Consider the following 115,343-nt stretch of genomic DNA (forward strand, 5'->3'; position numbering starts at 1 on the left):
GCCGTCAATACAGCATTCACGCCGAATTGGCCGGATGAAGTCAGTCTGGACAGCAGGCTGGACGTAAACGTGATCGCATTTCCGTTAAGCGTATAATCCTGCCCGGCAACTAGCAGTTGTCCGTTTGTGCGGACTTCGGTTAACGAGTGGCCGTTTAAGTTCAAAGGTATGCTCTTATTCTGGATGGCCGTTCCTTTTTTTACGAAGACCAGATCGGTGTCAGCCGTGGAAGAGCGCCCGCTCCACCCCGCCTTCATGATGTTGTACAACTCCGGATCGGACCAGGTAAAAGCGGTTCGCTTAAAGTGCTGGCCATTGTCCCATAGCATATGGGTAATGTTCTTCTCTTTGAGATAATAGGTTAGATACTCGAAGAACTTCAGTTTCTCCCCCTGCTCAATGACTCCCGTGCTCTGATCGAACCCAAGCAGTCCATATTCACCCAGGATGACGGGAATCCCTCTGGCGATAAAGGTGTTATACACATTGTTGAATGTTTGATCGATATCGTTCCGGGTATCCGTCTCAAAACGGGTATAACCCGCGATGTTCACACTGAACGGCCAAAATCCATAATAATGGACCGTCGCAATCAGATTGGAGTCATTCAGCTTCGTCATGGTGTTATATAGTTCGCTCATTCTCTCCTGGGTTGGAGAGGCCTCCAGGGTAGATAGTACAAGCGGCCGGGTTGCGTTGCGTGCTCCAGAGCCGCGGACAATCCGATGGAATGACGTTTGAAGTTCGTCCAGCATCTGAAATGCTTTCGTTTCATCGGTGGTCCCTCCATCAGAGAAACGAGGTTCATTGACGCTTTCAAACATCAGTTTGTTGGAATGGTTCCGGAAGCGATGGGCAACTTGAGTCCACACGGCGTTGTACTTGGCAACGACCTCATTGCGATTGTTCTCCATATGGCTGATCCATAGCCAAGAATCGTGATGGACATTGATCATGACATACAGATCGGCTTTAAGCGCCCAATCGACAACCTCCTGTACCCGGTCCATGTAAGCAGTGTCGATGGTATAGTTCGGCCCGCTGCCGATATGGGTGTTCCAGGTTACCGGAATGCGGATACTCTTATATCCCTGTGCCGCGATTTGGTTGATCAAGGCTTTGGTGATGCGCGGATTTCCCCATGCTGTTTCGTCAGCCCCCACGGCATCCAGCGAATTGCCAAGGTTCCAGCCGGGCTGCATATCGTTGACGTAGGCTTGGGGATTTTTCTTTGGAGATCTTGAATGTTCGTTTTTCGCAGCGGATGCGAAAGATGGGAATAGTGAAAGGACTAGAACAGCGATAAGAGCTAAGGAACATAGGGATTTCTTATTCAGGTTTATCATTAGCATCTCCTTTTGTAATGAAGTTGTAAATCGGTGTTTTTAAATAGAGTGACTTCGTGTGAGGTATCTGGTCGGGTGTTGAGGTTCTAGTTGTCACGAAAGGATTTAGAGCAGACATTCACCTCCAAGTGTATATATTGAAAGCGCTTTCTAATTTATAAATTATCATATTTTCCCATTTGGAAGTACCCGGATAATTCCTCATAAAATCATGTGAAAATTAGTTATAAGATGCAGGTAGTTTTGGAGAGGGCTTGATGGGTGGAAAGGGATAAAAAAAGAGCTGACCCTCATGGTCAAGTTTGACATGAGGGTCAGCTCTTTTGGGACTGAAGCGTTTGGAAGTTTGATGGGAAACTTCTATACCGCTAACCGAATTTTTACGGAGTTGCTGTAGCTGTCGGCAATTTCAAGGTATTAGATGGTTTAGAGAGCAGAGTAGCTGTCTGCACATTTATTTGATCTTTTAGCTTTGAAAAAACATAGACGGCGTACTCCGTATCAGTCTTAATAGTCTGGTTTAATGCATCTACCGTTGGGATATCGATTAGTTTTGAAATATTAACGCCACTTGGTTTAATTGCAACATTTGTTTCCTCTTTGGCAACGGCTGCTGTTGCTTTTTGAAGATTGAAATCTTTGATATCTGTTTTTGCCACAAACAACAGCCGATAACTATCCATGCTTGCCTCATTGATCGCTTTCGTGAATTCAACTTGAAGCTTCCCGTCCTTATTCAAACTGGCTTTAACGGCCGAAGCTTGGAATGGGGCGGGTATGGTGAAGTTCTCAGATGCTGGAGATAAGGCGTTCGATTTTTGCGTTTTTCCATCCGCAACGACTAGAATGTAAGCTTTATACTCCTTACCCTCCGAAATGGCAACATCGTTCACGTCGTTCGAGTTGGTTAATTTTTGCTCTATTTCGCCTGCTTTAGGCTTAACTACAGTGTATTGATTGCTAGCCTTTATTGCTTCAGCCTTTTCTAAGTTCAAGTCTTTATCTGAAGAAACAACTAGGATTCGATATTCCGTAATCCCTTTAGTTGTTCCCGTGAACTTGACAGTGACATCACTGGCAGTACCATTACTACTTCCACTTGCAATTTCTGCTTTCACAGTGGAGGGAACCTCCAGAGCTGTTTGGTTTTCCAATGGTACTAAATTGGAAGCTTCTGAGAGCGTGTTTCTAATATTCTTACTGTTGCTGACTGATAGAACATACACACGGTATTTTTGTTGGTTAGCAATCTCGTTTCCGAATGCGTCTCGGGTGCCTTCTACGAGATTGCCATTATGGTTAGTGCCGGGAAAGACGGTAACATAGCTTTCTGCTGGGAGTCCATTAGCAACATCTAGATTGAATTTGTTCAAATCGGATCCATTTACAACGATGATTCGGTATTCACTAATATTTTGTTCGTTTGCAGCTTTAGTGAAGGATACTTTCAGGTCACTAGCGTTACCTTTATCACCATCATCAATCACTCGAACATTAATTGCTGCTCCTACCTGACTTACTCCCTGCAGTTTGATTTCGCCTGATGGAGCGGATAGAGCATCGCTGTATCTGGAGGAATTGTTGCTTACCGATAAGACATACACGCGATAGCCTTGATCATTCCGAATCAGCTCACCGTCTGTGTCTTGGGCATTAGCTCCTAAATTTTTACTGTAACTGTTCGCTTTTGACACTTTAGTGTGATAACTGTTTGATTGTGCTTGGGATAATGACAGATCCTTGGATGATTTGACTACAAAAATGCGATAATGATCGATATTGTTCTCTCCATTAGCAGGGGAGAAAGTTACTTTCAGATCGCTTCCGTTGCCTTCATTGCCCTCATCCGCTGCCGTAATATTCGCAGCCTTACCAACTTCCGTCAAGCCTTGTATCGTTACGTCACGAGAAACCGATGAAAGTGCTCTGCCGTAATTCGAGTAGCCTACCGACAAGACATACACACGGTAGCTTGAACCTCTTTGAATGAGATCCCCGTCGGAATCCTTCGTCGTGCTAGTCAAATCCCGAGTGATGGTTCCGCCGGTTTTGTAAACCGTGGTGTAATTCCCGTTGTTGTAAGCTTGCGACACGTTCAGGCTTTGGTTTGACTTCACAACGAGAATCCGGTAATGATCGATGTAACTTTCGCCATAAGCGGGACTGAAGGCGACTCTCAGATCGCTTCCGTTACCATTATTGCCGATAATGGACAAGGTTGGCGTGGAAACAGGGTTTACATTGCCCTGATTGTTGTTTCCAAGCGTAATCGATGAGTAATTGGATAGTGCATTGTTATTTGAATAACCTACGGACAGGACATATACGCGATAGCTGATACCATTGCGAATGAGCTCTCCATCGATATCACGGCTGTTGGAATTCAGGGTTTGAGTAATGTAGTTGCTGCTGTTGTTCTTATTGATTTGAGTGTAATAATAGCTGTTGTTTAAGTTATTGGCTCTATACAGATCGAAATAGCTATCGGATGATTTTACAACGAATACCTGGTAATAGTTGATATTCGAACGATCGGACGGCTGGGTGAATGACACCTGCAGGTCGCGTCCGTCATTGTAGTTGTTCACGTCGGTGACAGACAGGCTGGTAACCGCGCCCACATTGGAGCTGGAACTCAAGATGATGGAGTTAGATGGCGCAGACAGCACGTTATTATTGGAGTTATTATTGTTCACGGCCATGACGAATACGCGATAGTACACGCCGCTGCGAATCGTTGCTCCGTCTACGTCTCTAGCCCCCGATGCCAGCGTCAAGTTGTTGATGTTATTCCCGGTTTTGTTGACTTGGGTGTAGTTGTAGCTGGATACACCATTGGCTTTGCTTAAGTTGAAGCTGTTGTAATTGCTGTCCTTTACGACAAACACGCGATAAGAGTGAATGTTGGATTCGTTGGATACCTTGTTGAAGCTTACACGAAGATCGCGGCCATCACCATAATCGCTGATATCCGTCACCTGCGTAATGGATGGAACCGTTGCATTGCCTGTGCTGAGGGTGATGGAAGACGAACCTGAAGACAGGTTGCTTGCAAGCACGTTCTCATTGCTGCTCACAGACTGGACGAACACGGTGTAAGCGACTCCGCTGCGGATAAGCTCCCCTGACGTATCACGAGCGGAAGAACTCAGCGTCGTGGACAGCGTTGTATTCGTCGTGCTGGTTTTACTTACCGTCGTGTAATTTTGGCTTTGAACGGATTTGGCAGCCGCCAGATTAAACTTGGCAGCATCCTTCGTTTTTACCGCAAACACGCGATAGTTGGTTACACTGCTCTCATTCTGGGCCCGCGTGAAGCTGACCTGCAGATCACGGCCATCGCCATAGTCGCTCACATCGCTTGCTTTCACGTTGGTTGCCCCGTTTACTGAATTGGTGTTGGTCAGCGTCAACGACGGCGAAGCCGAGGAAAGGGCATATGTGCCGCCTGTTTTGCTGACTGCCAATACGTAGGCTTTATAAGCCTGGTTATCGCGGATCAGATCATTATCCACATCCCTTGAGCCCGACGTGAGGGTCAGCGTCGGATCCGAGCCGGACGGGTACACCGTTGTGTAAGCTGCCGAGGACACGCGCTGTGCCTCAGATTGGTTTAACGTCTTGGACTGCTTTACAATCATCACCCGATAATGCGAAATTAAAGACTCGGTGGATGATTTGGAGAAGCTCACCTGCAGATCGCGGCCGTCGCCGGTATTACCGATGTCCCGAAGAGTCACATAATTCACAGGCACGATACCGGTATTATTTCCGCCGCCTGAATTGTTCGTTGTTTTGACGGTGACCGTTTTCGTTTTGGAATTCCAGCCGATTTTTTGGCCGAGGGCTTCACTTACGAAGCGTACCGGCACCATGGTGTTGCCTTTTAAGTTTTTCGCCGGAACATCCAGCGCTACCGTCTTGTTATTGATGGTGGCCGTCTTGGAGTTGATTTTTAGAATGACGGTTGTGCCATCCTTGGTCGCTGTGACGGTTTTCGTTTTTTGATTCCATTTGACCGATGCATCCAAGGCTTCGAAGATGGATCTCATCGGAAGCATGACGCGTCCTTGGATCATGACAGGCGCTTGAGGCGTATACAGCTTGACGCCGTCAATCAAGACGCTGATGTTCACTGCCGCCTGTACCTGCGATTGGAATGTCATGGGGATTAACAGTATAGCTGCTAGCAAGGCAGTCCATATTCTTTTCACACACTCAACCTCCTGAAATTTAGCTTTGTTATTATTTTCCTCTACAATATGACGCATTGGCCTAGAATAAAGTTTCAACTATAACATCGGCAATCCGAAAATATTTTTTAGTACCTAGTCATAAAAAAGAAAGAAACAGCGTATTTCTGCCGTTTCTTCCCTGCTGCTAATGTTGATCAATAATGTTGAATTGTATCGGTGCCGCCCAGGATCGACCGGGTCACTGCATCATATATATTCGGCGGGTACTCGGCGATTCGGTGGCACAGGTACAGGAACCATTCTTCACCGTAAGTCAGATAAATCCGAATAGGGAAGCCGTCATCTTTCATTTGTCTGGACAGGTCCGGACGTATGCCATACAGCATTTCAAGCTCGACGGCTGAGTCGCGATACATTTTGTTGCTGGTCATATGCCGCAGGATCCTTTCATCATGGGTGGCGACCGATACGGGACTGCCTGCTTGAACGCATAAATCCACCATTCGTACATACCTCGAAGTCAGCATCTCGGAACGGGGAATATAGTGCCCCTCTTGTTCCTGATAAGCGCCTTTCACGATGCGGATCGTGCCGGAGCCGTCGGCAAGAATTCTTTCGAGGTCTTCCATCGTTCGCGGGAGCTGCGCTTGCAAAGTAATACCGACATTCGTGAATTGGGCCGAAGCTTTTCTGTACAGTTTAAGGATGGCATCCGTTTTGGCGGATTCCTCCATGCTGATGACCAGCTCCAATCCAGCTTCCTCGGCTTGGCCAGCCAGTCCGAGAAGATGCCGGTATGCCAAATCCTCGTCTACCGATAATCCGATATGGGACAGGTCGAGTGAAATGCGGGTTCCTGTCCTCTGTTCTGCACAAGCTTCAATTAACTTAGTAAACTCCAGGAAAGCCTGCGTGCATTCCGCTTCAGTCAGCGTATTCTCCCCGATATACTCCAGCGAAGTGCGATAACCTTTGGCGTCCAGAGCATCTCGACATAACAAACCTTGTTTCAACACATCGCCCGTGACAAAACGCTCTGCTGCACGCAGCAGGATCGGATACCATTCGGCGGATTGCTGGACGTACTGTTTGAGTTGCAGGTTACGGGCGACTGACTTCAAAGCGTCGGCAAAAGCCAGTTCCGTTAATGAATCGTTCAAGTTAAACACCTCATTTGATTAAGATCTCCTGTGATTCTATCAACGTATAGGCGAGAGGGTCTTGTATAAAATTGCGGTTTGTTTAAGATGTCGCTGCTTTTGCATACCGAAGTGGCGTTGTCCCTACGCACCCGGCAAAAGCTCTCGTGAAATGGCTCTGATCGTAAAACCCGGTCTCCGCAGCAACGTCGACGATGGCTTTTCCTAATAGCAGCTGCTCTTTCGCGTAATTGATGCGCAATAAATTCTGATAAGCGTGGGGAGCTAGATGATAGGATTCTGCAAACAAGCGGATCAGGTGGAATTTGCTGATCCCGGAGATGTCCTGCAGGGTATCGAGTGTAATGCGATCTTTGTAATGATGATCCAGATACTGCTTCACTCGCAGAATAGCCGGGGATTGATGAGCGCTGCCGCTAGACGCCATAGCGGCTTCCTCTTGAAGGAGACCCGTCTCCCGCATTAATGTCATAAGCACGGACTCCACTTCGAGGGGAGTGGCATTTTGCTGAAACAGGGTCCTGCAGGAACGGATCAGATAACGGGATCGTTCGTTTTGATATTTCGGATGCAGGATGGGCATATGGGGTTGATGGTATTTGGAATCATAGTCCGAAGAGGTTTGACCGAGCCACCGGGGATGGATAAAAATCATCGTGTACTTCCAGTTTGCAGGATTCTCGGGATGACAGGCATGAGGGAGCAGCGGCGGAAAATGCACAATATGTCCCTGGGCAGCTTCAAACCGTTTCCCGGCCGACCATACGCGGGTGGCTCCCTTTTCAATGAGGCCAATGGAAATTTCTTCGTGAAAATGCTTCTTATAAGAAAGATTGTCTAACGTATCGCATTCTTTAATTTCAAGAAACGGCAGGTCAGGATCACGCAAAAAAATGATATCGGGCATTACCGTCAGTCCTTTCCTTCAAACATCAATAGATTCATTATAAGGAAGGCGTTATGTTTGTTCAAAGATTGCGTCCGTATTTGTATATAACTTTACAGAAATATAACTATAAAGTAATATAATAAACATGTTGAACGATAACCTTTTTGAAGTATTGGCAGAACCGAACCGCAGGACGATATTGGACTATCTGCGCGTGAAAGAGTGCACGGTAGGCGAGATTGTAGATCTCATGCAGCTCAGCCAACCAGGCGTGTCCAAGCATTTGCGCATTTTGCGGGAAGCCGGTCTTGTCTCGCTGCGGAAAGAGGCACAAAGGCATGTGTACAGTCTGAATGCCAAGCCCCTGGAGGAAATCCACCACTGGCTGGAGCCTTACCGTCAGTTCTGGACGAATAAGCTGAATGATCTGGAGAGGCTGCTGGATGAGGATGAATCTCCTTAAACATCCTGATGTAGTTTGATTGGAAGATCCATTTTTGAATAAAAACATTCCTGAGGAGGATGAAAAATGCTGGCAGTAGTACAGCAAGACGAGTTCGGAACGACCGTCCGATTTGAACGCCGCCTGAAGCATTCGGTTGAGAAGGTGTGGTCCTATCTGACGGATAATGACAAGCTCACACAGTGGTTTTCGGAGCTAAAGGTGGAAGATTTGCGTCAAGGCGGAAGAATTACATTTGACATGCAGGATGGAACGTTCGAAGAATTTGAAATTACGGACTATCGGGAGTTTTCGGTACTGGAGTATACGTGGGGAGAGGACCGTGTGCGTTTTGAGCTGCATCCAGAGTCCGAAGGCTGTCGTCTGGTATTGATCGAGACGATAACGAAAATTACGGATCATACACCGAAGGATATTGCCGGTTGGGACGTATGTCTGGACGTCATTGAAGCACTGCTGGAGGGCAGGACGCTTGAATCGCGCAAAGACGCCTGGTCCGAAAAATACGAGCAATACGTTCAAGTATTTAAACAATTGCCGCGTGCATAACAATCTGCTCCGACCCAGCATGTAAACATGCCGGGTAGGAGCTTTTTTATTGGAAGATGGATGAATTGCATCTATAATCGGGTTAGGGATATATTCCCATATGGAAACCGCTTGGGTGGAGGGGTTAAAATGCCGGATTACACGGTACACATCTTGCAGCTTAGAGAAGATAACTATCATAACGGGCTTAAGCTGGGTCGCAGTCTGCGAAATCAACCGATATTAAAAGCGTTCGAAGCGGTCACCAAGCCGGAGATCGACACGGAACAACTGAAGAGCATTTATAACGAATTTGCCCCGCAGCTGTTGTCGGAGCTTGAAGGGCTGGCGGAAGGCTTGGAAATGCCGTTTTCCAAAGCCGCGGCGATTCTCGGCGGATATGACGTCCCGAAAATCGCGGCCATGGGATGCTCGGCGATGATCACGGCTTCGTATTACGTAAGAAATTACGATTTTACGCCTGCGTTTTACGATGGTTATTTTACAGTGGCTCAAGCCGATCAAGGCTTAGCGAGTGCAGGCTATAATTTGCAGGCAATAGGCAGGCATGACGGGGTGAATGAGCAAGGGCTTGCCGCTGGGCTGCATTTTGTCAGCTTTGACGGATACGGGACGGGACTGTCGTCATGGGTCGGCGTTCGGATGATATTGGAGTCATGCAGTACTGTAGAAGAAGCGTCTTATATGCTGCGCCATATTCCCCATGCGGCGTGTTATAACTTTTCAATAGGGGATGCACGAGGGAACATGGCCGTTGTGGAAGCAAGTCCGGATCAAGTGATTACCCGTGCGGGCGAGGCGGCGGTGATCGCCTGCGTTAACCATTATGAGGCTTTGACGGGCAAAAACAGGCCATCCATCGAGCATTCCCTTCGGCGTAAACGTTATATCGATAGCTTGGATGCTGAACAGTTAACCCAAACCGAGGTTTTCGGTTTGTTTAAGGACCGAAAGTCCCCGTTATTTTTTACGGATTACGACGATTTGTTCGGAACGCTGCATACCTTTTCGTACGCCTTCGAAGAAGGAAGGGTCATGACATCGCTTGCTCAGGGGCGCGTGCTTGATTTTTCGTTCAGGGATTGGGTCGAAGGCAAGGATCTTCAGGAAGCGACACTGACTGGGCATATCGATTGACAATAAATCTATCAGAGAAGCGCTTCTTCCTAGGCGAAGAAGCGTTTTTTTGTGCTGCTCGGGCTATTTCGAATTTGGAACATTCTGTGACATTGCCACCCGCGGGGGTGGCTGCGTTTTCTTTGGCCGATTTGTTTGTGCTACACTGATTTTAAAGGATCATTTCATTGAATGAACGTCAGAAAACAAGGAGTCTAACAACGGTAAAGACACAAACAAGAGGTTTAGCACAGTCACGACAGATGCCGAAGTTCGTATCCAATCACGGTGAACGGCGCTCTGGCTTAAGCACCGGATAAGCCCTCTTTTGGGTTACATTAGTTTACATAACGATTTTAGCCGATATTGCAACCATGAGTTGGGAGTGGGGTACACATGGCTTTTGTGAGCATGAAGGATGAATATAAGCGCTACCGAATGGGAGAGACCACGATTGTAGCCAATGATGGAATCAACCTGGAGATTGAAAAAGGCGAGTTTGCGATCATTGTCGGTCCCAGCGGTGCAGGCAAATCCACGGTGCTGAATATATTGGGCGGCATGGATACGGCGGATGAGGGACAAGTACTCGTGGATGGAACGGATATTGCAAGGTTTAACAGCAAGGAGTTGACCGGCTATCGGCGCAATGACGTCGGATTTGTGTTTCAATTTTATAACCTGGTTCCCAATCTGACGACAAAAGAAAATGTGGAGTTGGCTTCGCAGATTTCTCCTCGGGCCCTGGACGCAGAGCAAGTATTGCGGGATGTCGGCCTGGGTAATCGTCTGAACAATTTTCCGGCACAGCTGTCCGGCGGAGAACAGCAGCGGGTAGCGATTGCCAGGGCACTCGCCAAGCAGCCGAAGCTGCTTCTCTGCGATGAACCCACTGGTGCGCTTGATTATCATACGGGGAAGCAGGTGCTTAAGCTGCTCCAAGACACTTGCCGCCATACCGGAACGACGGTTATCGTCATTACGCATAATTCTGCCCTGACGCCGATGGCGGATCGGGTCATCGAGATCAACAATGCCAAGGTCCGAAACATGGTTTTGAATCCGAACCCCGTTTCTGTAGACAACATCGAGTGGTAGGGAGACATATATTATGAAGAAAAGAGCGTTGTGGACTGATATTTTCCGGGAAATATCGCGGACAAAAGCTCGGTTTCTGTCCATTTTTGCCATTATTATGCTCGGCGTCGGTTTTTTTGCGGGGATAAAAGCCACGGGTCCGGATATGCTGGACACAGCGGATCACTACTATAGCGATTTAAAGCTGATGGATCTTAAGGTTCAGTCCACCTTGGGTCTCGAACAAAGCGATATCGAGAAGCTGAAGTTGATTGCCGGAGTGGATGAGGTTCAACCTGGCTATAGTGCAGACGTATTTCTCGGTGACAGCGGGCGGATCGCGAAGGTCCTCTCCTATGACCCAGGAAATAATCTGAATCAATACGTGCTTACAGAAGGTCGAATGCCGGAGGCCGCAGGAGAGATCGTCATCGACGCGGGAGATCGGGGGAACGAATTTAAACTGGGGGATCAGATTACCTTTACCAATCCGGATGAGGAAGTCAATCTCAAGAAAACGTTTGACCACCTCACTTATACGGTCGTGGGAAGGGCGAAGAGTCCGCTGTTCATCAGCAGCATGAGCCGGGGAACGAGCGGCATCGGCAAGGGGACTGCGGATGTGTTCGCCGTTATACCGGAGCAGGACTTTAAACTACCTGTGTATACGGAAGCCTACCTGACCTTCCAGGACACCGCTGAATCAGCTCCCTATACGCCTGAGTATGACGAGAAGATCAAACGGCACAAAGAAGCGGTAGAACTGGCACTGAAGACCATGCCCCGGGAGCGGCTGGCAGAGATTCGTGCCGAGGGGCAGAAGAAGCTGAATGAGGCCCTGGACAAAATCAAGGATGCCAAGAAGCAGCTGACCGATGCGGAGCAGGAGTTAAAGGAAGCGAAAATCAAGCTGAATGAAGGAGAGCAATCCTACCGCGATGGCGTGAATAAACTTCAAACCGAGCTGGCACAGGGACAAGCCAAGCTGGATGCCGCGGCAAGAAAGCTTGCCCAGGGCAGAGCGGAGCTGAAGCGGAATCATCAGCAGTTGGAACAGGGACAGTCCCAGCTTAAGACAGGTCAAAGTCAACTGGATCAACAAAAGTTGGAGCTTGCGCCAAAGCTGGCACAAGGGCAGCAATTGGCGAAGGCGCTGCAGCAAATCTCCGGTTTAGATCCGAAAGACATACCGGAAGAACAGAGGCAAGAGCTGCTTTCAGCGGCTCAGGCAGCAGATCCGAAGCTGGGAGCAGCCACTGCGGGTTACATGGAGGGAGCATTGGATGGAGCTGCTTTGCAAAAGGCTGCTTCTGCGTTCCAGAGCGGTTTAAACGCAGCTTCGCAACAGATGGATCACGCTCAGCAGAAGCTGGATGCAAGCCGGGCACAACTAAAAGAAGGTGAGGCCAAGCTTCGGGAAGCCGAGCGTCAGCTCGTGCAGGGTGAAGCTTCGTTGAAGCAAGGAACGGAGGAGCTTGCTGCTGCTAAGCAGGCAGGGGAAGCCAAACTCGCGGATGCGAAAGCGGAGCTTAGCCAAGGACAGGAGAAATACCAGGAGGGTCTAAAGAAATTTAATGAAGAAAAAGCAAAGGCTGAGCGAGAAATCGCCGATGGCGAGAAGGAAGTGGCGGAGGGACAGAAGGAGCTGGAACAGCTTGAGCTGCCCAAAGTCTACGTCATGGACCGCAGCGTCAATCCGGGCTATACCGAGTACAGCGATAATGCGGACCGCTTATCTTCCATTGCAACGGCATTCCCGGTATTCTTTTTCCTGATCGCCGCCCTCGTCAGCCTGACAACGATGACTCGTATGGTTGAGGAGCAGCGGCTGCAGATCGGAACCTTGAAAGCACTTGGATACAGCAATCGGGATGTGATGAAAAAATTCCTGGTGTATTCGACGCTGGCAAGTGTTGCGGCCTCAGCAGCCGGACTGGGTATCGGCTTCACCTTGTTTCCCGCTATTATCTATGATGCTTACGGCGCTTTATACAACCTGCCGGATGTGAGAACGCGATTTTATCTCAGCTACAGCATCATCTCGATCATCGTGGCCGTGCTCTGTACGACCATGACCGCTTATGTGGCGACGCGGGTGGAACTTCGAAGCAACGCTTCGGTCCTGATGCGCCCCAGAGCCCCAAAGAACGGATCCCGCATATGGCTGGAGCGAGTTCCTTGGGTGTGGAACCGGCTCGGCTTTATTGGAAAAGTCACCGCCCGTAATTTGTTCCGCTACAAGCAGCGGATGTTTATGACCGTTTGCGGCGTTGCCGGCTGCACGGCCCTGATACTGACCGGTTTCGGTCTCAAGGATTCCATCGGGGATATCGCGCCGCTGCAATACGGAAAGATTATGCAGCATCAGGCGACCGTTGTATTCCAAGACGATAACGGCGATAACGGCATGCTGGAGGATTATAACAAGCGCATTGCGGAAACGCCGGAGATTACGGGGATTTTAAATGTGACGCAAGAGGCGATGACTGCGGCCGCCCCCGGGGTGAATACTCAGGATGTGAGTTTGTTCGTGCCGCAATCGCCAGATGAGATCGATTCGTTTATCATCCTGAAATCCCGTGGGCAGGAGCAGACGCTGTCCCTGACGGATGACGGTGCGATCATTACCGAGAAGCTCGCCAAACTGTTTGATCTCAAGATTGGCAGTACCTTCACCGTACAGAACAGCGACAACGATCCCTTTGAAATACGTGTAGCCGGGATAACGGAGAACTATGCCATGCACTACGTCTATATGACGCCGCTGTATTACGAAGAGATTTTTGATGCAGGGCCGGAAGTGAACAGTCAATTGCTGACGTATGACAACCACGATCACAATCCGGAGTGGGAAGACCAGCTTGGAGAATCGTTAACCGCAAGCCAGCGGGTGGCAATGGTCAGCTTCACGAGCGGGGTAAGCGACGCTTTCAGTGATACGATGGACAGCATGAACGTCGTGGTGGTTGTCCTGATTGTATCTGCTGCGGCACTTGCGTTTGTCGTGCTGTACAATCTGACGAATATTAACGTATCCGAGCGGATACGGGAGCTGTCAACGATCAAGGTGCTTGGCTTCTATGATAAGGAAGTAACCATGTACATCTATCGCGAAAATATGATTCTGACCGCGCTGGGGATTATAGCGGGCAGTCTGGGTGGCGTGTTCCTGCACCGGTTCGTGCTACTAACCGCAGAAGTGGATGCGATGATGTTCAGTCCCGCGATCCATGGAATCAGTTACGGCTATGCGGCACTGCTGACGCTGTTGTTCTCGGCCATTGTGATGGCCTCCATGCATTACAAGCTAAAGCGGATTGATATGATTGAAGCGCTGAAATCGGTGGAATAGCTATATGTTTCAACAAGAGAGCCCTATTCGAGAGGAGACAATCCTGAAGAATAGGCTCTTTTTTTCATCTCCTTTGCAATGCTTCCTACACAAGCCAGGAGTTGCGATTTGGAATGTGAATTACTGTGATTTTTTAATCAGTCGGTAAGTTCTAGGAGAAAATATATTATAATAGACATATCGAGCTCTTGTACGAACTAATATTGCTACTACATGAAGACCAGTGGGTAATTGATGTATGAACATGATAAAGGTCTTCAGCCTCGGAGGAATGCTTATGGGAATGGTTTTCTCGATCTTGAAAAAGTACCGCGTCGCAGCGATTGCGGCACTGGTCATGATGCTGATTGAGCTCACCGTTGAGCTGATTCAACCGCTGCTCATCTCTAAAATCATTGACGACGGCATACAGAAACAGGATTTGTCCGTTGTCTGGATGTGGGGAGCCGTTTTAACTGGAAGCGCTATTATTGCCTTTATAGCGGGAATATCCAGCTCTTTTTTTGCGGCGCATACGAGTCAGGGACTCGGCTATGATCTGCGTGATCAGCTGTATGAAAAGGTGCAGTCTTTCTCTTATTCGATATTTAACCGGTTTGCTACCTCATCTTTGATTACCAGACTTACAGGTGACGTCACCCAGATTCAGGATACGGTGTTCATGGGCTTGCGGTTTATGACGCGCGTTCCGCTCGTTGTGCTGGGAAGCATCATCATGGCATTGGTGGTGAATGTGAAGCTGGGCTTGCTGCTTGTCCTTACCGTGCCATTATTGTTTATTTTTATCGCTTGGATTATGAAGCGGGCAGCGGATGCGTTCCGCCATGTACAGCAGCGACTGGATGCGGTGAACGGCGTCATTCAGGAGAATCTGACCGGGATTCGGTTGATACGCGTATTCGTAAGGATGGGACACGAAATTGAACGCTTTGCCCGTACCTCTGGCAAGCTGATGAGCACCACGGTCTCGACCTTGCGATTAACGGAGACAACGATGCCGTTTATTCTTCTCATAATGAATGCAGGGATTATGGCGGTCCTGTGGTTCGGCCGCAAAGACATCGCGTCCGGCAGTGCCAGCGTCGGCGAAGTGGTTGCCGTAGTCAATTATTCCCTGCGTTGTATTGGTGCCATGTCCGCCCTGTCCTGGGTTGTCGTTGCCTTCTCCCGGGGACGCGCTTCCGCACAGCGGACGCAAGAGGTGTTAAATACGGAAGAGGATGCAGCAAGCGTGGCCAAGGATAAGAATAAAAAGGTTCAAATTCAAGGCGGCGTGAAGTTCGAGCAAGTGAGCTTTAGCTATCCGGGCAGCGACATCGACGTGCTGACGGATATTTCCTTTGAAGCGAGGCCCGGAGAGCGGATCGCGATTATGGGAGCAACTGGTTCCGGCAAGTCTTCATTAGTACAGCTGATTCCACGGCTTTACGAGGAAGAGAAGGGAACAGTACGCGTAGACGGAATGGACGCCGGATCGATCGATGAGGTAAATCTGCGCAGCAGCATCGGTTATGTGCCGCAGGAAGTGCTGCTCTTCTCCGGTACGGTGCGGGAGAATATTGCCTGGGGACGCGAGGATGCTTCCATGGAGGAAATTAAAGAAGCGGCGCGCAGAGCGCAAATCCACGATACCATTGAGCGTCTCCCTAACGGTTATGACACGATGCTGGGCCAGCGCGGGGTCAACTTGTCCGGGGGACAGAAGCAGCGCCTGTCCATTGCGCGGGCGCTTGTGCGAAAGCCCGCCATCCTTATTCTGGACGACAGCACCAGCGCCCTTGACGTCCGAACGGAAGGCGCTCTGCTGGATGCACTGAAGGATTTGTCCTGTACGACGTTTTTGATCACGCAGAAGATCAGCTCGACCACTTCGGCTGATTTAATTCTGCTGCTTGACGACGGGCGTTTGATTGGAAAAGGGAACCACGAAGATTTGATGGAAAGTTCCTCTCTATATCGACGCATCTATGAATCCCAATACGGAGAGGAGGCGCAGCAGCATGCTCAAGGCATTCACTGAACCGTTTCGTCATCCGAGACCGAAGATTGATCTTGGCAAGAATAAGGATGGCGGCCAGGGGAGCAAGCCTAAGGCCAAGGCCAAAAACTGGTCGGGCACCCTCTCCAGAATATGGACTTATCTCGCCCGCCGCAAAGGCAAGCTCGCACTCGTGCTGCTGATGGTGTTGATCAGCTCGGGCCTTGCATTGCTAGGTCCCTATCTGCTTGGCGTCGGCGTGGATAGATTTCTGGATGATGTGCGTAATCCGGACAGCTCCATCGACGCGGCCTGGTTGTATTTTCTCGTTGGCTTGGCCGCCGTCTATGTTCTTCAGGCTTTAACCACTTGGCTGCACAACGTCTGGATGATCGGCATCGCCCAAGAGACGGTGTACCGGATGCGGATGGATCTGTTCACGCATCTGCACCGGCTCCCGATCCCGTTCTACGGCAAGCGCCAGCAGGGCGAGATCATGAGCCGCCTGACGAATGATATCGAGAACGTGAGCTCAACGCTCAACAGCTCAGCTATTCAAATTTTCTCGAGCGTGTTGACCTTAATCGGCACATTAACCGTCATGTTATGGCTTAGTCCGCTCCTTACGCTGTTGACATTCCTGGTCGTGCCTCTGATGATGATGGGGATGCGCTGGATTACCCGGCGGACCGGCCCCTTGTTTAAGGAGCGTCAACGCAACCTGGGGGATCTGAACGGGTATATTGAAGAAACGCTGTCGGGGCAGCGGATTATTAAGGCTTTTTCCCAGGAAGAACGGGTTGTCCGCGAATTCGATGAGCGCAATCAACGGATTCGTCTGTCGGGCTTCTGGGCGCAGAGCATATCAGGCTTCATTCCGAAGCTGATGAACGGGCTCAACAACTTGAGCTTTGCGATCGTAGCAGGCATCGGCGGCATCATGGCGATTCAGGGGCATATTACGATCGGCGTCATCATTATATTTGAGAGTTATGCAAGGCAGTTTACGAGACCGCTGAACGATCTCGCAAACCAATGGAATACGCTGCTGTCTGCCATTGCGGGGGCGGAACGCGTATTCGAGGTGCTGGATGAAGAGGTTGAAGCGAAGGACGAAGGGGCTGCTGTCACGCTGAAGAGCGTGGAGGGCGCGGTGAAGTTCGACAACGTCTCGTTTTCTTATGAGAAAGACGGAGACACACTGGAAGGAATCAGCTTTGAAGCAAAGCCCGGCGAGATGATTGCGCTGGTCGGTCCGACCGGTGCGGGGAAAACGACATTAATTCAGCTGCTCTCCCGGTTTTACGATCCGGACAGTGGAAGGATTACCCTCGACGGGCGGGATATTGCTTCGATCCGAAGGGAGAGTCTGCGCGCGCAGATGGCTTTTGTGCTGCAGGATTCCTTCCTCTTTCAGGGCACGATCCGTGAGAACATCCGCTTCGGACGGCTGGATGCCACCGATGAGGAAGTGGAAGAAGCCGCGAAATTGGCCAACGCCCACTCGTTTATCGTGCGGATGAAGGATGGTTATGACAAGAAACTCAAGCCTGACGGCAGCGGCATCAGTCAAGGCCAGAAGCAGCTGCTTGCCATCGCGAGGGCGATTCTGGCCAACCCTTCCATGCTGGTGCTGGATGAAGCGACAAGCAGCATCGATACCGTAACGGAAATCAAAATCCAGGAAGGATTGCAGCGATTGATGAAAGGGCGGACGAGCTTTGTCATTGCCCACCGTCTAAACACGATCCGCTCGGCGGACCGCATCCTGGTGCTCAAGGATGGACGCTTATTAGAGCAGGGCTCCCATGATGAGCTGCTGAAGCAGGGAGGATTCTACAGCGACCTGTATTACGGCCAGCTGAAACGGGCGGCTATGTAACAACATGGCGCAGACACCATGATAAGGGAGTGTACCTCTGCCCTAGAACCACTATCATCATTTGTCCGAACTGCGGTTCCCCCAAATAAGGTTACCTGGTATAGGGCATAGTTGGAGCCGAGCGTCCCATACCATTTGGAATATCGCATTAGCCATAATCAAAACCACCGGAGAGGCTTTAAGCCAAGCAGGGCTCCGGTGGTTTTTTTGGGTATTCGGATTTTATGATTTTCACTCATTCGTTGACAGTGGTTCCGTTAGCTTCTACTTTTTGCGCGATTTGAGCTTGTTTACTGACAACCGTTCCGTATTTGGAGCATACCCCAATAAACTATGGACGAGTACTGAAGCTTCATCCCCTTGTGGAAGAGAGAAGTCAAGCTCTTTCCGCCCTCATCCGTGATTATCGGGAGGACTTGACAGCCAAGCAATAGTTAACGTTGTCGAATGCCGTTATTTTGTGATCAGGCTGACTCTCATTATAGGCCTGAAACAGCTCCCTTGTAATCTCGGAAGGAGTTAGATGTTGGTAAATCAACAAATTAGCCTCTTCCAGCAATTGCTCCAGCTCCGCGTAGGAATAGCCTGCCTGCATGGGTTCGCCCGCCCGCATGGCCATCATGACCTGCTTCTGCGCCCGTTCACCCGCCTCCGGGGTAAGCGTAAGCTCATCGGGATAATCAAAGACAAAGCTGCTGCCGCTGGGGACCCGCCGGGCAATGGACGACAACAGCTGCTTGAATGCCTGTTTTGGCAAATAATAACTGATTCCGAGCAAGCTGCTGAAGCTGATTCGTTCCGGGTCAAAAGCCGGGCAGGCTGCTAAACGGCTTGTCCAGTCTGCTTCTAAAAAGTCTGCGGCAATGCAATGTAGATTCGCCGGCTTGGCCAATGGGAGAGCGGATACGCGCCTTTCTTTATCCGCTGCCGTAACGGGATGATCGATCTCGAAAATACGCAGCTTTTCAGCCCACTCCGGCTGTCTGTAGGCGAAGGTGTCGTAGCCGGCTGCAAAGATTAGATACTGTTCGGCTCCCAAGCCGGCGGCAACGGCGAGTGATTGCTCGGCAAATGCTGCTCTCCCGAGCGGAGAAGGAGACAGCTGATAATCGACGACTTCGCGCAGCGCCTGCTCCTGCGAGCCGACAAACGACGGCCGGAAGAAAGATACGGCCTGGGACATGTTGAAGGCTATCTGCTCGTATTCCTGATCGGTTAACAGCTGGATGGCGATGGGATCGTCAAAAATTTTCACTTGATTATGCTCGGCGTGATACGCCCGCGAAAACGCGCTGACAAGAGCAGTCAGGCTTTTCTTTTCCATGATGGATCACCTCTTATCCGTTGTAGCATGGCAAAGCCGGTAGGATAAGACTTGACTTTCATGTAAATTTATGGTATAATGCAACTATTGAAATAATTAAAATTCACATTATCGCCATATTTGATAGGCGTTTTTTTATTTTATCCTAATTTTGGATGGGCTATCTGGTAAATAAGGCACCCGAGTGGAGCGATTGGATCGGCTACTTGGAGAATCCGGGAGCCACCAGCAGTGACGAAAACCAAGGGACTGTCCCAAAGGTCCATTGACCAGGGACAGTCCCTTGGTATGTTGTTGTAAGACGCTCCCGAGTACGAATCCATTTCTCCAATCGCTGCTGCCCCCAGCGAAAAATATTCGAGGACAAAGGCGACCGCTGCCGCTTTTCCGGGGTCGCCTTTGTCCCTCAGCTACTTCTTCGATTTTCAGACTAGATTTCCTCTAACTTTTTATCCAACTCGATTTTCTCAAGTGCATTTAATTAAGCCCAGTAAAAGTATACAGACGAGCTGACGATCCCTCGTGGACGTGCAGGATATGAATGTTCACCCCATCGATCGTTAAAGTAGTACTGCGGAAAGCCGGTTAACCGGGCTTCATGTTTGCGCCAATTGTACGAGGTGCGCCAATAGCCCGCCAGCTTCCTGAGATAGTCGAACGGAACGCCGTTATTCCAGCCCTTCATCCGCCAATTCGTCAGGCCGACGGGTTCGGGCTAGACGGTCTCGAAGGTCGTCGAGCTCACCTTGCGGAATCTCGATATAAAGCGGCCTGATTTCCGTATCGTATAATTCTGGGCAATCCTCATTTAGAGCCTGCTGCTTGAATCTTCAGCCTGCGCTGTGCGGCTCTCCCAAACTGCAGCATGAATAGCAGAAGAACTCCAGCTTGCAAGGCAACCAGGACGATATAGATGTTGCTGTAGGTGGAGGCGCCCTGGAACAGGTTCAGCGGATTCCAGGAGCTGCCGGCGCCAAGATCGACGGCTTTGCCGTACACCCCCGTGGCGATCGCGCCGGACAGGAAGTTAAGCAGCGAGAACAATCCCATCCCGACACCGGCTTGCTCTTTGGGCAGCGACAATGAGATGGTCTTGGAGAGCGAGATTTGCATAAATATTTGACCTACATTGCCAAAGACCAGAATCAGCGCAATGAGGTATGGCGATACGCCCGCGAAGGTGGACAACAGGGCGAAACAGAGCAGAAGCAGGGTGGACGCTGTATAGAACAGATAACGCGTTCCCTTGGTGTCCGCGAGCTTGCCGCCTCTTCCACCGAGTATGGCCGCAGCGACGGCTCCCGGCACCATAACAAATCCGATCCATCCCGGAGCCAAACCGTTAATATCCGCCAGCAGCTGCGGAGTAAGAAAAGGCAGGGCGTAACCGACACTCATGATGAATATGCCGAGGACCAGACCGACCGAATAGCTTTTGTTGCTGAATAAACGGGGCTGGACAAAAGGCTCTTTAGCCGATCGAATGCGCAGGAGGAACAACAGGAACAGCATGAAGCTGCCTACGCCGAATATCCATCCACTCTGCGTCACCGCAAGGAGCAGCAGCGCAACCGTTCCGGCGAGAAGACCGCCGCCGAGCCAATCGATTCGTCCACCCTGACCTTGTTCATTGCCCAAATATTTGCGGTACAGCGGCAAGGTAACAAGGATCAACAGCGGGATGCAGAAGAGCCATCTCCAGTGGAACACGCTGACGATCAGAGCCGAGACAACCGGCCCAATCGCACTTCCTATAGCGAGTCCGGTGGCGGTTATGCCGAGCGCGCGGCCCCGGCTTTCCGCAGGGGAATAGCGAACGGGAATGATCATGGCGGTTGCAGGAATGACGGCTGCCCCCGCAGCCTGGAGGATCCGCCCCAGCAGCACCATCCAGTAGGCTTGTGCCGACAAACCTACAATAGAACCGACTAGGAAGAGAAGCAAACCGAAAGTAAGCAGATTTTTGAGTTTATAGGTGTCGGCCAATTTTCCATATAGGACAGAGCCTATGGCATAAATCAGCATGTAAATCGACGATACCCAGCTGACCTGGGCAAAGGAAAGCTGGAATTGCTTGCTGATCTCCGGAAGCACGATATTAAACATCGTTGCGCTCATCGATGAGAGAATCATCGTAAAGGCCAGAATGCGTATTAATTTTTCAGCAGATGGTGGTTGTTGCTGATGTTCGTTCATGTGATTTCCCCCTTTCCTTTGGTTACGATTTATTCTACAATCGATAGTTAATAAATAAAAATATATATTATGACATGCATTCATATACTCAAGGGTATCAATAAAGGAGGAAGAACATCGTGGAACTGCTTCAGCTGCATTATTTTCAGACGGTGGCCAGAATGGAGCATATGACCAAGGCTGCGAAGGAACTCCGAATTGCCCAGCCTGCGCTCAGCAAGACGATTGCCAGGTTAGAGGAAGATTTGGGAGTACAGCTGTTCGATCGGCAGAATCGGCAAATCAAGCTCAATTCATTCGGGAAGGCTTTTCTGAAAAGCGTAGATACGGCATTGTCAGCGCTTGAGGAAGGGAAGAGAGAGGTGTCGGATTTGGCAGGTATGGAGCGGGGCAGCATCCGCATTGCAACGACGGCACTGCCTCGGCTGTCCAAAGCATTGGGAGCTTTCCGTGCGCGATATCCTGATGTGAATTTCCGCATTATCCAGATTCCGCCTGACTCGATGATGGAGATGGTGCAGATGCTGGAGAATGGTGAAGTCGATTTATGCTTTGCGGCTGCGGCATTGGATGATGACAAGTTTCGGGAAATCCCGGTTCTCCATGCCGAGGTGTTCTTGGCGGTACCCCACGGTCATCGATTGGCGGGCAGGAAGAGCATTTCCCTTCAGGACGTTGCGGGGGAAGCCTTCATCGAATACAAGGAAGGCCACCCGTTCCGAAAAATGAATGAGGAGTTCTGCCGATTGGCCGGGATCAGCCGGGATGTCGTCTGTGAAGTGGATGAACCTGCCGCTTTGGGAAGTCTGGTGGCCGCCGGGCTTGGAGCCGCATTTGTACCCGGGTGCAAAGGGGATGAAGAGCCGCCGTACGCGATGGTGCGTATCGAGAAACCTTCCTGCTACCGTACCTTCACTCTAGCGTGGCTGGAGCAGCGATATTTGTCCAAGGCCGCAAGAGAATTCCAGTCATTCCTGGTAGACTATTTCGGCGAGTTTCAGGAGCCGATGATGCATAGGGACGTGATCTGACAGATCACGTCTTTTTTCCTGTCCCGGCGATCCCCTTCTACATAGGCCGGGCCTTCTACGCATACAGATAGATCAAGAACTTTCAAGGGAGGAATACGATGCTGGATCCAGTACTGACATCTCCGAATTTGAAGCTGTTTGCGGACTCGAACGACACTTTGAACTATAAACGCGATGCGGGAAATTACATAACCCAGGTGTTTGAAAATCAGATGCCGGCCATTGCCACAGGATTCTTCAACGTTCATATGACCAAAGGAATTATCATCCAGCCCCATTGGCATACGAATGTCGATGAGCTGGTGTTTGTCATCAGCGGCGAAGTGCTGACTTCCGTATTTAATCCCTTCACCCAGAAGCTGATGACCTACAAGCTAAAACCGGGACAGGTATCGATGTTACCAAAAGGCTGGTTCCACTGGATTCTGACGCTTAGCGACAAAGCCCATATTCTGACCATATTTGATAAGCCGACGCCGGATATCGTATATGGATCGGACTTCCTTAGGCATATTCCCAAGGAGATCTTGCATATCGCATACTGCGTGAATGAGGAGGATTACGCCAAAGCGGTTGCTCCGCTGAAGGAAACGGTCATATTGGGGCCACCGCCGGGCTGCGGCAAGCGGGACGAACATGCCCCCTACGTTGAATCGATTCAGCGGCAGCCGTTTGACCAGCCATTTCCGTTGAACGCACAGCAACCTTCGCCGCCTAGCTATTATGGATATGCACCACCGCCACCGTATCCATCGTATCCATACAATTATCAACAAGCGAGGATGCAGCAGTACGGCGTTTCCCCATCGTATTCCCCTTATTCACAGCCGCCATCGTTTCCGCCGCAAGCTTCCTTCTCGCCACCCTATGCGCAACCGGCACCCTATGCACAACCGGTAACCTATTCGCAGCAGGCACATCAGCAATCGCCATTCTTCCAGCCGCAGCCCTTCCAGCAGCTTCAGTATCTGTACAAAACGAGTCCGGATCCAGAGTCTGTCTCTAGCCGTGGTCCTGAACCCGATACGGAAAATGGGCGAGAGGGCCAGTGACACCTTAAGCTTGCGGTCTGTTATTGCAAGCAGTATAAGATGATGACGCCTGATCATTTATATGACGACTCCGAAGTCTTCAAACTCCCTTGGTGGTTTCTTTTGAAACCACCCTCCGGAGAAGAAGGCTTCTTTTTGTATCCCGGATCGTCCGTATATTTTCCTTCTGAAAAAAGCCTTGCCTGATCTGGAACGTTCTGGTATGCTATTGTCCTTCTCTCATTTTCGCCTTGTCTGAAGTGGATGGGTCCGCCATCTAAAATGCTTATCGGAGGTGCTTCATGCTTTATTTCACATTGGCTTCCAAAGCCTATGCCCGCAATTTGCAGTACCGCGGCGCACACATGGTGCACAATATCGCCAGCGCGATGTTCGGCTTCATGTATGCCTGTATCTGGATCGGTCTCGGTGCAGACTACGCACTCGGAGATTACGGAACGCAGGGAATGGTCGGTTATATCGCCTTTACGCAAGCTGCGCTCTGGGTTTCCAGTTTCGTCACGAATGGCCTCGGCATTCCCCAAGCCGTGCGAACCGGCCATATCTCTCTGGATTTGATGCGACCCGTTCACTTGTTCAGTCATTTGATGGCCAAGGAATGGGGGCAAATCGCCTACCAATTCGTTTACAAATCAATCCCGATCTACCTGGTGTATTATTTTGCTTTCTCGCTGCATTTACCCGGAAAAGCATCTACCTTCCTCTATGTAGCCATTGCGCTTGCAGGAGCCGCCTATTTATCGATCTGCATCAACTATCTCATCGGCGCATCCGCATTATGGACAACGGAATCGTCTTGGTTGTATTGGGGCAACCATGCGATGATCAATCTTCTTGCAGGCTTCTTTATTCCGATTGAATGGCTGCCGGGCTGGCTTCAGACGTTGGCCTGGTGGTCGCCGTATCCGTATCTGCTCTATGTGCCGACCCGGATCTATCTGGGTTTTGATGACGTTTCCTATCTATGGGGGACGCTCTTGTGGTGCGTGCTGCTCACGATGGCCAGCCTGCTGGCAACAGGCTTCCTAAGACGGAAAGTGGAGGTGCAAGGAGGATGACCACGAGATCCTGGCTATCTCTGTACGCGCTGCTGATCCGCACCAGCATCAAAAGCCGCATGCAATACAAATTCAATTTTATCCTGGCTTCGTTTCTGGCGGCGCTGATCCAAATTTCTGAATTTCTTATGGTTGCTATCGTGCTCTACAAATTTGGGGCCATCCAGGGGTGGTCCATGCATGAAATCGGGTATTTGTTTGCCGTTATGACCTTATCGAAGACGCTCTACCGGACGTTTGCGGATGAAGTACATCATCTTGAACACTACCTGGTTAATGGGGAGCTTGACCAACTGCTGACCCGTCCCATGCCGGTGCTGCTGGCGCTCATGCCGCAGAAATTCCGGATTATGTTGGGCGAAGTGCTGCAGGGCGGTTTTCTGCTCTGGTGGTCGCTGCATGGCATGATGGCGGCAGGGCAAGTCGGATGGAGCGCGGTGCCGCAATCGCTCTATATTATCGTCACGGGAGCCGTCATCCTGTTCTCGATCGGACTTGCGACCGCCACGTTCGGTTTTTGGACGACCCGGATCACCGAGCTTCAAAATATTACGGAGGACGCGGCCCGGACAGCAGCCCAGTATCCGCTCACGCTGTATCCCAAATGGATGTCGTCGATCCTGCTGATCGTGGTCCCGGTCGGTTTAGTCAATTACATTCCGTCATTATACATACTGCGGGGCGAGCTCGGCGTTTGGGTGCTGCCCGCATTGGCTGGAGCGGCTCTGATATGTCTCTTCTTAAGTCTGAAATTCTGGCAGTTTGGTTTGACCAAATATCAAAGTACAGGGAGCTAAAGGAGGAACGCGTCAATGATTGAAGTCCACGACATACGCAAGGAGTTCAAAACGCCGGTTGTGAAGGAGGGGCGCTTCTCCGGGCTGCGAACCCTGTTCACGAGAGAATACCGGACGAAGGAAGCCGTGAAGGGAATCAGCTTTCAAGTGGAGCAGGGGGAATTCGTCGGATACATCGGACCGAACGGGGCCGGCAAATCCACCACCATCAAAATGCTGACCGGCATTCTCCACCCGACCTCGGGTCACGTATCGATCGGAGGCATGAATCCGCACAAGGAGCGGCGCAGCGTCGTGAACAACCTGGGCGTCGTATTTGGTCAGCGGAGCCAGCTGTGGTGGGACCTGCCGGTGAAGGATTCTTACGATATTTTGGCTAAAATGTACAGCGTGGATCAGGCGGACAAGGAGCGCAGACTCGGACAGTTTGCCGAATTGCTGGATTTACAGGCGTTCTGGGAAACGCCTGTGCGCAAGCTGTCGCTCGGCCAGCGCATGCGCGCCGACCTCGCCGCCGCGATGCTGCATGATCCGGACGTGCTGTTCCTGGATGAGCCGACGATCGGTCTGGACGTAAACGCCAAACGGAACATCCGCCGTTTTCTCAAGCTGATCAACGAGCAATTCGGCAAGACCATACTGCTCACGACGCATGACATGGATGATATCGAACAGCTGTGCAATCGCGTGATGGTCATTAACAACGGCGAGCTGTCTTATGATGGGACGGTAAAGTCATTACGAGACACCATCGGGCTGCCTACCGTGATCACCGTCACTTTCCGCGGTCCTTTTGTAATTCCCGAGGAATTTTTAGGTGAAGAGGCTTTTACCGTCCCGATTCGGGTGACAAGCACGCTGGATAACACCGTCACCATTGAGGTGAACCGCCGCGAGATGAATACGCTTGATATTTTTAAAGAGCTGGGCCGCTGGGGCGAGTTGGATGATATCGATATGGAAGATCCCGATTTCGAAGATGTGATTCATAAGGTGTACTGAGCAGAGTCAAGAGTGGGCTCCACCGCATATTTAAACTAAACTTAAACTTCAAGTCATCTGAATGCTCTTTTCGTTAAGTATGATGAGCTTGAGGTGATTGATATGAATCATTCAAGAATGAAAAAAGCCGGGTATACGGCTTGCATTGCCGCTGTTATGTATGCCCTCCCCCATTTCTGGTGGGGACTTGGCATCGGGTTTGCATTCCCAGGGGATTTCCAGGAAGCGCCTGATGAATTTTGGACGCACGTGATCGGTTACTGGGGAATGGGTACCCTGGCCTTATTGGCAGCCGTTTTCGCGCTTGCTTTTGCCAGGCCGTGGGGGCTGCGCTTACCGAAATGGTTGCTAACTATACCAGCTGCCATCGGTTCTGTTTTGTTGTCATTATGGGGATTTACTTACTTCGTAATGCAGTATTTGTTAGCGGTCGGCCGCGTTCAGTCGGCCCCCATGTATGCCGATCAAGATGCAAGCCCCATGGCGGTGTGGGGATACTTCTGGTACGCACTCTTCCTGATCTGGGGAATTTCACTGGGTACAGCAGCATACTATGGGGGAAAAGTTCGTAAGCAGAATAAATCAAAATCGTTTCACTAAATAACGCATGTATTTCTTTCGTTGGACATTTTTGGTAACCTTGTACAATATAATAGGATACACACCTAAAGAGGAGCCTGCACGGTTCCTTTTTAATTTGGGTGCAAATGGACATAGAGGAAGTATAATATAGAGATAGAGGAAGGAAACCTCTGCTCTGATCATACGAGCCCAAGAATAACATCTACATATAAAGGATGAGCCACCATGAAGTTGATGAAGCGGATCTGGTTCCGTATCGGTAACCATTACAGAAAGAAGCGGGATTTTGAACAAGCCCTTAAATATATGAGAAAAGGCGAAAGTGCCATTACCAGTTTCAATGATAAGCTGCACTATGCGGAGCTGCTGCACAACAGCGGCCATTCGGAAGAGGCCGTAGCTTATTTGGGGCGCGTGATCGATACGAGCGGAAGCCATCGCGCTTATGAGCGGCGCGCTCATATTTTGCGTGAGCTGAACCGGGAGCGCGAGGCCATTGAGGATCTAAATGAAGCGATTCGGTTGAATGCCGACAATTATATGAATTGGTATACCCGGGGGATTGCCCACAAGGATTTGAATCAATATGAAGAGGCGATCCGCGATCTGAAGGAAAGCATTAAAAGAGAGGACAGGAGCACGGTTATTTCAACTTATTATGAGCTGGGCATGACCTTTTACGAGAGCGGCAATCCGGCGGAAGCGGCGCACTATTTTCGACTAAGCATCCAGGAGCCGGAACGCGCCATCCCGATGTATTATTACATGCTGTCCGTATCCCTGGATCTGATGGATCATGTGCAGGAAGCCGTGGGAGTCCTACAGGAGGGAATCCAGCTGGCCGATCGGTATGAAGCGGAAGCGGATGGCGGATATGCGCTGTTTGCAGGCAGCACCAACTACAGCTACGGTGCATTTCAGACGTTTCAGCGGCAAGTGCTGGAGGCGTATTCCTTTCGGAAATCTATGGCGGACCTGTATGTGCAGCTTGGGGACATGGGACAGGCCGAGCACTATCTATCGGAGGCCATTGAACGGTATCCGGATTCATACGAGCTTTACTTAAAGAGAGCGGAGGTCTTCAATCGTTCCGGTAACAAAAATGCAGCCAAAGCGGATTTGGAATGGGCGATTGAAGCGGCGCCGGACGATTGCCGCGCGTATTTCGACATGGCCCGGATTTATCGCGAGGATGGTCTGGAGGATCAGGCCTACGAGCTGATTTCGAAGTTGTATGCAAGACAGCCGGACTCCCCGCTGGCCTGCTATTGGATGGCCGACTGCTATTACCGGCTGGGGCGTCAGGAGGAGGCGCTGGCGATCAATGACAAGCTGCTTAAGCTTGAGAATGATGATGCACCGAACTATGTGCAGCGCGCCGATATTTACATGGAGATGAATGATCTGCCATCAGCGGAGCAGGCTCTGAAGGAAGCAGCCGCGCTTCAGGACGGGACTGAAATCCGCAACAAGCTGAGTTATGTGCTCTATCTTCAGGGACGCAATGAGGAAGCGCTGCTTGAACTGCAGGAAGCGGTTAAGCAGGAAGAGTCCTTCTCCGAGCATCCGACGTATTTGGCGGCCAGCGGCCATATCTATAAGGAGATGGGCATGTGGGATCTGGCCATCGATGCTTATTCCCAGGCAATCCAGGCGCATCCGTCGAACCCGAGATTTTACGAGTTTCGTGCCGTTTGCTTTGTGGAGACCGGACAGCTGGAACGGGGTTTAGCGGACTGTGCTCAAGGGCTCAGTTTGAACCCGGGGCAAGGCAGCCTCTACAGCCTGCGAAGCGGAATCTATTATTCGATGGCGGATTATGCGCGGGCGAAGGAAGATACGCTGCAAGTGCTGGAGCTTTCGCCGGGTCATCCGGGCGCTTATTTCAGACTGGGACAGATTTATTACAAGGATCAGGACGAGGATGCGGCATTAGCTGCTTTTGACGAGGTACTGAGGCTGGTTCCCGAGCATGCCGACAGCTATTTGTACAAAGCACATATTTTTTACGGCCAGTTCGAGCATGAAGATGCCATACAGGCCATCGTGAACTGGAGCTTGCATCTTCAGAAGGAGATGCCGCCGGCGGATAAAATCCAAGCCATCGAAGGCTTGGAGGGCTTTGAAGAGAGCTTGCTGAACAAAGCGGTAGAACGGTTAACGGGCATGTATGGGCATCAGCTTTATTTGTCCTGAATGCCGCTCTTAACCAGCAGAATCATCGAATTCTGCATTCACCCTGTAAGTCCGGTGCTCATGTAGGGATGCGTTGATCACGAAGAAGTTAGAGTCCGCCAAGAAGTGGTGTCACATTTTGTCTGAAATTATGGTATGATTCAATAGTTGTTGCAGCATAACATGCTCGCAGGCTGCATAGCCAAGCGGGCTTTCTTCATGTGCAAGGAGGGGGATTATCATGATCTCACTGCAAGAGGTCAGTAAAAGCTTTGGCAGCGGCAGTGGCCGTTATCAGGCGATAGACGCTGTCTCTCTTCATATTGAGAAGGGAAGCATACACGGAATCATCGGCACGAGCGGAGCTGGGAAATCGACGCTGCTGCGCATCATGAATGTACTGGAGAGACCGGATTCCGGCCGAGTCGTGGTGAATGGTCAGGAGCTGACCTCCCTTGGGGGCAAGGAGCTTCGGGAGGCAAGAAGATCGATTGGCATGATCTTTCAGCTGTTCCAGCTGGTCAGCAACCGCACGGTATGGGGCAATGTTTCGATGCCGCTTGAGCTCGCAAAGGTACCGAAGATCGAACGGGCGAATCGTGTCCAGGAGGTTTTGCGTTTTGTCGGACTTGAGGATAAAGCGAAGTCGTATCCGGCTCAGCTAAGCGGCGGGCAGAAGCAGCGGGTAGCGATTGCCAGAGCGTTAGCCAATTCGCCGACCGTCTTGTTGTGCGATGAGCCGACCTCTTCCTTGGATCCCCAGACAACCGCGGATATTCTGGAGGTGCTCCGGCATATCAACCGAACGCTGGGGGTAACCATCGTAATCGTTTCCCACGAGATGGACGTGGTGAACGACATTTGCGACCAGGTGTCCGTTATGGAGAACGGACGTCTGAGCAGAACGTACCGCAATCAGCTAAGCGATGGAGAGACTTCTCGGGATTCCGGATCTTCCATGGACGGTGCAGGGAAAGTGGGGGATTGTTAGTTCCATGAATGACATCATTCCATATTTAAGTGATTATTTTGCCTATGTCCTGCAGTATCAGAATGAAATCTGGCGGGCGATTGGCGAGACGTTCATCATGGTGGGCATATCGATTGCTGCCGCTATAATACTGGGTCTTCCGGTAGGAACACTGCTATTTTTGTGTCGAAAAGGCCAGCAGTATGAGAACCGCCTTTTATTCTCCATTTTGAATGCCTTGGTTAACGTCATACGGTCATTCCCGTTTCTGCTTCTGGTTGTCATTATGATACCAGTCACGAGATGGATCGTCGGTACTTCCCTTGGGACGCTGGCCGCTGCGGTTCCTTTATCCGTCGTTGCGGTGGCTTACTATTCAAGGCTGGTAGAGCAATCCTTGCTGGAGGTGCCGAAGGAAGTGATGGAGGCGGCCGCTTCCATGGGGGCATCCACACTCCAGATGATATACAAATTCCTGTATGTAGAGGCCCGCTCGGGCCTTGTGCTTGGGCTGACAACATCCACAATCAGTTTTATCTCGTACTCTACGGTGATGGGGATCGTGGGCGGGGGTGGCGTCGGGGACTTCGCGATCCGTTACGGGTACCAGCGATTTGAGGGAGAGCTTATGTCATTTACAATCATCATTATGATCATTCTGGTACAGTCCATCCAGTTTGGAGGGAACCTGGCATCCAGACTGCTCGATAAGAGAAAAGTTTAATTCTATTTTTTGAACGCATGTACACCGATTATATTTTAACTGGAGGTAACCAAACGATGAATAAGAAATTAATGCTGCTGATGCTGACCCTCTTGCTGGTGCTGGCAGGCTGCGGACAGCAACCTGCCAAGGACAAGGTTCCGGAGAGCGCAGCACCCGATACCGCGGAAGAAGTTACATTAAAGGTCGCAACGCTCATTCCGCCAATGACCGAGGTGCTTGATCTGGTGAAGCCGATGCTGAAGGAAGAAGGCATCAACCTTGAAATCCAGATCTTGTCCGATAATGTGCAGCCGAACAATGCGCTGGCCCATAAAGAGGTAGATGCGAACTTCTTCCAGCATGTGCCGTACATGGAAGAGTACAATGCGAACAACGGCTCGGAATTGGTTCCGGTCACCCCGATCTATAATGCCGTTTTTGGAGCGTACTCCAAAAAATATAAGACCATCGAAGAGCTTCCGGACGGTGCAAGCATCGCGATTCCTAACGACCCTTCCAACATCGGCCGATCCCTGGTGATGTTCGAGAAGAACGGCCTGATTAAGCTGAAGGAAGGCGTCGGCATTCAAGCGACGCAGGCGGATATCGTGGAGAATCCGCATAAATACAAGTTCACCGAGGTGGATCTGCTCATGCTGGCCCGTACGCTCGACGACGTCGATATGGTTGCCATGACGCCGGCATACGCGAAACCGCTGGGACTTACCCCTAAGAAAGATGCTCTCGTAACCGAAGGCAACGACTCCGAATTCACCATTACGCTGGTGGCCCGTAAAGATAATGTGGATTCCGAGCCGATCCAGAAGCTTGCCAAGGCAATGACCAGCCCGGAAGTGAAAAAGTTCTTCGAGGATAACTACTCTGAGATTGCGCTGCCGGCTTTTGAATAAAGCGCGTATTTTATGGTTCATAATAACCGTTTTCCGAGGTTTTCGGGGGACGGTTATTTTTTTGAGTGCGGCCAAATATGGTATACTCTTCATGGATTTGAGAGGTGCACCTTACATACCCATACGTATTGGAGTTGAGAATTTATGAAAAAAGAAGTAATCGACAGACTCATTACCTATGCACAAGTGGATACGCAGTCAGACGAGAACAGTAATACCTGCCCTTCGACACCGGGACAGCTGACGCTGGGTCAGCTGCTGGTGGATGAGTTGAAGGAAATCGGCATGCAGGACGTAACGATGGATGAGAATGGCTATGTGATGGCCACACTACCGGCAAACTCGGATAAACAGATCCCGACCATCGGCTTTTTGGCACATATCGATACGGCTACCGATTTTACGGGCGCCGGTGTCAAGCCGCAGATCGTCGAACAATATGACGGACAAGACATCATTCTGAACAGAGCGCAGAATGTGGTGCTCTCCCCGCGGGATTTTCCGGAGCTGAATGGCTACAAGGGGCATACCCTCGTTACAACGGATGGCACCACCTTGCTTGGAGCTGATGATAAAGCGGGAATTGCCGAGATTATGACGGCGATGGCTTATTTGATCCAACACCCGGAACTGAAGCACGGTAAAATCCGGGTTGCTTTTACGCCGGACGAGGAAATCGGGAGAGGACCGCACAAGTTCGATGTGGAAGCCTTTGGGGCTAAATACGCATATACGATGGATGGCGGACCGCTCGGGGAGCTTCAATACGAAAGTTTTAATGCGGCAGCGGCGCTGGTCACTTGCAAAGGGAAGAATGTCCATCCCGGAACGGCCAAAAACAAAATGGTCAACGCGGCGAAAATCGCCATGGAGCTGAACAGCATGCTCCCCGCGGAAGAAGCGCCTGAACATACCGAAGGTTATGAAGGCTTCTATCATCTTACTTCCATTGAGGGTGATGTGGAGCTGACCGAGCTTCGTTATATTATCCGCGATCATGACCGGGAGCTTTTCGAAGGAAGAAAGGCCAAGCTGGCCTCCATCGTAGAGGAGCTTCAAAACAAGTATGGAGCCGAGCGGATCATCCTTCAGATGAAAGATCAGTATTACAATATGCGTGAAAAAATCGAGCCGGTCAAAGAAGTGGTCGACATCGCCCAGACAGCCATGGAGAAGCTGGGAATCAAGCCGATCATCGAACCGATCCGCGGTGGCACCGACGGTTCTCAACTGTCGTACATGGGCCTGCCAACACCCAATATTTTTACGGGCGGGGAGAACTACCACGGGCGGTATGAGTATGTATCCGCCGACAATATGGTATTGGCCGTTCAAACGATTATTGAAATCGTGCAGTTGTATGAGGAGCGGGCTTAAGTTAAATCTTTTCAAAAAAGGAGCTGCCGGCAAGAATGCCGGCAGCTTTTTCGTGTGCTCTTGTTATCGACCCGCATTAGATATCTTGCCTGTCTATAGATCATGCTTTATTAGAGCCTTTCTCCAGGCTGTATTTATACTCGCTTGGGGTCATGCCTGTCCATTTGCGAAACTGCTTGGAGAAATAGAGTGCATCATTGAAACCGACAGAGGAAGCAATCTCATGAATGGAGAAGGACGATTTCATGAGCGACTTGGCTTTCTCAATACGTACCTTCATGAGATATTGCATGGGGGACATGCCTGTATGCTGTTTGAACATTTTGGACAGATGTGCCCGGTGATAGCCAAGCGTTTTGGCCATTTGATCAATGGAGAGCTGTTGATGATACTGGGTCGAGATCCATCTCTCGGTCTGCCTTACGCCTCGCTCGATATCCGGCACGTCATTGGAGTTTGACGGAAGATGCTCACGGTTTAACATCGCCAGCTTATGGAGCAGCAATCGGAGCCACCCGGAAGCCTGAAGATCCTCAAGCCAGGGATGATCCGATTGGTTAAAGCCCAGACGGAGATGACGGTACATGTCGATCAGCGACCTAAGCTCAGCTTCATCCGTGCAGTGGATAATCGGCTTAGCCGGCGTAACACCCATGTCGGCCAGCAGCATCTTGGTGCCTTTTTCTTGTAATGCAACCCAGTTATAGTGCCAGGGGTTCCGATCATCGGCTTCATAACTGAACAGAACACCGGGAAGGATCACGAAGGTGTCGCCTGCCTGGCAATGATGTACGATGCCGGCACACTCGAAGATGCCTTGGCCTGTCAAGACGGTATGAATGAGGCAGTAATCATGAATGATCGGACCGATTTTGTGGCGTGGTATGGGAGTTCCCTCACCGCTGAACAGGATGTTCAGGTCGTGACCGCCCGGTGAAGGATTCATACCAATCGTGTAGAGCGTATGGTCTGGCAAAATAGACATGCGCTATCCCCCTTAAACGTGTGCGAGATCAATCGATATCGTGGATGTTGAGTTAGGGTTAGCTTACCTAATGAAACAACAAATGTCCATATCGCTCTTGTTTTGCTCCATATTCAAAAAAGACCGATTATCATATAGTTAGTCTTGTGAAAGCGTATTAATTCATGGAGTTTAGGGAGGGAATTAATTGATGTCTAAGATTACATTTATCGGAGCAGGAAGTACCGTATTTGCCAAGAATGTCCTGGGGGATTGCATGCAGACCCCGGCCTTGCAGGGATTTGAACTTGCTTTGTATGATATTGACCCGATCCGTTTGAAAGATTCGGAGAACATGCTGAATAATATAAAGAAGACCAGCGGCAGCACCTGTGTCGTCAAATCATACAGTGACCGCAAGGAAGCTCTTCGCGGAGCAAAATATGTCATCAATGCTATCCAGGTCGGAGGATACGATCCGTGTACGATTACGGACTTTGAAATTCCGAAGAAGTATGGACTCAGACAGACGATTGCGGATACTGTGGGAATCGGCGGGATTTTCCGTAATCTCCGCACCATCCCGGTCATGCTGGATTTTGCGGCCGATATGCGGGAAGTTTGTCCACAGGCGCTGTTCTTGAACTATACGAACCCGATGGCGGTGCTGACCAATGCGATGAACACGCTGGGCGGCGTGCAAACGGTAGGTCTGTGCCACAGCGTACAGGCTTGCATTCCGCATCTGTTCGATAATCTGGGGATGGACAAGGAAGGCGTGCAGGCCAAAATCGCCGGCATTAACCATATGGCATGGCTGCTTGAGGTAACGAAGGATGGCGTGGACCTGTATCCGGAAATTAAGAAGCGCGCGGCCGAGAAGCAGAAGGAGAAGCATCATGATATGGTTCGTCTCGAGATGATGCTGAACTTCGGTTACTACATTACGGAGTCGTCCGAGCATAACGCCGAGTACCATCCATATTTCATTAAGCGTAACTATCCGGAGCTAATTGAGCGCTTCAATATCCCGCTGGATGAATATCCACGTCGCTGTGTGAACCAAATCGAGGGATGGAAGGCGATGCGCGAGGATTTGGTCAACAACCAGGATCTGAAGCACAACCGCTCCCATGAATATGCTTCTTACATTTTGGAAGCAATCGAGACTAATGTTCCGTTCAAAATCGGCGGTAATGTGATGAACACGGGACTGATCACGAACCTTCCGAAGGAAGCTTGCGTTGAGGTTCCGTGTCTGGTCGATGCCAGCGGCGTAACCCCGACCTATGTCGGCGATCTGCCTCCGCAATGTGCCGCGCTGAACCGCACCAATATCAATACCCAGCTGCTGACGCTGGAAGCGGCGGCAACCGGCAAGAAGGAGCATATCTATCATGCGGCGATGCTCGACCCGCATACGGCTGCCGAGTTGTCCATCGATGACATCAAGAGCCTGTGCGACGACCTGATTGAGGCGCATGGAGACTGGCTCCCTAAATACCAATAAGGCTGATACCACTTTAAGCAAAAACAACAGAAATTTTGCAGCAAAAGAAATATTATTACTGGATCCATAAAAGAGAGACGCTCTGGTAACTACAGCGGCGTCTCTCTTTATCGTTAACGGGTTGTGTGCGGAAATTACCTATGCTACGGATTTATATTGGCGTGCGGGAGCGTGATAAGAAACACCGTTCCTGATCGTGGCGAGCTCCGAACCGAGACACTTCCATTCATGGCACGGATGGCTTGATAGGAGAAGGTGAGTCCAAGTCCGGTGCCGCTCATTTTAGTGGAATAGTAGATTGAACCGAGACGGCTCAATTGCTCGGGCGTCATGCCGATCCCGTTATCCTTGATTTCGATGGACACCTGCTCTGCTTCTTCATAGATGGTGATGTGGACCGTGCCTCTGTCAACGTCTTTGCTGGCCTCAATCGCATTCTTAATAAAGTTGACCAACAGCTGCTTGAGCTCCGCCGGACTGCCTAAAATGTAAATGGGGAGCTGAGGGTAATCAGCGCTGAGGGTCACGTTGCTCATATTAGCGTATGAAATCATGAGCTCGACGACAGACTTGATCTGGGCCGAGAGCTCGATTCTTTGCTGATACGGCAAGTGTGGTTTGCTGATCGAGAGATATTCGGACAAGATTTGCTCGGTCCGGCGAATTTCCTCCATGCTGATTTCCAGAAAACGTTCGGTTTTTTCCTGAGGGAACGTACCGCTCTTAATCAACTGCAGGAACCCAAGCACGGTGGTCAGCGGATTGCGGACCTCATGGGCAAGGGATGCGGCGACATGATTGACGGCTTCGGCTTTCTCATTCTGGATATACCGCAGATAAAGCTCTTTGTCGGATACGGATTTGTTAAACAGGGTTACGAGAAGCCATATTCCGAGCGAATTATGTACAGGCATGGCTAAAATATTAAAAAGAAAGTAATTCATGATGTAGTCGGGTTTGGTTATATAGAGTAGCAGCAGCGGGAGGACAGAGAAGCTGATGCCCGCTATAAAAACGATCCAAAATTTGTGTTTGGTTCGATGGTACATGAACGACAATAGAACGGACAGCGGGAACGTAAAGATCAAGATAATAATGGCATCGATCATGCCGGATCCGCCAATGTACAACCTGTAGATTAGAAATTCCACAAGCAGAATTGCCCCTGTCGCGAACCCTCCGAACAGCATGCCGAAAAACATAATGACATACCGCACGTCAAAGATCAGCCCGCTTTGAACGGACGAAGCAAAGGTCATGGACAGCAGCATGCACAGCGAACAAATGACAATGATGAAATTACGGGAATAGTTGACTGTCAGTTTTCTGTAATAGATGTTGTATGCGACAAAAGGCATCAACGCAAACAACAACTGCAGCAAAACATCTTTAATCACAGGCAGTAGGCCCACCCCTTTGAAGAGTATCGAATCGTCCGCTAGATTACCTTGTCCATTCAAGTTCGACGTCAATTGGAAAAATCCTTGAGGCTTGAATAAAAATAACAAAATTTATTCGTACTCAGATGGAGTGGAGGAACATATAAATTCATCGAGAAAGCGCTTGCAGACGACATATGTTTGTCCCGGATACTCAGCACTTAAGTGAGAACACATTTCCATGAATGGAGGGTTCACAAGTGAAGCTGAAGACCGTTCTAAGACCCATGTTCATTCTTTTGTTGGCCGCGTCTTTTTTTGCTGCCGGATGCCAGAGTGTAACGCCGCCGACCGCATCAGATCCGCCGCCGCCCAAAGAAGAGGTAAAGACACCCGGAGGCAGTGATGAGCCGGCACCGTCGGGCGATGCGAAAGCGACGCCGAGAAATGAAACGTTATACGTGAACGGTTTGCAATGGGGGGCACCTACGAATTTTAACTTGCTCAGCGGAAACCCGGCGTTTCCGATTAACTACGGAAACTCCAGAGAACTCGTCTATGAAACCTTGTTCATGGTCAATCAGCTGACAGGCGAGCTGGAGCCGCTGCTGGGTACCAAGTATGAATGGACCGACGATCTGACCCTGAAGATCGAATTGAACAAGGATGCCAAATGGAGCGACGGCAAGCCGTTCACCTCCGATGATGTCGTCTATACTTACCAGCTCGGCAAAAAATATGACATTAACTGGAGCAGCTTCTGGACCTACATCGAGGACGTAACGGCAGACGGGCCGCAAACGGTGAACATCAAGCTGAATAAAGACAATCCGAACAAATTGACGGTGCTCGACAGCATCGAGATCATGCCGATGCTGCCTAAACATGTATGGGAAGAGGTCGAGAAGAAAGCCAATAACGACCTTGCCACCATTCGTAAAGAAGTCAACGAGGACCCGATCGGAACGGGACCTTACAAAATGTATTTTTACAATGATCAGAAGATCACGATCGTACGGGACGATAACTATTGGGGGCAGGCACTCTTTGGCAAGCTGCCGGCTCCCAAATATATCACCCATGTCATCTATAAAGACAATGCAGCGGGTGACCTGGCATTCAAAAGCGGTCAAGTAGACGTATCGCAGCAGTTTATTCCGCAGGTATGGAAAATGTGGGAGGGCGGGGCTCCGGTTAAAACCTATATCAAAGACGCTCCCTATTATGTGCCTGGCTCCATGCCATCGATCTTCTTCAACATGACGAAGGAAGGACTCAACAATGCGGATGTCAGAAAAGCGATCGCTATGGCGATTGATTACGGCAAAATTTCGGAGCTGGCCATCAGCGGCTACTCGGCCCCAATGGAGCCGTCGTTGACGCTGAATACGGAGGCCGAAGCAAAATATGTAGACCAGGCGGCTATCAAACCGCTCCAATGGACAACGGATGTGGATGCGGCCAATGCGCTGCTCGATTCCATCGGCGCCGCGAAGGGGAAAGACGGCATCCGCGTCTTGAACGGAACCCGCCTCGGCCCGTTTGAAATCGAGTGTCCATACGGCTGGTCGGATTGGAATGCGGCGCTTGAGATTGTTGCCCAGAATGCGAAGGCAATCGGTATCGAGATTCGCACCAAATTCCCGGAAGCGCCGGTATGGACCAATGATCTACAGACCGGCAAGTTCGATATCATCATGAATACGCCTGCCGGCGGGGTCAGCCCAAGCCAGCCGTGGAACCGCGCGATGACCATCATGTACTCCAAGGGCGTTGCGCCTATGGGCGAGATGGCATTCTACAACTGGGGCCGGTATAAGAACGAGCAAGCCGATGCCATCATCGAGAAGATTCCAACCATTACGGACGAAGCTGAATTGAAAGCGCTCTATACTGAATTGACCCAAATCTGGTTAAAGGATATCCCATCGATTCCGCTCATGTATCGTCCTTGGGTATTCGATACGGTCAATGAATCCGTATGGAAGGGCTTCCCGACGGAAGGGGACGGCAGCAACATACCGCCTCAAATTTCGATGGATGGAGCCGGTATCAAGTCGCTGTATCAGATTCATAACTGATGGATAAAACTCATTGAACCAAGACCTATATTGGCGGATTTGCACCCCTAATATAGGTCTCTTTTCCACCAATTTCAGGGTGTGATCCATGGGGGTGAGCTGCTTGAGCGTTTACGGAAAATATATCGTCAAGAAGTTCTTCTGGTACTTTCTGACGCTGGTGATTGCGGTCACGCTGAATTTCCTGCTGCCCCGGATGATTGAAGGGAATCCGGTGAGCATGATTGTGTCTGAGATGACGCAGGGGATGACCGACAGCGATACGATCAAACGGGTCTATGAGACGTTTCTCGTCGAGTTTGGAATCGACAAGCCTTTATGGGAGCAGTTCTTCATCTATCTGAAAAATTTGGCGACAGGCAATCTGGGCACTTCATTCGGCCTATATCCGAAACCGGTAACGGAGATTCTGGCCTCGGCGGTTCCATGGACGATCGGGCTTCAGCTTCCGGCCATTCTGGTTGGCTGGCTGATCGGGAACGTGCTGGGCGCCGTTGCGGCTTACCGCAAAGGTGTATTCGATAAAGTGATATTCCCTGTGGCCTTGTTTGTGAATTCCATTCCTTTCTTTACCCTAGCCATTATTATGCTGTATGTATTCGCCCTGTCCCTGAACTGGTTTCCGCTGCACGGGGGCTACGATTACCAGATGGTGCCGTCACTCAGCTTTGAATTCTTCGCTTCCGTACTTCGGCATCATACGCTTCCATTTCTATCGATCGTGCTGGTTACGATTGGCGGCCAAGCCATTGGCATGCGGGAGATGTCCATCTATGAGCTGAATTCGGATTATGTACTATACAGCAAACTTCTCGGGATACGGGACTCCAAGATCGCGAGGTATGTATTCCGAAATGCGATGCTGCCCCAGATCACGGGATTGGCGTTATCCATCGGCACGATGGTGGGCGGTTCGCTGATCTGTGAAATCGTATTCAGTTATCCGGGAATCGGAACCTGGATGTTCACGGCGATCCGTCAGCTGGATTATCCGTTAATTTCGGGCTGCACCCTCTTGATCGCCCTGGCCGTGCTGCTGGCCAACTTTACGATTGACCTAATCTACGGCTGGATCGATCCAAGAATCAAGGCCGCTCAGATGGAGGATCAATAATATGAACAGTTCCTTTCGCATATTGATCAAATCGCCAAAGTTTATGTTCGGAGCCTGCATGCTGCTGGCTATGATCGGGATGGTGCTGATCTACCCGCTCTTTAACCGCAACGATCCGCTGGAGATGATCGCCATGGCGTACCAGCCGCCGGATTCGAAGCTGCTGCTGGGGTCGGATAACTTCGGCAGGGATTTATTCCTGGAATTGATCTATGGCATTCGGACCTCCCTGCAGGTTGGGCTGATTGCCGGCGTATTTGCTACTGTGATTGGCCTTGTGATCGGTTTAGCTTCAGGTTATATCGGAGGCATGATTGATAATCTGCTGACCGCCATCACCAACATTTTCATCGTGATACCTTCCTTTGTCATCCTCATTCTGATCTCGGTCAGCATCGATTCGCGCAGCTCGTTTGTTACGGCGGTTATCATTGGCATTACCAGCTGGCCCTGGACAGCCAGGGCCGTACGTGCGCAGACATCCTCGCTGCGAAACCGGGATCACGTAAATATCGCGAAAATATCCGGGTACAGCACGCCGCGCATTATCATCTCGGAGATATTGCCGTACATCGCTTCCTATGTCGTCATGGCGTTTGTGCTGCAGACGGCATCAGGTATTCTGTCCGAGGCTTCCATCTCGATGCTGGGGCTGGGACCGTACAACACGATTTCCCTTGGCATCATCATGAACTGGGCGCTCGTATTTGAAGCACCGGTTGCCGGCGCGTGGTGGGCCTTTATCCCGGCGGCGATCTCCATCGCCATCATCACCTTCTCCTTGTACATGATGAACACCGGCATGGATGAGATATTCAATCCGAAGATTAGGAGCTGATGGGTGTTGTGAGCACAAATATACTGGAAGTGAACGAATTGAAGACCTATTACCGTACCCGGTTGAAGGAGCACGTCTATGCCGTAGACGGGGTGAGCTTCTCGCTCGAAAAGGGGAAGACGCTTGGCATTGCCGGTGAATCCGGCTGCGGCAAATCGACCCTTGCGCTCAGCCTGATGGGTTTCTATTTTCCACCGCTGCATTATGGCAGCGGCTCGATTGTCGTAAGCGGCACGGATATCATGAAGCTTGGCAAGGAACAGCTCCGTTCCCAGGTGTCGGGAAGAGAGATATCGTATATCCCGCAAGCAGCTATGAATGCCCTGAATCCTACGCTCAAAATCATTCATTTCGTCGAGGATATTATGAAGGAGCATCGCCCTGAGCTGAACAAGAAGCAGGTGTGGGATATGGCGGCGGAACGGTTCGAAACCTTGAATTTGTCAACCAAGGTGCTGAACTCCTATCCGAACGAGCTGTCAGGCGGCATGAAGCAGCGGACGGTGATCGCTATTTCCACCATTCTGAACCCCAAAGTGCTGATTGCGGACGAACCGACCTCGGCGCTGGACGTAACCTCGCAGAAAGCGGTGATCAAGCTGCTGAAAAGTCTGCTGGATCGGGGCTATATTCAGTCTCTGGTATTTATCACCCACGAGCTGCCGCTGCTTTATCACGTAACGGATGACATCATCGTCATGTATGCAGGGGAGATCGTGGAGCGCGGAACCGCAGAGCAAATGATTTTTGACCCGATCCATCCTTATACGAAAAAGCTGATGGGTTCCATCATAGTGCCGGAGGAAGGCATGAAAGGCCATAAGCTGGCCGCTATCCCGGGCACCCCGCCTAATCTGAAAAACGTACCGGAGGGCTGCCGGTTTGCAGATCGCTGTTCCTATGTGCAAGACGCCTGCCGTAAGGGAAAGATAACGAGCCGGACCGTGGAGGATCGCATGTATCGCTGCATCGTGGAACCGGGTGTGCTTAAGGAGTGGTATGCAAATGAAGAGGAATGATGTCCTGATTCGGGGAGAGCATCTCACCAAGGTGTTCGGTTACGGGAAGCAGAAGACCACCGCCGTGGAGGATGTCAGCTTTACCTTTCATGAAGGCGAAATCATATCGATTGTCGGCGAGAGCGGAAGCGGCAAAACGACACTGGCGAAAATGATCATGGGCCTGCTGAAGGAGAGCAGCGGTACGATAGAGTATATGGGCAAGCCAAGGCAGCTGAAGCGGCACAGAGATCGCAAGCGCTATTGGAAAAATATCCAGGCGATCTTTCAGGACCCGTTCTCTTCGTTCAATCTCTTCTATAAAGTCGAGAAGCTGCTGCTCGATTGCATCAAGCTGCAGGGGGATAAACTGACGAAGGAGGAGCAATTCCGCAAAATGAAGGAAGCGTGCTCCTTCGTCAATCTAAAATTCGAGGAGCTGCACAATAAATACCCGTTCGAACTGTCCGGCGGACAAATGCAGCGCCTGATGATCGCCCGGATTTTCATGCTCCATCCGAAGCTGCTGATTGCGGATGAACCGACCTCCATGGTCGATGCATGCTCGCGGTCCACGATACTGGATATGCTCTTGAAGCTGCGAGATGAGAACAACATGACGATTATTTTCATTACCCATGACGTAGGGCTTGCTTATTATGTAAGCGATACGCTGTATATTATGGAACAAGGGAAAGTCGTGGAGCGGGGACCGGCGGAAGAGGTTATCTTGAATCCGCAGCATCCTTATACCCAGCAGTTGATTTCCGATGTGCCCAAGATTCACTCCGAGTGGGATTTGGCATGAGCGGCGTGGACAAATCTCATGAGAAAAGCTCGAAGCGCAACGCCGCTTCGGGCTTTATTTTACTTTCCGTTTATTGCGCGGATATGACACTTTGAATCGTTACGTAAAATTTCTCTATTCTTGATCTTCGCATTTGTGAAGGATTTGCCGATAAATGATATGGCTGCCATTTGATTCATTCCGCAGCTCGCATTCGGTATACCGCAAGGCATCTGACATGACTGCGTGTATGCTTCATAAGGAGATCATCAAACATCATGTGTACTTACTTCTTGGGGGCAACCATCCTGGTATTAGTCGCCCTCACCATTACATTCTGGATTTTAATGTTCAAAAGCGCATATCAGCGGAAGTTAAGCCATCAGGCTTTGGACATGGCCGAAGGCAGATTCCGCTTGCTTGATGATATGCTGCTTACGCTTGATGTGGGTATTTGGTCATACGATTTCGGCAGAAGGAGTATCCAAAATACTTCTTTGGCTTTTCATAAAATCACAGGTTATTCACATCATGATTTCGCAGGCGGCCTTTCCTGGGAAACGCTGATCCATCCGGAGGATATGGCGCTGTTCCGATCCTTGGTTGACAAACTTCGACAAGGCGACGCCGTTCATACCGAATACCGAATCATCCATGCGGATGGTGATGTTCGCTGGGTTCAGGTAAAGATGATTCCGACGTTGAATGACGCCGGTCAAATGATCCGCACGGATGGCATTGCCGTTGATATTACCACCCGCTTCCGCATGGAAGAGGCGCTGTATGATATTACAGAATGCAAGAAGATGGAACAGGCGCTCAAGGAAAGCATGAACCGGTATCGCAGGCTGGTGGAGTTATCACCGATTGCCATTGCAGTCTGCAAGGACCGCAAGCTCATGTACGTGAATCCCGCCGGACTTCGGATCCTTGGGGCGGCGGGTCCTGAGAACATCCTCGGTACCGATCCTTGGGACTGGGCGCTTGATCCCTATGAGGAGTGGGCCCGCAAACGGTTCGCGCAGCTGATTCGGACAGGGGAAGTTGTTGCCGAAGAACTATCCATAAGGCGGGTTGACGGAGAGCGGGTCGATGTCGTGGCGACGGCCCTTTATGATGCGCAATCGGACACGATTGAAGTTTTTTTCGAGGATATAACCGCCCGTAAATCAGCGGAAAGGGCCCTTATGGAGAGTGACCGGATCAACCGCCATATTCTGGATATCGCTCCTGTTGCGATGTTCCTGCATTCCGATTTTTCTTATATTTATGCGAATCCTGCGGGCTTATCCTTATTGGGAATTACGGACATCGCGCAATTGGACGGCACCTCCTTCCAGGACGTGATTCCTTCCGACCAGCTCGAGTTTGTGACGTCTGAGGTTGAACATGTGTACGCAAGCGGAAATACCTCGGAGCTCGCCGGCAACAAACTAATTCGGCTGGATGGGACGATCATTGATATAGAGGCCATAACGACGCCTATCCCTTATATAGGCCATCATACGGCGCTTACCATTATTCGGGATGTTACGCAGCAGAAGCAGGCCGAACGGGAGCGGATTGCGGCAGAAAGGCTTGTCAGGGAGAGCGAGGATCTGTATTTCAGGCTGCAGATGAGCCTGGATCAATTCTCCTCCGATCTTTTCGGGATGGTGAAGATCAGTGAATTGAATGCCCGGATCGTACGGGAAATCAAGAAGGTGCTGGGGACGGATCGGGTGAGCCTCATCCAGATAAACCACAACAGTCTGCATATCAAAATCCAAGGGGGCCATAAAGAGCCGCCACAAGGGGTGATTCGTGCGATCCATACATGCGGTCCAGAGCATATTCCGTTCTGTAAACTGTTTGAGATGTGTGACGGATATTTTGTCAAGATTGGAGAAATGAACGGGGATAGCAGCATTGTCTGTATTGGCGGCGAGGTTCCCTTGCTCCTGATTCAGGCCCAAAAAATATGGCTGGAGACCATTACGCGTTATGCAAGTGTTCTATACGATAACTTCCGCGTCATTGAGGATTTGACGAGGGAACTGGAGAAGCTGGGTTCATCCCAGCAGATCATGCCCCTATGGCTGCTGCGACTCATGCTTCATTTATCCGAAAATGAGCGGAAGCGATTGTCCCAGGACCTTCACGATGCCGCGCTTCAGGAACAGATTATATGGTACAGGAAATTGAATCAGATTACTTCGGATCATGAGCTGCCGGAGGATCTGCGCCCGCAGCTGGAGGAGATTGAGCAGGGGCTTCTGGATGTCATTTATCAGATTCGAATTACGTGCAACGAGCTTCGTCCCCCGCTGCTGAAGGAGGAGGGGTTGGAACGCTCGCTTGAGGCATTGTTTGAATTTACTCAGCTCCGCACCAATTATTCCATACAATTCGACTGCTCAAACTTCGATGATGATATCAGTGACGACCATTTGATCGGACTGTACAGGATTGTCCAGGAGCTGCTGGCCAATGCAACGAAGCATTCCAACGCAACGGAGGTAAGGCTCCGTTTGTCCACCCAGTCGGATGAAGTCAACCTGAGTTATGAAGACAACGGGATTGGGATCGACCCCAGTCAGCAATCGGACCAATTCAACAGCATGGGGATTGGCGGCATGAAAGAGCGAGTCAGGAGCATGAACGGCAAAATCCAGTTCGACTCGTCGGATAGCGGCGGGTTGGCTGTCTATATATCCATTACGGCAAGGTAATTCGCCGTCAGTGAAGCAAGCAAGATACCAGGCTGAAGGAGTCATGAGTGACGATGATCGAAATTTTATTGGTGGATGACCATCCCTCGGTGATGGAGGGAACCAAGGTTCTGCTTGAGCAGGAAAAGGATATGTTCGTGAAGCTTGCCAATACGCCGGAGCGGGCACTGGAGCTGGTGAGCGCGCTGCATTTTGACGTGATGCTGATTGATATGCATATGCCGGGCATGAACGGAATTGATTTGGCCAAGCAGATCCTCCGGATTGCTCCGGACGCGGTAATGCTGATTTATACGGGCTTTGAAGTCAGCAATCATTTTAATTTGATTATGGAGGCTGGACTGGCTGGATTTGTCTCGAAAACGTCGGGCAAAGAGCAGCTGGTAACGGCTGTTCGGTGTGCGCTGCGAGGAGAGGTCGTTCTGCCGTTGACACTCGTGAAGCAGCTCCGCCGCGTTACCGCAAATGGTCCGGAACGGACAGCAGGCGCGCCGGCAGCCCAGTCTATAACCGATAAAGAATATAGTATTCTCAAGGAAATCGCTCGCGGAAAGAGCAACAAAGAGATTGCGGGGACGGTGATCATGAGCCAGCGTTCACTGGAGTACTGCTTAACCAATCTCTTTCAAAAGTTGAATGTGAAGTCACGTATAGAAGCTGCACTGAAGGCAAAGCAAATGGGAATCCTCTCGGATTCGGATTTTGTCCAGATAAGCTGATAGAAGGTTTACTCTTTTTTTCGTTTCAGATCATGAAGCAATGCATCCTTCGATATGATTTTAGGTGAATTCGCAATCATTCGACAACAATCGCAGGGCGGCCCGCAAAATTCTTGCGTGCTCACGCAAGAGAATTTCGGTTACGAACGGTATGTAAGTGTATATGCTTATGTTACTGGATGGATATAGTCTGTTAGTAGGAAGGGTGGTTACTTGCGGCATGACAAAGGACCTATTTGAATATGGTGTCGATGACCTCTTGTCACCGGAAGAGATTGAAGAGGTTTTGGCGCAGCTTGAAGAAGAATGGAATGAATTTAACAGCCGGAAGAAGCGAGGGTGACTCATAATGAAACGATGGAAGTCTTTGAAATCTCTGTTTGCAATGAAACTCCAGAGTCGTATGCTGCTTGTCATTTTGGGGTCGATCACGATTTTTCTAGCTATCATGATGACTTATATCAGCATGACTACAACGGAGGAGGCTCTGGATTCGGCCAAGACGCTCGCGGTGACAACGAGTGAGAAGATTGGCGCTCTGGTACAAGCAGAGCTCGACGATGTGATGAACTCCGCACGTACATTGGCTGTAAGCTTTGTTGGAATGAAGGAGAGCGACACCACGAATCGCTCAGCCGTTAATGAAATATTGAGACGAAATCTGGAAGACAATCCTTCCTGGAAAGGGATCTGGACCTTATGGGAGCCGGATGCCTTTGATGGCCAGGATAACGAATACAGAAACAAACAGGGCAGTGACCATACGGGGCGAATGATGTCTTACTGGGCAAGAACGGAATCCGGCCTGGAACGTTCTGTCATCGAGGATTACGAGCACGAAGGGGAAGGTGACTTCTATCTCCTGGCGAAGAACAGCGGCAAGGAAATTATTATGGATCCGTACGTCTTCAAAGTAGGCAACGAAGATGTCATGATGACATCGCTCGTTGTTCCGATTATCGATAACGGCAAGACCGTCGGCGTGGTTGGCGTCGATATTTCCCTGGCGCATTTGCAAAGCATAATGGAGCAGTTCCGATTGTTCGATACGGGTTATGCTCATATCTATTCGAATACCGGCGTGATCGTAACGTCCCCGGAGGACGGATTGATGGGGCAGACGCTTGAGAAGGCATATCCTGGCAAGACGGTTCCTCTTATACTGGATGCGATTCGGGAAGGGGATGTCTATACCGAAGAAGATGCCGAGCTGTACAAGCTGTATACGCCCATTAAGACCGGATTGACGGAAACGCCATGGTCTGCCGCTATCATTATCCCGATGGATGAGATTACGGCGAAGTCGGATGCACTGATCATCTCCATTATCGTTGCTGGTGCAGCCACCTTGGTAGCTATGGCAGCTGTCGTAGTCCTGTTAACGAGATCCATCGTGAAGCCGTTGGGCGTTTCCGTTTCTATCGGCGAGTTCATGTCGAAGGGAGACTTCACGCAGGAGGTTCCTGCGGCTTATCTTCGCAGAGCCGACGAAATCGGCACATTGTCCCGAGTATTTGCGCAGCTGCTGGAGAGCATGCGGGAGATGATCGGCAGAGTGAACATGAACGCATCATCGGTAGCCGCCGCTTCACAGCAGCTGTCAGCTGGTGCCGAGGAACTGGCTGTTGGGAGCAGCAGTCAGGCTGAATCCGTGCAGACCGTCAGTGAGTTGTTCCATGAATGGTCGAATGCCATCAATTCGGTTGCAAGCGACGCCTCGGCAGCATCCGAGCTTGTAAATCAGACCTCCGGTATTGCAACGGAAGGCAGCGGCATCGTCCAGCAATCGGTGGAAGGCATGAATCGGGTACGGGATCAGGTTGCCAAACTCGAAGCGGACTCCCAGCGGATCGGTGAGATCATCGAGGTCATCGACGATATCGCCAAGCAGACCAACCTGCTTGCCCTTAATGCGACGATCGAGGCTGCTCGGGCCGGCGATCAAGGAAGAGGCTTCGCCGTGGTGGCGGATGAAGTGCGTAAGCTGGCCGAACGCAGTGGAGGGGCCACGAAGCAGATTGCCGATATCATCAAGGGCATGCAGAAGAATACGGCCGATAGCGTGGAGGCGGTGAATCAAGGCGTCATCCACACGGAAAAAGCCGGGGAAGCTTTTGCCTACATTACAAGCATGGTGAATGAATCGGCGGGCAAAGTGATGGATATTGCAGCAGCCAGCGAGGAGCAGGCAGCCCAGGCTGCCGAGGTGGCAACCGCCATTGAAACGATATCTTCGTCGACGGAGGAAACGGCGGCTACAAGCGAGGAATCGGCTGCAACGGCACAATCGCTTGCCGAGCTTGCCGAAGAGCTGAACCATACCGTATCAGCCTTCAAAATCTCGTAGCACCACTGGCATATTGATGATAAGCTTGGCCTAAGGGCCAGGCTTTTTTTCATGCAAGGCATTGGCGGCCTGCTATCGTAAGAAAACGACTTCCTAATCGCGGTCTGTTTTTTGTAAGGGACGTTGATAGACGTTTTTGTTATAAATGGAATGCTGCACTGCCCGGACGAAGGGAGGAATACGTGTTGTGAATGGCAGCTTGTTTCAGCAGACGCTAGAAGAGGGGGATTACGTCCCGCGCTTTTACGCCTATTACTATAAGCAGTGGATAAATTATGAAATGCCTTACCATCAGCATGATTCAACCGAAATCATGTATATGATCTCAGGGGTATGCCGGATTGACGTGAAGGTAGGCGATACGGAAAAGAGCCTCACGCTGAAAAAAGGGGAGTTTATGGTACTGGATGCCGATGTCCCGCATCGGTTAATCGTTGAGCAGGCGGCCTCCTGCCGAATGCTGAATGTGGAATTCGGGTTTATGGAAACTGAAGGAAGGTCACTTTCTCTTAGGCAGATTGCCCGGGAGGAGCAAGAGGTATCTTTTCTGTTGAATCGGCCGTTTCCCTACTTGGTGTTAGTGGATCAAGAGGAGGTATATCCGGTGTTAAGGAGCCTCGTCCTTGAACTTGATCAAAGAGGGACTGAGGGCAGAATGATGACGCATATGCTGTTTATTCAGCTGCTTGTATGCATCGCCCGGCTGTATGATGAAAGGGAACGTAGCGAAATGCAGCAGAGCGAGTTCTACATTAAACGAAGCGTCGATTTCTTGCATCAGAACTATGACCGCAATATTCAGGTGAAAGACGTTGCCGCTGAGGTGAATTTGCATCCCGGCTACTTGCATCGAGTATTCCGCAGAGGGACGGGCAGAACAATAACCGAGTATCTGACCATGATCCGAATGGAAAAGGCCAAAATGCTGCTGGAGCAGACGGATATCCCCATCCATGAAATATCGGATTATGTGGGTGTTGGCAGCAGGCAGTATTTTCATATGTTGTTCAAGAAGTATACGGACACCACGCCGGTGGAATATCGTCTGCGGAAGGACCGCAATGCCTGGAAATACGGTGATCAGGATGCCGGAGCAGATAAGAAGTGAGGATTTTTGACTCAGAAGAGTTCAAGAGGTCATAATTTTGATAACGCTTTCCACCACTTGATTGCTACAATAGCTACAATCTAATTTGCAGCTAGGGAGTGGATAGAATGTCATTTAAGGTTGCTTTTATCGGAGCGGGAAGCATCGGCTTTACCCGGGGAATTCTGCGTGACTTGTTGACTGTACCGGAGTTTAGGGATATCGAGGTCGCTTTCACCGACATCAGCCAGCATAACCTGGATATGGTCACGGAATTGTGTCAGCGGGACATTATCGAGAACGGGCTGTCGATTGCGATCCAGTCCACCACGGATCGACGACAAGCCTTGCAGAATGCCAAATATGTCATCTGCACCATTCGCGTAGGTGGATTGGAGGCGTTTCGCACGGATGTGGACATTCCGCTGAAATACGGCATCGATCAGTGCGTAGGCGACACGCTCTGTGCAGGCGGCATTATGTATGGCCAGCGGGGAATCCCCGAGATGCTGAACATTTGCCGGGATATTCGCGAGGTGAGCGCGCCTGATGCACTGCTGCTGAACTATTCGAACCCGATGGCTATGCTGACATGGGCATGCAATCAGTATGGCGGCGTGCGGACGATTGGTTTATGTCATGGCGTGCAGCATGGGCATCACCAAATCGCCGAGGTGTACGGTCTAAAGAAACAGGAGGTCGATATTGTCTGTGCCGGAATTAACCATCAGACTTGGTATATTCAAGCCTCGCATCAAGGCAAGGATTTGACGGCTGGACTGCTGGATGCGTTCGAACGGCATCCGGAGTACAGCAGGACTGAGAAGGTTCGCATCGATATGCTGCGACGTTTTGGATATTACAGCACCGAGTCCAACGGCCATCTAAGCGAATATGTTCCTTGGTACCGTAAACGGCCGGAGGAAATTACGGAGTGGATCGACCTCAGCAGCTGGATAAACGGAGAGACGGGCGGATATTTGCGAGTCTGTACCGAGGGACGCAACTGGTTCGAGACCGATTTCCCGAACTGGATGAAAGATCCGGCTATGGAGTACACGCCGGAGCAACGAGGAGAGGAACATGGCTCCTACATTATTGAAGGCTTGGAAACCGGCCGGGTATACCGGGGCCATTTTAATGTGGTGAATCAGGGCATTATCTCCAATCTGCCGAGTGATGCAATCATTGAGGCGCCGGGTTACGTGGACCGCAACGGCATTTCCATGCCGCATGTAGGGAATTTGCCGTTAGGGCCGGCTGCCGTGTGCAACGCAAGCATATCCGTGCAACGGCTAGCGGTTGAAGCGGCGGTTCACGGAGATGACAAGCTGCTTCGTCAGGCATTTATGATGGATCCGCTGGTCGGTGCGGTATGTAATCCGAAGGAAATTTGGCAGCTGGTCGATGAAATGCTGGTAGCCGGTGAAGCATGGCTTCCTCAGTACGCGGCTTCGATCGCCGAAGCGAAGGCACGGCTAACATCTGACAATCTGATACCCACCCGTCCGTATGAAGGAGCAGCGAGACTCAAGGTGAAGACGGTGGAGGAGATGCAGCTCGACCGGGAGAAGGCGAACAAAAACGCAGGTGAATCCGACAAAGGGAAGGATCGCGAAAAAACGTTAAGCTGATTGCGCATTAACGAAGGTTTCAAACAACAGAAATACTTATGGTTTCATGAATGCGTATTATACAAACACTTGGGCGAGGATGATATAACGGACAAAAATCCGTTATAATTCCTCTGCCAGAAGTGTTTTTTTTCTGCATGCAGTTCATCTTTCACCTGCATATACTACGGATACATAGATATAAATTCGGATGGACAATCCCATACCTTAGACAGGTACACAGTTTGGGTAAAAATGGTTACAATTCAATTAGATAGGCAAAGCTCACCATTAAGGAGGCATGGGGATGATCATTGGGGTTCCCAAAGAAATCAAAAATAACGAGAGCCGTGTAGGCATGACGCCGGGTACGGTCGTCAGTTTCAGGAATGCCGGGCACGAAGTGCTTGTTCAATCCGGGGCAGGCCTTGGGATCGGATTTACGGATGAAGCTTACAGAGCGGCTGGAGCCAAGGTGGTTGCTTCGGCTGCCGAAGCGTGGAAAGCCGAGATGGTTGTAAAGGTGAAGGAACCCCTGCAAGAGGAGTATGAATACTTTCAAGAGGATATGATCCTATATACGTATCTGCACTTGGCCCCCGAGCCGGAACTGACCAAAGCACTGGTCGACCGTAAGGTGAGTGCCGTTGCTTATGAAACGATACAATTAACGGATGGCAGCTTGCCGCTTCTGACACCGATGAGTGAGGTGGCAGGAAGAATGTCCATCCAAATCGGGGCGCATTTCCTGGAAAAAGCACATGGCGGCAAGGGTGTCCTTCTAAGCGGCGTACCTGGGGTCGCACCGGGTAAGGTTACCGTTATCGGTGGCGGCATCGTTGGCACCAATGCGGCAAGAATTGCGCTGGGACTCGGTGCGGACGTCAGCATCCTCGATATTAATCCCGGCCGACTTCGTCAACTGGATGATCTTTTCCAAGGGCGGGTCAAAACGATTATGTCCGATCCGTATCATATTGCGGAATCGGTGAAGGCCGCCGACCTTGTCGTGGGTGCGGTATTGATCCCCGGTGCAAGGGCTCCTCGCCTCGTAACGGAAGAGATGGTAAAAGAGATGAGCCCGGGATCGGTCATCGTGGATGTGGCAATTGACCAAGGAGGCTCGATCGAGACGATCGACCGGATCACCACGCATGATAATCCGACTTATGAAAAGCATGGCGTTATTCATTATGCGGTAGCCAACATGCCGGGCGCCGTAGCCAGAACCTCCACCATGGCACTGACCAATGTAACGGCACCGTATGGGTTGAGAATAGCAAGTAAAGGGCTCCGGTCTGCCGCTCGTCATGATAAAGCGCTTGCCAAGGGCATCAATGTCATCGACGGCAAGGTAACCTATGAAGCGGTTGCGGCGGCTCATGGTTATGTGTATACCAGCATTGACGATTATTTGCTGGCATAGCGATAACAAGTTTTACAGCATGCAGAGCCATTTTTCATATACTTGACACGATACCAAGGTTTGACGTAAACCTTAGCGGTGCTTTCGCTCGGCCGCCGTGGGCAAAGCTGAAAAATGGCTTGTTATGTTGGTTAGACGCCTTCGCCTAGTTCAACATGAACAGGAGCTGATGCAGTTCCGTTTCCTTCAAATGCCTCCACTCCCCCCGTTCGAGCTGATCCAGTGTAATATTCATAATCCGAACACGCTCCAGCTTCAGGACTCTGTACCCCAAGGCTTTACACATTCTGCGGATTTGCAGATTAAGGCCCTGCGTCAATATAATACGAAATACATCTTCGCTTTGCCTGTAAACCTTGCATGGTTTGGTTATGACGTCCAGGATTTCAACGCCTTGAGACATCGCTTGCATAAATTCGTCCGTAACGGGTTTGTCCACGGTCACCACATATTCTTTCTCATGATTATGCTCCGAACGCATCATTTTGTTCACAATATCTCCGTCGTTCGTGAGTAAAATCAACCCCTCAGAGGCTTTATCCAACCTCCCGATGGCAAAAATGCGCGATGGATAGTCAATAAATTGGATAATGTTTCCCGCCACATGCTCAGTTGCCGTACAGACAATACCGATGGGTTTATTGAGAGCCAGGTAAACCGCTTCGCTATCTTTATAAGGAATTTCCTTTCCATCTATCAACACGATATCGTGCAGCTCAACGTCCGCCCCTTTTTCACACACCTTGCCATTGATTGTAATGCGTCCGGCTGCAATCAATCGGTTGGTTTCTCTGCGCGAGCAATATCCCGTTTCGCTTATGTATTTGTTAATTCGCATGCTCCACCGCTTCTCATGTGTCATATTGCCACAGGTTCATTTTAGTTAGCTTTGATCTAGCCGGGGGGATCGCCAGCCGGAATTCCTCGAGCGATCCAGTTGGGAACATAACAGCTCCTCTGGCGGATCGAAGTGGTAACCGGGGAATATCGAGCCTAGTAAAAATCCTGCGACATGCTCTCTTCGTCTGCAACAGCCTGTATCTCCTCCGATCCGATGCTGATAAAGCGGTAGCCGTCGGCTGCCTGCTTCTTCAGGGCACGCTCTTTGATGAACTTGGGGCTGGCTTCGCCGTTATCTTCGTCATACACGAGCAGAATACCATCGGTCTTGCGGAGAAGCAGATCATCCCTGGCCGTAAACTGCCACGGCCCCTGATAAGGGCCCTTGCTGACGGGTGCATAGAAGTCTACCCCCTTCATCACTTCCTGAAAATAAGCTTTTTTATCGTCGTTCCATTGCTCCTCGGGATTCTGGTAGGCCGTCAGAATGGAGCATTTCAGGTTGGGGTATTGGGACTTTAGTTCGATAGCCGCTTCGATGGCCCATAGGTCCACGCCATATTGTCCTGGCGTGATGACCCACCGGAGGCCTTCCTCAAGCAGTGGAACCAGGCGATTGGCAATCGCCTTACGTATAAAAGGTATGCCTTGGTGTTTGTTATTGTAAATACCGAGCTCGTGGGCCCGATATCCGGTAATCAGAATGTTTTCCAATCGAGCACGCTCCCTGACAAAGAATAGGTCTAGTGTACCTTTTTCGGAAATTTTGATCAATCGATGTTACAAATCGTATAGAATGGGGAAGTAACTCGGAATACATATTTTAGGAGGACATTCGATTGAAGAAGTGGACAGCAGCATTACTAGGGGCAATTTTGGTTATGAGTATGACGGCATGCGGCAAGGACAACAAAGCAGCAGACGACGCCGCAACACCGCCAGCAACAGAACAAGGGACGACTCCTTCGACAGAGACGCCAGCTAAAGAAGAACCGAAGGAGGATGCTCTTCCGACTGCTGACGAGCTTCTCCAGAAATCGGCCGAAGCTTCCCAGAATTTGAAGAGCTTTGCGATGAAAGCCGATGTTAAACAGCATATCGTGGTTGAAGGCGAAGAGAAGCAGGAGCAGGATGTTAATATGTCGCTTGACTCGGAACTTACGCTCGAGCCGGTGGAGATGATGCAGAACGTCGTGATGGATTCTCCGGAAGGCAAGGTCGAGATGAAGCAGTATATAACGGAAGACGGTATTTACATGCTCATGGATGGTCAATGGATGCAGGTTCCGAAGGAATCGGAGCAGGAGATCCGCGATAGCCTGGATCCAAGCAGTGCGAGTCCGGAGCAGCAGGTAGAGCAGTTCAAGACCCTTGCTAAGGACTTCAAAGTAACGGAGGATGGAGACACATACGTCCTGACGGCGGATGTCTCCGGCGACAATCTGAAGGAGCTTGCCAAGTCCATGATGAGCCAAGCGGGCAACGATCCGCAGATGGAAGCCATGATGGATCAAATGGATATCAAGAGCATCCATATTATTTATGGCGTACAGAAGGAATCTTACCTGCCTGCAACAACCGATTTGGACATGGTGATGGCAATGGAAGCCGAAGGTCAGAAGGTATCCTTGGATATGAAAATGAAGAGCACCTACTCGAAGCATAACGAAATCAGTAAGATCGAAGTGCCGAAGGAAGCATTGAACGCGGAATAATGTTGTTCGGCTGATGAAATAAAAGGAATAAGAAATTTATGATATTCCTCATGAAAAGGCTGCCCCGATTCTGTAGATGCCTACAGACCGGGGCAGCCTTGTTTTTATCTAAAGGTCTCATTTCAAGGGTTTGGTCAAGGCAGCGTCTGCCTCAAATAGAGAACGAGGAGTGACATGAGTCGTGTTTGAATTCATGATCATAAGTAGCTCATATAATTTGGGACATCGCTATTTAAGGCTTATCGACCTCCACAATGACGCTGTCGAACAGCTGACCGTTAATGGAGACCATAATGCGCCATAGTCCTGGCGAAGGCAGCGACATGGAGGTAGGTATTGCTGCATCGGCGCCGTTATGAGGATAAGGACTGATACGAGTTTTAAATACATCAATGATCTCGGTCGTGTCTTTTTTCACGGCGGCGATGAGCAGATCCCCCTTCAATTCCTCGTCTCGCCCCCAGAAATGCCACATGTATTTATTGGGCTGACCAGCTATAAAGCCCGGATCAATAAAGCCGAGACGCCCTTCGATGCCTGTCATTTCAGTGGGAGGATATTTTGAGGAAAGCATCGCCTCCACCGGGTCTTCAGAAGCAGCCGAAACGAAACTCGGACTCGGCTCCCAGCTGCTGTCCGGCACATCGACCACGATATCGCCGTACTTCTCCTGATCCACCATTACGTCGAAACGCCATAAACCGGAGAGCGGCAGGGCAAAACGGGAAGATACTCGCGTAAAGTCATTGTATGCCATATCGGAAGTAATCTTCGTCTCAGCTAGCTCTTCAAGGGTAATGCCCGTATCCCGGTGTACGGCGGATATGCGGATCGTTTTCCCTTCAAGATCTTGAATGGGGGTTAGAAGATTCCACCAGGCACCGGCTGGAGAGCCCGCGACATTATCCCCGCCCGGAAATGCCTGAAGTTTATCTACGCCATCCTCCGTGTACACGCTGCGGGGAGCCCAATCGGCAGCATTCCCCCAACCCTTGATCGGGATCAGCTGTTGAATCACGGGTGATTCACGCCATCCCCATGCCGCCACGATTAGAAGAAGCATGAACACACTTGCGGTCATAATACGCAGACGTGTTGGAGACCTCCGTTTTTTTCTGCCCATTCTTACAGAGCCATTAGCAGCGTTGTTTAATACACTGGATCTCATCTCTTCGGTGAACATCGGCTCGTTAAATGGAGAAGAAGCGAGTTCCTGAATCCAATCGGGCTGCAGCTCTTGTTCGGTCTTCACTGGACATCCTCTCCTTTCAACATCATTTCCATTCGGGCTCGAGCCCGGTGCAGTCTGGATTTGATTGTTCCTTCGGATATGCCGAGCAGTTCCGCTATTTCTTTTCGCGGCAGCTGGTAATGGGATTCAAGAATCAGCACCTCCCGGTATTTGGGCGGCAGCTCCAACACGTACTTCCAAATCTGCGAGACGGCAGCGGCATCCATAAACTCTTTTTCAGCGGAGGGTTTGGTCTGCTTGGAAGTGATCCAGCCGGTTAATGATACCCTTGTCATATAGGAAGACTTGAGATAGTTCAGGGAAAGATTGCGGGTGATGGTTAACAGCCATGTTTTGACAGAGCTTCGGCCCTGAAAATCATTCCAGTGCTTAAATGCTCTCAAAAACACGTCCTGACTGATATCGTCAGCCGCATCTTTGCGTTTCGTTAGGAAGAATGCATAGTTCCATACGTCCTGGCCGAAGGACTCCATCCAGTCACTCAGCACGGTGCTCGCATCATTCACGGCTACCATCGATTTAAGGTACTCCAATAACATCACCTCGACTATTAGACAATCAAATGACGGATCGGTTCCCGAATTTCCCGCAAAAAAATTGAAACAATTTAATCTGCAAATCGTTGTATGAATAACAGGTATGCAGGAATCGAGGAAGGGGAGAAGTCCTATGCATTTATATTTTAAGGATAACTTTTTTAGCTCGGGTATAACAGATATTATGGATAGGGAAGGCAGTGTCATAGGAAGTCTGGATTTGAAGAGCGCTTTCGGCTCCTCGCTGGACGTATATAACGCTTCGGGAGATCCGGTATGCAGCGGGTCGTTTCGATTCTTCTCGAACAAATGGAATATTACTGGCGGCAATGGGGAAGAACTGGGCCTGCTGCGCATGCGGATGAGTTTTTTTACGAAAAAATTCGAATACGATGCGGGATCGCGGGGCGTATACGAGATCACTTCGCCTGCTTTTTCCAATGAGTATGAAATAACGGATGATGCCGGAGGGGGCATCGCCTCTTTTTCCCGCATTAGCGGCTGGCTTCAAGCCGGAGCCTATCAGCTTCAGAATGAGAGCGACGTTCTTGGTGACTGGGAGCTTGTTGCCGTCGTGATGGGCATTCACCAGATACGCAAACGCAACAACAGCGCTGCCGCATCGAGCTCTCATTAAGCTCAAGGGAACCCAGATTTAGATGATGAGAGGAGGAAGCAAAATGGATGAAGTCAGCGATCATCTGGATTATGGATTGACTCTTGTATTTATCGGTTTTAATCCGAGTTTGCGATCCGGGGAGGTCGGTCATCATTATGCGAACCCTCGCAACAATTTTTGGAGGATTCTGCATAAATCCGGTTTGACCCCGCGCTTATATGAAGCCGCTGAGGATGGGGAATTGCTTAAGCTAGGGTACGGATTTACCAATATTGTAGCCAGGCCCACAAGGGGGGCCGAAGACATAACCCGCGAAGAGTACAGGCTCGGTAGAGAGACGCTGCGCGAGAAGCTGGCCAAGTACAGACCGGAGGTTGCCTGCTTTGTCGGCAAGGGCGTGTATACCGAATTTAGCGGCAAAGCCAAGGCGGATTGGGGAATTCAGCCGGACTCCGTCATTGACGGCGTGCGTGAGTTTGTAGCTCCTTCTTCCAGCGGACTGGTGAGAATGCCCATGGATGAGATTATCGGAATTTATCGGCGATTGCATGATTTTATATCGAGGAATGAGTACTGAACAGGAGTGTACGACAAGAACCATTCATGGGTGGACAATGAAAAAGAGGAGCGTCCAGGAGACCCGGTTGCCGGGTTCTTGGTGCTCCTCTTATGGATATAGAAAATATAAGCTTTCAGTGAAGTGAAGGCGTTTAGGCTGCCATATTACGGACGCTTCAGCAGCGCAGGATCAATCCTTGGCACAAGCCCTTCATCGGCTGCGCGGTTCAGCAGGGCTGAAATCGCGGCATAACCATCCTCGCCCAGCTCCGCGGTAAATGGATTGACGTACAGGTCGATGTGAGCATCGGCGACATCCGGGTCCATTTCCTGAGCGTGATGGAGGACATAGGCCCGAGAGTCCTCGGGATGTTGCCAGGCGTATTCGACAGAGGAGCGGATCCAGTTCGAGATGCTTGCCAGATCCAGCGACCTGCGGGCCACAATGGCTCCCAGAGGAATAGGCAGATTGGTATCGGACTCCCACCAGCTGCCCAGATCCGTCATCATCTTCAATCCATAAGACGAGTAGGTGAACCGTGCTTCGTGAATGACAAGCCCGGCATCAATCGCTCCATCCCGGACAGCCGGCATAATCTGATCGAACGGCATCACCACGATTTCGCCAAGCCCTCCGGGTACGTTCTGTGCGGCCCACAGACGGAACAACAGATAAGCCGTGGAGCGCTCGCTTGGAACGGCTACCCGCCGGCCGGACAAATCCGCAGGGCTGTCAGGGGTTTTACCATCCGTCAGCTTGTCCGCTGTCAGAACGAGCGGCCCGCATCCGCGGCCAAGTGCTCCTCCGCAGGGCAGAAGGGCATATTCATCCAGCACCCAGGGGAGCGCGGCATAGGATATTTTTAAGATATCATGTTCTCGATCTTCGGCTGCCCAGTGATTGGTGATATCGATATCCGCATAGGATACATCCAGCTTGGGGGCGCCTGGAATCCGTCCGTGAACCCAGGCATGAAATACAAATGTGTCGTTGGGGCAAGGGGAAAAAGCGATTTTCATCGTAACACCTCCGGTAGTAATGAACTTGCGGTCTCAAGCGCCTGCAGCGCCTCCTTGATCTTCCATGCACTGCGGTCCCGCGGACCGACCTGATTGGAAATGGACCGGATTTCGAGCACGGGCACACCGACTGCAGCGGCAGCGGTGGCCACGCCGAAGCCCTCCATCGCCTCGGCTGCGGCGTCCGGTACCCGGTGGAGGAGACGTGCGGCCGTTGCGGCTGTTCCCGTCGTAGTGGAGACCGTCAGAACGGGCCCGAGGGTTACGGGAACGCCAGCATGTTGTAAGGCCTCCGCGAGTTTGCGGGCGGAATCCGGATGTGCCTGCACCCGATCCGTTCCGAAGCCGAGCTCCTGGACGCTGCTGAAGCCGTCTTCAGTTTCGGAACCGAGATCAGCGGCAATGATGGTGTCCGCAATAACGATGGAACTAACCTCAGCCTGACCGGCAAATCCTCCAGCGATACCTGCGCTGATAACCCAATCATAGGTGCCTTGAACCAACTTGCGGGCAGTCGCAGCAGCGGTTGCCGCTGGGCCGACTCCACCCGCGATGACATCAAATCCGTGAGCATGGTTAAGCCCGCGCTGCACGGCTTCTTTTTCAGCATCGACCGCCGTGACAATAAGTACGCGTGTGGATGACGGGTCTTGCGAGTTATGTGACTCGGTTATATCCACCGAGTTGGATGGGGTATGTTTCTGCATGTTATTTATCTCCTTCTTAGCTGTAACGATAAACATCGTTATCCTTTTACGTTATAACGTTCTTGTGGCGATGTAAAGTCTCGTGCATGTTAAGACTGGACTTTATCTGTAGCAGCAACTTTCCGATATAGAGTATAATGGACGGTAACTTACATACATCATGAGTAGATTCGGAGGTTGGATAGCTTTGCGTAAGAAGGGTGCGAACGGACAAGAAAGCCGGGCTAGACTACTGATTGTCGCTGCTAATGAATTTGCAAAGTCAGGATACCATCAGACCAAGATCAGCACCATCGTTTCTCGGGCTGGATTGACGCAGCCGTCATTCTATTTGTATTTTGAGAGCAAAGAAGCCGTGTTCAAGGAGCTGGTGGAGAAATTTCGAGCTGAGCTCAAGATCCTGCTCGAGGGCAGCAGATTGGAAAGTGGAATCGATGAGAATCATGTGACCGGCCGTTTGCAGAGCGTACTGACAGGGTTGTTCGCCTTTCTTGGCAAAGACCCGGATCTGACGCAAATCGGTTTTTTTATTGGGGATGACGCGGTGATCGTAAAGTCGGAAATGGCAGCCATGATTGAGCAAAATCTGAAAGCTGAGCAGCGGGACGGGTATTTTGACGGTGAATCCGATATGCATATCGTTGCGGAGTGCTTGGTCGGTGTCATTGAAAGACTGACCTCGCAGCAGCTTCTGACAGGCAAGCGGACTCCTGAGGATCTTGCGCGTCACGTGGTGAGTTTATTTATGCACGGTATCAGCATTTATCCAGCTAAGCGGGCTACATAAGGCAATGAAATTCAATGTACAAAAATAAGATAATTAACATATCAGAAACAGGCTGCAACATGGTTAGGTTTAACTGTGGACGGTCTGTTTTTTGCTGCCGGCCATAGCCAAATTTTAGCAAGGGTTTGATCTTTTTCAAAGAATTGCAGTATATTCATTATACGTTATGTAACCGATTGCAACTGAAGATGGCGAACGAAGGATCAAGGATCGGGGGACTTATTCATGAAGAAGATGATGCTGGTGTACGGTGCGCTTCTATTGGCTTTTTTCACCTATGTCTTCATGTACAGGCTGGAGGACAAGCGTTCTTCCGCTTGGGAGGAGGGCGGCCTGCACGGCAGCATGGGTGAGAATTATGTTATGGTGACTTTTCAATCCGGTATGGAATACTGGAAAAATATTCTGAAGGGCTTCGAGGATGGAGGGGATGCGCTAGGCGTAACTGTCGATTATCGCGGCTCTACACAATACGACGTGGAGGAACAGATCACTGTTCTGGAACAAGTGATTGCCAAAAAGCCTGCCGGTATCGCCCTGTCGGCCATCGATTCCAAAGCGCTGACGTCGACAATTAATAAAGCCGTGGATGCCGGGATCCCCGTCGTGCTGTTCGATGCGGATGCGCCTGACAGTAAGGCCTATTCGTTCCTGGCAACCAACAATTACAACGCTGGCGTTGCGGCCGCGGACAAAATGGCGCAGCTTCTCGGCCGGGAAGGGGAGATCGGGATTGTTACCCAGCCCGGGCAGCAGAATCATGATGACCGTTCCGAAGGCTTCAGGGACACTTTAGAGCAGCGATATCCCGGCATGTCCGTGGTGGAGATCAGGGAAGGCAAAGGGGATACCCTCGTTGCCAAAGAGGCTGCTGCCGACATGCTGGATAAGCACCCGGATCTCAAAGGGATCTTCGTAACGGAGGCCATCGGCGGAATGGGCGTGGCAGATGCCGTGATCGGCGCGGATAAAGCAAACCGAATTACCATCATCGGATTCGATACGAATAAAGGAACGCTGGACCGGATTTCCGATGGAACCATCGCGGCAACGATCGCCCAGGGGACGTGGAATATGGGCTATTGGTCCTTGCAGTATTTGTTTCATCTGCATCATGGTCTTACCGTACCGGCCCCGACGCTCGGCAATGACGTATCTCCGCTTCCGACAAGGGTGGACACCGGGATTTCCATTGTGACCCGAGAGAATGTGAATGATTATTATGCAAAATAGAAACAGAGCGGAATCCTGGCGCGAAGGCATGTCGCGGTGGCTGCGGTTCGGGGATTTGCCGCTGAGATACAAGCTCGTCATTTTGTTCCTCATGGTTGGCATCCTGCCCTCAATCGCGCTGAGTGTCCTCGTCAATTGGACGGTTAACCGCATTGTGGATCAGCAGGTAACCTCGAACACCATTCAATTGATCGGAAAGGTCAATCAGACCCTGGACAATGATATGGAGAATCTCCAGAACATTACGTATTTGATCGGATTTGACCCGCGCACGGAACGATTTCTGAATGGGGAAATTCAAGGGGACAAGCCAGCCGTTGGAACCGAAGATACGGGTGATTCCGGCCCGCGAACCGCCTCGGTCAAGCAGGACAATACGGAGAATTATGAGATTAAGCGGTACCTTCAAGGCTTCACGACGCTGTACCCGGAAATCGCCTCTATTCTTCTGGTCAATCGCGAGGGAGAGTATATCAGTAACGAAATGTACGCACGCAGTCCGGCAAGTTTGACGGAGGAAGAATGGTACCGCGAGGCTGTTTTAAATGAAGGGATTTTTACCGTGCTTGGCCATCCGGCAGAGCGTAATGTCACCACCCATGTTCATTACGGCAACGAGGAGCTGGTATCGGTCGTTCGCTCGATTGTGGATCCGGATACGAGGGAAGTAACCGGTGCGGTATTGATCGATTTGAAGCTGCGGGCAGTCGCGAGAGCGGTCCGGGATGTCACGCTTGGAAAAAGCGGATATTTGATGGTGGCAGAGGCCGGCGGCTCCAGCATCTATGCTCCGGAGGATTCCATCATTCCGTCCATTCCCCCCTCGTGGTTTCCGGAAGAGGACAGCGGCGCCTTGATCCGCGAGGTGAACGGGGAGCGTCTGCAATTGATATACGGCACCTCCTCATTTACCGGCTGGCGGACGATCGGCGTATTTCCAACCAGCGAATCGGTGTATGAGGTCCGGGAGATTCGTTTTTATATGATTTGTTTCTTGTTTGTGGTGTGTTTGTTTGGGGTTGCGGCATCCTATACGCTTTCACAGTCGATATCCAGACCGATCTGGCAGCTCATGTCCTTCATGCAAAAAGCCGAATCCGGGGATTTGACGACCCGTTACTGGGGAAACCGGCAGGATGAGGTGGGTATGCTCGGCCGCAGCTTTAACCGCATGCTTCTGCAGATTCGAAAGCTGATGAAGCTGAGCGAGCTGCGGGAAAAGCAGAAGCGCGAAGCGGAGCTGCGCAGCCTGCAGGCTCACATTAAGCCGCATTTTCTGTACAACACACTGGATACGATTCATTGGATGGCCCGCAAGAAAGGGGCGGACGATGTATCGAATCTGGTGGAATCCTTGTCGCGGCTGTTTCGGATCGGGCTCAGCAAAGGGGATGATATCATTCCCATGTCCGACGAATGGACGCATATCAGCAGTTACCTGCAAATACAGAAAACGCGTTACCGCGACAGGCTGCAGGTTGAGATGGAGCTTTCGCCAGAGGCTGAGAAATTGTACGTGCTGAAGCTCTTACTGCAGCCGATCGTGGAAAACGCGATATACCACGGCATTAAGGCCCGTAGAGGGCCTGGGCGAATTGTCATCAAAGCCGAGGTGAACGGAGACGTTCTTCTCCTTAGCGTCCAGGATAATGGGGCCGGCATGTCTTCTGATCGGCTGGAGGCGCTTCGCAAACAGCTTGCCGACCCGGTAACGGCCATGGAGGCGACGCCGGGAGAAGGGCTGGACGGAAGCCGAAGCTACGGCATGCTGAATGTGCAGGCACGTATCAAGCTAACGTTCGGCGATGAGTACGGAATCACGATTGACAGTACAGAGAACGAGGGAACCACGGTAGTGATTACGCACCCGCTGGTGCATGCCGTTCCTTCGTCCTCCGATCATGATGGGAGAGACAGGTTATGAAGAAAGCGTATCAAGTCTTGATTGCCGACGATGAGCCGATTATCCGCGAAGGCATTCGGGATGCGGTCGACTGGGAGGGACTCGGCATGGAGGTGGCTGCCGAAGCGGAGGATGGCGAAGAGGCGCTGGAGCTTGCGCTCAACCAACCGATTGACATTATGCTGGTCGATATGAATATGCCGTTCCTGGACGGCATCGGGCTTATGAAGCGGATGAAGGAAGAACGTCCCGAATGCCGGTTCGTCATTATTACTGGCCATGACGAATTTGCTTATGCGCAGGAAGCGATCCGGCTCGGGGTTAAGGATTATATATTGAAGCCGGTGAATGCGGATCACCTGATCCAGGTGCTGGGCAGCGTTCGGGATGAGCTGAACGACCATCAAATCCAGGAGAACTATCTTAAGAAGGCGTCCGAGCAAATCGAGAAGAACATTCCGCTGCTGCGGGAACGGTTCTGCCTCGAATGGATACATGGCCTGCTGGATGAGGAGGAGGCGCTCGAGCAGCTGGAATTCCTGGGACTGCCGCCTTGCCGTCCATCCCGGATCGGCATCGCCAGATGGACGGAGATGACGGCTCCGCAGCCTTTGATGAAAGAAAGCGACCGGCAGCTGTATCTGTTCGCGATGGAAAATATAATCGCTGAACTGTTTCATCCCGCGCCCTGCGTTTTGTTCCGGGATCACACCGGATGGATCGGCATCTGCTGCTGGGGAGTAGCGGATTCGAACATTGCGGCCGATGCCGAGCAGCTGATCCACAAGTACTTAAAGCTGGCTGTGAATGTACATCTGGAGCCTGTTTCGGAAGAAGCGGACGGCGCGGTTGCAGCCGCCTATGAGGCTTGCCGGGAAGGGGTGTTCAAGGAGGCGCAGCTCTCTCCGCTGGTACGGCGGGCTCGCCAGCTCATTCAGGAGCAGTATGCCGTTCGGGAGCTGACGCTGGAATCCTTTGCCCATGCCTTGCAGGTTTCGCCCGTCTATCTGAGCCGGACGCTAAAGAAAGAACTGGGCACGTCTTTTATCACGCTCATGACCCAGACGAGGATTCAGAAAGCAATCCAGCTGCTCAACTCCACCGAGCTTAGCATCCTGGACATCGCGGAGCGGGTCGGGTATGACAGCCAGCATTATTTCAGCACGGCTTTTAAGAAGGTGATGGGGGTATCGCCGAACCGGTACCGCAAAGGGGCGACGGTTCAGGAAGAATAAGCGGTTGAGTTAAGGCGATAGCCTCTGTTTTGTTGGGATAACCAACTAAACAGAGGCTTTTTTTATGCAGGCAACCGCTTGAGACATGCTGTGTACGGAGCCGGGACGTTAAGCAGCCATGTACACACTCGCGCGAATTCCAAACAACAAAAGTATGAAAATTATAAAAAAGGTTGTTTTCGTGGAAAGACCCCTCCACCCGTTGGGAGGTATCCTTTGTAGTACAGAGAGGCTTTTCGAACCTTCGGTTGTAAGCGCTCTCGATTCCATTTTTCGGAAAGGGGAACTACCGATGAAGAGAGGATTGCCAGGATTGCTGATCGCGGTGCTGCTCTTGGCCCTGACGGCCTGCAACCTCGCCGAAAGCCAAACCGGCGATGCTGAGAAGGGATACGTCGGCCTTGCGATGCCAACGAAATCATCCGAACGCTGGGTGGCTGACGGAAAGAACATGGAGCGGCTGTTTCAGGAAAAGGGATATAAAACCGATCTTCAATTCGCCGAGGACGTGATTGAAAACCAGATTTCCCAAATCGAGAACATGATTACGAAAGGGGTCGACGTCATCGTCATTGCTTCCATTGACGGCAATACGCTGACAGACGTGATCAAGAAGGCTCATGATCAGGGAATTAAGGTTATCGCTTATGACCGGTTAATTCGAAATACCGAGCATTTAAGTTATTATGCCACCTTCGACAATTTCCAGGTCGGTGTTCAGCAAGCATCTTATATTGAAGAGAAGCTTGGCCTGAAGGAAGGGAAGGGGCCGTTCAATATCGAGCTGTTCGGCGGATCGCCGGACGATAACAATGCTTACTTCTTCTATGACGGCGCGATGTCCGTGCTGAAGCCTTACATGGATTCAGGCAAGCTTGTGGTTCGGAGCAAGCAGACTACGATGGCCCAGATTGCGACCCTGCGCTGGGATGGGGCTTTGGCCCAGTCGCGGATGGATAACCTGATCAGTGCCAACTATTCGAGCGAAAATTTGGATGCGGTGCTGTCGCCCTACGACGGGATCAGCATCGGCATTATCTCTTCGCTCAAGGGCGTAGGCTACGGGACGGCGGCCAAGCCGCTGCCGATCATCACGGGTCAGGATGCGGAGCTAGCTTCCATTAAATCGATCGTGGCCGGAGAGCAAACGCAGACGGTGTTCAAGGACACGCGCCAGCTCGCCGAACAAGCGGTCAAGATGGCGGAGAGCGTGCTGAAGGGAGAAGAGGCCGAGGTCAACGATACGGAATCGTACGATAACGGCATCAAGGTCGTGCCAGCCTATCTGCTCCCGCCCGTATCCGTTGATGCTTCCAACGTGGAGAAAGAGGTTGTGGAGACGGGCTATTATTCCAAGGAAGAAATCGGATTGAAATAGCCTTTAGGCAGCGAACACGAAACGATAGGAAGGTGAAGCCAGATGTCAGAGTACATTCTTGAAATGCGGAATATTACGAAAGCGTTTCCCGGGGTGAAGGCGCTGGATAACGTGAACCTGAAAGTTCGCGAAGGCGAAATCCACTCCCTGTGCGGGGAGAACGGAGCGGGCAAATCCACGCTGATGAAAGTGCTGAGCGGCGTGTATCCACACGGCTCGTATGAGGGAGATATTTTGTTCAAAGGCAGCGTCTGCCAATTTAAAGATATTAAGCAAAGTGAAGTCCTGGGCATCGTCATCATCCATCAGGAGCTTGCGTTGATCCCGTATCTGTCGATTGCCGAGAACATTTACTTGGGGAACGAGCGCGCAGAGAAGGGCATTATGAACTGGAACGAGACGATGATCGGAGCTAAAGAGCTGCTGGATAAGGTGGGACTCAGCGAAAACCCAAACACGCAGGTCGGCAGCATTGGCGTCGGCAAGCAGCAGCTGGTCGAAATCGCGAAGGCCTTATCGAAGAAGGTGAAGCTGCTTATTCTGGACGAACCGACGGCAGCGCTCAACGAGGACGACAGCGAGAACCTGCTTGAGCTGATGCTGGAATTCAAGAAGCAGGGAATCTCCTGCATCCTGATCTCCCATAAATTGAACGAGGTGTCAAAGGTATCGGACTCCATTACGATTCTGCGCGATGGTCAGACCATCGAAACGCTCGATATGAGAGGCGGCGAGGTGAACGAGGACCGGATCATCCGCGGCATGGTCGGCCGGGATTTGACGAACCGCTATCCGGAGCGGACACCAAAAATCGGGGAAGTCATTCTGGAGATTAAGGATTGGACGGTGTATCACGAGCAGCAAGCAAGCCGCAAAGTAATTGATAAAGTTAATATGAATATCCGCCGGGGGGAAATCGTGGGCATTGCCGGGCTGATGGGTTCCGGCCGGACCGAGCTTGCGATGAGTATTTTCGGTAAGGCATACGGCAGGAATATTACAGGAACATTGCGCAAAGACGGGAAGGAAATCCGGAATCAATCTATTACCGAGGCGATTGAAAACGGCTTTGCTTACGTGACCGAGGACCGCAAGGAATACGGGTTGATTCTCATGGACGATATCAAACGTAACATCTCGCTGACCGGACTGTCCAAGCTGGCAAAGAACATGGTCATTGATGAACGGGAAGAAATCCTCGTGGCGGAGGATATGCGGAAGAAGCTGAAAATCAAAACGCCGAACATTCTCCAGAAGACGGGAAACCTCAGCGGGGGGAACCAGCAGAAGGTTGTCTTGAGTAAATGGATATATGCCGAGCCGGACATTCTTATCCTGGATGAGCCGACGCGGGGGATTGACGTTGGGGCCAAATACGAGATTTACGCGATCATTAACCAGCTGGCGGATGAGGGCAAGGGCGTGCTTGTCATTTCCTCGGAGCTGCCGGAGATTATAGGGATCTGCGACCGGATTTATGTCATGAGCGCGGGACGGCTGACCGGAGAAGTTAGCAGAGAGCAGGCTTCGCAGGAAACCTTGATGAGATACATGACCAAGAATGGAGGGGCTTAAGATGGAGACACTCAAAAAAATGTTCAAAAACAACATCCGCCAATACGGGATGATTATCGCCCTTGTTGTCATTATGATATTTTTCCAGATCATTACGGGCGGACTTCTGCTGGAGCCGATCAACATCACGAACCTGATTCTCCAGAACAGCTACATCCTCGTATTAGCCATCGGCATGGTGCTTGTCATTATTACGGGTCATATCGATTTGTCGGTCGGTTCGGTAGCCGCGTTCGTCGGTGCGGTTGCAGCGATCATGATGGTCGATATGCAGCTGCATCCCGTCATTGCCGTCATCGTATCCTTGATCGTCGGCGGTCTGATCGGAGCTTGGCAGGGATTCTGGGTGGCTTATGTGAAAATACCGGCTTTTATCGTAACCCTGGCGGGCATGCTCTTGTTCCGCGGTCTAACCATGATCGTGCTGGAGGGCCAATCCATTGCGCCGTTTCCGGGAGGCTTCCAGAAGCTGAGCTCCGGCTTTATCCCGGACTTCGGCAATACCGGCACCAATCTGATCGCCATTCTGGCGGGCATCGTCTTTACGGTTATTTTCCTGATCAATGAGCTTCGCGAGCGAAAATCGCATAAAAAATACAACTTCGAAGTTCTGCCAAACGGCTTGTTCCTCTTGAAGCTTATCCTAATTGCAGCGGTGATCAATGCCTTTACGTTCATGCTGGCCAGTTATGCCGGCCTCCCGAACATTCTGATTCTGCTGTTGGTGCTGATCATCATCTATTCCTTCGTGATGAACAAAACCGTGATGGGCCGTCATATTTATGCGCTCGGCGGCAACGAGAAGGCGGCGGGGCTGTCCGGCGTGAAAACCAAGAAGGTCACGTTCTGGGTATTCGTTAATATGGGCGTAATGGCAGCGATCTCCGGGTTGATCTTTGCCGCCCGCTTGAACGCGGCGACGCCAAGAGCCGGCACGAACTTTGAACTGGATGCCATCGCGGCGAGTTTCATCGGCGGCGCATCGGCCACCGGCGGGATCGGTACGGTCTTTGGCGCCATCATCGGCGGTCTTGTCATGGGCGTGCTTAATAACGGGATGTCGCTGGTGGGTCTTGGCATCGACTGGCAGCAAGGCATCAAGGGTCTGGTTCTTCTCGCGGCGGTAGCCTTCGATATTTATAATAAAAAGAAGAGCAGCGCTGCTTAATTCAAAGCGATGTAAATGATAAATGGCTGATTCCGGAGTAGATATGCTGCTACCCGTGAATCAGCCATTTTGGCGTACATGTTACATTTTGATCGTAACTCTTCGCGTGATCAGCCGAATCAGAATAAGCGCAATCAGGATGACGATCAGGGAGCCTGCAAGAGAGACCGGCAGCGTAACGGAAAATTCAGTCGTGACCGGCAGCCACTGTTCCCATATGGAAGCCAGCTCGAATTGCCATAATGCATCCATGAAGGCGATCAACACGAGGGCTAAGGCGATCCACCCCAAGCCGCGAATCCAGCCAAACCGGTAAAATCCGGATCCAATCATCCATCCCATCAGATAGTAGATAAAAATTTGGACGCCGTAGGAGACAAGTATCAGCAGCCAGTTGTTATCGAGCTTCTGCATCAAGGTGCTGCTGGCATCATGGGAGGTAACCATCCCGATGATCCAATTGATCAGACCCACCACGATGGGAAAGGCCAATGATAGATAGACGGCCGCCAATGCGGCTCCTTTAAAGAAATCCCTGCGCGTAATCCCGTTTCTTACATAATAGCTCAGAAAGCCGTAGGCCGAAATGATGCCGATGACGAGCATAAATCCTTTGGTTGAACGGTAAGTGATAGAGAAGAAGTCCTCCTCTGCGATTCCTTCGCGAACATTGACACCCATGCTGGTACCGATGCCGACTCCAATATAGATCAGCAGCACAACAAATAGAAAACCCAAGGACCAGCTGCCTTGCTGAATAAACATGTCCGTCGAAACTCTGGTTACGGCAGATGACGTTTTTTTCATGCGGAATATTCCTCCCCCGTCAGATGGATAAACAAGTCCTGGAGTGAGATCGGCCCGATCTCAAGTCTCGCCCGATGTGCGGCCAGCTGGGCTTCCTCGCCTAATTCTCCATAGACCATGACGGCTTTGGTAGAACCGAGCTGCTGCACGTTCAGCACCTTCATACCCTGGATGTATTCATCTACCTTTGCCGCCGGGCCCGTAATGGAAACGCCTCGGGATGTGAGGCTTTCATAATCGTCTTGCAGCACGAACTGGCCTTTGTGAATGATAATGACTTCTTCGAACAGATAATCCATCTCCGAAACCAGGTGGGTGGAGAGAATGAATGTACGGGGATGGCGCTCCTGGTCTTCCAGCAGCTCCCGGTAAAAAATTTCGCGTGACGGCGCATCCATGCCGAGATAAACCTCATCCAATATGGTCACCGGCGAGCGGCTGGCAAGGCCGATGCATACGTTAAAAGCGGATTGCATCCCTTTGGAAAGCTGCTTCAACTGTTTATCCAAGGGCAAATTGAATTTGCGTGCAAGCTCAAGGGCATATCCGGTATCGAAATGGGGCCGGTGTCTGGCTACCGATTCAATCGCTGCCTTGACCTTGTCGGTCTCGTCTTTATAGTCGATATCGTAGATGAAGGAGACCTCCTTCATGATTTTTGCATTTTCAAACGGCTGCTCACCGCCGACCGTAACCGATCCCGATGAGGGTTCACGAAATGAAGCAAGAACAGACAGAAGCGAGGTTTTGCCTGCTCCGTTCCGCCCCAAGAGACCATAAATTTTGCCGGCCGGGAGATGCAGCGAAACATTGCGGACGGCTTCGAGGTCACCATATACCACCGATAGGCGATCAAACTGAATATCAAGATTCATGGACGTCACTTCCTTTTAACTGGGTTATGATTTGAAAAAGCTCATCCGTGGATAAGCCGAGTTTGTCTGCTTCCTGTACCATAGGCACCACATAATGTTCCGCAAATGCACTCTTTCGGGTCTGGAGCAGCATTTCCTTGGCCCCCTCTGCAACAAACATGCCGACACCTCGCTTTTTATAGATGAGTCCGGAATCAACCAGCAGGTTGATGCCCTTTAATACCGTGATGTGATTGATTTTGTAAAATTGGGAGAGCTGCGTCGTGGAAGGAACCTGTTCACCTTCAAGCAGTAGATCATTCACGATCTGGTCCTCGATCTTCTCCTTGATCTGGATGAACAGGGGCTTATTATCTGGGTGTACGGTACCGCTCAATAAGAATCACCGCCTTGCCTTCATGTCCTGTTAAGGTTATATACTCATATATATGACTATATAACCAAAAGGTGAATCGAATGTCAAGCATTTAGTTGGATATCACGAATCATCAAAAGTTTTGGTAGAGAACAACGTCAAAAATGCCGACCAGAACGATCTGGTCGGCATTAATCTAAAAGGTGATGCGTAAGGTTTGACGGACATGCGCTGCTTAGCCGTTCACTTTGCCTCCAAAGTCTCGGAAGCGTCCATGGGAGGGAGTTTACCCCGTTTTAAATCACGGATCGTCAGTCCAAAATCGATCTGCAGATGCGGATAATCCGGGAAGTTGGCCCAATCGCCGCCCCACTGGAAGCCTAAATCTTTGGCAATTTCCACAACTTCCATCCAGTCAGCCTTGCCGTTTCCGTTCCCGTCATATTCCATATCCCAGATGACGCTTCCATCCTTTAGCCTTAGCGCAAAATCAATCGCAAGTCCATAGTTGTGGAGGGATTCTCCGGCCTTGGCATTCGTCACGATGTCGCCCTCAGTGCTGCGCCCCTGATTGTAGATGCGGGTCTGCTCTTCATGGCTGCGGTAACCGTCCGTTATGATGATCGTGATTCCTTTTTTCTTGGTGAGGCGGACAAGCTCATTTTTTTGCTGTAATACATAGGGGTGGAGCTGGGTGACTTCAGGTGTTTCTTTACTGTTAAAATCAAAATCGAGATCGTTGATGAATCCCGGTATGGAGGTTTGCAGCTGCATATAAAATATGGCGAGTAATAAGGCAGCAATCAGGAACAGTGTCGTTTTTTTGCGTTTGATCATGAGGACTCTATAATCTACCTACTTTCATATGATGGCTTACTCTATTATATCGGCATCCCGTCCCGTATTCCAACAGACGGGACCCCCTGACCAGATATCGACATGAATAGCAATCCATGGTTTATCGCATCCTATTCATAAACATGTACGCTATCCGGAAAAGGGGGAATTGCAATGAGCAACATTCAAAATATGTCGATGAGACTCAACCAGCTATCGGGCCAATTGACCGCTGCAGCGCAAAACGGGGGAATGAGCGAAGTCGGGATGATCGTAAGTGAGCTAAGCCATATCCAAGCCGAGCTTCAAAGCGCCCAGGCAGGGGTTACGCCTGAAACTTCTTCTGCCGTCCGGCAGGAGCTGGTGAATTGCCGAATGGTCTTGCATGGGATGATGAACGCAGTGCAGGATATCCGAACATCTATAGCGGAGCAGTACCGTCAGGTGCTGGGCGAGAACAAAACGGCATTCGAGCAAATGGACGAGACTGCGCAGCAGAGCGGGTACGCCGAAGCTTATCGACATCGTCAGCTGTTCCAGCAGATGGACCAAGTCAGCCAGCAGCTTCATCAGCTGGACGGCTCGATGCTGGACGCAGGTTATCAGATGGAGCGGGGACAGGTGGCCGGCGACAGTCTGAATGGAGCCGTAACGATTGAGGGGCTGACTTCCGGTACCGACGACAACGGAAGTTTGATGTGAGACTGCTCGATCGGAGGGACGGAACAGGATAACAGGTTTAGGCAGGGTTCGAAATTTTGCAAGCAATAAAAAGGAGCTGCGCGTATAGCGCGGCTCCTTTTGCGATTGAGTTTATGTCCTTAGGCTTTCCGCCATTCCTCGACAGCATTATGCAGACGAGACAACGCCTCATGGACGGTGGCGCGCGTGCAAGCCAGGTTCATGCGCATGAAACCTTCGCCTTCCTTCCCGAAGGCCGCCCCGCTGTTTAATCCAAGCTTCGCCTCTTGAACCAGGAAGCGATTTAAGTCCTCGTGGGACATGCCCATTCCACGGAAATCAATCCACAGCAGGTAAGTAGCCTCCGGTATAACCACCTTCAGCTCGGGCAGATGCTCCTGTGCGTAATTCGCAACCAGCTCCATGTTCCCGCGGATATAAACCAGGAGTTCATCCAGCCAAGGTTCGCCCTCACGGTAAGCGGCCTCGGTGGCGGCGGCGCCCATCGGCGTAATGGAGCCGATGGCGTAACGGTTCAGTATTTTGCGGAATTTGCTGCGCAGCTGCGCATTCGAAATGATAATGTTTGCCGTGTTCAGACCGGCGATATTAAATGTCTTGCTTGGCGCGGTGCAGATGATGGAACGCTCTGCGGCATCCTCGGACAGAGCAGCGAATGGCGTATGCGCCCCGGATTCAAACACCAGATCCGCATGGATTTCATCGGATACGACAAGCACATCGTATTGCTGGCAGAGAGAAGCCAGTCGCTCTAATTCTGTTCTGCTCCACACCCGGCCCACCGGGTTGTGCGGACTGCACAGAATGAGCATTTTGATTTTGCCTGTAGAAAAGCTCTTCTCCAAGTCTTCGAAATCCATCGAGTAATCGCCGTCCTCACTTCGAAGCAGCGGATTATGCACCAGCTCACGGCCATGGTCTTGAACGACGCTATAGAACGGCGGATAGACCGGCGTCTGGATGACGACTTGATCGCCCGGCTCGGTGAACGCATCCACGATCAGGCTGAGTGCCGGAACGACACCCGGACAGAATTGAATCCACTCCTGCTGAATACTCCAGCTGTGGCGTTTCTCCATCCAGTCGCATATCGCTTCACGGTAAGAGTCGGAAGGGAACGTATATCCAAATACACCATGCTCCACCCGTTGATGGAGCGCCTTTACAACGGCGGGAGGAGCGGCAAAGTCCATGTCAGCCACCCACATCGGAAGCGCATCCGGCACGCCGAAGATGGTGGGAACATTGTCCCACTTCTGACAGTCGGTACAGGTTCGGTCTATTGCAAGATCAAAATTCATATGTAAATTCCTCCTAGCAGAGATGAGTTAGCGTTAAGCTACAAATTTGGCTAATGTAATTAAGCCGGTAATTGTAATTACGTTTAGTATGGTCGATATAAGGACAGTTTGTGCAGCAAAATCAGGCTCATTCTGATATTCTTCCGCCAAAATGGATGAATTTACGCCAACCGGCATGCCTGAAGCAATGATCAGCGCTTGAGCCGGAACGCCTTTTAGCCCGAGCAGCAGCACGATCAGAATGCCGATGGCTGGCGCAACCAGCAGACGCAGCAGAACGCTGAGGTAAACATCGAGCCGGCGCAGGCGGAGCGGATATTTAATGATCTGTGCGCCAAGCGTCAGCAGGGCGATCGCGACCATGGATTGGTCCGCATACATCAGCGGCTGTGAGATAAAGACCGGGAGCGGCAACGCCAGGGCATGCAGCACAATGCCGATGACGAGGGCATAAGGAACGGGCATTTTTAGAAATCCGATGATGGCCTGTTTGTATAATCCTTCCGTCTTGGCTCCCTGAATGGAAATAACTCCGTACGTGAACGTAAGGAGGCTCTGAAAAGACATGATGAGCGCTTGTACCGAGCCGGCCATCGGGTCTCCCTTGAAGGCCAGATCATTGATCGGAAGGCCGTAGTTTCCCGAATTATCGAGCAGAAGGCTGTTGGTAAAAGCAGCTCTCATCCCCCGATTGAATTTGCGCTGCTTGGCAACCAGCATGCTGATCACGTAGAGCACGCCGATATAGAGCGCATAGAATAAGGCCACCATGCCCAGGAGCTGCGGTGACATTTTGGATTCGTACATACTCATAAATACCGCTGCAGGCGTAATGTAGTAAAAGTTGATTTTGGCGAGTGTGTACAAATCGAGTTTGAAGGCATATTGCATAATGATGCCAAAACCTATCAGGACAAAGATGGGAAGTACCACTTCTAGTAAAATGTCAGCGATCATGCTGTTGTCATCTTCTTTCCATGAGTGTAGCTTAAGGTAACTATCTGGCTGTCGTATGACGCCATGTCATTATATCATGACAACGGATTGTTGACACTTGATTCCGTATGGAAAAAAGAACAATTGTTGCTGTCCGCGTTACGGTCGCTTTATATCCAGGCTGTACGCAAAAAGGGTGCTCCCTTGGCCGATGACCAGGGAACACCCTTGAATGGCTGTAGCAATAGGTGCGTCTGTCGACGCGCCATTATTGCGGGTTGGTTGTCCAAATCCCGGCGGATTTGACAAATACCCGCTGCGGCAGCTTCAGTGCAGCGAGCACAAGCTCAGCTACGTCTTCCGGCTGCATCATCCGGTCCTCGTCCCCGATCTTCAGGCCGGCATTGACGGCAAGATCCGTGTTCACGGTGCTTGGGGTCAGTGCGGTCACCCGAATGTTGTGTTTGCGGACCTCCTGGAGCACGGCTTCGGTCAGTCCCATAACGGCAAATTTAGAAGCGTTATAGGCAGAGCCAGTGGCGAATCCGCGCTCTCCGGCCGTAGAAGAGATGTTGATGATATCGCCCATGTTATGCTCAATCATGCCGGGCAGCGCTGCGCGCGTCATGTAGTAAGTCCCCATCAGATTTACGTCAACGATACGTTTCCAGGCTTCAGGTTCCATTTCCAGCAGATTGCCGAACTGGGCAATGCCCGCATTGTTAATCAGAATGTCTACCGATCCGAGCTCCATGTTTACCGCTGCAAACGCAGCCTCTGCCTCGCTCTGCACGGAAACGTCGGCAACTGCAGCCACGGCTCTGACACCATATTGTTCAGCAACCAGGGCGCTCAGCGGCTCCAGATCAGCTGCCGTACGGGCGACAAGCCCAACGTGCACGCCTTCCTTGGCAAGAGCAATCGCCAGAGCGCGTCCAATCCCTTTGCCTGCACCCGTGATGAGGGCTGTTTTATTTTTCAGGCTCATGTACACTCACTCCTTCACATCAATAAAAAATATGGTTTCGTTGACCAGTATACCCTGTAGCATCGGCTACTACCAAATGCTTGCATTCCATCGACAGGAATTTGTTATAATCGTAGCAGCGAAAAAACGTAACGTGTTCATTATTATTTCAGGAAGTGGAGGAACAATCTATGCTGCACGCGCTGGATATCATAACCGCTTTTCGGCAGGGGGATGAAGCGGCTGCCAAGAGGTATCCATGGTTAATGAAACTGGTATCAGCCGAAGAACGAATCGTGAATCTGGAACGGATTACGTCCATTGGCCAATTGGCACATGCCAACCCCGTGCTCGATTATGTAGAACGTACATTGAAGATACTGGATTCGCTGCCTGTTTCCTATTGGATCAAAGAACTGCTGGAAGAAGTACTGGTGTGGGCGGAAACGGCCAAGGGCGGAACGATGCGGGATCGCCTTCGCTGGCAGCAGTCGGGTATGAACTTGTTCCTTCATAATATCGGGTCTGCCCAGTTATACGAGAGACATATCCGGGACGGCAACGGAACCATGTCTCCGCATGAGGAGATGGTCCATACACTCATACTTACCCATGGACTGCTCGGGCAACACATTCGCGGGGAAGTCGCTTTTGAGGAGAATCTGCCGCTGCATAAGCTTACGGAGGAAGGACGGCTGACCGCGGAGGAGTTGATCCGGCTGCTAATCCCCTTGAATCACTGCATCATCGGCGGCGTATCGGAGGAGCTCTGGCATTCCGTTCAGGAAGAAATAACTCAGCTTATTCGGAATCTTGCTGAAGGGACCGTACCGGATCGGTGGACTTACGAGGAACGGCTGCGCCGTCTTCGATCCGTTTCGATTGCCCGCGGAGAAGACTTCGATAAGCAGCTTCATGGGATTCGTGAGCAGTGTGATCTGCCAGCTGTTCTGCATGGATTTCAGGATATGACGCTCTGGTACGTGGAAGCCGCCTTGCAGGATTTCTCGTTGGAAGAATTCGTGAAGGTTCTCCTGCTTGCTCTCCATTCGGAGAAGCGGGACATGGATCAGCCGCTTGCGGAGGGGCAGGGGGATCGGCTGCTACCGGATTCGGTGAACCACTTAAGCTTTGAGCCGCTGATGAACGATATGTATTACGATTACAAAGGCGTCAAGAAGCTGAACGTATATAAGAAGAGAATGATTGAGCAATATTTGCGCCAAACGGATTGGACGTCTTGCCTTCATGGGTCGGTGATGGCCAACCCGCATCTGAGCCACCGGATTGAACGGAAGCCGGAGCTGCCGGATACGATATTTTTTACCTTCGAATTCTCGCAAGCAGCGGAGAAACTAATTGAATTTTGCATCGAAGCGGAGAAATCGCCCCTCTATGAGAAAGCGGTCCTGCTCCTGTTCGACCTATTCGGCCTTCGCCGCGACGCCTACGATAGATTTCATAACGAAGAGAGTTATTTGAGCGATATGAACAGCACGGGAGATTATAAAAAAGTGATTCTGGATTATATTACGGGAACGTCGGTGCTGGATATCGGGCCCGGAGGCGGCGTGCTGCTTGACCTGATCGAGGAACGGCTGCCGCAAGCTCGTCCGGTCGGGATCGACATCTCCTCGAACGTGATTGAAGCGCTGGAGAAACGTAAACGTTTGGAGCACAAAGCATGGGAAGTGATGAAGGGGGACGCGCTGAACCTCAGGGATTACGTGGAGCCGGGGAGTGTGGATACGGTTATCTTCTCTTCAATCTTACATGAGTTGTATTCGTACATTGAGACGGACGGTTCACGCTTCAATACGGCAACCGTGGAGGCAGCCTTGCTCAGTGCCTATGACGTGCTTGCTCCAGGGGGGCGCATCATCATCCGTGACGGGATTATGACTGAGCCCGAGGATGCCTGGAGAAGGATCCGCTTTCTTGAGGCCGACGGTATGGAATGGCTGATCCGATATGCCTCGGATTTCAAAGGGCGGGTCATATCATACGAGCAGCTGGCCGAGGCGGAAGTGCGCATGCCCGTAAACGATGCAATGGAGTTCCTGTACACCTATACTTGGGGCGCTGAAGCTTACGTTCATGAAGTGCAAGAGCAGTTTGGCTACTTTACGCCTACGCAGTATGCGGAATGTATACGCAGGACGCTAGGTCCTGAGGCGATCATCCGCGTGCAGCAGCATTATCTGCAGGAAGGATATGCCGAGGCATTGGCTGATCGAATCGAATTCATGGATGAAGATGGGAAGCCGGTGAAGCTGCCTGACAGCACTTGCTTGTACGTCATCGAGAAGCCGGCCCATTCCTAGAAGAGACAACAGGCTGTAACTTAAAAAAGAGACCCGCACGCTCATTTCAGCGTACGGGTCTTGTTTTGTTGTGTCGTTAAACCTGCCGGTATGGCCTGTATTTACAAGAGATCCGGGATGTGTGCCAATGCCATGAACTTGCGAGGCAATGCTAGTCCGAAGAGATGCTATTCCTGCTTCTTGGGATCCGGGTAATCCTTGCCGAGCGTATCAACCGTCACTTTCTTCATGACGGGAACCTCAAGCGGTTTGTCCATTTGATCCCGCTCCAAACCCACGATCTCCTCTGCGGTTTCCATTCCTTCGATCACCTTTCCGAAGGATGCGTACTGAGCATCCAGCGAAGGTGCATCCGCAACCATGATGAAGAATTGCGATCCGGCGGAGTTTGGATCCTGCGCCCGGGCCATCGATAATACGCCTGTCGTATGCTTCAGGTCATTCTGAAAGCCGTTGGACGTAAATTCGCCGGGAATAGCGTAGCCGGGTCCCCCCGTTCCGTTACCGTCAGGGTCGCCTCCCTGAATCATGAAGCCGGGGATGACGCGGTGAAAGCCTGTCCCATCGTAGAATCCTTGCTCCACCAGGGAGATGAAATTGTTCACCGTGTTCGGCGCAACCTCCGGATAAAGCTCAAGCTTTATCGTTTTGCCGTTCTCCATCTCAATGGTAACGATAGGGTGGCTGGCGTTCGGGTCCGGCACGTTCTGCTTAACCTCGGTTTCCTTCGGCGGTTCCGCTTCGGGTGCTGTTGCCCCGGTCGTCGAACCCGTTCCGCCGCCTGCGCCGCTTTCGGCTCCCTTGTCATTCTGACCGCATGCCGTCATCACGAGCAGCAGCGCCAGGATGACGAATAGGGCGGGCATCCAGCGTGTTCTGCGTTTCAACATCATTGATTCCTCCTGTATTCCTTATCAAGCCTTAAGTATTTAATCTGTATCATATTTTAGCACAGGTTGGACAAGTACTGAAAATCGAAAAAGGTGAGTATACATAATCTATAGGAAAACGTTATCGACGTAATGTCACAGAAGCCAGAGTCGGTCCTGCCTGAGTATCCATAATCAAAAAATAAGCCTCCGGACTTGTCGCAAGTCTGGAAGCTTGAGGAAAAGGAAAACGTTTAACTGTCTCTACTTCACCGGGAATATGCCCTCCACTTTGTTTAATGGGAGCAAAATCCGGGAACGGTTCTTATCCTTGGCGAGCAATTCAATAAAATCGGCTCCGATTCTGACCAGACGGATCCGGTTAAAGGCACCACGGGTAGAGAAGGTGGTCCGCACGCCTACCAGCACCGTTTTGCCCGGCGGCTTGACATCAAATACCCGAACCGAGTTGAGACTGGACGGCACAAAGAGCTCGCCCTGTACCTTGATGAAATTTTTCGGGAATACCCGCTGCAAACGTCCGGGTTGTAAACCGGTGTTCGGTGCGTTGACTTCTACCAGATGACCGGTTAAAGAGGCCAGCCGCTGCTGCAGCGTGATTTTATGTCCGCAGGGATGGATCGGCAATCCTTTCATATCAGCATCATCCTTCCAGGGTCGTATGGTGTAGTGTATGTTGGAAGGTATGACTTGGGTGAACGTAGAGGTTACATTTCCGGTGTGAAGGATCAGGAAGATGAAGAGTTTCCGCGGTTGCTCGTTTCACTGCCATCCGGCTTCTCGTGTTTGATGCTGTCGGGTATCGGGATACTGTCCGGATATGAATCCTCGACAAACAGGCCAAAATCCTCATCAATGTCGCGTTCGGTCACTAAACGTGGGTTCTCGTCAGGATGCTTCTTCATCGGCTGTTCCTCCTATCAAATCTAGTCTTTGAAATGGTTGGCTAGTATAAGAACTGATAGCTCGACCCATACTGTTTTACTATAAAAGATGTTGTATGGGAGGCATAGGCATGGAAAGAAAGGGAAACATATTAACAGCACTCATATGGGGTACCTTGATCGGCATCCTGCTGTGGATGTCATTTCTCGGCTGGCTGGATATCATATTCGGAAAATAGAGGATCGAACCCATACAAGTATAAAACCCGCCTTCCTATTAGGAGAGGCGGGTTTTGCAGGTTTAGTCGTCCTCACCATGGCTGCCGTTTAGTAGATCGGTACCGTGCATCTGTTCCGTTGGCGGGGCGGCTGGGTCCACCGGGCTGTTAGCCGCTATGGCGTCCGCATCCGGTACATCCTCCAGCGGCTGGTATTCATCTTCTTCGGTCGGGTAATTCGTAAAAATGTCCTGATTTAAAAACGCAGTTCCGCTGCCGGTTAATGAAGCGTCAGCTGCAAGCCGCCGTTCTGTATCGCCGGAATATTGGCCGATAATTTCGTCTCCGGGGCGAGAAGGGGGCTCACCTTCGACAGCTCGCCATTCCCGACTCGTTACATCATCTGCGACATCGCGAATGTAAGTTTCATCGACTGGTCGATCCCGTTCGATTCGGTCTGCTTCGGCCAGCCCCGAGGAGGAAAAGTTTCTCTCGTCGGCAATGGTCCGCTGATCGGGATCGGCACCGGTCGCTTCCCATGCATCGATGGCGCTGTGATCCGGGTTCAGACGTTCGTCAGGTTTCGCATCCGCAGGCGCAGCTTCATTCTGATCGTAGGCGATGTGGTCCGCGTCTTCGCTGCTTAGGCTTTGCTCCGTGTAGGTGTTGACGTCTCTCAGATCATCTTGTGGAATCATGTCCGTATCCTCGACTCTCCGTTTGGCCTCGAATTCCAAATATGTCAAATCTGCCAGCGTATTGCGGTTATTTTCGTCTCGCATAGGGTCCATCTCCTTCCAAGAGTTCAAATACAATAGGTTTCTATACTTCGACTTTACCCGCTGAATCAAGAATGAATCTTGGATCTTTTCAGGTTATGATAAACCAAACAAGTTTTATCTTTCCCTGTCATTTGCCGTATTATGAATATTTTTAAATTGGAAAAATGGACGTAATTCAAGACAAACGGGAGAAAATGAATGATATCGTGGGATAGGTTCCTTAAATTGAATAATGAAATTTTGAAATGATCCCGTTATAATCGAAAAAGTGATTATCGGACCAGGACAATCCTGAGAGTGGATTGTCAAACCACTATAATAGAACAGGAAGTGATCAGGACTTTGTTTCAATGGATTAAACAAGGCTTCTTTGGCAACTCGCGCAGGGATATTTTGTCAGGATTGACGGTAGCGTTCGCTCTCATACCGGAAGCGATCGCATTCTCCATCATGGCTGGCGTCGATCCCATGGTTGGACTCTATGCCTCTTTTGTGATAGCAGTCAGTATTTCATTCTTTGGCGGCCGTCCCGGCATGATCTCCGCAGCAACAGGGGCCATGGCGTCATTAATGGGGCCGCTCGTGGCGATGCACGGGATCGAGTATTTGTATGCGGCAACCATTCTTACAGGTATTTTGCAATTGTTGATGGGGGCGCTCAAATTCGGGCGGTTTATTACATTTGTTCCCCAGCCGGTCATCACCGGATTCGTGAACTCGCTGGCCATCATCATATTTCTGGCCCAGCTTCCGAATTTCAAGGGCGAGTCGTGGCCCATGTACTTGATGGTCATCGGAACGCTGCTTATCATCTACTTGCTGCCGCTGATTACCAAAGCAGTTCCTTCGGCGCTAGTTGCCATCATTGTGATGACCATCATCGCGGTGTGGTTCAAAGCTCCTGTGCAAACGGTGGGCGACATGGGCAACATTACGCAGGCTCTTCCGTTCTTCCACATTCCGAATGTAACCATCAGTTTGGATATGATCATGACGATATTGCCTATATCTCTGGCTCTTGCTGTCGTCGGGATGACGGAATCGCTGCTGACGGCGTCACTCGTGGATGAGATGACGGAGACCGGCAGCGACAAGAACCGCGAAATCCGCGGGCAGGGTGTTTCCAACGTGATCACTGGTTTCTTCGGCGGCATGGCCGGTTGCGCCATGATCGGACAGACAGTGATTAATGTCAAATCAGGCGGTCGCACCCGGTTATCAACGCTGGTATCCGGTGTGTTCCTGCTGTTTCTGATCATTGTGCTCGGTGATGTCGTGAAACAAATTCCGATGGCAGCGCTTGTCGGGGTCATGTTTATGGTTTCCATCGGTACATTTGAATGGGGATCGCTTCGCACACTTCATCGTGTACCACTAGGTGATGCCATAGTCATGCTGGCAACGGTAATCATCGTGGTGGCCACGCATAATCTGGCCATCGGGGTCATGATCGGAATTATATTAAGCGCGCTGAATTTCGGCTGGAAAATGGCAAAAATCCATGCCGTACCGCATGTGCAGCCAAACGGTACGAAGGTATACGAAATCCGGGGACAGTTATTTTTCGGAACGATGATGTATTTTGTAAACCTGTTTGACGTAAATGAGGACCCTGAGCAGGTCGTGATTGATTTTTCCAAATCCCATGTATGGGATCAGTCAGCCACCAATGCTATTTCCAAGGTATTGAATAAGTACAAGGAAGCGGGTAAAGACATCAGGCTCGTGGGGTTGAACGACGAAAGTCAGCGGATGGTTGATAAAGTCGGCCTTGCTTCAAGCTCCACACACTAGAGGTGTAAGGGATTGCTTTTAACCTTAGGGTTAAGGGCGATCCCTTTTCATTTGCCTGTATGTAATAAAAAATTTACAAACGGAACAGACGTTTCATGTTATATTGATTGTAAATGAACACGAAGTTTGTCGAATCGGCAAGACGGAGAAGATGCGGACTTTTATTGACTATAGACGGTTAGAGGTGCTGACTAGATGAAGGATATGCCCAAATCCATATTCCTGCTTCTGCTGGTGGTGCCGCTGCTGCTGATTATATCGACCATATCACCGGGAAAATCGGACGCAAAGAGTTCTCAAATCGTGATATCCGATTGGCAGTTTATGTGGGATAACGAACAACAGGAGGTTGTTTCGCCGGTCAACCTGCAGGGAAGAAGCTGGTTGGCGGGAATACCAGACAAGAAGGGCCCCCCCGAGTCAGATGGGGTGTATTCAGCATGGAATCGTTTTACTTTACCTGCTCTCCCTTGGAAACATTCGGCCATCATGATTGACCGCATCAAGGGACAGGATGTTGTGGCTTTCTTGGAGAATGAACAGATGTATGAAGCCAAGCGAGACTATATGTACACGAATCATTCTCTTCTGCTTCCGGTCCATCCGGATGATGCCGGCAAGACCGTTTATATATGGACGAACGGCGTAAAGGATATGACGTTAGGCATCGAAGGCGATATTATACTTGGCGAATATGAGCATTTGCGTGGAAACTTTATCAAGAAGGACCTGGAAGATTTCATATTGGGCAGCTCGTTTCTGTTTATTGCGGTGGTCATGTTCTTTTGCTGCTTGTTCCTCCCGAAGCATACGGTATCCAGCTGGCTGTCGCTTAGCGTGGTTATTCTGGCAAGCGGGGCTATGCTTATTACGTATTCACCGTTCCTATACACTTTCTATGGAGAGCAAGGCAGCGTGTGGGTCTCGGTGTTTGATATTTCACTCTTCGCCGTGCTGCCGGCGCTGTATTACTATTTTGAGAATATGTATGGCCCCGGGCCCTATCGAGTCATTCGCTACTGCCGAAGATTTCAAATAGCCTATTCCGTCATATGCCTGATATTTCTAGTTGCCCATGTGGTCAGCCATCATTCATTTTACGAGATCTACTATTTGGTTTCGGTGAAGATCCTGGGTATTCTGATTATCCTGCAGATGCTGCTGCTGGTCGGTACTACGATTCTGTATGCATCCAAGCGGAACAAGGACGCTTATATCTTTTCTGTAGGCTTTGGGATAATGGCGTTAGCGACGCTCGGAGATCTGCTGGCTTTTTATTACCATGACGGGGAATATCATTTCTTTTTATGGAAGTGGGGCATTATCGGACTGATTGTCTCCTTGATCGTCATGCTGGGCCGTAAATTCGTCCGCAGCCATGAGCAAGTGCTGCAGTATTCCAGGAAACTGGAGATGTTTAATAATGAGCTTCAGCGATCGGAGAAGATGGAGATCATCAGCGAGCTGGCCGCCTCAGTAGCACACGAGGTTCGTAATCCACTGCAAGTGACACGCGGCTTCATGCAGCTGCTGGCACAGAACACCAAACAGGCGGAGAAGGAGTATTTTGGCCTGGCGCTGAAGGAGCTGGATCGGGCTTCGGGAATCATCACGGATTTCCTCACATTTGCTAAGCCTCAATTAGAGAACGAGACCAAGCTGAATGTGTATGAAGAGTTGAAGCACGTAAAAGGCATCCTGCTGCCGCTTGCCAATCTTAGCGGAGGCTCGATCGAGCTGGATAACGCAAAGGAATTATTCATGAAGGGTAATTCTTCCAAACTTAAACAAGCGATGATTAATATCGTCAAGAATAGTATCGAAGCACTGGATGGAGAAGGGGTTATTCGCATATGGGCCTATGCCAAGGGAGAAGAAGTGGTCATTCATATCAAAGATGACGGCATCGGAATGGATGCTGCCGATCTTGAGAGACTTGGCGAGGCTTACTTCTCCAATAAATCCAAAGGGACGGGGCTTGGCTTGATGGTTACCATTCGAATCATCGAAGCGATGCATGGCACCATTCATTTTGTTAGTGAGAAGGGCAGCGGGACCGAGGCCATTATACGCTTTCCGGCCGTACCTGCTACGCAGGAATCGGAAGTATAAATGGAAGAGAGATACCATAACGGTGTCTCTCTTTGTTACATCTATAATAGAAAATTTTATCATTTTTCCGAATTTTAGAAGGTGGAAGGTTTTGTTGCATCGAATAACACAGTAAGAGTTTCACTCATTATAATGTTTGAGGTGCGTCAATGAAGTCTGGATGGAGAATCGCTGTGTTCCTGATCATCGTATTTACTTTAAGCCAGGGGCTCCCCAGGCTTGTCTTTGCCACCGAAGAAACGGCAGTTCGTGCAGCGATTAAGGAGTGGAGAATCCTCTGGTCGGAGTCCCGGGGGATACCAGAGAGCGTCCCCGTCCATATCAATGACTGGATGGAAACTTCGGCCGGTGATTCGAAGCCTTTTAAGCCGCATACCAAGGCATCCGCGTGGATTCATATGAAGATTCCCGAGATCGCATCCACATCCCCTGGCATTTTGATTGATAAGCTCCACGGACAGCAGGTTGCGGTTTATGCGAACCATGAGAAGATTTACGAATCTACCCGAACGTACAATTATGAGCTTAATTACATCTTGCTTCCTCTGCATCAGAACATGCTCGGCAAGGACCTTCACATCTGGCTGGAGACCACTAGAGATCATGTGACGATTGAAGGGAAAATCCTTGTCGGCGATTATCAGGACATGTTTAATCGGTTTATCAAGTCGAATTTAATGGACATCATTCTTGGGAGCGCCTTTATATTTATCGCATTGGTGATGTTGATCTGCGCTATTTTTTTGAATAGAAAATATTTGGTCGCTGTATTATCCCTTTCGTGCATTATTTTATCTGTAGGCATACTGGTGTTTACATACTCCCCGTTTCTTTATACGATTTTTAATCAATATGGAAATATTTACACTCACTTATATGACATCTCATTATTTATCTTACTTCCTTCGTTCAGTCTCTTTTTTGAAACCATCTTTGGACCCGGCTGGAAGGGCTTGCTGCGCAAACTCCGCAAGTTCCAGATATTTTACTCGCTGTTTTGCGGGCTGTTTCTGATTGTTAATCAATGGGGTTCGAATCAATGGTTCGATCTGTATTATTTCTTCTCCGTTCATGTAATGGGTATTGTGATGATCGTTCAATTTGTTTTGCTGGTCGGAAGCTCCATGTATTATGCCGTGAAGGGTAATAAGGACGCTGTTATTTTTAATGCAGGCTTTGCAATCTTCGCAGTTGTGGGCTTAAGCGAGCTGCTGCAATTTTTCCTCACCCGTGGCAGCTACAATCTCTTCCTCTGGAAATGGGGGATTGTCAGCTTCATTATTGCCTTGATTGTCATTCTGGGACGGCATTTTGCCAAAAACCACGAACGGATTCTTCAATACTCCAAGGAGCTTGAGATGTTCAACAATGAACTGCAGCGATCGGAGAAAATGGAGATCATCAGTGAGCTTGCAGCATCGGTTGCGCATGAGGTTCGTAACCCGCTGCAAGTTACGCGGGGATTCCTGCAGCTTCTAACTGGAAAAGCCCAAGCCACGGAACGCGAATATTTGGATTTGGCTTTGGTGGAATTAGACCGTGCATCCGGCATTATTACGGATTTCTTGACCTTTGCCAAACCGGAATTCGGCAAAGACACCGTGCTACGGGTTGCGGAGGAGTTTAAACATATCGAAGGCATACTTGGTCCGCTTGCCCACCTCCAAGGAGGCAGGATTACCGTTGATATTCCGGAGGATATTACGATTCGGGGGAATTCCTCGAAATTTAAGCAGGCTTTTATCAACATTGTTAAGAATAGCATCGAGGCGCTGGGCGAAGAGGGATTGGTTCATATAAGGTGCTATCGTCAGCAGGACCAGGTATTTATTCATGTTATAGATAATGGCGAAGGGATGGAGCCGGATGTGTTGGCACGGCTGGGAGAGCCTTATTTCTCCAACAAAACCAAGGGCACGGGGCTTGGTCTGATGGTGACCTTCCGAATTATCGAGGCCATGAATGGAGACATTTATTTTACGAGTAAAAAAGGAGTGGGGACGGATGCTGTCATTACGCTTCCCGCAGCTGGCGAATAATTCGCTAAGCTGCGGCAGCGCTTTGACGGCGATCGTCCCCACTCTTTGTGCCGATAACATCTATTTATGAAATGTCCAAGCTGTTATGTAGTCTTTACCAGATGGCTTTTGCTGTGGCTTCTGACTTGATCACGCCTGATGGATTCGGAGGAATGACCAGATACAGCTCGTTAGGGTTCTCTTCAAGCGTTCGAATCTCGATGTGGTCGGGAATCCGCACCCCAAGAACTTCCTTGATGGCGGATTTCGGATCGCTAAGCAATTTTGCCTTAAAGCTAGGATCCTCCCAAGCTTTTTGAATCAATTGTGTTTGAAAGATGGCTTCTGTCGTCATAAGAATCACCCTTTCAAATAAATTGGTTATTTTTTACTCTTAAAGAATACCATGGAACAAATATAAAATCTATTATTTTTTGCTTAGAATAGACAAGTAATAGTTTAATCCGCCAAAAGAAAGGGTTTCTTTACTGTTTTCGATATGATTTGCTTCGGCTTGAAGCTCGTCCACCATCGTTTGATGAAAGGAGATGAGATGGGGGGCGTCTATATCTACCGATAAGAGAAAGGCATGGGTCGCTGCCGCAATGTCTGCATAGGGCTTCAACGCGTTGTTGATATAGATGGCTTCTTGAACTTCGGCCATCGTCAGATTCGTGTCGCGTGGTCGTCCCAATTCCGATTTAATGAGAGACAGCAGACAATTGTAGCTGCCATCCGCAAGATCCTGTTTCCAATCGGTCCAATCGTCCATCATCTGCAAGGTAAGCAAAACATGGTTCATTACATCATTCGTTCGTGGAATGAGGCCTGCTTGATCAGATAAAAGCAATGCTGCCGTGCTTCCCAGCTTTACGGGAGCTGCCTTTTTTGCAACCATGATAGGGTTGTGCTTGAAGTAATCATCCTGGGTTTCATGGATAACGCCTTCCGACCATTCAAACGTGTAGTTTTTGAAATAAGACCAGAAGTCGGAGTTTGCTGGAAAATAGGGTTGATAGGATGTGAGAAATTCGTAATACAGCAGGTTAGCAAGTGCGAGATGATGTTTCGAATCTGTGGAAGACTGACTGTCATGGGGCGAGTCCATTATGTCGTCTTGAATGAAGTAGTATAACATGCCGATAATGTTGGCCGCTGAGAGGTGTCGGTATACATCGGCGGGGAGTTCGGTCAGTTCTTTCATCCAGAATGGAAGCAGATAACAAATGTAATTTTTGGAACTGTCCTGCTCGAACACGTCAAACTTTCTCAAGTAGGAAAGACCGATTTCATTCAAGGGAGCAGGGAGCTCGGATAACCTTGCTTCGCAGACAGAGAATGCGGCAGCAAGATCGTCCTCGAACGGCTTGAACCAGTTCATGCAATCACCAACCCTATTCTATTTTTAAGGTACAAGTGCTTACTTGCTATATTAACATGAATATTTATAAAGTTAAATATTACCAGTCTTTAAAACTGGATAATTATGGGGTTATTGGTGCTGCGGGGAGGCCTATTACAGACACTACATCAGTTTTTTTGTTTGATTATGGCGGCTGGCGTTTAAGTTAGGAATGTACAGCGATAACCGAAAATGACCATTAGGAGGAATTCATATGACTCAGAAAATTGTAGGAGCTTTTCGGACGGAGCAGGAAGCAACCCGGGCCATTGAGGAACTAAAGCAGCAAGGTTTCAGAGCCGATGAAATCTCTGTCATTGCCAAAGATCGCGGAGAATCTTCTCATATTCAGGAGGAGACCGGCACCAAGGCGCCTGAGGGCTTGGCATCCGGTGCGGCTACAGGCGGTGTGTTAGGCGGCGTAACCGGATTGCTGGCCGGCTTAGGTGCATTGGCCATTCCAGGCATTGGTCCGATCGTCGCGGCTGGTCCGATCGCGGCAACCCTTACGGGAGCAGCCGTTGGCGCCGGCGCGGGCGGATTGGTAGGCGGTCTCATTGGACTCGGAATTCCGGAAGAGCAAGCCGAGGAATATGGGGGCTATGTAGATGAAGGCCATATTCTGGTCATGGTGGATGCAGATGAAACGAACGGTGGCCGGGTATATGATATATTCCGCAGCAATAGCGCCCTTAATGAACATCATTACCGTGAGGAAGGCACCTATAGCGGTTCCGGTGCGCCGGTAGATTCACGCTCCGAAGCAGCGGCTGCCACCGAGGATGCGGTTCCGGACCCTAATCTGTATCAAGGTTATGGTGATGGTAATGGCGGTGCCATAAGTCCGGATCGGGATGAGATCTCGAAGAGACGGTAAAGGCCATTTATAGATATGGATTATCAATAACAACCCGCCCGGGATGAACCGGGCGGGTTGTTATGCGCGTTAGCGAGTGTTTACCGCTTACTGCGCAGTCTCTGTGCTCCCCTCGGCCCGTAACCGGGACCGCCGACAGGACCGTGTCCGTGTCTGGGACCACCAGGACCGCCTGGATGCCACGGACCCGGTCCGTGTCCCGGTCCGCCAGGATGCCATGGGCCATGTCCATGCCCGTGTCCAGGAAATCCGTGTCCAGGAAATCCGTGACCGGGATATCCCGGATAAAACGGAGGGAAAGGATAGATCGGATAATAAGGTGGATAGTATGGATAAGGATAGAACGGGTATCCGGGGAAAAGCCCTGGAATACCCAGGCTTGTTTGGGATTGCAGGCCTCTTTTTGGATGATGACTCAAGCCATGCACCTCTTTCTATCAGATAGGTTATTTCATCCTATGTGGAAACGGAGGTGAAGGGCACATATCCAGTTAAAAATAGGCGAACGACCATCGTTGGTATGAATAGCAGCGCTGTACTGTCGGGTAATAGATTCAGATCCATAACCAATTAAATAAAAAGGGTGCACATGACCTCCCCGCTAGGGGAAGGAATCAAATGCACCTTCAGTATCTGCGTCAAATATATTGAAGACCCGCTGTGTACGGGAGAGGGATAGGTTCAAAGGTTATGCTTCCGTTAGCCCGATAAGAGGATTCCGGATCAAACAGAATCGAGAGCAAACCCTCATCATCCAGTTCCAATACTTCATTGTTCAAGGCAAGACGGTAAGGACCATGCTCGCCATCTGCCTGAATCAACCCCTCTGGCAGCAGGGGAGCCAGCTGACGGAGCAGTTCCGGGCCGCTAACCAAATACACGGTCCCCTCATTCTGAATATATTCAGGCTTGATGCCGGCGGATTGGATTAACGCTGCCAGCTCTTTATCCTGCCATGGCAGCGGAACGGTTAGCTCTGACAGATTGAAGGAAGAGATCGCCTCGGCTATGACCAGCGCAGCCGCTTCAGGGCTTCCCCCCCATTCTACAAGGGTAGATTCTCTCGAAGGAGTCATCACAGCTCCGGGTACTGCGATGATAGCAAATGCAGTCAACACGCCGTTTTCTTCGGCGACAAGCACCTGCTGCTCGAGACGGATCACGTTGGAATAGGCGCTTGCACCCAGCAGATTGTTAAGCTCCGAAGCTGTGGTAACATAACCGGCTTCCCGCTGTTCCATGAGCTTTTGAAGGTGGAATAAATCCTGCGGCTGCATTGCCCGGATGCGCACTTGTTTTCCCGTTACCGCCCGTAAGGGCTCCATGACGGCCCGGTCTAGACGAAACCGGAGTGCACGGCCGAACAAACGGCTGCCTGCCCGGGTATACAGGGATCTTCCGCCGGAAATGAGGATTAAGGATGCCCCCGTAGCTTCGCCATGACGGATACACTGTTCCAGGAGACTGCCTGCGAGTCGCTGACCCCGGTATTCCGGATCTGTGCAGACGGAGCCGATGGAGTAGACATTTAAACGAGCACCGCGAGTTTGAATGGTAAATGGTACGAATCCCATGAATGAAACGAGTTTGTCTTGATCCCATGCACCGTAGGAATGGCTGATTCCCGGCGAGAATATCGGAGGAAAGGATACCCCCATAGAAGGCTGTTCCGGCTGCTTCAGAAATATACGGTCGGACAGCTCAACAGCTTGATGTAGTTGATCGCTTTTCATAATAGATATGTTCACTCGATTGACGCCTCCCCTATGTATGTCGCTTGTTACCAGTATAAAGTCATTGGGCGTGGAATTTCCAGTAAACGTTTGCAAATTTCTTGTCTGCCAGCTCCGCCGTTAATCTTTGACCGATGGAGTAGTTATTGTGTGCGAGGAAGCGATGATTTTCGGGTAATATAATGTACGAATTTGACGCACCGGAGGGATGAGCTTGCCAAGTTTTGTTGATTCCATGATTTTATTATGCGGCGCCTTGCTAGTGACAGGTGTATTGACCACCAAATTTTCTTCTCGCTTCGGCATGCCCGCCCTGGTGCTGTTTATTGCCATCGGGATGATTCTCAGCCGCTTCATTTATTACGATAATGCGGAGCTCACACAGCTGGTCGGCATATTTGCGTTGATTGTCATATTGTTTCAGGGCGGGATGCAGACCGATTTCAAAGAAATCAAGCCGGTTATGGGGACGGCCATTTCACTTGCAACGATAGGTGTGTTGCTGACAACGGTTGTCGTCGGAATATGCGCTGCATTCATTCTGGATATTTCGTTACAAGAGGGGTTGTTAATTGGTGCGATTGTTGGTTCGACGGACGCGGCGGCCGTCTTCTCGGTACTCGGCGGAACGAATTTGAAGAAACGGATTCGAATGACGCTGGAGGCTGAATCCGGAAGCAATGACCCGATGGCGGTATTTCTAACCGTATCCCTTATCGAATGGATCGAATACCCGGAACTGAATTTGATAGGTCTTATTTTTTCGTTCGTAATGGAGATGGGACTGGGTCTGGTTGTCGGTGTTCTTATCGGCATGCTGGCCGTATATGTGATCAATCGTATCAATTTCGATTCCTCGGGCTTATATCCCGTAACGGCACTGGGATTCGCCGTGATGTCGTATGCCGCCGCCGCTTGGCTTGGAGCCAGCGGTCTGCTCGCCGTATACGTGATGGCTTTGCTGCTCGGCAATACCGAGCTGACATACCGGAAGACGATTCAGGCATTTAACCAAGGTTTCGCCTGGATGATGCAGATCGTCATGTTTGTCCTGCTCGGGCTGCTTGTTTTCCCGAATGAGCTGTCGGAGGTTGTATGGCAAGGACTGTTATTGTCCCTGATTCTCATATTTATAGCCAGGCCGATCGGCGTGTTCAGCAGCCTGTTGTTTACCAAATTTGCCATGCGGGAGAAAATATTAATTTCATGGGCGGGCCTTCGCGGGGCCGTACCGATCGTCCTGGCTACATATCCCGTTCTGGCGGGAATCAAGCATGGAGAATTGTTTTTTAATGTCGTGTTCTTTGTTGTGTTGACCTCAGCGGTGATCCAAGGCACCACGATCTCTCCGCTCACGCAGATGCTTTCGCTGGTGGAGAAGGATAAAGCCAAAGCACCGACTTTATTAGAGTTAATGGCTCTTGGAAAAACGGATTCCGAGATCAACCATATTCTGGTGGATGGGGAGATGCCCATTATCGGCAAGGAGATTCAGCAGCTGAATCTGCCGGATGATATCCTCTTTACGGCTATTATTCGGGAGAAGCGGATCATTACGCCTAAGGGGAGTACGGTCATAGAGGCAGGGGATACGTTGTATGTGATGAATCCGAAGCAAAAGCGGAAGGAAATGAAAACGATCCTGGGGTTGTCTTAAGGTTACTTGAAGCCGGAGAAATATGATGCCTATCATAGCAGTTGATCTTAAAAATAAATTAGGATAGGAATAAATAGAAGGTAATTTCTTCATCCTATCTTCATCTGATAAGTTTCCGATTCCCTTTGCAAAAGAGACGAGAATCTGTTATGATTAATACAAGGATTTAGAATAAGTCTAAATACAATAACAAAGGAGACGATATAGATGAGTAACTTTACCCAACAAACACAAGGAACGACAACCAATGAACTTCAACAAATTTTGAACACGCAGGTAGCCAATTGGAGTTTGCTTGGCGTGAAGCTTCACCACTATCACTGGTATGTAAAAGGTCCTCAGTTCTACATGCTGCACGAGAAATTCGAGGAACTGTACAACACTGCAGCTGGTTATGTGGATGAGCTGGCAGAGCGGATGCTGGCCATTGGCGGCAAACCGGCAGCCAGTATGGCGCAATATCTGAACCTGGCCACGCTGAAAGAGGTTTCCGATGAAAACACGGCCGAGCAGATGGTCGGACGGCTGGTTGCGGATTTCGAGCAGCTTGCCGGCGAACTGAAGGCGGGAATCGAAGCCGCAGATCAAGAAGGGGACGACGCTACATCCGATCTGTTGACCGGCATGGTCAGCGATGTACAGAAGCATACCTGGATGCTGAATGCCTTCTTGGGTAAATAATTTCACATCTGTCGCCTGACGGATTGCGATAATAAAGAGGGAGATCGACCTGATGGGGTTGGTCTCTTTTTGTTAATCTTGCTTGTGATGTTGTAAGATTAAATTTGAAATTTATTGCGTCTTTCTTCAATTGAACTGCGTATACAGTTTATAGTTACTTTTAATGTTGGATAGGAGTAGTGAGGATGACAGAGATGGAATCACGACAACAGCTGGAGTCGCAGCTTCAAGAGATTTTGAAATGGGAGAAAGAGCAGAAGGATGTCATGTTCTGGGAGAAGCTCGGTAGAATTCCTTTCATGCTGCTGGATCGCCTCACGCCCAAGGCTGTTCAAGAGAAAATCGGAAACGCCTTGAATGAGGTAGGCGGATTTATTCAGAGCGGCGGGAAGCATCTGGTTCGCGAGAAGGCGGTTATGAACGTTCTGGCACAGGCAGCGGGATTGGACGGTCCGAATGCGGTTTCCGGCCCTTCCGTAAAGTCCGCTCAGGAGGAATCCATTGAAGATGAGAACGAAGAGGGGGTGGCGTCGACTTCCGGGCTTACGCTGGCATCTGCCGCGAAGCTGCCGCTCCAAGTCATGGATACTGCAGCGGATACGCTGACGGTAAAACGAGTCAAATTCGCCGCAGCGCAAGGAGCAGCCACGGGAATCGGGGGGATATTTACGATAGCGGCCGATCTGCCGATGGTGCTCGGTCAATCGCTTAAGGTGCTGCAGGAGATGGCGCTTTGTTACGGTTATGATCCGAACGATCCCCGGGAGCGGGTGTTTATCGTGAAGTGCTTGCAGTTTGCATCTGCCGATATCGTGGGAAAAAAAGCGGTGCTCGAGGAACTCGCCACTTTTGATGATGAACAAATGACAGAGCAGGTATTCTCACAGCTGCAGGGCTGGCGTGAAGTCGTTCAGTCTTATACCGATAACTTCGGGATGAAGAAGCTGTTTCAGCTGATTCCGATCGCCGGGATTGTATTCGGTTCGATCAGCAACAAAGGGACGATCAGCGATGTGGCCGAAGCGGGGAAAATGCTGTACAAGAAGCGGCGTCTGAATTACCGGCTTAAGAAAATGGAATATCCCCTGTAATCGTGTAGTCCTCCTGATAAAATGACAAAAAAAGGGGTTGCCCACCTTATGCGGGCAACCCTTTTTATCATCATTATAAATTTATGAAATTAGAACTGACATCATTCAGGAAAAAGGCTACCTATCGGTTGTCCACTTTTTCCGGATAGAGGTCATGATTCATCAGACGGTTTGCAGCGATCTCCTCGTATTTGGTCCCCGGACGACCGTAATTGCAATACGGATCGATGGAAATGCCGCCCCGCGGGGTAAATTTGCCCCATACCTCGATATATCTCGGATCCATCAGTTTGATGAGGTCATTCATGATGATATTGACGCAGTCCTCATGAAAGTCCCCATGATTGCGGAAGCTGAACAGGTACAGCTTCAAGGACTTGCTCTCCACCATCTTGATATCCGGAATGTAGCTGATGTAGATGGTCGCAAAGTCCGGCTGTCCTGTGATCGGGCACAAGCTTGTAAATTCGGGACAGTTGAATTTGACGAAATAGTCGCGGTAAGGATGCTTGTTGTCAAAGCTCTCCAATATGCCGGGATCATATTCAAACGTATATTTCGTGCCTTGGTTGCCGAGCAGGGTAACGTCTTCCATTTCTTCTTTTTGTCTTCCAGCCATATAAGGTAGCTCCTTTATTAAAATGAATAAATGCTCAATCAGGCGCAGCGTATTTTTTATTATAACGTCACACGCCGCGTTTATTGCCCCAAACGAGCGTGTGCAATTGCGGCAGGACACGCACATCGTTCAACCGGTCGGATTGCATGACGGCATCGACAAGCAACTCGTACCGATCCAGCAGATGGGAGACCAGCGAAGTGGTATCGCCTGTACCTACATCGGGATTGCCGGTCTGCAAATAAAACGGCACGTTCGGGTATCGCTCATGGACCGTTTCCGCATAGCTGAGGTCTTTATCGTCAAATACGACAACCTTGAGGCTGAAGGATCTGCCGGGCGCCCGAGCGGACAGCTTGGAGACGATATCATCGAGTTTGCCCCAGTCCGTATTCATACCTGAGCTTGGCGGCTTGGGGGAGATGGTGACCTCATCAATGTCATTCAGCCAATCCTGCCAGCGTGAACCTTGGGTCTCCACGGCAACGGTGATTCCATGTCGGTGCAGCTCATCCACAAGCGTGCCGAGCTGCGAGAGAAGAGCGGGATTGCCGCCGGACAGGGTGACATGATCGAAGCGCTCACCGCCCAGCCGGTACAGCTCTTGCCAGATTTCGTCTGCATTCATGCGCGAAATGGTGTCTTTGGCGGATCCGTCCCACGTAAACGCGGAGTCGCACCAGGAGCAGCGATAATCGCAGCCCGCCGTACGAACGAACATGGTCTTGCGGCCAACGACCATGCCTTCACCTTGAACAGTAGGACCGAAAATCTCCATCACGGGAATCGGACGGTCCACTGCTATGACCGGGGAGGAGGCAGTTGAATCGTTCTCAGGCTTTACATGCACATTATTCATCGATCATCCACTCCCGTCTGACCTCAGCGTAGCTGGTCGGCGTTTCGAACAGGCGAACGAATTCGGTTCGTGTGCCTTGTTGCTCGTGCGACTCTCTGCTGCGAAGGGATTCTTCCATTTTTTCAAACAGCCAGACCACCATGTTTTCCGCTGTTGTGTTCATTGGCGGCAGGGTCTCGTTCAAGTAACGGTGATCCAGATAAGGTTCAATGTCCGTTTTCCAGCAGTCCTTAATGTCCCCGAAATCCACGGTAATGCCCACTTCATTGGGAGTACCGCTGATACCAAAGACCACTTTGTATGTGTGGCCGTGCAGGTTCTTGCATTTACCCTCATAGCAATGCAGATGATGGGCAGCATCGAAGGTAAACTCCTTAGAGACAAGCACCCGCTTCCGATGGTAACGCAGGTTTCCGGCATCGATGTCCTCGCCAAGCTTCTGCAGATGCTCTACAATGCGGAAAGCCCCGGGCTCGCGGCTCATATCAGACGCCCCCTTCGGATACATGATTACGGCGCTGCATATAGTTATCGAGCCCGGCTTTTCTCAGCTTGCATGCAGGACATTCCCCGCAACCATCGCCCTTAATGCCGTTATAGCAGGTTAACGTATGGTCGCGAATGTATTCAAGTGCATTCATCTGGTCGGCTAGCTCCCAGGTTTCCGACTTGTCGAGCCACATGAGCGGCGTGTGAATGACGAACGGGTAATCCATGGCCAGATTCAGCGTAACGTTGAGTGACTTGATGAAGCTATCCCGGCAATCGGGATAACCGCTGAAATCCGTTTCGCATACGCCCGTGATCAGATGTTTGGCACCGATCCCCTTGGCCAACACAGCGGCAAAGCTGAGGAACAGCAGGTTTCGTCCCTCCACAAACGTAGTGGGCAAGCCGTCGCCTTCGGCAATTTCGATATCGCTGCGCGTCAGCGCATTCGGTGCCAGCTGATTCAGCAGGCTCATATCAAGCACGGTTTGCTTCACGCCTTGTTCCTTGGCGATCTGTGCCGCGCATTCTATTTCAAGCTTATGGCGTTGGCCATAATCAAAGGTTACGGTTTCCACTTCGGCGAAGCGTTCCTTCGCCCAGAACAGGCAGGTGGTGCTGTCTTGACCACCGCTGAAAACAACGACCGCTTTTTCATTTTTAAGCATAAAAAAACCTCTCATCCTTCATATTTTAAGAACAGCCGAAAGGGCTGAACCTGTAGAAGAAAGAGAAGTTCATTGAACTGAATCCGTAAAAAAACAAGCCTTATTCTTAAGGTGCAGCACCGAATAAGACACGATAGTTTTTTATAGAGGGAGTTCACGAACCTCTCCCACACACCGCGATAGGCGTATGGATTGTCTTCTGTTGTCCTTGTGACCGCATAGGGTGTTAGAATCCAGCATGCAGTCTGATTACACCCTCCATTATAACACGGCCCGATTATTTGATAAACACTCCGCCAAAGGGAATTGCTTCCCGCAGAAAACGCTTGATGATGCCTTCATCGTTTAATTCGTCCACGAGTCGCTGATTCTGGCGTCCCGCTTGAAACAATACGTAACCGTCACCGGTCAGCTTCCAGTGGTAGTTCATATGCTGGCTGGCCAGATGATTGCCGTATACGGTCAGGTCCAGCTTGGCCGCTTCCGGATAGGCGATGATGCTCCCGGCGTCCACATACAACGGCTCGGTTGGATGCAGCTTGACTTTACATACCGGACCTTGGGTCAAAATGCCGATGCTGCCATTTCCGGAAAACTTCATCTTAATCGCGTCTCGCGTGACCAGCATGTTCTTGATCTTAAGGATTCGTGTCTGCATCGTAACATGCTGGGTATAAAAGAAAACATGCCGAAAATCATAGAGCATGTCCTGTTCGCCTTCCAGCTCAATTTCATGCATATTGAAGCCTGGGGGGAGCGCAGCCGTAAACTGACTGGGCCCTGTAATATCGGCTCGAATCAGTTTTTTCTTGCGGTATATGCCCTTTACGTTCATGAGACGGTCGCTGCGTCCGGAGGAGGGCCCCCGATAGGCAACGATTTGCTCAGGATGGAGGACATGGGCCGTGTCCCCTTCAGTCAGGGAGAACGTAACCGCTTGTCCCGCTCCGCTGCCGGCTGCATCTTCCATTCGGATAATCATGGCCGCGCCTCCTTTTGCCTGGTTGGATGATAGGAATCTGGATAAGAGCTTGTCCTATTTAGAACGATTCGTTCGGCGCATGCCGAATCGCAGGACGCGAATGATGACAAAGTATCCGGCAGCTAATGCCACGGCGGTGATCGCCACGGTCTTTATACGTTCCGCCCCGCGATTTCGTGCGGCTTCAGCCTCCTGAAGCTGGCTTACCATTTGGGTTAATTGCTGGTTCTGCTCCGCGAGATTGGAGTTCTGCTCCGCCAGGGTCAGATTTTGCTGCTGCAGCCGTTCGGAAGCGATTCTGGCTTTATCAAGTTCCTGCAGGGCTTGGTTATAGTTGCTCTTGAGCTGGTTTATTTCATCGGGCAGTCCGGAGAACTGCTGGATATTATCGTACAAATTATTAAAGTAATTGGCGCTGGCGGTCCGTCCACCGGCCGGCAGCGCGATCCCCGCCACCAGCAATAGGAGAGAAAGTTGAATTAGCTTGGATTTTGTCGGCTTATGCAAGAGGGACCACCACCATTCGATTATTTATAGTAAATACGAATCAGATTCTGACAGGTTTCTATTAATATATTACCCACATTTGCGATGGAAGTGAATCTATTAGCAGGCCAAGTTGTTTAACTAGCTCAAGTAAAGGTTAATGTATGTAAGTAAGAGCCCAACAAGCCATCCCATACGAATGATCATAAAATGAACTAGCAGATAAAAGGAGATTACAATCATGATAAAGGATAACAACGTGAAGAAAATTATGATTACAGTGAATGGAAAACCCGTGGGTAACGGATTATTAATTGATAAAGTAACGTACGCTCCCATTCAACGTACATCAAGACATACTGGAGATAAACCCGTTTCGGCAGCAGAAATAGGTTAATAGACCCTGTATAGTGAAATCAACAGCTTTAAAACCCGGAGAACGTCTCCGGGTTTTTTGCGTTTAATAACGAATAGAACTTCATTCATTTGCTTATGAGTGTGGCATTAAGCAGGTGTTCTATTCCGGATTGGGGATGGTATCAGCCTTGTTAAGTAATTTCGGCATGGGGAGCCGGGCACTTTTACTGGGGCTGTTCTCAACCATCATTTTATTGGTTTCCTTCTGGTTTACGGGCAATATGATTACGAAGCAGAAACTTGACTTGAAGGAATTCATTGCGAAGATCGGTTCTTTTCAGCTGCCGTTCGGAGCGGCGCTTATCGTAAGCGGATTGATCAGCTTCATGTCGTTAAAGCTGGCATTCCTCATCCTTGTATTTGCTTTAATGACCGGACTGGCGGCGAACAGCGCAGCCATTATCGAATTGTACCGCATCGGATCCAACCAATGGATAAAATTTTTAGGGGTAGCTATAGGCATTTATGTATTATTATTTGCCATTGTACAGACCGTATTATTGTAGAAATAAGTCAATTACGAGGCAGAAAAAGACTTCCTTGTCCGACATCTGACAAAAATCAGCATATCCAAAAGACCGCAGCTGCTAGGGCTGTGGTCTTTTTTTGTCGAATTCATAATAGGAACATATGTTCCGTGACAGTAAGATGTCCATCTGTATTGGTACATTATTAGAAGAAGAGGAAAGAGGTGGATGTATTGCATTCTGGCTTGTTTTCGGATTTTACATGGAGCCACAGCCATGTATTCGCTGGGGGCACTAGTCAGGTCTTTCTGCTGATCGAGTGGAGGGCTGGTGTGTTAAAGCAAAAAAAGAAGTCTCATGGCGGCTTTAATCAGCCCATGGCTGAAGATGTCCAATTACACCTTCAATTAGGGGAATACGTTCAAGTAGGACATATGTATGGATGCCATGGCGAGATATTGAATGATCGCAACATTTCATTGTCTTTAGGTTCTTTGTCGGAAGGGAGAACCAAACAGCTGGTTCTTGAGCTAAGTGTCGGAGCCAGGCAATCGGGGGTGTATCCCATAATTACCGCTCTATGGACCTATATGGATGTTCAGAAGCAGCAGGTCGTCTTGCAGCCGTCTCGAACGATTCCGCTTCAATTCAGCAATCATACGGCATTGAAATACCGGGGGGCAGATGATCGCGTTGAGAAGGTGCTGAAGTTATACCAGAATGCTTCCATTCTGGAGCAAGCAAGAAGAGAGCTGGAACGGGGGAAGCTGGCTCGAGGAGAAGAAATGATTCGTAGACAGGCAGATGAGATGCTTTTATACGCAATCCGATTTCGGGATGCGGATTATTTGAGGGAGGCAGAGACCCTATATCAACTAATTGGATTGTATCTGAATACATATCGGCAATTATCTTCTGAAAATGCGAATAGGAAGAGGGACTTTAGACTTAAGGAATAACTGGGGATGAAGAATCTGTATATAAAAAAGGAAAAATGATTTCAGGGTCGAATGTACTATTTAGCAGTCAATAAATGTATGTCTAATTTACTAGAAAGATAGGGAGAATGCCATATGACAGACCGACTGATCCGACTAATGAGAATCATTACCCTTGTACAAGCAAGACCAGGTATACTGGCTCGAGAGCTTGCTGAACGTTGTGGAACCAGCGAAAGAACCATTTATCGGGATATGGATGCCCTCAGCGCCATGCATATTCCCATCACTCACCAAGGCCGAGGCCGAGGCTACACATTTATCGGGCATTTTGCAATGTACCCGCTTGGTTTAACGGAAGAGGAGGTACAGGCGTTATTTAAGCTATTGACCATATTGGAGCAAATCAAGTCAATGCTGCCCGATGAATTTGAAAGCGCTTATGAAAAGGTATTGGCTGCTGTATATAAGCAAAGCGCGGAAAAAGCTGAAATTCAGGCCGGGGACCGGGATGAATCCTCCACCGGTCTATAACGGTTCCACTACGTGTAACAATTAAACCTCGAACGAAAGGACACATCTTCATGTGACTATCGTCGAGGTTTTTATTAGTTTATGGGGAATTAATTATCTCATGTGGAGATGCGAATAGAGTAGTAAATTAGAATCAGGATAGGAATATTATACCAAAATAGATGGTTATATGATAATATAACTATAATTTCTCTCATTCATCCAAAAATGTCATGGATGTGTAATTGTGAGAGACGGCGGTTGATGTCCCTAAGCAAGGGCGTAGGAAGGAGATATGGAGCAATAGCATAGGTTTATTCCACAACTTGTATAGGAGGATATTCATGAAGAAAGAGGTAACTAATAAGGTAAGAAAATGGAATATAAAGCTATTGGTTATGGCTTTGATTAGTATGACATGGCTCGGGTTATGCGATCCTATTCCTGTTGAGGCAGATAGTGCCGTTGGGGGTCCTAAATTAGCAGTTTTGGTGGATGGAAGAAAGGTGAAGTTTCAAGGCGGAGATCCTACTTTTGAAAATGGCCGGGTACAAGTACCACTCAGAGGTATTGGTGAAGCTTTAAAGGCAGAAATCGGCTTTAGTGGTAAAACTGTTACTTACATGAAAGATGGAAAATCGATTGCCCTTACCTTAGGGAGTAAAGAAGCCATTGTAAACGGTAAAAATGTCACTATGGATACAGCTGCTAAAGCTGTTAAAGGGCGCACTTATGTGCCATTAAGATTTGTAAGTGAAAATCTTGGTGTACCAGTAAACTGGGATAAGGTTGGTAATTGGGTTTGGATTGGTTCGAAGGAAGTTCCAGATATAACGAAAGTAGCAAGTGTGAAAAAGTCGAATCTGAACAATGATTTTGTGAAAATGTTTGGATCAAAAACTCACTTGATAGATGGGAAAAAGGATGTTCGAATATTTACTATTGATGATCTGCCATTAAGAATAGATCGATTTATAGTTTACGATTTATGGCCAGTGATGTTCGGAGAATACCAATCAATTAGAATCCGATTTGATGCAGGACTTGGCCCAATCTACTACCTACAACAAGGAGAACTTCCTCGTTATCGAAATTCTGCGGATCCGATTAAGCAATCAGATAAAACGATTATTCGAACCTATAAAACTACAAGCGAGTATGATCAAATAGTCAATAATGATATCAACTATAAGCAATTCAATCTAAATAAAGCTGAATATATTGGTTTTCAGATGGGTACAGAATCATTAACTTTGCTTAAGAATCCTTTTAAGTGAATGGTAACCTTATGGGAAAAAAGAGAATTCTTTATGTACTAATAATTATGTTGACTATAAAAGTCCTTATTATTCAAAGTGCCTATGCAGCTCTTCCTACAACACCGAAGCCAAGCAACCGCAATGTACATTATTTTGTTGGAATGTTTACTTATGAGATTTGGCGTTATTCAGATGGACAAACTTGGACGCCGGAAGGATACGAGAACCAACAAAATAAATCTATGGATTTTCCGTATTCATTCGATATTCCTGACCGAAAGATTAAAAGTGTATCGGTAGAAAAATTCAATCCTGATATGACTGATCCAGATGGTAGGGATCTATATTTTCGTTCTCGTTATCAACAAGAAACATGGGATCAGAGGGTTCCAAACGTTAGTAAAAAATATACTCCTAATATTAAAGGGAATATTCGAGGACTAGGAACGGACAACGTATCTTTTAATGTACATGTCATAGGAGACTTAAAAGCAGATGATCCTCTTGAGACAACAAAAGAAGAGCAAAATGTGAATGTCAAAGGACTTCGTTATTACTTCCCTATCCTTTTCACAATCGAACTAGAACCCGAAGTAGGTAATGCCATTATAAAACATTACACAACTACAGGGCGTTCGCTGAACGGTACACCGGGCTTTACAGATCGTGAACAATTATTAGAGAAGAACAGTCCATACTCTTTTACTCATACTCCTGGGAATGCAGATTACACATATGTTGGACACAAGAAAAGCACTGTCTCAGCCCCGAGTGGTGGATCAATAACACCTGGTGACCCTAGCCGTTTTACTTATGATGGCTCATTCCCGACATATTATCTGTTTTTTTATTATGAGACCGATACACCGCCCCCAAACCCTGACCCACCTGAGGCCTCTTGCACGAGACCTTCTCCAGGGACGAAAATGAATGGTCGTTATATGGATCCGGTGGTCACAGCGAAGATTCTCGCTGACCTGCGTGGAAGTGAACGTTTTGATGTTTTGCAAGGAATACCGACGTCTGAAAGTTTATATGGTAATATCTTGGCTCGTAATTACCTGTATCAGAATACATTTGTAAACATGACAGGTGTCTGTTCCTTTAAAGTGAACGTTGAAAAGACATGGACCTTATATTGGGACCCAGGGAAACCAGGACCAAATAATCCAAGCGGTAATCCTACAACGGTACCTGATCCACAACAAGCCGAGGAGAAGGTCACAGAAGGATACACCGTGGAACGGCCATATTCTTATTGGGTGATTGATAACCTCGAAGTTTATAAGATCGATCAGGGGATTCTAAGGAATTACGCATTACCAGGTGAGCAAATTACAATTTATCCGCAAGGGTACCAGCCACCTCAGTTTACAGCCAGTGCATCTGGAGCGTTTTATCCTCCATCCCCACCTGATCCCATTATAGCTCCAGCAGGCTCTTACGGAGGAAACTCATATAAGACAAAACCTTCCCCGCCAAGTGAGAATCTACAGAGTGTAGCTGAGAATGCTGTAGAAAAAGTCGAGGTCACGAATGACTCTCTGATTTTTAACGGATCTACCATTATGAATTCGAATCGAACACCGGAAAAAGGGCCTGCACCGGGCAGTATCCCCGCTCCCACACATATTAGTGACAATGTGCTGTACAAGCCCAATAATATGATTAGTAGCGATAAGGTTAACAGGGCAAATACAACAAGCGCAGGTACAATTCAATATGGTTTATTACCAGGGAATATTAATGGTGGAAGCAACAAGGAATTTCCGATTCACGCCATCAACACCGTCACCGTCCATACGCCGGTAGTCAATTATTCCTCAGTGACGGATGATCAAGCCCACAATCAGAAGACGACCCCGAACCCGAACCGCTCTGCATTCATCTTGGATCGGCCGTTTACGGTACGCATCCCTACCTCGGGTCAGCACCGGAACATCCAGGGATACGGAGACCGGGACTATGCGAAGTATGTAAGATCGAAGCAGGTGTATTTTCCGTTCGATGTCTACAGCAGCGACAGGAGCACCTTTTATCCAAAAGACACCTGGATTACAATCCCTACGGCTCAGCTGGATACGGAGTTTTTCCTGCCGGTATGGGTGGATGAGGGGGATTATCAGGTATATTTCCGTACGATTGCGGAGAACGCTCCATCCGACTTCACGACGCAGCCCAGCGCGAACCTGGATTTGGCTCACCATGTGGCTACGGATATAGAACCGGTTGAAGTGATCGGGCGCGTATATGATTTCCATATCACGGATATTGCCGATTATAACTGGGAGACGGTCTTCCGCAAACAAAAAGGGAATGCGGCACCAAGCGGCGCGTCCTATTGGACAGGACTTCGCGATATTGACGGTGGAGCACGCGGGAACTCGCTGCCGTACACACTTCCCATCGCACCGGGCAAGCATCCGGCACAGGGATATAAGAATGCGGCCGTAAAGACAGGCTACCATTTCAAATTCGATTTGAAGACGAAGGGCAATATGTTTGGTGTACAAGACGGCATTTCAATTACCCCGAGCTTTTATTTTGTTAATCAGGACGGCAGCGGACGGCGGCCCGTTGATCTGTATTACCACAGCGGAAACCGGAAATTTATTCGGATCGGTTCCCCGCAGGACACGGAGAAGCGTTATGTCATCCTGAATGACAGGCTGCGCAATGTTCCGCAAGACGAGCTGCAGGCTACGGCTTCGTATTTGTACAACCGCGGCGGAGCCCCGGCGGGAATGTCCGCGGCAGCCTACATGAAGCAGTATTTGGAGAAGATCAGCAAAAGCAAGACCTGGGTAGGTCGGATCGACTGGATGCTGCTTCCATACGAAATACGCACACTGATCGGCCCGAAGTCAGGATTGCCAGCCTCCGTTGACACGGAGAGGGCCAACGCGGCTGTACAGCGCTGGTATGGTGAATACAGTCTTCCTGCCGACGTGTATGTGGTGAAGAAAGGGACCGATCTGGCCGCCTATGGGCGGACGAACCGACTGGACGAGAAATCCTCGATTTTTCTCAAAAAAGGGTATATCGTGGTCAATTTCAACATCGAGACGATCCGGGAGGGTAACATGGCCAAACCCCATTTGCAATACATTCATGGCCCACTCATGAATCAATGGCAGCTTGAAGGATACAGCCGCACGTATAACGATCCGTATGGTAAGCGGTTTTCTCTGATGGATGGGGATGTCATATTCTATCATGCCGATCAGTCCAGCAAAGGGGATTTTAAATCTCAGGTACCTCATTAAAGTGTTCACCTGACCTCCTTATAATAAAGAGGATGATCCCTAATCCTTACCCGTAACAACACCAAAACAGCCACGCCTGAGTATTTCTCAAAGGCGGTGGCTGTTTTTGGGTTGTGCTCGCAGTGCTTGCAATGAAAAAGCTCAGTTGATTCACGGCTGCATTGTTTACATGGAATTAGGTTTCGATACAGACAAGGAGCGGTGTATCCCGTATCGGGATCAAACCGTAAGCGTCATCGCCAGCGCATTCGGCTTATCTCAATACGCGGGCCAGGCATCGTTATCGTAGAGATGGCGGACAAAAGCCATTGGATTCCGATACGAGTTCTTCCACGCCTCTCCCATGCCTGCCTCCAGGAAACCATACCGTTGATCGCAGCCGTTGCACTCAATGAAATAGAGCCTTCCATCTTCGGTGATACCGATGTCCAGTCCAAAATCGGCAGCAAACGGAATAAACAGGGACAGGATGCGGGCGATATGCAGGGAGAATTCCGCAATACGCTCAAGGGTTTCTCCAACAGGGGCATTCGGCATGCAGCGGGTTAGAATGTCCGGTACCTGATAAGCGGAGCCCCCCTGCGCGATGTTGGAGACAAAGGTTTGAGGCGGCGAGGTTTTGGCGAACATGCCCGCGATTTCCCAGCTGCCGCTGCCCCCCCGCTGCACGGTGACCCTGATGTCAAAGGGACGCCCCCTGTATTCTGCCAGCGGAATGCGCTCCTGTGCCAGAAAGGGCGCACGTCTGATTCTCTGGTAGATTAACGGATGAAGCTTGCCCTCGGCCAATGTTACTGTTCTCCATCCTTTAGCCGAAGGGGAGGAGCGGGAATACGTCAATTGGCTGTGCCCGGTGCTGCTTTTTAGCCGCATAATGCCGATGCCGATGCTGCCGCTGCATGGTTTTAAGACGAGGTCACCATGTTGGCTTAACATGGATCGAATGGAGACGGGCGTAGCCTTTACCGTATGCGGTAAGGCATTCGTTAATCCCGGATCCTGTTCCAGCATATGGTGTATCGTATCCTTGCCGTAGCGCGTACGGCCGTTAAACACAAAGATTCCTTGTTTGATCAGATCGTCGATCCGCTTGAGTTCACGTCGGTTGTGGTAGATGGCACGCATATGGATGGCGCGCGGAATGGGAATGTGGACACGGCGGTACCCGGATGGAATGGGTATATATCCTGTCACCTTTCCGGTATCCAATGAAATATGATGAATGGTAAAAAAACAAGGAACCAGCCCGTACATGGCAGCGGCTTCTTCATAGTTAGCCAGTGATTCAGTGCCGATTCTCCCGCTGGAAATTCTGCGATACGTGTTGTTGTTGAGCAGAATGCCGACAAATTCCGGATGCATGGTCATCCTCCTTGTTACCACAGATCATGGAGTCTTTGTACCACATCGTATGCAGGAGGAAGTTTGTCCCGGGTGGACGGGTGTCGCCCGTGGTTGGCCTATTCTTTATCGAAAGATTAGTCACCAATAGACCCTGATTCGGTATATGTTAAGGTATCCGGCCATACACATGACAGGGATGCGCTTTTTTGAATTAGGGCAATGAAACACTGCTGGTATCAAGGGGATGGGTACCTATGATATATCAGTAGGGGTTTTTCATATAGATAAGTTGTGAGAAGGGTGTGGAGTTATGGGTTTGCGGAAGGTGGCCGTTGTGACGCCGGGGTCCTTTGTGATTCCTTCGGGGAGGAGCAGCTCTGTCGAGCGTGTAGTGGAGCAGACCATTCCATTGGCACAGGGAGCCATGGATGTGCGCATATTTGGAGTGCTTGGAAAAGGACTCCCTTCAAAAGACACGATCAACGGCGTTCCGTGTTACCGCCTGCCATCGGGAGCGAATTATTATCCTTCCCTGCTGCGGAGGCTTCAGAAATGGAGACCGGATATTATCGAAGTACACAATCGCCCGCTGTTAGCTCAGCGTCTGAAGATGCATCTCCCGGATGTAAAGACTGTACTTAATCTCCATTCCAATACCTTTATATCGCCTCCGTATATGAGCGAGCAGCGGTTTGGAAACATCGCCAGGTGGATGGACGGCATCGTGGTGAACAGCCGTTTTTTGCTGGAAGATATCACGATAAGGCATCCAGAGCTGTCGGATAAAATTACGATCAATCATCTTGGAGTCAGTCTGGAGCATTTTACCCCGCCCTTCAGCCCGGCAGCCAAGGCATTGCGGGAAGCCCGACTTGCTCATTACGGATGGAACGGGCGGCGCATCATCCTGTTTGCCGGACGACTTATTCCGGATAAAGGCGTTCATCATTTGCTGGAAGCACTGCCGCAGATCATCGATAAGCATCCGGATGTACTGCTGCTCATTATCGGGAGCGCCGGATACGGATCGGACCGGGAAACTGCCTATGTGCGGGAATTGAAAAAAGCTGCAAGACCCTACCAGCATTGGGTAAACTTTCGCCCCTTTGTGCCATACCCGGCTATTGCGGATTGGTATTCGCTTGCAGACATCGTGGTTGTTCCGTCTGCACCCAGAGAGGCGTTTGGCCTCGTGAATGTGGAAGCTATGGCAGCAGGCGTGCCGGTCATCGCTTCAAGTGCCGGAGGAATTCCGGAAATTGTGGAAAACGGAGTGACGGGATATTTGGTGCAAAGCGATGATTTTCCAGCCGGACTTGCGCAGCAAATTAACAATCTGCTGCAGGACGAAAATCTTCGCAGACAGATCGGAATGGCCGGTCGCGAAACGGTGCGGCAGCGCTTCAGATGGGACCATACGGCCGAGCGCTGGGTTCATTTGATGCAGACCATCTGAGGATAACCGATGGAACAGTGGCAGGCGCCCCCCTTGCCGAATAGGATGAAGTAACGATTAGAAGCAGAGGAGAGAGCCGACAGTGAACAAAGCCAGAAGGATCACCAGGGGAAGAGGGAAGAGACCGTACCGGCGATATCCTGGCCGTCTCAAGACATCCGCGTACAGAACGGGCATTGATCGTGGCGGTACGGCCGAGTATGAATTGGCCGATGATACGATTGACGCGGCTCATCTTCGACATCGCAGTGTGAGAAGCGAGGCGATTGAAGACTATTCTGTATATAGCATTCACTTATCCCCTGAATCGATTACTTCCTCTAAAATTGCGAGCCATTCGGTGGGCTTGGCGCATTTGAGCTTTAATCCGGTACAAGGGATGCCTGACAGGCCGTTAATGCAGCAGTTCGGCGATATGCCGTTCATGTTTCCCGAAGGCGTCGACACCATCGATGTTGCCATTTCGCTCCACTCCCCTTATGCCGATGGAAATTATGTCATGGTGGTATCATGCAGCGACCCCGGGTTTCAAGCGGGGGTCAAGTCACGGAATGAGCTTCAGGCGATGGTCGGCATCACAAGGTCCGCAGGCAATCCGCATGCAGCCGGATGGTTATCATGGATAGCAATAGGCGGGCAATAGAATCGTACAAAAAGGGCAGGGAGTTTACTCCCCGCCCTTTTTAGTATGTACAGATAGCGGATGGGGATAAGCGTTGGGGCGTAACCGTACATATGCCGTTACGATGAAGAAGAGCAAACATACAATAGGATAGATTGCCAAGGAGCAAGTGACCGTTACAAGGGAGGAGGAGTGCAAGTATGCGCAAAATGCAGCGGTTAAGGCCCCGAAGAAGGCCGGTTTCTCGGCGTCCTTCCAGGGAATCGTTGCAGCCACCCGCTATTCCTACCACCTACCGTCCTATGGAGCCACAGATCCCACGGGAGAATCACCCCCATCCTTGCGTGTCTGTCATTATTCCCGCTATGAATGAAGCCGGTAAGATTTCCGCGGTCATAGCAGAAGCGCGGGCGGTTCATCCCGAGACCGAGGTAATCGTTGTTGCGAACGGGTGTAAGGATCAGACCGCAGCTGTCGCAGAACGGATGGGAGCCAAGGTGTTGTCTTTTGCGGAGCCGCTGGGACACGATGTGGGACGAAGTGTGGGCGCAGAAGCAGCTAAAGGACGAATTCTTCTTTTTACAGACAGCGATATGGTTATTCCTTCCGGTGAGTTAAGGCCTTTCGTGCAGGCGGTTCAATCCGGCGTTGATGTGGCCTTGAACGATTATACCGGTCCTATCGATCGGCAGCCGATTCACCGGGTTATTCTTGCGAAATATACATTAAATTCGATGCTGGGAAGATCTGATTTGCGGGGCGCGTCCATGACAGCTGTACCGCATGCCTTAAGCCGTCGGGCGCTGGAGACAATCGGTGCAAGTGAGCTGTCCATTCCGCCGAAAGCGCAAGCGGCTGCGATGAACCGGGGGCTGCGTGTAGAGGCGGTCTATCGCGTGGAGGTTGGACGCTTGAATCCCGGTCGAATCCCGGGCGGAGATCCGCTGGAAATGCTGGTGCTTGGCGATCATTTGGAAGCACTGGAAGCCGTGATTGCAGAGCGTGGTATCCGGGGCGGATATCACGATGGTGGACGAAGACGGAGCGTGGTGAGGTGAGCACGTGCAAAAACGGATTCATAAAAAAATAAGTCGATCAGGATCTAAAGGACGAAGACGTTTAAGGAAAGGTTCCTCACGGGTGGTGGCATACCGTTTAACACGGAGCAGCCGTTGGGAACGGCTCGCGCTGAGTGCGGGAGGTATGTCCGGGAGAAGACGAGGAGCCGCCTCCAAAAGGGATGCATCCATGGCCTTGGGTCAATGGCTGGCTTCCAGCGGAATCCCCCAGCACCAACTTTATCACGTTCTGCCGGGGGTAGCGGAAGCGTTCCGACGAGGATACGCCAGAGGGGCCAGGCAGTCGATTCCGGCACCGCTGCTGCCGCCTCTGAACGGGCGTGCTTCCGTTATCGTGTCCGCCTGCAACGAAGCGGGTTCCATTCCGATGGTGCTGCGAGAGCTAAAGCGGCTTCCATTTCATGAAATCATCGTTGTCGAGAATGGGAGCCATGATCATACGTACGCGGCAGCGCGTGCATTTGAAGGGGTTACGGTGATCCACATTCCCGAGCGGCTGGGGCATGATGTGGCCCGTGCCTTGGGAGCGAAGATGAGCACCGGGGACATCGTTCTGTTCATGGACGGGGATATGCCGGTGCCTGCGGAGAAGCTGAGTTCCTATCTGGTTGCGGCAGATCGCGGAGTGGATGTGGCATTGAATGATATCATGCCATTGCTTCCGGAATTTGGCTGCCAAGATGAAGTTACCCGCTGCAAAACATTTCTCAACCGCATGCTGGGACGTGACGATCTGGAGGCCAATTCGCTAACTGCTGTTCCCCATGCGATGACAAGGCAGGCGCTGGAGAGTATCGGTTATGCGAATCTTTCAGTCCCTCCCAGAGCCCAGACGTTGGCCATAAGACAGGGGCTTCGAATTGAAGCAGTACAGACCGTGGATGTTTTGAGCGTAAACCGGCGAAGGAAGACGAATCGCGGCAAGGACAATCCAGTGGCAAAGCTGATCATTGGCGATCATATCGAAGCCCTGGGAGATACGATGAAAAACCTTGGCGGGCGCCTTCAATGGGGACAGGTGTCACGGACGGAATTAGCCTTACGGAGGAACAGCCTATGAGCGGACTAACGAGTATTATTATTCCCACGTATAACGGACTGCATCTGCTCCGTACCTGTGTGGAGCATATCCGGGCATATACCGATGTCCCCTACGAGATTATTGTGGTGGACAATGGCTCACGGGATGGAACCGGTGAATATTGTGTACGGGAAGGGCTTTTGCTTGTCTCGCTGCCGGAAAACACCGGTTTCCCCATCGCGTGTAACCATGGTCTCCGGTTGGCATTGGGAGATCAATTATTGCTGCTGAACAATGATGTTTTTGTTTCGCCGCGGTGGCTGACGTTATTGCAAGAAGCGTTATACAGCCAGGAAGAGATCGGGGTCGTGGGGCCTGTAACGAATTACGCAAGCGGTATCCAGCAGGTAAAGGTAGGTTATACGGACAGAGCAGGCTACATCCAGGAGGCAGAACGCTGGAATGTACCGAATGCGGCACTGTGGCACGAAGTGAATCGTATCGTGGGGTTATGCTATTTGTTTAGGCGCACGGTCATGGATCGGGTGGGATACCTGGATGAGATGTTCTCGCCCGGACACTATGAGGATGATGATTACTGCTATCGCGCTCGCCTTGCAGGGTTCAAGCTGGTGGTGGCAGGGAATGTGCTGGTGCACCATGAAGGGAGTGCAAGCTTCCGAACCCGGTTCCCGAGCGGATTCCAGGAGTTGATTGAACGAAACCGGAGACGGTTTGTAGAGAAGTGGAATGTAGACCCATTACAATTCATCGAGGAGAGAGGTGACGCATCATGAAGGGCGTATTGCTGGCAGGGGGGAACGGCACCCGACTACTTCCGCTGACGAAATATATGAATAAGCACCTGCTTCCGGTAGGAAAGCATCCGATGATTGCATATGGAATCCACAAGCTGCATCAGGCGGGCATCGATGACATTTTATTGATTACCGGCTCCAAATCGGTTGGCCTGTACGCCGAATATTTGGAGAACGGACGGAGCTTTGGTGTCAATTTGACCTATAAGGTGCAGGAGCAGGCAGGCGGAATTGCGGAGGCGTTGGAGCTGGCGAAAGGATTTATACCTCACGGTGAAAAATTCGTTGTTCTGCTGGGGGATAACCTGTTTCAGGATGATTTAAAGCCGTTCATTCAGCATTATGTACAGCAGCCTTCCGGTACGGCTATGGTACTGCTTAGTCCTACGGATAGCCCCCATCGGTATGGCGTACCTGTATTTGCGGAGGATGGCAGCGGGAAATTGCTTTTCATTGAGGAAAAACCCGTAAATCCCCGGAGCCGTCATGCGGTGACGGGAATATATATGTATGACCATAGCGTATTTGATATCATCAGCCGAATCAGTCCGTCAGAACGAGGGGAATTGGAGATTACCGATGTCAACAATCTGTATGCAGCCAACGGGACATTAATGTATGACATCCTGCAGCAGTGGTGGTGCGATGCCGGCACTTTTGAATCGTTGCAGGAGGCGGCTGTGCATATGAAGGATGAATTGCCATGAAAAAACGGCGTGCAGTTCGGGCTGCAGTCCATACCGGAGAGCAGCGAGAGGGGGGCGTATCGGGCGAGCATTACCGAGCCGGTTATGAGGCCGGTTATGCTCTCGGGCTAAGGCTTGGGCAGGAGGACCGGGGCAGTGTGTTCGAAGGAACGAGCATTATTATCCCTGCGGATTCTCAGCATGATGCAGCGGTTCAAGTCATACAGCATATTGAGACAATGACTCCCCATCTCTATGAGGTGCTTGTTGCCGATGCTGGCGCCACAGCGAATACGAGGCGGTATATTCATGATCGAAGAGGAGTCGTGCGTCACATCAAGGGGAATAGTGGAGATCATCTAGCCCGCGTAGTGAATAAGGCGATTTCAGCTTCACTTGGCGAGCATATCGCCATATTGGCCAACGATCCTCCACATATGGATAACTGGCTTGGGGTTCTGATGTGCGAGTTTGAGCGTGAACCTGGTATAAAAATGGTCTACGCCAGTTCTGCAGCAACGGGTTTAGGAGCTGCATTAGTGGGCGAGGAGAAGTCAGCTCTGCCGAGTTCCTCGCCCAGTCCATTGAGCTGTTTGCTGTTCAGACGTTCGCTCCCGGCAGAGATCGGAATGTGGACGGAAGAGATCCTTTCCGCGGAAGACCATATGCATAGATGGCTTGAACGGATACCCGCGGAACAGAGATTACAGATAGAGGCATCATCTATATTTTGCAAGCGGGAAGATATGATTTGATTGTTGCACGGAGAATCCGTTTTCCGCATATGCTGAACTGATAGAAGAGTGAAGGGGAGTACCGACGTGGAGAGCAAAATCGATGATATGATAGCGCATCTTTCGCATTCTCAACAGCAGCTGGCCCGGATTTTGGAAGCTCAGCGCCATGCTGCTGTTCGCATGGCTCAAATTATACATTCTCTTCCTGAATATGAATTTCAGCTTGCAGAAGGACCGAAATCATCAGGAGGACAGACGACCCAAATCAATCGCAGCATCGTGTCTTATTTGAATGCCATGGCGGATCTGCAGCAAACCGCAGCAGATAGCCTGGAGATCGTGTTAAAGGAAATGAGAGATCAAGAGGAAGAATAACCCGGTAATCTTACCGGATGACAGAGGCGGGAATGCAGGTGAGCAAAGAAGAGTCTTTGATGAGAATGCTGGAAGCAGCCGTAGCCATTCAGCGCGAGACCTCTCTGATCCTGGAAGGGAAGGCGGTCGAAGCTGAAAAAGTTCGCGAGTGGGTGCTTTCGCAGGATCCCTCTACCGGCGGATTGAAGGATTCGCTGGTGATGCATGAGCAGATCGTGGAGCAGATTGAAGGACTGACCCGAATCGGATCAGGGCTCTGCCGGAATCTGCGTGTGGCTTTAGGTACCGATGATCAGGCGTCAAGCGGAGGTTTTGATGAATTTGATTTTGGAGATTCGGATTGATGATTACACGCACCCACCGGGAACATGAAGCAAGGGTAGCCATGATATCATCTATCGCCAGAAGCCAGGAGGCATTGGCCGGCATTTTGGAGAATATCGCCGAAGTCTCGGCCCATTCCGACGTGACTGCGAAAAAGCTTGCTGAGAATATCCGGCTATTAACCGGTTACCAGTCGGTTATGACGGAGATGCTGACAGGCATACCGCTGAACCGAACGAAACGGGGGTCTCCTTCTTCCCCATGGCTTGCAGCCGGAAGGATTGCAAGCCACGGTACAGCAGACCAGGAACAAACCACGCACTTGGGAGGTTAATGACAGGATGAAAGTAAAAATAAAGGGCTTGCGAAAGAGCGGACGTGCACGTCGTGCCGGCAGCAAGAGATTGTCCTTGGCTGTAAGACGCTTGAAGATTGTTAAAGGTGCCAGACGGCGTCGTGGCGGAAACTTGAGTTTGCGTAAACGCCGCGGGATTCGAGGCCGCTATCGTTTACGAAGAGGAGGGCGCGTTTTCTATCCCGCCTCATCCCAGGCGTATAACCAAGGTTATAGTCAGGCATATGACGAAGGATTTAAATCGGGATTTGCGAAGGGTTATGAAGACGGGCAAATCCCTCCTGCACCTGTATGAAGGCGGACAGGGCGGCTCTCACGGAAGGTTTCGAATCCGTGAAGGACCGCTCTTTTTTTATTTTCACTCGCCGTTTTCAAGGGGGCGATACGTAAGGGCATACGCCAAATTCCCGGTTAAAGGGACAATCGTCCATGATGCATTCGTCCTCTTGGCATATAGTTATATGAACCTTTGTAAATCCCATAAGAGACAGGGTGAAGATGGTGAGCTTATCGTTTCTTACAGGTCAGAAGGAGGGCTACCAGGCAGGTTACAGTGAAGGTTACCGTTTGGGGGGGTGCCGTGCGCTGATGGAACGTATTCCAGTCGAGCCCTCGCCATATTTCAATCTGAAAATTCTGTATGTCCCCCAAGGATTTGAGTCCATTGATGAAGGGGTAGTCAAGGGACTTGGCCGAATCGTTCAGGAATGTATCGTGGTGCCGCCGGAACAAGTGGTGGAGGTAGCGCTGCAGCAAAAGCCGGATATCATTCTGGTGATGAACGGCTTGCACGTATTTCCGGAGGGGTTTCGCCATTCCATGAATCAGCTCCGGAACCTCGGCTTCCGGACGGCCATTTGGTTTGTCGATGATCCTTATTTTACGGAGGAGACACCGGGATTGGCACAGCACTTTGATGTTGTGTTCACGCACGAGCTGAGCTGTGTTTCATTGTATCAAAGCGTTGGGGTGAAGGAAGTGCATTATCTTCCGCTTGGCGTTCATCCGGAACTATTCACCCCTACGATGGC

At 50.3% G+C, this 115,343-nt stretch carries 104 protein-coding genes, 1 pseudogene and 1 riboswitch (2 of these 106 only partly in view); of the genes and pseudogenes, 70 read left to right on the forward strand and 35 right to left on the reverse strand.

Translation table 11 applies throughout. From position 1 onward, the window contains the following. The 4 genes from MKY82_RS07060 to MKY82_RS07075 all read right to left on the reverse strand — a co-directional run. Positions 1-1,346, reverse strand: partial view of a cellulase family glycosylhydrolase gene (locus MKY82_RS07060; protein WP_339295806.1) — the 5' portion only. The gene continues 367 nt to the left of window position 1, outside the view; only the first 1,346 of its 1,713 coding nucleotides appear in the window; the start codon lies at positions 1,344-1,346; the stop codon falls past the left edge of the window. A 380-nt stretch (positions 1,347-1,726) separates the two neighbouring features. Further along, entirely contained in the window at positions 1,727-5,560 is a 3,834-nt protein-coding gene (locus tag MKY82_RS07065; protein ID WP_339295807.1) for a copper amine oxidase N-terminal domain-containing protein, read from the reverse strand. 176 nt (positions 5,561-5,736) lie between these two features. Next, complete coding sequence (locus tag MKY82_RS07070) at positions 5,737-6,702, reverse strand: proline dehydrogenase family protein (RefSeq protein WP_339295808.1); 966 nt, start codon at positions 6,700-6,702, stop codon at positions 5,737-5,739. An 82-nt stretch (positions 6,703-6,784) separates the two neighbouring features. After that, positions 6,785-7,609: an AraC family transcriptional regulator gene (locus MKY82_RS07075; protein WP_339295809.1), complete on the reverse strand. Its 825-nt coding sequence runs from the start codon at positions 7,607-7,609 to the stop codon at positions 6,785-6,787. Between the two features lie 127 nt (positions 7,610-7,736). Here MKY82_RS07075 and MKY82_RS07080 point away from each other — a divergent pair, with 127 nt between their 5' ends. From MKY82_RS07080 to MKY82_RS07110, 7 genes are all read left to right on the forward strand, one after another. Beyond that, entirely contained in the window at positions 7,737-8,054 is a 318-nt protein-coding gene (locus MKY82_RS07080; RefSeq protein WP_194541348.1) for a metalloregulator ArsR/SmtB family transcription factor, read from the forward strand. 66 nt (positions 8,055-8,120) lie between these two features. Continuing rightward, positions 8,121-8,603 carry an SRPBCC family protein gene (locus MKY82_RS07085; RefSeq protein WP_339295810.1) on the forward strand — a complete coding sequence of 161 codons (483 nt, stop codon included), beginning with the start codon at positions 8,121-8,123 and terminating at the stop codon, positions 8,601-8,603. Positions 8,604-8,732: 129 nt separating this feature from the next. Next, complete coding sequence (locus MKY82_RS07090; RefSeq protein ID WP_339295811.1) at positions 8,733-9,740, forward strand: C45 family peptidase; 1,008 nt, start codon at positions 8,733-8,735, stop codon at positions 9,738-9,740. A 375-nt stretch (positions 9,741-10,115) separates the two neighbouring features. Then, entirely contained in the window at positions 10,116-10,817 is a 702-nt protein-coding gene (locus MKY82_RS07095) for an ABC transporter ATP-binding protein (protein WP_071223563.1), read from the forward strand. Between the two features lie 13 nt (positions 10,818-10,830). Further along, positions 10,831-14,148 carry an FtsX-like permease family protein gene (locus MKY82_RS07100; protein WP_339295812.1) on the forward strand — a complete coding sequence of 1,106 codons (3,318 nt, stop codon included), beginning with the start codon at positions 10,831-10,833 and terminating at the stop codon, positions 14,146-14,148. A gap of 277 nt (positions 14,149-14,425) precedes the next feature. Next, positions 14,426-16,168 (forward strand): ABC transporter ATP-binding protein, encoded by a 1,743-nt coding sequence (locus tag MKY82_RS07105; RefSeq protein WP_339295813.1) that lies wholly within the window; start codon positions 14,426-14,428, stop codon positions 16,166-16,168. After that, entirely contained in the window at positions 16,149-18,008 is a 1,860-nt protein-coding gene (locus MKY82_RS07110) for an ABC transporter ATP-binding protein (protein ID WP_339222350.1), read from the forward strand. The genes MKY82_RS07105 and MKY82_RS07110 overlap by 20 nt, the downstream gene beginning before the upstream one ends. A 403-nt stretch (positions 18,009-18,411) precedes the next feature. Here the strand turns inward: MKY82_RS07110 and MKY82_RS07115 are convergent, their stop codons facing one another. Together MKY82_RS07115 and MKY82_RS07120 are read right to left on the reverse strand one after the other, a co-directional pair. After that, on the reverse strand, positions 18,412-19,332 hold the full coding sequence (locus tag MKY82_RS07115) for a class I SAM-dependent methyltransferase (RefSeq protein WP_220686246.1): 921 nt from the start codon (positions 19,330-19,332) through the stop codon (positions 18,412-18,414). 804 nt (positions 19,333-20,136) lie between these two features. Then, positions 20,137-21,528: an MFS transporter gene (locus tag MKY82_RS07120; RefSeq protein ID WP_339295814.1), complete on the reverse strand. Its 1,392-nt coding sequence runs from the start codon at positions 21,526-21,528 to the stop codon at positions 20,137-20,139. Between the two features lie 119 nt (positions 21,529-21,647). On the opposite strand from MKY82_RS07120, the gene MKY82_RS07125 reads away from it, so the two are divergent. The 11 genes from MKY82_RS07125 to pepT all read left to right on the forward strand — a co-directional run bounded on the left by MKY82_RS07125 (position 21,648) and on the right by pepT (position 33,189). Next, complete coding sequence (locus tag MKY82_RS07125) at positions 21,648-22,559, forward strand: LysR family transcriptional regulator (RefSeq protein ID WP_220686243.1); 912 nt, start codon at positions 21,648-21,650, stop codon at positions 22,557-22,559. 98 nt (positions 22,560-22,657) lie between these two features. Next, entirely contained in the window at positions 22,658-23,611 is a 954-nt protein-coding gene (locus MKY82_RS07130) for a cupin domain-containing protein (protein WP_220686242.1), read from the forward strand. 281 nt (positions 23,612-23,892) lie between these two features. Then, entirely contained in the window at positions 23,893-24,669 is a 777-nt protein-coding gene (locus tag MKY82_RS07135) for an ABC-2 family transporter protein (RefSeq protein WP_194541357.1), read from the forward strand. Then, entirely contained in the window at positions 24,666-25,466 is an 801-nt protein-coding gene (locus MKY82_RS07140) for an ABC-2 family transporter protein (RefSeq protein ID WP_220686241.1), read from the forward strand. Before MKY82_RS07135 ends, MKY82_RS07140 begins: the two co-directional genes overlap by 4 nt. Before the next feature lie 15 nt (positions 25,467-25,481). Next, positions 25,482-26,468: an ATP-binding cassette domain-containing protein gene (locus MKY82_RS07145; RefSeq protein WP_339295815.1), complete on the forward strand. Its 987-nt coding sequence runs from the start codon at positions 25,482-25,484 to the stop codon at positions 26,466-26,468. Between the two features lie 102 nt (positions 26,469-26,570). Beyond that, a complete protein-coding gene (locus MKY82_RS07150; protein WP_194541359.1) occupies positions 26,571-27,068 on the forward strand; it encodes a DUF3995 domain-containing protein in 498 nt (165 codons plus the stop codon). Between the two features lie 207 nt (positions 27,069-27,275). After that, entirely contained in the window at positions 27,276-29,246 is a 1,971-nt protein-coding gene (locus MKY82_RS07155) for a tetratricopeptide repeat protein (RefSeq protein WP_339295816.1), read from the forward strand. 220 nt (positions 29,247-29,466) lie between these two features. Next, complete coding sequence (locus tag MKY82_RS07160) at positions 29,467-30,216, forward strand: methionine ABC transporter ATP-binding protein (protein WP_339295817.1); 750 nt, start codon at positions 29,467-29,469, stop codon at positions 30,214-30,216. A gap of 4 nt (positions 30,217-30,220) precedes the next feature. Further along, positions 30,221-30,919, forward strand: a complete 699-nt coding sequence (locus MKY82_RS07165; protein WP_071223550.1) for a methionine ABC transporter permease — start codon at positions 30,221-30,223, stop codon at positions 30,917-30,919. A 56-nt stretch (positions 30,920-30,975) separates the two neighbouring features. Beyond that, positions 30,976-31,812 (forward strand): MetQ/NlpA family ABC transporter substrate-binding protein, encoded by an 837-nt coding sequence (locus MKY82_RS07170; RefSeq protein WP_339295818.1) that lies wholly within the window; start codon positions 30,976-30,978, stop codon positions 31,810-31,812. A gap of 144 nt (positions 31,813-31,956) precedes the next feature. Continuing rightward, positions 31,957-33,189: a peptidase T gene (gene pepT, locus MKY82_RS07175; RefSeq protein WP_339222368.1), complete on the forward strand. Its 1,233-nt coding sequence runs from the start codon at positions 31,957-31,959 to the stop codon at positions 33,187-33,189. Positions 33,190-33,289: 100 nt separating this feature from the next. Here pepT and MKY82_RS07180 read toward each other — a convergent pair whose 3' ends face one another. Beyond that, positions 33,290-34,174 carry an AraC family transcriptional regulator gene (locus tag MKY82_RS07180; RefSeq protein ID WP_220686235.1) on the reverse strand — a complete coding sequence of 295 codons (885 nt, stop codon included), beginning with the start codon at positions 34,172-34,174 and terminating at the stop codon, positions 33,290-33,292. Positions 34,175-34,364: 190 nt separating this feature from the next. Here MKY82_RS07180 and MKY82_RS07185 point away from each other — a divergent pair, with 190 nt between their 5' ends. After that, positions 34,365-35,663 (forward strand): alpha-glucosidase/alpha-galactosidase, encoded by a 1,299-nt coding sequence (locus MKY82_RS07185; protein ID WP_113056501.1) that lies wholly within the window; start codon positions 34,365-34,367, stop codon positions 35,661-35,663. 143 nt (positions 35,664-35,806) lie between these two features. Here the strand turns inward: MKY82_RS07185 and MKY82_RS07190 are convergent, their stop codons facing one another. After that, positions 35,807-37,060, reverse strand: coding sequence for a HAMP domain-containing sensor histidine kinase (locus MKY82_RS07190; RefSeq protein ID WP_259445423.1), 1,254 nt, complete (start codon positions 37,058-37,060; stop codon positions 35,807-35,809). Positions 37,061-37,302: 242 nt separating this feature from the next. On the opposite strand from MKY82_RS07190, the gene MKY82_RS07195 reads away from it, so the two are divergent. From MKY82_RS07195 to ald, 12 genes are all read left to right on the forward strand, one after another. Then, complete coding sequence (locus tag MKY82_RS07195) at positions 37,303-39,123, forward strand: ABC transporter substrate-binding protein (protein WP_339295819.1); 1,821 nt, start codon at positions 37,303-37,305, stop codon at positions 39,121-39,123. A 103-nt stretch (positions 39,124-39,226) separates the two neighbouring features. Then, a complete protein-coding gene (locus MKY82_RS07200) occupies positions 39,227-40,237 on the forward strand; it encodes an ABC transporter permease (protein WP_113056503.1) in 1,011 nt (336 codons plus the stop codon). A 1-nt stretch (position 40,238) separates the two neighbouring features. Beyond that, the gene (locus MKY82_RS07205) at positions 40,239-41,075 is read left to right on the forward strand and encodes an ABC transporter permease (RefSeq protein ID WP_220686233.1); all 837 of its coding nucleotides are present in this window, start codon (positions 40,239-40,241) and stop codon (positions 41,073-41,075) included. An 8-nt stretch (positions 41,076-41,083) separates the two neighbouring features. Then, positions 41,084-42,094: an ABC transporter ATP-binding protein gene (locus tag MKY82_RS07210; RefSeq protein ID WP_071223652.1), complete on the forward strand. Its 1,011-nt coding sequence runs from the start codon at positions 41,084-41,086 to the stop codon at positions 42,092-42,094. Then, positions 42,081-42,881, forward strand: a complete 801-nt coding sequence (locus MKY82_RS07215; RefSeq protein ID WP_100540692.1) for an ABC transporter ATP-binding protein — start codon at positions 42,081-42,083, stop codon at positions 42,879-42,881. The genes MKY82_RS07210 and MKY82_RS07215 overlap by 14 nt, the downstream gene beginning before the upstream one ends. A gap of 257 nt (positions 42,882-43,138) precedes the next feature. Continuing rightward, positions 43,139-45,571: a PAS domain S-box protein gene (locus MKY82_RS07220; RefSeq protein ID WP_339295820.1), complete on the forward strand. Its 2,433-nt coding sequence runs from the start codon at positions 43,139-43,141 to the stop codon at positions 45,569-45,571. Between the two features lie 53 nt (positions 45,572-45,624). Beyond that, positions 45,625-46,290: a response regulator transcription factor gene (locus tag MKY82_RS07225; protein ID WP_194541369.1), complete on the forward strand. Its 666-nt coding sequence runs from the start codon at positions 45,625-45,627 to the stop codon at positions 46,288-46,290. Positions 46,291-46,510: 220 nt separating this feature from the next. Beyond that, complete coding sequence (locus tag MKY82_RS07230) at positions 46,511-46,633, forward strand: hypothetical protein (RefSeq protein WP_256720554.1); 123 nt, start codon at positions 46,511-46,513, stop codon at positions 46,631-46,633. 6 nt (positions 46,634-46,639) lie between these two features. After that, positions 46,640-48,637 carry a methyl-accepting chemotaxis protein gene (locus MKY82_RS07235; RefSeq protein WP_220686229.1) on the forward strand — a complete coding sequence of 666 codons (1,998 nt, stop codon included), beginning with the start codon at positions 46,640-46,642 and terminating at the stop codon, positions 48,635-48,637. Positions 48,638-48,824: 187 nt separating this feature from the next. After that, positions 48,825-49,745 (forward strand): AraC family transcriptional regulator, encoded by a 921-nt coding sequence (locus MKY82_RS07240; RefSeq protein WP_220686228.1) that lies wholly within the window; start codon positions 48,825-48,827, stop codon positions 49,743-49,745. Positions 49,746-49,852: 107 nt separating this feature from the next. Continuing rightward, positions 49,853-51,358: an alpha-glucosidase/alpha-galactosidase gene (locus MKY82_RS07245; RefSeq protein ID WP_220686227.1), complete on the forward strand. Its 1,506-nt coding sequence runs from the start codon at positions 49,853-49,855 to the stop codon at positions 51,356-51,358. Positions 51,359-51,644: 286 nt separating this feature from the next. Beyond that, the gene (gene ald / locus MKY82_RS07250; protein WP_339295821.1) at positions 51,645-52,763 is read left to right on the forward strand and encodes an alanine dehydrogenase; all 1,119 of its coding nucleotides are present in this window, start codon (positions 51,645-51,647) and stop codon (positions 52,761-52,763) included. Positions 52,764-52,908: 145 nt separating this feature from the next. Here ald and MKY82_RS07255 read toward each other — a convergent pair whose 3' ends face one another. Together MKY82_RS07255 and MKY82_RS07260 are read right to left on the reverse strand one after the other, a co-directional pair. Then, a complete protein-coding gene (locus MKY82_RS07255; protein WP_339295822.1) occupies positions 52,909-53,601 on the reverse strand; it encodes a pseudouridine synthase in 693 nt (230 codons plus the stop codon). Positions 53,602-53,756: 155 nt separating this feature from the next. Then, entirely contained in the window at positions 53,757-54,317 is a 561-nt protein-coding gene (locus MKY82_RS07260; protein ID WP_339295823.1) for a DUF1273 domain-containing protein, read from the reverse strand. A 125-nt stretch (positions 54,318-54,442) separates the two neighbouring features. Here MKY82_RS07260 and MKY82_RS07265 point away from each other — a divergent pair, with 125 nt between their 5' ends. Further along, positions 54,443-55,318, forward strand: a complete 876-nt coding sequence (locus tag MKY82_RS07265) for a DUF6612 family protein (RefSeq protein ID WP_339222389.1) — start codon at positions 54,443-54,445, stop codon at positions 55,316-55,318. Between the two features lie 232 nt (positions 55,319-55,550). Here the strand turns inward: MKY82_RS07265 and MKY82_RS07270 are convergent, their stop codons facing one another. Both MKY82_RS07270 and MKY82_RS07275 read right to left on the reverse strand, forming a co-directional pair. Continuing rightward, on the reverse strand, positions 55,551-56,570 hold the full coding sequence (locus tag MKY82_RS07270) for a DUF4871 domain-containing protein (RefSeq protein WP_339295824.1): 1,020 nt from the start codon (positions 56,568-56,570) through the stop codon (positions 55,551-55,553). Next, positions 56,567-57,085, reverse strand: coding sequence for a sigma-70 family RNA polymerase sigma factor (locus tag MKY82_RS07275; protein WP_194545081.1), 519 nt, complete (start codon positions 57,083-57,085; stop codon positions 56,567-56,569). Before MKY82_RS07275 ends, MKY82_RS07270 begins: the two co-directional genes overlap by 4 nt. Before the next feature lie 154 nt (positions 57,086-57,239). Between MKY82_RS07275 and MKY82_RS07280 the strand changes: the two genes are divergently transcribed. Continuing rightward, on the forward strand, positions 57,240-57,743 hold the full coding sequence (locus MKY82_RS07280; RefSeq protein ID WP_194541378.1) for a hypothetical protein: 504 nt from the start codon (positions 57,240-57,242) through the stop codon (positions 57,741-57,743). A 43-nt stretch (positions 57,744-57,786) separates the two neighbouring features. Next, positions 57,787-58,302 carry a mismatch-specific DNA-glycosylase gene (locus MKY82_RS07285; RefSeq protein WP_194541379.1) on the forward strand — a complete coding sequence of 172 codons (516 nt, stop codon included), beginning with the start codon at positions 57,787-57,789 and terminating at the stop codon, positions 58,300-58,302. Positions 58,303-58,448: 146 nt separating this feature from the next. Here MKY82_RS07285 and MKY82_RS07290 read toward each other — a convergent pair whose 3' ends face one another. Further along, positions 58,449-59,303 (reverse strand): 1,4-dihydroxy-6-naphthoate synthase, encoded by an 855-nt coding sequence (locus tag MKY82_RS07290; RefSeq protein ID WP_071223528.1) that lies wholly within the window; start codon positions 59,301-59,303, stop codon positions 58,449-58,451. Continuing rightward, the gene (locus tag MKY82_RS07295; protein WP_194541380.1) at positions 59,300-60,010 is read right to left on the reverse strand and encodes a futalosine hydrolase; all 711 of its coding nucleotides are present in this window, start codon (positions 60,008-60,010) and stop codon (positions 59,300-59,302) included. The genes MKY82_RS07290 and MKY82_RS07295 overlap by 4 nt, the downstream gene beginning before the upstream one ends. Before the next feature lie 187 nt (positions 60,011-60,197). Between MKY82_RS07295 and MKY82_RS07300 the strand changes: the two genes are divergently transcribed. The 7 genes from MKY82_RS07300 (at position 60,198) to mmsB (ending at position 69,289) form a co-directional block, all read left to right on the forward strand. After that, positions 60,198-60,797 (forward strand): TetR/AcrR family transcriptional regulator, encoded by a 600-nt coding sequence (locus MKY82_RS07300; RefSeq protein ID WP_194541381.1) that lies wholly within the window; start codon positions 60,198-60,200, stop codon positions 60,795-60,797. 225 nt (positions 60,798-61,022) lie between these two features. Next, a complete protein-coding gene (locus MKY82_RS07305) occupies positions 61,023-62,030 on the forward strand; it encodes a substrate-binding domain-containing protein (RefSeq protein ID WP_339295825.1) in 1,008 nt (335 codons plus the stop codon). Then, on the forward strand, positions 62,020-63,954 hold the full coding sequence (locus tag MKY82_RS07310; protein WP_339296647.1) for a sensor histidine kinase: 1,935 nt from the start codon (positions 62,020-62,022) through the stop codon (positions 63,952-63,954). The genes MKY82_RS07305 and MKY82_RS07310 overlap by 11 nt, the downstream gene beginning before the upstream one ends. Further along, positions 63,951-65,168: a response regulator gene (locus tag MKY82_RS07315; RefSeq protein ID WP_339295826.1), complete on the forward strand. Its 1,218-nt coding sequence runs from the start codon at positions 63,951-63,953 to the stop codon at positions 65,166-65,168. Before MKY82_RS07310 ends, MKY82_RS07315 begins: the two co-directional genes overlap by 4 nt. Before the next feature lie 292 nt (positions 65,169-65,460). Continuing rightward, entirely contained in the window at positions 65,461-66,546 is a 1,086-nt protein-coding gene (chvE, locus tag MKY82_RS07320; RefSeq protein WP_194541385.1) for a multiple monosaccharide ABC transporter substrate-binding protein, read from the forward strand. 42 nt (positions 66,547-66,588) lie between these two features. Then, the gene (gene mmsA / locus MKY82_RS07325) at positions 66,589-68,121 is read left to right on the forward strand and encodes a multiple monosaccharide ABC transporter ATP-binding protein (protein WP_339295827.1); all 1,533 of its coding nucleotides are present in this window, start codon (positions 66,589-66,591) and stop codon (positions 68,119-68,121) included. A 1-nt stretch (position 68,122) separates the two neighbouring features. Beyond that, positions 68,123-69,289, forward strand: coding sequence for a multiple monosaccharide ABC transporter permease (gene mmsB, locus MKY82_RS07330; RefSeq protein ID WP_194541387.1), 1,167 nt, complete (start codon positions 68,123-68,125; stop codon positions 69,287-69,289). An 81-nt stretch (positions 69,290-69,370) separates the two neighbouring features. On the opposite strand, the gene MKY82_RS07335 is transcribed toward mmsB, so the two are convergent. From MKY82_RS07335 to MKY82_RS07350, 4 genes are all read right to left on the reverse strand, one after another. Continuing rightward, positions 69,371-70,096, reverse strand: coding sequence for a Tat pathway signal protein (locus MKY82_RS07335; protein ID WP_339295828.1), 726 nt, complete (start codon positions 70,094-70,096; stop codon positions 69,371-69,373). Next, positions 70,093-70,971, reverse strand: coding sequence for an ABC transporter ATP-binding protein (locus MKY82_RS07340; RefSeq protein ID WP_339295829.1), 879 nt, complete (start codon positions 70,969-70,971; stop codon positions 70,093-70,095). The genes MKY82_RS07335 and MKY82_RS07340 overlap by 4 nt, the downstream gene beginning before the upstream one ends. Continuing rightward, complete coding sequence (locus MKY82_RS07345) at positions 70,961-71,347, reverse strand: GntR family transcriptional regulator (RefSeq protein ID WP_071223518.1); 387 nt, start codon at positions 71,345-71,347, stop codon at positions 70,961-70,963. Before MKY82_RS07345 ends, MKY82_RS07340 begins: the two co-directional genes overlap by 11 nt. 222 nt (positions 71,348-71,569) lie before the next feature. Next, positions 71,570-72,163: a M15 family metallopeptidase gene (locus MKY82_RS07350; protein WP_194541390.1), complete on the reverse strand. Its 594-nt coding sequence runs from the start codon at positions 72,161-72,163 to the stop codon at positions 71,570-71,572. A gap of 174 nt (positions 72,164-72,337) precedes the next feature. Between MKY82_RS07350 and MKY82_RS07355 the strand changes: the two genes are divergently transcribed. After that, positions 72,338-72,865: a hypothetical protein gene (locus tag MKY82_RS07355; protein ID WP_194541391.1), complete on the forward strand. Its 528-nt coding sequence runs from the start codon at positions 72,338-72,340 to the stop codon at positions 72,863-72,865. A 119-nt stretch (positions 72,866-72,984) separates the two neighbouring features. On the opposite strand, the gene MKY82_RS07360 is transcribed toward MKY82_RS07355, so the two are convergent. From MKY82_RS07360 to MKY82_RS07370, 3 genes are all read right to left on the reverse strand, one after another. After that, a complete protein-coding gene (locus tag MKY82_RS07360) occupies positions 72,985-74,166 on the reverse strand; it encodes a PatB family C-S lyase (protein WP_339295830.1) in 1,182 nt (393 codons plus the stop codon). Positions 74,167-74,199: 33 nt separating this feature from the next. Continuing rightward, positions 74,200-75,123 (reverse strand): AEC family transporter, encoded by a 924-nt coding sequence (locus MKY82_RS07365; protein WP_194541393.1) that lies wholly within the window; start codon positions 75,121-75,123, stop codon positions 74,200-74,202. A gap of 247 nt (positions 75,124-75,370) precedes the next feature. Continuing rightward, the gene (locus tag MKY82_RS07370; protein ID WP_220686211.1) at positions 75,371-76,090 is read right to left on the reverse strand and encodes a 3-ketoacyl-ACP reductase; all 720 of its coding nucleotides are present in this window, start codon (positions 76,088-76,090) and stop codon (positions 75,371-75,373) included. A gap of 170 nt (positions 76,091-76,260) precedes the next feature. On the opposite strand from MKY82_RS07370, the gene MKY82_RS07375 reads away from it, so the two are divergent. Further along, on the forward strand, positions 76,261-78,393 hold the full coding sequence (locus MKY82_RS07375) for a class I SAM-dependent methyltransferase (protein WP_339295831.1): 2,133 nt from the start codon (positions 76,261-76,263) through the stop codon (positions 78,391-78,393). Between the two features lie 167 nt (positions 78,394-78,560). On the opposite strand, the gene MKY82_RS07380 is transcribed toward MKY82_RS07375, so the two are convergent. From MKY82_RS07380 to MKY82_RS07395, 4 genes are all read right to left on the reverse strand, one after another. Next, positions 78,561-79,283: a peptidylprolyl isomerase gene (locus MKY82_RS07380; RefSeq protein ID WP_339296648.1), complete on the reverse strand. Its 723-nt coding sequence runs from the start codon at positions 79,281-79,283 to the stop codon at positions 78,561-78,563. A 243-nt stretch (positions 79,284-79,526) separates the two neighbouring features. Continuing rightward, positions 79,527-79,919, reverse strand: a complete 393-nt coding sequence (locus MKY82_RS07385; RefSeq protein ID WP_220686208.1) for a hypothetical protein — start codon at positions 79,917-79,919, stop codon at positions 79,527-79,529. A 92-nt stretch (positions 79,920-80,011) separates the two neighbouring features. Next, positions 80,012-80,188, reverse strand: a complete 177-nt coding sequence (locus MKY82_RS07390; protein WP_201259445.1) for a hypothetical protein — start codon at positions 80,186-80,188, stop codon at positions 80,012-80,014. A gap of 280 nt (positions 80,189-80,468) precedes the next feature. After that, entirely contained in the window at positions 80,469-81,167 is a 699-nt protein-coding gene (locus tag MKY82_RS07395) for a hypothetical protein (RefSeq protein WP_194541398.1), read from the reverse strand. A 342-nt stretch (positions 81,168-81,509) separates the two neighbouring features. On the opposite strand from MKY82_RS07395, the gene MKY82_RS07400 reads away from it, so the two are divergent. The 3 genes from MKY82_RS07400 (at position 81,510) to MKY82_RS07410 (ending at position 87,112) form a co-directional block, all read left to right on the forward strand. Continuing rightward, on the forward strand, positions 81,510-82,961 hold the full coding sequence (locus MKY82_RS07400) for a SulP family inorganic anion transporter (protein ID WP_071223508.1): 1,452 nt from the start codon (positions 81,510-81,512) through the stop codon (positions 82,959-82,961). A 195-nt stretch (positions 82,962-83,156) separates the two neighbouring features. Then, the gene (locus MKY82_RS07405) at positions 83,157-85,073 is read left to right on the forward strand and encodes an ATP-binding protein (protein ID WP_339295832.1); all 1,917 of its coding nucleotides are present in this window, start codon (positions 83,157-83,159) and stop codon (positions 85,071-85,073) included. Between the two features lie 149 nt (positions 85,074-85,222). Continuing rightward, complete coding sequence (locus tag MKY82_RS07410) at positions 85,223-87,112, forward strand: ATP-binding protein (protein WP_339295833.1); 1,890 nt, start codon at positions 85,223-85,225, stop codon at positions 87,110-87,112. Positions 87,113-87,206: 94 nt separating this feature from the next. Here MKY82_RS07410 and MKY82_RS07415 read toward each other — a convergent pair whose 3' ends face one another. After that, positions 87,207-87,446: an NHLP leader peptide family RiPP precursor gene (locus MKY82_RS07415; RefSeq protein WP_194541401.1), complete on the reverse strand. Its 240-nt coding sequence runs from the start codon at positions 87,444-87,446 to the stop codon at positions 87,207-87,209. Positions 87,447-87,518: 72 nt separating this feature from the next. Then, positions 87,519-88,472 (reverse strand): hypothetical protein, encoded by a 954-nt coding sequence (locus tag MKY82_RS07420; RefSeq protein ID WP_194541402.1) that lies wholly within the window; start codon positions 88,470-88,472, stop codon positions 87,519-87,521. A 235-nt stretch (positions 88,473-88,707) separates the two neighbouring features. Between MKY82_RS07420 and MKY82_RS07425 the strand changes: the two genes are divergently transcribed. Together MKY82_RS07425 and MKY82_RS07430 are read left to right on the forward strand one after the other, a co-directional pair. After that, a complete protein-coding gene (locus tag MKY82_RS07425) occupies positions 88,708-89,370 on the forward strand; it encodes a general stress protein (RefSeq protein WP_194541403.1) in 663 nt (220 codons plus the stop codon). Between the two features lie 76 nt (positions 89,371-89,446). After that, a complete protein-coding gene (locus tag MKY82_RS07430) occupies positions 89,447-89,815 on the forward strand; it encodes a hypothetical protein (RefSeq protein ID WP_220686204.1) in 369 nt (122 codons plus the stop codon). A 193-nt stretch (positions 89,816-90,008) separates the two neighbouring features. Here the strand turns inward: MKY82_RS07430 and MKY82_RS07435 are convergent, their stop codons facing one another. Next, a complete protein-coding gene (locus tag MKY82_RS07435; protein WP_339222424.1) occupies positions 90,009-91,118 on the reverse strand; it encodes a GNAT family N-acetyltransferase in 1,110 nt (369 codons plus the stop codon). 193 nt (positions 91,119-91,311) lie between these two features. Between MKY82_RS07435 and MKY82_RS07440 the strand changes: the two genes are divergently transcribed. The 3 genes from MKY82_RS07440 (at position 91,312) to MKY82_RS07450 (ending at position 94,532) form a co-directional block, all read left to right on the forward strand. Further along, positions 91,312-92,760 (forward strand): potassium/proton antiporter, encoded by a 1,449-nt coding sequence (locus MKY82_RS07440; protein WP_194541406.1) that lies wholly within the window; start codon positions 91,312-91,314, stop codon positions 92,758-92,760. 207 nt (positions 92,761-92,967) lie between these two features. Continuing rightward, positions 92,968-93,441: a DNA starvation/stationary phase protection protein gene (locus tag MKY82_RS07445; RefSeq protein WP_220686202.1), complete on the forward strand. Its 474-nt coding sequence runs from the start codon at positions 92,968-92,970 to the stop codon at positions 93,439-93,441. A gap of 185 nt (positions 93,442-93,626) precedes the next feature. Then, positions 93,627-94,532, forward strand: a complete 906-nt coding sequence (locus MKY82_RS07450) for an EcsC family protein (protein WP_220686201.1) — start codon at positions 93,627-93,629, stop codon at positions 94,530-94,532. Positions 94,533-94,653: 121 nt separating this feature from the next. Here the strand turns inward: MKY82_RS07450 and queF are convergent, their stop codons facing one another. From queF to MKY82_RS07480, 6 genes are all read right to left on the reverse strand, one after another. Continuing rightward, positions 94,654-95,151: a preQ(1) synthase gene (queF, locus tag MKY82_RS07455; RefSeq protein ID WP_009591586.1), complete on the reverse strand. Its 498-nt coding sequence runs from the start codon at positions 95,149-95,151 to the stop codon at positions 94,654-94,656. Positions 95,152-95,218: 67 nt separating this feature from the next. Then, entirely contained in the window at positions 95,219-95,929 is a 711-nt protein-coding gene (gene queE / locus MKY82_RS07460; protein ID WP_233355165.1) for a 7-carboxy-7-deazaguanine synthase QueE, read from the reverse strand. Positions 95,930-96,002: 73 nt separating this feature from the next. Continuing rightward, positions 96,003-96,494, reverse strand: coding sequence for a 6-carboxytetrahydropterin synthase QueD (gene queD, locus MKY82_RS07465; RefSeq protein WP_220686200.1), 492 nt, complete (start codon positions 96,492-96,494; stop codon positions 96,003-96,005). A gap of 1 nt (position 96,495) precedes the next feature. Beyond that, a complete protein-coding gene (gene queC / locus MKY82_RS07470; protein ID WP_194541411.1) occupies positions 96,496-97,167 on the reverse strand; it encodes a 7-cyano-7-deazaguanine synthase QueC in 672 nt (223 codons plus the stop codon). Between the two features lie 134 nt (positions 97,168-97,301). Next, positions 97,302-97,333, reverse strand: a riboswitch (PreQ1 riboswitch). A gap of 111 nt (positions 97,334-97,444) precedes the next feature. Then, entirely contained in the window at positions 97,445-98,149 is a 705-nt protein-coding gene (locus MKY82_RS07475; RefSeq protein WP_194541412.1) for an AIM24 family protein, read from the reverse strand. A gap of 54 nt (positions 98,150-98,203) precedes the next feature. Beyond that, positions 98,204-98,656: a cell division protein ZapB gene (locus MKY82_RS07480; protein WP_339295834.1), complete on the reverse strand. Its 453-nt coding sequence runs from the start codon at positions 98,654-98,656 to the stop codon at positions 98,204-98,206. A gap of 220 nt (positions 98,657-98,876) precedes the next feature. On the opposite strand from MKY82_RS07480, the gene MKY82_RS07485 reads away from it, so the two are divergent. The 7 genes and pseudogenes from MKY82_RS07485 to MKY82_RS07515 all read left to right on the forward strand — a co-directional run bounded on the left by MKY82_RS07485 (position 98,877) and on the right by MKY82_RS07515 (position 105,495). Further along, positions 98,877-99,032 carry a hypothetical protein gene (locus MKY82_RS07485; protein ID WP_194541414.1) on the forward strand — a complete coding sequence of 52 codons (156 nt, stop codon included), beginning with the start codon at positions 98,877-98,879 and terminating at the stop codon, positions 99,030-99,032. 148 nt (positions 99,033-99,180) lie between these two features. After that, entirely contained in the window at positions 99,181-99,558 is a 378-nt protein-coding gene (locus MKY82_RS07490; RefSeq protein WP_339295835.1) for a hypothetical protein, read from the forward strand. A 293-nt stretch (positions 99,559-99,851) separates the two neighbouring features. After that, the gene (locus MKY82_RS07495) at positions 99,852-100,478 is read left to right on the forward strand and encodes a hypothetical protein (protein WP_339295836.1); all 627 of its coding nucleotides are present in this window, start codon (positions 99,852-99,854) and stop codon (positions 100,476-100,478) included. A 114-nt stretch (positions 100,479-100,592) separates the two neighbouring features. Next, positions 100,593-100,991 carry an HTH domain-containing protein gene (locus tag MKY82_RS07500; protein WP_194541417.1) on the forward strand — a complete coding sequence of 133 codons (399 nt, stop codon included), beginning with the start codon at positions 100,593-100,595 and terminating at the stop codon, positions 100,989-100,991. Positions 100,992-101,314: 323 nt separating this feature from the next. Beyond that, positions 101,315-102,247: a stalk domain-containing protein gene (locus MKY82_RS07505; protein ID WP_339295837.1), complete on the forward strand. Its 933-nt coding sequence runs from the start codon at positions 101,315-101,317 to the stop codon at positions 102,245-102,247. 923 nt (positions 102,248-103,170) lie between these two features. Beyond that, a pseudogene (locus tag MKY82_RS07510) lies at positions 103,171-103,710 on the forward strand (DUF5704 domain-containing protein); the annotation flags it as partial. An 87-nt stretch (positions 103,711-103,797) separates the two neighbouring features. Continuing rightward, positions 103,798-105,495, forward strand: coding sequence for a hypothetical protein (locus MKY82_RS07515; RefSeq protein ID WP_339296745.1), 1,698 nt, complete (start codon positions 103,798-103,800; stop codon positions 105,493-105,495). 258 nt (positions 105,496-105,753) lie between these two features. Here the strand turns inward: MKY82_RS07515 and MKY82_RS07520 are convergent, their stop codons facing one another. Continuing rightward, positions 105,754-106,857, reverse strand: coding sequence for a YheC/YheD family protein (locus tag MKY82_RS07520; RefSeq protein WP_339295838.1), 1,104 nt, complete (start codon positions 106,855-106,857; stop codon positions 105,754-105,756). 292 nt (positions 106,858-107,149) lie between these two features. Here MKY82_RS07520 and MKY82_RS07525 point away from each other — a divergent pair, with 292 nt between their 5' ends. The 12 genes from MKY82_RS07525 to MKY82_RS07580 all read left to right on the forward strand — a co-directional run. Further along, positions 107,150-108,295, forward strand: coding sequence for a glycosyltransferase family 4 protein (locus MKY82_RS07525; protein WP_220686195.1), 1,146 nt, complete (start codon positions 107,150-107,152; stop codon positions 108,293-108,295). 82 nt (positions 108,296-108,377) lie between these two features. Then, positions 108,378-108,938: a WIAG-tail domain gene (locus MKY82_RS07530; RefSeq protein WP_339295839.1), complete on the forward strand. Its 561-nt coding sequence runs from the start codon at positions 108,378-108,380 to the stop codon at positions 108,936-108,938. Positions 108,939-109,117: 179 nt separating this feature from the next. After that, positions 109,118-109,975 carry a glycosyltransferase gene (locus MKY82_RS07535; protein ID WP_339295840.1) on the forward strand — a complete coding sequence of 286 codons (858 nt, stop codon included), beginning with the start codon at positions 109,118-109,120 and terminating at the stop codon, positions 109,973-109,975. A gap of 145 nt (positions 109,976-110,120) precedes the next feature. Then, positions 110,121-111,056, forward strand: coding sequence for a glycosyltransferase family 2 protein (locus tag MKY82_RS07540; protein WP_339295841.1), 936 nt, complete (start codon positions 110,121-110,123; stop codon positions 111,054-111,056). Next, positions 111,053-111,814, forward strand: a complete 762-nt coding sequence (locus MKY82_RS07545; RefSeq protein ID WP_220686193.1) for a glycosyltransferase family 2 protein — start codon at positions 111,053-111,055, stop codon at positions 111,812-111,814. The genes MKY82_RS07540 and MKY82_RS07545 overlap by 4 nt, the downstream gene beginning before the upstream one ends. Next, positions 111,811-112,542, forward strand: a complete 732-nt coding sequence (locus tag MKY82_RS07550; protein ID WP_194541426.1) for a sugar phosphate nucleotidyltransferase — start codon at positions 111,811-111,813, stop codon at positions 112,540-112,542. The genes MKY82_RS07545 and MKY82_RS07550 overlap by 4 nt, the downstream gene beginning before the upstream one ends. Beyond that, positions 112,539-113,276 (forward strand): glycosyltransferase, encoded by a 738-nt coding sequence (locus tag MKY82_RS07555; protein ID WP_194541427.1) that lies wholly within the window; start codon positions 112,539-112,541, stop codon positions 113,274-113,276. The genes MKY82_RS07550 and MKY82_RS07555 overlap by 4 nt, the downstream gene beginning before the upstream one ends. Positions 113,277-113,342: 66 nt before the next feature. Beyond that, positions 113,343-113,633 carry a nucleoside-diphosphate sugar epimerase gene (locus MKY82_RS07560; protein ID WP_071223480.1) on the forward strand — a complete coding sequence of 97 codons (291 nt, stop codon included), beginning with the start codon at positions 113,343-113,345 and terminating at the stop codon, positions 113,631-113,633. Between the two features lie 32 nt (positions 113,634-113,665). After that, positions 113,666-113,977 carry a hypothetical protein gene (locus MKY82_RS07565; RefSeq protein WP_233354786.1) on the forward strand — a complete coding sequence of 104 codons (312 nt, stop codon included), beginning with the start codon at positions 113,666-113,668 and terminating at the stop codon, positions 113,975-113,977. Next, positions 113,977-114,291 carry a hypothetical protein gene (locus MKY82_RS07570; protein ID WP_194541428.1) on the forward strand — a complete coding sequence of 105 codons (315 nt, stop codon included), beginning with the start codon at positions 113,977-113,979 and terminating at the stop codon, positions 114,289-114,291. The genes MKY82_RS07565 and MKY82_RS07570 overlap by 1 nt, the downstream gene beginning before the upstream one ends. A gap of 7 nt (positions 114,292-114,298) precedes the next feature. Further along, complete coding sequence (locus MKY82_RS07575; RefSeq protein WP_074961975.1) at positions 114,299-114,607, forward strand: hypothetical protein; 309 nt, start codon at positions 114,299-114,301, stop codon at positions 114,605-114,607. 203 nt (positions 114,608-114,810) lie between these two features. Then, a protein-coding gene (locus MKY82_RS07580) for a glycosyltransferase (protein ID WP_194541429.1) crosses the window boundary here: on the forward strand, positions 114,811-115,343 show its beginning. It continues 559 nt past the right edge of the window; only the first 533 of its 1,092 coding nucleotides appear in the window; it begins with the start codon at positions 114,811-114,813; the stop codon falls past the right edge of the window.

Origin of the sequence: Paenibacillus sp. FSL W7-1279, from assembly GCF_037969845.1 — a bacterium.
Lineage (GTDB): Bacteria > Bacillota > Bacilli > Paenibacillales > Paenibacillaceae > Paenibacillus_AQ.

What these genes read in the sequence shown, in the direction of transcription:
- MKY82_RS07075 (WP_339295809.1), bottom strand. Translation starts at nt 7,609, where the DNA reads ATGCCCGATATCATTTTTTTGCGTGATCCTGACCTGCCGTTTCTTGAA.
- MKY82_RS07080 (WP_194541348.1), top strand. Translation starts at nt 7,737, where the DNA reads ATGTTGAACGATAACCTTTTTGAAGTATTGGCAGAACCGAACCGCAGG.
- MKY82_RS07085 (WP_339295810.1), top strand. Translation starts at nt 8,121, where the DNA reads ATGCTGGCAGTAGTACAGCAAGACGAGTTCGGAACGACCGTCCGATTT.
- MKY82_RS07090 (WP_339295811.1), top strand. Translation starts at nt 8,733, where the DNA reads ATGCCGGATTACACGGTACACATCTTGCAGCTTAGAGAAGATAACTAT.
- MKY82_RS07095 (WP_071223563.1), top strand. Translation starts at nt 10,116, where the DNA reads ATGGCTTTTGTGAGCATGAAGGATGAATATAAGCGCTACCGAATGGGA.
- MKY82_RS07100 (WP_339295812.1), top strand. Translation starts at nt 10,831, where the DNA reads ATGAAGAAAAGAGCGTTGTGGACTGATATTTTCCGGGAAATATCGCGG.
- MKY82_RS07105 (WP_339295813.1), top strand. Translation starts at nt 14,426, where the DNA reads ATGGGAATGGTTTTCTCGATCTTGAAAAAGTACCGCGTCGCAGCGATT.
- MKY82_RS07110 (WP_339222350.1), top strand. Translation starts at nt 16,149, where the DNA reads ATGCTCAAGGCATTCACTGAACCGTTTCGTCATCCGAGACCGAAGATT.
- MKY82_RS07115 (WP_220686246.1), bottom strand. Translation starts at nt 19,332, where the DNA reads ATGGAAAAGAAAAGCCTGACTGCTCTTGTCAGCGCGTTTTCGCGGGCG.
- MKY82_RS07120 (WP_339295814.1), bottom strand. Translation starts at nt 21,528, where the DNA reads ATGAACGAACATCAGCAACAACCACCATCTGCTGAAAAATTAATACGC.
- MKY82_RS07130 (WP_220686242.1), top strand. Translation starts at nt 22,658, where the DNA reads ATGCTGGATCCAGTACTGACATCTCCGAATTTGAAGCTGTTTGCGGAC.
- MKY82_RS07135 (WP_194541357.1), top strand. Translation starts at nt 23,893, where the DNA reads ATGCTTTATTTCACATTGGCTTCCAAAGCCTATGCCCGCAATTTGCAG.
- MKY82_RS07140 (WP_220686241.1), top strand. Translation starts at nt 24,666, where the DNA reads ATGACCACGAGATCCTGGCTATCTCTGTACGCGCTGCTGATCCGCACC.
- MKY82_RS07145 (WP_339295815.1), top strand. Translation starts at nt 25,482, where the DNA reads ATGATTGAAGTCCACGACATACGCAAGGAGTTCAAAACGCCGGTTGTG.
- MKY82_RS07150 (WP_194541359.1), top strand. Translation starts at nt 26,571, where the DNA reads ATGAATCATTCAAGAATGAAAAAAGCCGGGTATACGGCTTGCATTGCC.
- MKY82_RS07155 (WP_339295816.1), top strand. Translation starts at nt 27,276, where the DNA reads ATGAAGTTGATGAAGCGGATCTGGTTCCGTATCGGTAACCATTACAGA.
- MKY82_RS07160 (WP_339295817.1), top strand. Translation starts at nt 29,467, where the DNA reads ATGATCTCACTGCAAGAGGTCAGTAAAAGCTTTGGCAGCGGCAGTGGC.
- MKY82_RS07165 (WP_071223550.1), top strand. Translation starts at nt 30,221, where the DNA reads ATGAATGACATCATTCCATATTTAAGTGATTATTTTGCCTATGTCCTG.
- MKY82_RS07170 (WP_339295818.1), top strand. Translation starts at nt 30,976, where the DNA reads ATGAATAAGAAATTAATGCTGCTGATGCTGACCCTCTTGCTGGTGCTG.
- pepT (WP_339222368.1), top strand. Translation starts at nt 31,957, where the DNA reads ATGAAAAAAGAAGTAATCGACAGACTCATTACCTATGCACAAGTGGAT.
- MKY82_RS07180 (WP_220686235.1), bottom strand. Translation starts at nt 34,174, where the DNA reads ATGTCTATTTTGCCAGACCATACGCTCTACACGATTGGTATGAATCCT.
- MKY82_RS07185 (WP_113056501.1), top strand. Translation starts at nt 34,365, where the DNA reads ATGTCTAAGATTACATTTATCGGAGCAGGAAGTACCGTATTTGCCAAG.
- MKY82_RS07205 (WP_220686233.1), top strand. Translation starts at nt 40,239, where the DNA reads ATGAACAGTTCCTTTCGCATATTGATCAAATCGCCAAAGTTTATGTTC.
- MKY82_RS07215 (WP_100540692.1), top strand. Translation starts at nt 42,081, where the DNA reads ATGAAGAGGAATGATGTCCTGATTCGGGGAGAGCATCTCACCAAGGTG.
- MKY82_RS07220 (WP_339295820.1), top strand. Translation starts at nt 43,139, where the DNA reads ATGTGTACTTACTTCTTGGGGGCAACCATCCTGGTATTAGTCGCCCTC.
- MKY82_RS07225 (WP_194541369.1), top strand. Translation starts at nt 45,625, where the DNA reads ATGATCGAAATTTTATTGGTGGATGACCATCCCTCGGTGATGGAGGGA.
- MKY82_RS07230 (WP_256720554.1), top strand. Translation starts at nt 46,511, where the DNA reads ATGACAAAGGACCTATTTGAATATGGTGTCGATGACCTCTTGTCACCG.
- MKY82_RS07235 (WP_220686229.1), top strand. Translation starts at nt 46,640, where the DNA reads ATGAAACGATGGAAGTCTTTGAAATCTCTGTTTGCAATGAAACTCCAG.
- MKY82_RS07245 (WP_220686227.1), top strand. Translation starts at nt 49,853, where the DNA reads ATGTCATTTAAGGTTGCTTTTATCGGAGCGGGAAGCATCGGCTTTACC.
- ald (WP_339295821.1), top strand. Translation starts at nt 51,645, where the DNA reads ATGATCATTGGGGTTCCCAAAGAAATCAAAAATAACGAGAGCCGTGTA.
- MKY82_RS07255 (WP_339295822.1), bottom strand. Translation starts at nt 53,601, where the DNA reads ATGCGAATTAACAAATACATAAGCGAAACGGGATATTGCTCGCGCAGA.
- MKY82_RS07275 (WP_194545081.1), bottom strand. Translation starts at nt 57,085, where the DNA reads ATGGTAGCCGTGAATGATGCGAGCACCGTGCTGAGTGACTGGATGGAG.
- MKY82_RS07280 (WP_194541378.1), top strand. Translation starts at nt 57,240, where the DNA reads ATGCATTTATATTTTAAGGATAACTTTTTTAGCTCGGGTATAACAGAT.
- MKY82_RS07285 (WP_194541379.1), top strand. Translation starts at nt 57,787, where the DNA reads ATGGATGAAGTCAGCGATCATCTGGATTATGGATTGACTCTTGTATTT.
- MKY82_RS07290 (WP_071223528.1), bottom strand. Translation starts at nt 59,303, where the DNA reads ATGAAAATCGCTTTTTCCCCTTGCCCCAACGACACATTTGTATTTCAT.
- MKY82_RS07295 (WP_194541380.1), bottom strand. Translation starts at nt 60,010, where the DNA reads ATGCAGAAACATACCCCATCCAACTCGGTGGATATAACCGAGTCACAT.
- MKY82_RS07305 (WP_339295825.1), top strand. Translation starts at nt 61,023, where the DNA reads ATGAAGAAGATGATGCTGGTGTACGGTGCGCTTCTATTGGCTTTTTTC.
- MKY82_RS07310 (WP_339296647.1), top strand. Translation starts at nt 62,020, where the DNA reads ATGCAAAATAGAAACAGAGCGGAATCCTGGCGCGAAGGCATGTCGCGG.
- MKY82_RS07315 (WP_339295826.1), top strand. Translation starts at nt 63,951, where the DNA reads ATGAAGAAAGCGTATCAAGTCTTGATTGCCGACGATGAGCCGATTATC.
- chvE (WP_194541385.1), top strand. Translation starts at nt 65,461, where the DNA reads ATGAAGAGAGGATTGCCAGGATTGCTGATCGCGGTGCTGCTCTTGGCC.
- mmsA (WP_339295827.1), top strand. Translation starts at nt 66,589, where the DNA reads ATGTCAGAGTACATTCTTGAAATGCGGAATATTACGAAAGCGTTTCCC.
- mmsB (WP_194541387.1), top strand. Translation starts at nt 68,123, where the DNA reads ATGGAGACACTCAAAAAAATGTTCAAAAACAACATCCGCCAATACGGG.
- MKY82_RS07335 (WP_339295828.1), bottom strand. Translation starts at nt 70,096, where the DNA reads ATGAAAAAAACGTCATCTGCCGTAACCAGAGTTTCGACGGACATGTTT.
- MKY82_RS07340 (WP_339295829.1), bottom strand. Translation starts at nt 70,971, where the DNA reads ATGAATCTTGATATTCAGTTTGATCGCCTATCGGTGGTATATGGTGAC.
- MKY82_RS07350 (WP_194541390.1), bottom strand. Translation starts at nt 72,163, where the DNA reads ATGATCAAACGCAAAAAAACGACACTGTTCCTGATTGCTGCCTTATTA.
- MKY82_RS07355 (WP_194541391.1), top strand. Translation starts at nt 72,338, where the DNA reads ATGAGCAACATTCAAAATATGTCGATGAGACTCAACCAGCTATCGGGC.
- MKY82_RS07360 (WP_339295830.1), bottom strand. Translation starts at nt 74,166, where the DNA reads ATGAATTTTGATCTTGCAATAGACCGAACCTGTACCGACTGTCAGAAG.
- MKY82_RS07365 (WP_194541393.1), bottom strand. Translation starts at nt 75,123, where the DNA reads ATGATCGCTGACATTTTACTAGAAGTGGTACTTCCCATCTTTGTCCTG.
- MKY82_RS07370 (WP_220686211.1), bottom strand. Translation starts at nt 76,090, where the DNA reads ATGAGCCTGAAAAATAAAACAGCCCTCATCACGGGTGCAGGCAAAGGG.
- MKY82_RS07375 (WP_339295831.1), top strand. Translation starts at nt 76,261, where the DNA reads ATGCTGCACGCGCTGGATATCATAACCGCTTTTCGGCAGGGGGATGAA.
- MKY82_RS07380 (WP_339296648.1), bottom strand. Translation starts at nt 79,283, where the DNA reads ATGTTGAAACGCAGAACACGCTGGATGCCCGCCCTATTCGTCATCCTG.
- MKY82_RS07385 (WP_220686208.1), bottom strand. Translation starts at nt 79,919, where the DNA reads ATGAAAGGATTGCCGATCCATCCCTGCGGACATAAAATCACGCTGCAG.
- MKY82_RS07390 (WP_201259445.1), bottom strand. Translation starts at nt 80,188, where the DNA reads ATGAAGAAGCATCCTGACGAGAACCCACGTTTAGTGACCGAACGCGAC.
- MKY82_RS07395 (WP_194541398.1), bottom strand. Translation starts at nt 81,167, where the DNA reads ATGCGAGACGAAAATAACCGCAATACGCTGGCAGATTTGACATATTTG.
- MKY82_RS07405 (WP_339295832.1), top strand. Translation starts at nt 83,157, where the DNA reads ATGAAGGATATGCCCAAATCCATATTCCTGCTTCTGCTGGTGGTGCCG.
- MKY82_RS07410 (WP_339295833.1), top strand. Translation starts at nt 85,223, where the DNA reads ATGAAGTCTGGATGGAGAATCGCTGTGTTCCTGATCATCGTATTTACT.
- MKY82_RS07415 (WP_194541401.1), bottom strand. Translation starts at nt 87,446, where the DNA reads ATGACGACAGAAGCCATCTTTCAAACACAATTGATTCAAAAAGCTTGG.
- MKY82_RS07420 (WP_194541402.1), bottom strand. Translation starts at nt 88,472, where the DNA reads ATGAACTGGTTCAAGCCGTTCGAGGACGATCTTGCTGCCGCATTCTCT.
- MKY82_RS07425 (WP_194541403.1), top strand. Translation starts at nt 88,708, where the DNA reads ATGACTCAGAAAATTGTAGGAGCTTTTCGGACGGAGCAGGAAGCAACC.
- MKY82_RS07440 (WP_194541406.1), top strand. Translation starts at nt 91,312, where the DNA reads ATGAGCTTGCCAAGTTTTGTTGATTCCATGATTTTATTATGCGGCGCC.
- MKY82_RS07445 (WP_220686202.1), top strand. Translation starts at nt 92,968, where the DNA reads ATGAGTAACTTTACCCAACAAACACAAGGAACGACAACCAATGAACTT.
- MKY82_RS07450 (WP_220686201.1), top strand. Translation starts at nt 93,627, where the DNA reads ATGACAGAGATGGAATCACGACAACAGCTGGAGTCGCAGCTTCAAGAG.
- queF (WP_009591586.1), bottom strand. Translation starts at nt 95,151, where the DNA reads ATGGCTGGAAGACAAAAAGAAGAAATGGAAGACGTTACCCTGCTCGGC.
- queE (WP_233355165.1), bottom strand. Translation starts at nt 95,929, where the DNA reads ATGGAGATTTTCGGTCCTACTGTTCAAGGTGAAGGCATGGTCGTTGGC.
- queD (WP_220686200.1), bottom strand. Translation starts at nt 96,494, where the DNA reads ATGAGCCGCGAGCCCGGGGCTTTCCGCATTGTAGAGCATCTGCAGAAG.
- queC (WP_194541411.1), bottom strand. Translation starts at nt 97,167, where the DNA reads ATGCTTAAAAATGAAAAAGCGGTCGTTGTTTTCAGCGGTGGTCAAGAC.
- MKY82_RS07475 (WP_194541412.1), bottom strand. Translation starts at nt 98,149, where the DNA reads ATGATTATCCGAATGGAAGATGCAGCCGGCAGCGGAGCGGGACAAGCG.
- MKY82_RS07485 (WP_194541414.1), top strand. Translation starts at nt 98,877, where the DNA reads ATGATAAAGGATAACAACGTGAAGAAAATTATGATTACAGTGAATGGA.
- MKY82_RS07500 (WP_194541417.1), top strand. Translation starts at nt 100,593, where the DNA reads ATGACAGACCGACTGATCCGACTAATGAGAATCATTACCCTTGTACAA.
- MKY82_RS07505 (WP_339295837.1), top strand. Translation starts at nt 101,315, where the DNA reads ATGAAGAAAGAGGTAACTAATAAGGTAAGAAAATGGAATATAAAGCTA.
- MKY82_RS07515 (WP_339296745.1), top strand. Translation starts at nt 103,798, where the DNA reads ATGAATTCGAATCGAACACCGGAAAAAGGGCCTGCACCGGGCAGTATC.
- MKY82_RS07520 (WP_339295838.1), bottom strand. Translation starts at nt 106,857, where the DNA reads ATGCATCCGGAATTTGTCGGCATTCTGCTCAACAACAACACGTATCGC.
- MKY82_RS07525 (WP_220686195.1), top strand. Translation starts at nt 107,150, where the DNA reads ATGGGTTTGCGGAAGGTGGCCGTTGTGACGCCGGGGTCCTTTGTGATT.
- MKY82_RS07535 (WP_339295840.1), top strand. Translation starts at nt 109,118, where the DNA reads ATGCGCAAAATGCAGCGGTTAAGGCCCCGAAGAAGGCCGGTTTCTCGG.
- MKY82_RS07540 (WP_339295841.1), top strand. Translation starts at nt 110,121, where the DNA reads ATGTCCGGGAGAAGACGAGGAGCCGCCTCCAAAAGGGATGCATCCATG.
- MKY82_RS07545 (WP_220686193.1), top strand. Translation starts at nt 111,053, where the DNA reads ATGAGCGGACTAACGAGTATTATTATTCCCACGTATAACGGACTGCAT.
- MKY82_RS07550 (WP_194541426.1), top strand. Translation starts at nt 111,811, where the DNA reads ATGAAGGGCGTATTGCTGGCAGGGGGGAACGGCACCCGACTACTTCCG.
- MKY82_RS07555 (WP_194541427.1), top strand. Translation starts at nt 112,539, where the DNA reads ATGAAAAAACGGCGTGCAGTTCGGGCTGCAGTCCATACCGGAGAGCAG.
- MKY82_RS07565 (WP_233354786.1), top strand. Translation starts at nt 113,666, where the DNA reads ATGCAGGTGAGCAAAGAAGAGTCTTTGATGAGAATGCTGGAAGCAGCC.
- MKY82_RS07570 (WP_194541428.1), top strand. Translation starts at nt 113,977, where the DNA reads ATGATTACACGCACCCACCGGGAACATGAAGCAAGGGTAGCCATGATA.
- MKY82_RS07575 (WP_074961975.1), top strand. Translation starts at nt 114,299, where the DNA reads ATGAAAGTAAAAATAAAGGGCTTGCGAAAGAGCGGACGTGCACGTCGT.